General features: G+C 43.1%; 103 protein-coding genes (1 of these 103 running past the window's edge). 53 read left to right on the forward strand and 50 right to left on the reverse strand.

Annotation, left to right across the window (positions count from 1 at the left end):
- Window positions 1-4,856 (forward strand): VWA domain-containing protein (locus FTW16_RS00485; RefSeq protein ID WP_146489706.1); only part of this gene is annotated, 4,856 nt, incomplete at its 5' end.
- Between the two features lie 76 nt (window positions 4,857-4,932).
- Here FTW16_RS00485 and FTW16_RS00490 read toward each other — a convergent pair.
- Together FTW16_RS00490 and FTW16_RS00495 are read right to left on the reverse strand one after the other, a co-directional pair.
- Entirely contained in the window at window positions 4,933-6,126 is a 1,194-nt protein-coding gene (locus FTW16_RS00490) for a class I SAM-dependent methyltransferase (RefSeq protein ID WP_017059708.1), read from the reverse strand.
- 129 nt (window positions 6,127-6,255) lie between these two features.
- A complete protein-coding gene (locus FTW16_RS00495) occupies window positions 6,256-7,659 on the reverse strand; it encodes a methyl-accepting chemotaxis protein (protein WP_146489707.1) in 1,404 nt (467 codons plus the stop codon).
- An 88-nt stretch (window positions 7,660-7,747) separates the two neighbouring features.
- On the opposite strand from FTW16_RS00495, the gene yccX reads away from it, so the two are divergent.
- Window positions 7,748-8,035, forward strand: coding sequence for an acylphosphatase (gene yccX, locus FTW16_RS00500; RefSeq protein WP_146489708.1), 288 nt, complete (start codon window positions 7,748-7,750; stop codon window positions 8,033-8,035).
- A 58-nt stretch (window positions 8,036-8,093) separates the two neighbouring features.
- Here the strand turns inward: yccX and FTW16_RS00505 are convergent, their stop codons facing one another.
- From FTW16_RS00505 to FTW16_RS00530, 6 genes are all read right to left on the reverse strand, one after another.
- Complete coding sequence (locus tag FTW16_RS00505; protein WP_017057205.1) at window positions 8,094-8,423, reverse strand: TusE/DsrC/DsvC family sulfur relay protein; 330 nt, start codon at window positions 8,421-8,423, stop codon at window positions 8,094-8,096.
- A 160-nt stretch (window positions 8,424-8,583) separates the two neighbouring features.
- Window positions 8,584-9,249, reverse strand: coding sequence for a Bax inhibitor-1/YccA family protein (locus FTW16_RS00510; protein ID WP_017057206.1), 666 nt, complete (start codon window positions 9,247-9,249; stop codon window positions 8,584-8,586).
- A gap of 295 nt (window positions 9,250-9,544) precedes the next feature.
- A complete protein-coding gene (locus FTW16_RS00515; RefSeq protein WP_017059704.1) occupies window positions 9,545-10,309 on the reverse strand; it encodes an amino acid ABC transporter ATP-binding protein in 765 nt (254 codons plus the stop codon).
- A gap of 22 nt (window positions 10,310-10,331) precedes the next feature.
- On the reverse strand, window positions 10,332-11,429 hold the full coding sequence (locus tag FTW16_RS00520; protein ID WP_060982096.1) for an amino acid ABC transporter permease: 1,098 nt from the start codon (window positions 11,427-11,429) through the stop codon (window positions 10,332-10,334).
- A gap of 1 nt (window position 11,430) precedes the next feature.
- Window positions 11,431-12,636, reverse strand: a complete 1,206-nt coding sequence (locus FTW16_RS00525) for an amino acid ABC transporter permease (RefSeq protein ID WP_146489709.1) — start codon at window positions 12,634-12,636, stop codon at window positions 11,431-11,433.
- Window positions 12,637-12,707: 71 nt separating this feature from the next.
- Entirely contained in the window at window positions 12,708-13,736 is a 1,029-nt protein-coding gene (locus FTW16_RS00530; RefSeq protein WP_004733634.1) for an amino acid ABC transporter substrate-binding protein, read from the reverse strand.
- 479 nt (window positions 13,737-14,215) lie between these two features.
- Between FTW16_RS00530 and FTW16_RS00535 the strand changes: the two genes are divergently transcribed.
- The gene (locus tag FTW16_RS00535; RefSeq protein ID WP_146489710.1) at window positions 14,216-15,157 is read left to right on the forward strand and encodes a bifunctional precorrin-2 dehydrogenase/sirohydrochlorin ferrochelatase; all 942 of its coding nucleotides are present in this window, start codon (window positions 14,216-14,218) and stop codon (window positions 15,155-15,157) included.
- A gap of 149 nt (window positions 15,158-15,306) precedes the next feature.
- Here FTW16_RS00535 and FTW16_RS00540 read toward each other — a convergent pair whose 3' ends face one another.
- Both FTW16_RS00540 and FTW16_RS00545 read right to left on the reverse strand, forming a co-directional pair.
- Window positions 15,307-15,789 (reverse strand): YajQ family cyclic di-GMP-binding protein, encoded by a 483-nt coding sequence (locus FTW16_RS00540; RefSeq protein ID WP_004733632.1) that lies wholly within the window; start codon window positions 15,787-15,789, stop codon window positions 15,307-15,309.
- A gap of 12 nt (window positions 15,790-15,801) precedes the next feature.
- Window positions 15,802-16,860, reverse strand: a complete 1,059-nt coding sequence (locus FTW16_RS00545) for a 3-deoxy-7-phosphoheptulonate synthase (protein WP_060982093.1) — start codon at window positions 16,858-16,860, stop codon at window positions 15,802-15,804.
- Window positions 16,861-17,067: 207 nt separating this feature from the next.
- On the opposite strand from FTW16_RS00545, the gene FTW16_RS00550 reads away from it, so the two are divergent.
- Together FTW16_RS00550 and FTW16_RS00555 are read left to right on the forward strand one after the other, a co-directional pair.
- On the forward strand, window positions 17,068-17,955 hold the full coding sequence (locus tag FTW16_RS00550; protein ID WP_146489711.1) for a putative PEP-binding protein: 888 nt from the start codon (window positions 17,068-17,070) through the stop codon (window positions 17,953-17,955).
- A 176-nt stretch (window positions 17,956-18,131) separates the two neighbouring features.
- The gene (locus tag FTW16_RS00555) at window positions 18,132-18,617 is read left to right on the forward strand and encodes a PaaI family thioesterase (RefSeq protein WP_017082222.1); all 486 of its coding nucleotides are present in this window, start codon (window positions 18,132-18,134) and stop codon (window positions 18,615-18,617) included.
- A gap of 73 nt (window positions 18,618-18,690) precedes the next feature.
- Here the strand turns inward: FTW16_RS00555 and FTW16_RS00560 are convergent, their stop codons facing one another.
- Entirely contained in the window at window positions 18,691-20,046 is a 1,356-nt protein-coding gene (locus tag FTW16_RS00560; protein ID WP_061017884.1) for a hypothetical protein, read from the reverse strand.
- A 28-nt stretch (window positions 20,047-20,074) separates the two neighbouring features.
- Here FTW16_RS00560 and FTW16_RS00565 point away from each other — a divergent pair, with 28 nt between their 5' ends.
- Complete coding sequence (locus FTW16_RS00565; RefSeq protein WP_186727996.1) at window positions 20,075-20,983, forward strand: S1 RNA-binding domain-containing protein; 909 nt, start codon at window positions 20,075-20,077, stop codon at window positions 20,981-20,983.
- 303 nt (window positions 20,984-21,286) lie between these two features.
- On the opposite strand, the gene rsmF is transcribed toward FTW16_RS00565, so the two are convergent.
- From rsmF to FTW16_RS00585, 4 genes are all read right to left on the reverse strand, one after another.
- On the reverse strand, window positions 21,287-22,708 hold the full coding sequence (gene rsmF, locus FTW16_RS00570) for a 16S rRNA (cytosine(1407)-C(5))-methyltransferase RsmF (protein WP_146489713.1): 1,422 nt from the start codon (window positions 22,706-22,708) through the stop codon (window positions 21,287-21,289).
- Window positions 22,709-22,857: 149 nt separating this feature from the next.
- Window positions 22,858-25,515: an MlaD family protein gene (locus tag FTW16_RS00575; RefSeq protein ID WP_146489714.1), complete on the reverse strand. Its 2,658-nt coding sequence runs from the start codon at window positions 25,513-25,515 to the stop codon at window positions 22,858-22,860.
- The gene (locus tag FTW16_RS00580) at window positions 25,502-26,785 is read right to left on the reverse strand and encodes a paraquat-inducible protein A (protein WP_146489715.1); all 1,284 of its coding nucleotides are present in this window, start codon (window positions 26,783-26,785) and stop codon (window positions 25,502-25,504) included. Before FTW16_RS00580 ends, FTW16_RS00575 begins: the two co-directional genes overlap by 14 nt.
- A 54-nt stretch (window positions 26,786-26,839) precedes the next feature.
- Window positions 26,840-28,636: an ABC transporter ATP-binding protein gene (locus tag FTW16_RS00585; protein ID WP_136974298.1), complete on the reverse strand. Its 1,797-nt coding sequence runs from the start codon at window positions 28,634-28,636 to the stop codon at window positions 26,840-26,842.
- An 89-nt stretch (window positions 28,637-28,725) separates the two neighbouring features.
- Here FTW16_RS00585 and FTW16_RS00590 point away from each other — a divergent pair, with 89 nt between their 5' ends.
- The 14 genes from FTW16_RS00590 (at window position 28,726) to rmf (ending at window position 50,172) form a co-directional block, all read left to right on the forward strand.
- A complete protein-coding gene (locus FTW16_RS00590; RefSeq protein ID WP_086711493.1) occupies window positions 28,726-29,217 on the forward strand; it encodes a GAF domain-containing protein in 492 nt (163 codons plus the stop codon).
- Window positions 29,218-29,314: 97 nt separating this feature from the next.
- A complete protein-coding gene (gene proQ / locus FTW16_RS00595; protein ID WP_017057223.1) occupies window positions 29,315-29,938 on the forward strand; it encodes an RNA chaperone ProQ in 624 nt (207 codons plus the stop codon).
- Window positions 29,939-29,955: 17 nt separating this feature from the next.
- Window positions 29,956-31,950: a carboxy terminal-processing peptidase gene (prc, locus tag FTW16_RS00600; RefSeq protein ID WP_146489716.1), complete on the forward strand. Its 1,995-nt coding sequence runs from the start codon at window positions 29,956-29,958 to the stop codon at window positions 31,948-31,950.
- 274 nt (window positions 31,951-32,224) lie between these two features.
- On the forward strand, window positions 32,225-32,908 hold the full coding sequence (locus tag FTW16_RS00605; RefSeq protein WP_146489717.1) for a hypothetical protein: 684 nt from the start codon (window positions 32,225-32,227) through the stop codon (window positions 32,906-32,908).
- Between the two features lie 217 nt (window positions 32,909-33,125).
- The gene (gene pepN, locus FTW16_RS00610; RefSeq protein WP_146489718.1) at window positions 33,126-35,732 is read left to right on the forward strand and encodes an aminopeptidase N; all 2,607 of its coding nucleotides are present in this window, start codon (window positions 33,126-33,128) and stop codon (window positions 35,730-35,732) included.
- A 194-nt stretch (window positions 35,733-35,926) separates the two neighbouring features.
- Window positions 35,927-36,145: a DUF2835 domain-containing protein gene (locus FTW16_RS00615; RefSeq protein ID WP_146489719.1), complete on the forward strand. Its 219-nt coding sequence runs from the start codon at window positions 35,927-35,929 to the stop codon at window positions 36,143-36,145.
- 228 nt (window positions 36,146-36,373) lie between these two features.
- Complete coding sequence (locus FTW16_RS00620; RefSeq protein WP_146489720.1) at window positions 36,374-41,215, forward strand: NAD-glutamate dehydrogenase; 4,842 nt, start codon at window positions 36,374-36,376, stop codon at window positions 41,213-41,215.
- A gap of 348 nt (window positions 41,216-41,563) precedes the next feature.
- Complete coding sequence (gene pyrD, locus FTW16_RS00625; RefSeq protein ID WP_146489721.1) at window positions 41,564-42,574, forward strand: quinone-dependent dihydroorotate dehydrogenase; 1,011 nt, start codon at window positions 41,564-41,566, stop codon at window positions 42,572-42,574.
- Window positions 42,575-42,780: 206 nt separating this feature from the next.
- Window positions 42,781-43,329: a cell division protein ZapC gene (locus FTW16_RS00630; protein ID WP_146489722.1), complete on the forward strand. Its 549-nt coding sequence runs from the start codon at window positions 42,781-42,783 to the stop codon at window positions 43,327-43,329.
- Window positions 43,330-43,835: 506 nt separating this feature from the next.
- The gene (gene rlmKL, locus FTW16_RS00635; RefSeq protein ID WP_146489723.1) at window positions 43,836-45,956 is read left to right on the forward strand and encodes a bifunctional 23S rRNA (guanine(2069)-N(7))-methyltransferase RlmK/23S rRNA (guanine(2445)-N(2))-methyltransferase RlmL; all 2,121 of its coding nucleotides are present in this window, start codon (window positions 43,836-43,838) and stop codon (window positions 45,954-45,956) included.
- A gap of 25 nt (window positions 45,957-45,981) precedes the next feature.
- On the forward strand, window positions 45,982-46,242 hold the full coding sequence (locus FTW16_RS00640) for a glutaredoxin family protein (RefSeq protein WP_019823251.1): 261 nt from the start codon (window positions 45,982-45,984) through the stop codon (window positions 46,240-46,242).
- Complete coding sequence (locus FTW16_RS00645) at window positions 46,220-48,136, forward strand: ABC transporter ATP-binding protein (protein WP_146489724.1); 1,917 nt, start codon at window positions 46,220-46,222, stop codon at window positions 48,134-48,136. Before FTW16_RS00640 ends, FTW16_RS00645 begins: the two co-directional genes overlap by 23 nt.
- A 9-nt stretch (window positions 48,137-48,145) precedes the next feature.
- Entirely contained in the window at window positions 48,146-49,837 is a 1,692-nt protein-coding gene (locus FTW16_RS00650; RefSeq protein WP_146489725.1) for a DUF3466 family protein, read from the forward strand.
- A 161-nt stretch (window positions 49,838-49,998) separates the two neighbouring features.
- Window positions 49,999-50,172 (forward strand): ribosome modulation factor, encoded by a 174-nt coding sequence (gene rmf, locus FTW16_RS00655; RefSeq protein ID WP_017059676.1) that lies wholly within the window; start codon window positions 49,999-50,001, stop codon window positions 50,170-50,172.
- A 251-nt stretch (window positions 50,173-50,423) separates the two neighbouring features.
- Here rmf and fabA read toward each other — a convergent pair whose 3' ends face one another.
- Both fabA and FTW16_RS00665 read right to left on the reverse strand, forming a co-directional pair.
- Window positions 50,424-50,939, reverse strand: coding sequence for a bifunctional 3-hydroxydecanoyl-ACP dehydratase/trans-2-decenoyl-ACP isomerase (gene fabA / locus FTW16_RS00660; protein WP_017059675.1), 516 nt, complete (start codon window positions 50,937-50,939; stop codon window positions 50,424-50,426).
- A 70-nt stretch (window positions 50,940-51,009) separates the two neighbouring features.
- The gene (locus FTW16_RS00665) at window positions 51,010-52,662 is read right to left on the reverse strand and encodes a Lon protease family protein (RefSeq protein ID WP_017066880.1); all 1,653 of its coding nucleotides are present in this window, start codon (window positions 52,660-52,662) and stop codon (window positions 51,010-51,012) included.
- Between the two features lie 189 nt (window positions 52,663-52,851).
- Here FTW16_RS00665 and matP point away from each other — a divergent pair, with 189 nt between their 5' ends.
- The 4 genes from matP to FTW16_RS00685 all read left to right on the forward strand — a co-directional run bounded on the left by matP (window position 52,852) and on the right by FTW16_RS00685 (window position 55,418).
- Window positions 52,852-53,307, forward strand: coding sequence for a macrodomain Ter protein MatP (gene matP / locus FTW16_RS00670; RefSeq protein ID WP_010440786.1), 456 nt, complete (start codon window positions 52,852-52,854; stop codon window positions 53,305-53,307).
- Between the two features lie 23 nt (window positions 53,308-53,330).
- Entirely contained in the window at window positions 53,331-53,639 is a 309-nt protein-coding gene (locus tag FTW16_RS00675; protein ID WP_146489726.1) for a DUF3634 family protein, read from the forward strand.
- Window positions 53,640-53,743: 104 nt separating this feature from the next.
- Complete coding sequence (locus FTW16_RS00680; protein WP_146489727.1) at window positions 53,744-54,055, forward strand: hypothetical protein; 312 nt, start codon at window positions 53,744-53,746, stop codon at window positions 54,053-54,055.
- Between the two features lie 142 nt (window positions 54,056-54,197).
- Window positions 54,198-55,418 (forward strand): hypothetical protein, encoded by a 1,221-nt coding sequence (locus FTW16_RS00685; RefSeq protein ID WP_146489728.1) that lies wholly within the window; start codon window positions 54,198-54,200, stop codon window positions 55,416-55,418.
- A 96-nt stretch (window positions 55,419-55,514) separates the two neighbouring features.
- Here the strand turns inward: FTW16_RS00685 and FTW16_RS00690 are convergent, their stop codons facing one another.
- Complete coding sequence (locus FTW16_RS00690; RefSeq protein ID WP_146489729.1) at window positions 55,515-56,117, reverse strand: DUF2971 domain-containing protein; 603 nt, start codon at window positions 56,115-56,117, stop codon at window positions 55,515-55,517.
- Between the two features lie 896 nt (window positions 56,118-57,013).
- Here FTW16_RS00690 and FTW16_RS00695 point away from each other — a divergent pair.
- Window positions 57,014-57,379, forward strand: a complete 366-nt coding sequence (locus tag FTW16_RS00695) for a phage protein (protein WP_146489730.1) — start codon at window positions 57,014-57,016, stop codon at window positions 57,377-57,379.
- A gap of 59 nt (window positions 57,380-57,438) precedes the next feature.
- Here FTW16_RS00695 and FTW16_RS00700 read toward each other — a convergent pair whose 3' ends face one another.
- From FTW16_RS00700 to FTW16_RS00755, 13 genes are all read right to left on the reverse strand, one after another.
- Window positions 57,439-58,287: a DUF3037 domain-containing protein gene (locus tag FTW16_RS00700; RefSeq protein WP_146489731.1), complete on the reverse strand. Its 849-nt coding sequence runs from the start codon at window positions 58,285-58,287 to the stop codon at window positions 57,439-57,441.
- Window positions 58,284-58,988 carry a HipA family kinase gene (locus FTW16_RS00705; protein WP_261383376.1) on the reverse strand — a complete coding sequence of 235 codons (705 nt, stop codon included), beginning with the start codon at window positions 58,986-58,988 and terminating at the stop codon, window positions 58,284-58,286. The genes FTW16_RS00700 and FTW16_RS00705 overlap by 4 nt, the downstream gene beginning before the upstream one ends.
- Before the next feature lie 428 nt (window positions 58,989-59,416).
- Entirely contained in the window at window positions 59,417-59,938 is a 522-nt protein-coding gene (locus tag FTW16_RS00710) for a DUF2726 domain-containing protein (protein ID WP_261383377.1), read from the reverse strand.
- A 132-nt stretch (window positions 59,939-60,070) separates the two neighbouring features.
- Window positions 60,071-61,216 carry a zonular occludens toxin domain-containing protein gene (locus FTW16_RS00715; RefSeq protein ID WP_146489733.1) on the reverse strand — a complete coding sequence of 382 codons (1,146 nt, stop codon included), beginning with the start codon at window positions 61,214-61,216 and terminating at the stop codon, window positions 60,071-60,073.
- Window positions 61,216-61,530 (reverse strand): DUF2523 family protein, encoded by a 315-nt coding sequence (locus FTW16_RS00720; RefSeq protein WP_048612095.1) that lies wholly within the window; start codon window positions 61,528-61,530, stop codon window positions 61,216-61,218. The genes FTW16_RS00715 and FTW16_RS00720 overlap by 1 nt, the downstream gene beginning before the upstream one ends.
- 3 nt (window positions 61,531-61,533) lie before the next feature.
- Complete coding sequence (locus FTW16_RS00725) at window positions 61,534-63,183, reverse strand: hypothetical protein (protein ID WP_146489734.1); 1,650 nt, start codon at window positions 63,181-63,183, stop codon at window positions 61,534-61,536.
- A gap of 153 nt (window positions 63,184-63,336) precedes the next feature.
- Complete coding sequence (locus FTW16_RS24660; protein WP_048612093.1) at window positions 63,337-63,471, reverse strand: membrane protein; 135 nt, start codon at window positions 63,469-63,471, stop codon at window positions 63,337-63,339.
- A 12-nt stretch (window positions 63,472-63,483) separates the two neighbouring features.
- Window positions 63,484-63,726 (reverse strand): single-stranded DNA-binding protein, encoded by a 243-nt coding sequence (locus FTW16_RS00730; protein WP_048612092.1) that lies wholly within the window; start codon window positions 63,724-63,726, stop codon window positions 63,484-63,486.
- An 18-nt stretch (window positions 63,727-63,744) separates the two neighbouring features.
- The gene (locus tag FTW16_RS00735) at window positions 63,745-64,083 is read right to left on the reverse strand and encodes a DUF1293 family protein (RefSeq protein ID WP_016786327.1); all 339 of its coding nucleotides are present in this window, start codon (window positions 64,081-64,083) and stop codon (window positions 63,745-63,747) included.
- A complete protein-coding gene (locus tag FTW16_RS00740; RefSeq protein ID WP_065099873.1) occupies window positions 64,071-65,183 on the reverse strand; it encodes a replication initiation factor domain-containing protein in 1,113 nt (370 codons plus the stop codon). The genes FTW16_RS00735 and FTW16_RS00740 overlap by 13 nt, the downstream gene beginning before the upstream one ends.
- A complete protein-coding gene (locus FTW16_RS00745) occupies window positions 65,173-65,373 on the reverse strand; it encodes a hypothetical protein (protein WP_061038267.1) in 201 nt (66 codons plus the stop codon). The genes FTW16_RS00740 and FTW16_RS00745 overlap by 11 nt, the downstream gene beginning before the upstream one ends.
- Before the next feature lie 2 nt (window positions 65,374-65,375).
- Complete coding sequence (locus FTW16_RS00750) at window positions 65,376-65,639, reverse strand: hypothetical protein (protein ID WP_065099872.1); 264 nt, start codon at window positions 65,637-65,639, stop codon at window positions 65,376-65,378.
- 2 nt (window positions 65,640-65,641) lie between these two features.
- Complete coding sequence (locus FTW16_RS00755) at window positions 65,642-65,938, reverse strand: hypothetical protein (protein WP_108091739.1); 297 nt, start codon at window positions 65,936-65,938, stop codon at window positions 65,642-65,644.
- A 133-nt stretch (window positions 65,939-66,071) separates the two neighbouring features.
- Between FTW16_RS00755 and FTW16_RS00760 the strand changes: the two genes are divergently transcribed.
- Entirely contained in the window at window positions 66,072-66,440 is a 369-nt protein-coding gene (locus FTW16_RS00760) for a DUF3693 domain-containing protein (protein ID WP_146489735.1), read from the forward strand.
- Between the two features lie 150 nt (window positions 66,441-66,590).
- Here the strand turns inward: FTW16_RS00760 and FTW16_RS00765 are convergent, their stop codons facing one another.
- The 3 genes from FTW16_RS00765 to FTW16_RS00775 all read right to left on the reverse strand — a co-directional run bounded on the left by FTW16_RS00765 (window position 66,591) and on the right by FTW16_RS00775 (window position 69,976).
- Complete coding sequence (locus tag FTW16_RS00765; protein ID WP_146489736.1) at window positions 66,591-68,315, reverse strand: ATP-binding protein; 1,725 nt, start codon at window positions 68,313-68,315, stop codon at window positions 66,591-66,593.
- The gene (locus FTW16_RS00770; RefSeq protein WP_146489737.1) at window positions 68,315-69,499 is read right to left on the reverse strand and encodes an FIST signal transduction protein; all 1,185 of its coding nucleotides are present in this window, start codon (window positions 69,497-69,499) and stop codon (window positions 68,315-68,317) included. The genes FTW16_RS00765 and FTW16_RS00770 overlap by 1 nt, the downstream gene beginning before the upstream one ends.
- A 111-nt stretch (window positions 69,500-69,610) precedes the next feature.
- Window positions 69,611-69,976 (reverse strand): hypothetical protein, encoded by a 366-nt coding sequence (locus tag FTW16_RS00775; RefSeq protein ID WP_146489738.1) that lies wholly within the window; start codon window positions 69,974-69,976, stop codon window positions 69,611-69,613.
- A gap of 252 nt (window positions 69,977-70,228) precedes the next feature.
- Here FTW16_RS00775 and ccoN point away from each other — a divergent pair, with 252 nt between their 5' ends.
- The 10 genes from ccoN to uspE all read left to right on the forward strand — a co-directional run bounded on the left by ccoN (window position 70,229) and on the right by uspE (window position 79,213).
- Entirely contained in the window at window positions 70,229-71,662 is a 1,434-nt protein-coding gene (gene ccoN / locus FTW16_RS00780) for a cytochrome-c oxidase, cbb3-type subunit I (protein ID WP_009846707.1), read from the forward strand.
- Window positions 71,663-71,673: 11 nt separating this feature from the next.
- Window positions 71,674-72,294 (forward strand): cytochrome-c oxidase, cbb3-type subunit II, encoded by a 621-nt coding sequence (gene ccoO, locus FTW16_RS00785; RefSeq protein WP_004742292.1) that lies wholly within the window; start codon window positions 71,674-71,676, stop codon window positions 72,292-72,294.
- Between the two features lie 9 nt (window positions 72,295-72,303).
- Window positions 72,304-72,480: a CcoQ/FixQ family Cbb3-type cytochrome c oxidase assembly chaperone gene (locus FTW16_RS00790; protein WP_004742291.1), complete on the forward strand. Its 177-nt coding sequence runs from the start codon at window positions 72,304-72,306 to the stop codon at window positions 72,478-72,480.
- Window positions 72,480-73,454, forward strand: a complete 975-nt coding sequence (gene ccoP / locus FTW16_RS00795) for a cytochrome-c oxidase, cbb3-type subunit III (protein WP_086711456.1) — start codon at window positions 72,480-72,482, stop codon at window positions 73,452-73,454. The genes FTW16_RS00790 and ccoP overlap by 1 nt, the downstream gene beginning before the upstream one ends.
- An 85-nt stretch (window positions 73,455-73,539) precedes the next feature.
- Window positions 73,540-74,019 (forward strand): FixH family protein, encoded by a 480-nt coding sequence (locus FTW16_RS00800; RefSeq protein WP_123301700.1) that lies wholly within the window; start codon window positions 73,540-73,542, stop codon window positions 74,017-74,019.
- A gap of 5 nt (window positions 74,020-74,024) precedes the next feature.
- Complete coding sequence (locus FTW16_RS00805) at window positions 74,025-76,397, forward strand: heavy metal translocating P-type ATPase (protein ID WP_146489739.1); 2,373 nt, start codon at window positions 74,025-74,027, stop codon at window positions 76,395-76,397.
- On the forward strand, window positions 76,397-76,633 hold the full coding sequence (ccoS, locus tag FTW16_RS00810) for a cbb3-type cytochrome oxidase assembly protein CcoS (RefSeq protein ID WP_017059639.1): 237 nt from the start codon (window positions 76,397-76,399) through the stop codon (window positions 76,631-76,633). The genes FTW16_RS00805 and ccoS overlap by 1 nt, the downstream gene beginning before the upstream one ends.
- On the forward strand, window positions 76,623-77,297 hold the full coding sequence (locus FTW16_RS00815; RefSeq protein ID WP_146489740.1) for a sulfite exporter TauE/SafE family protein: 675 nt from the start codon (window positions 76,623-76,625) through the stop codon (window positions 77,295-77,297). Before ccoS ends, FTW16_RS00815 begins: the two co-directional genes overlap by 11 nt.
- Before the next feature lie 86 nt (window positions 77,298-77,383).
- Entirely contained in the window at window positions 77,384-78,130 is a 747-nt protein-coding gene (locus tag FTW16_RS00820) for an FNR family transcription factor (RefSeq protein WP_017632474.1), read from the forward strand.
- A 132-nt stretch (window positions 78,131-78,262) separates the two neighbouring features.
- The gene (uspE, locus tag FTW16_RS00825; protein ID WP_146489741.1) at window positions 78,263-79,213 is read left to right on the forward strand and encodes a universal stress protein UspE; all 951 of its coding nucleotides are present in this window, start codon (window positions 78,263-78,265) and stop codon (window positions 79,211-79,213) included.
- A gap of 121 nt (window positions 79,214-79,334) precedes the next feature.
- Here the strand turns inward: uspE and ttcA are convergent, their stop codons facing one another.
- The 4 genes from ttcA to FTW16_RS00845 form a co-directional block, all read right to left on the reverse strand.
- Window positions 79,335-80,228, reverse strand: coding sequence for a tRNA 2-thiocytidine(32) synthetase TtcA (gene ttcA / locus FTW16_RS00830; protein WP_017059635.1), 894 nt, complete (start codon window positions 80,226-80,228; stop codon window positions 79,335-79,337).
- Window positions 80,229-80,502: 274 nt separating this feature from the next.
- A complete protein-coding gene (locus FTW16_RS00835) occupies window positions 80,503-81,153 on the reverse strand; it encodes a DUF2987 domain-containing protein (protein ID WP_146489742.1) in 651 nt (216 codons plus the stop codon).
- Between the two features lie 123 nt (window positions 81,154-81,276).
- Window positions 81,277-82,125 carry a glucosaminidase domain-containing protein gene (locus tag FTW16_RS00840; RefSeq protein ID WP_146489743.1) on the reverse strand — a complete coding sequence of 283 codons (849 nt, stop codon included), beginning with the start codon at window positions 82,123-82,125 and terminating at the stop codon, window positions 81,277-81,279.
- A complete protein-coding gene (locus FTW16_RS00845) occupies window positions 82,118-82,930 on the reverse strand; it encodes a hypothetical protein (protein ID WP_146489744.1) in 813 nt (270 codons plus the stop codon). The genes FTW16_RS00840 and FTW16_RS00845 overlap by 8 nt, the downstream gene beginning before the upstream one ends.
- Before the next feature lie 329 nt (window positions 82,931-83,259).
- Between FTW16_RS00845 and potA the strand changes: the two genes are divergently transcribed.
- The 5 genes from potA (at window position 83,260) to FTW16_RS00870 (ending at window position 88,416) form a co-directional block, all read left to right on the forward strand.
- Entirely contained in the window at window positions 83,260-84,375 is a 1,116-nt protein-coding gene (gene potA, locus FTW16_RS00850; RefSeq protein WP_048658741.1) for a spermidine/putrescine ABC transporter ATP-binding protein PotA, read from the forward strand.
- Entirely contained in the window at window positions 84,359-85,216 is an 858-nt protein-coding gene (potB, locus tag FTW16_RS00855) for a spermidine/putrescine ABC transporter permease PotB (protein WP_017059630.1), read from the forward strand. Before potA ends, potB begins: the two co-directional genes overlap by 17 nt.
- The gene (gene potC, locus FTW16_RS00860) at window positions 85,216-85,986 is read left to right on the forward strand and encodes a spermidine/putrescine ABC transporter permease PotC (protein WP_004742279.1); all 771 of its coding nucleotides are present in this window, start codon (window positions 85,216-85,218) and stop codon (window positions 85,984-85,986) included. Before potB ends, potC begins: the two co-directional genes overlap by 1 nt.
- Before the next feature lie 147 nt (window positions 85,987-86,133).
- Complete coding sequence (locus FTW16_RS00865; RefSeq protein ID WP_146489745.1) at window positions 86,134-87,168, forward strand: extracellular solute-binding protein; 1,035 nt, start codon at window positions 86,134-86,136, stop codon at window positions 87,166-87,168.
- A gap of 210 nt (window positions 87,169-87,378) precedes the next feature.
- Complete coding sequence (locus FTW16_RS00870) at window positions 87,379-88,416, forward strand: extracellular solute-binding protein (protein WP_008217941.1); 1,038 nt, start codon at window positions 87,379-87,381, stop codon at window positions 88,414-88,416.
- Between the two features lie 95 nt (window positions 88,417-88,511).
- Here FTW16_RS00870 and cobB read toward each other — a convergent pair whose 3' ends face one another.
- The 11 genes from cobB to FTW16_RS00925 all read right to left on the reverse strand — a co-directional run bounded on the left by cobB (window position 88,512) and on the right by FTW16_RS00925 (window position 100,102).
- Entirely contained in the window at window positions 88,512-89,246 is a 735-nt protein-coding gene (gene cobB / locus FTW16_RS00875; protein WP_146489746.1) for a Sir2 family NAD+-dependent deacetylase, read from the reverse strand.
- 258 nt (window positions 89,247-89,504) lie between these two features.
- The gene (locus FTW16_RS00880) at window positions 89,505-90,725 is read right to left on the reverse strand and encodes an ammonium transporter (protein WP_146489747.1); all 1,221 of its coding nucleotides are present in this window, start codon (window positions 90,723-90,725) and stop codon (window positions 89,505-89,507) included.
- 375 nt (window positions 90,726-91,100) lie between these two features.
- Complete coding sequence (locus tag FTW16_RS00885) at window positions 91,101-91,517, reverse strand: hypothetical protein (RefSeq protein ID WP_146489748.1); 417 nt, start codon at window positions 91,515-91,517, stop codon at window positions 91,101-91,103.
- Window positions 91,501-92,574 carry a formate dehydrogenase subunit gamma gene (locus tag FTW16_RS00890; protein WP_146489749.1) on the reverse strand — a complete coding sequence of 358 codons (1,074 nt, stop codon included), beginning with the start codon at window positions 92,572-92,574 and terminating at the stop codon, window positions 91,501-91,503. The genes FTW16_RS00885 and FTW16_RS00890 overlap by 17 nt, the downstream gene beginning before the upstream one ends.
- A gap of 13 nt (window positions 92,575-92,587) precedes the next feature.
- Window positions 92,588-93,196: a formate dehydrogenase FDH3 subunit beta gene (fdh3B, locus tag FTW16_RS00895; protein WP_048658735.1), complete on the reverse strand. Its 609-nt coding sequence runs from the start codon at window positions 93,194-93,196 to the stop codon at window positions 92,588-92,590.
- Between the two features lie 11 nt (window positions 93,197-93,207).
- Window positions 93,208-96,063, reverse strand: coding sequence for a formate dehydrogenase subunit alpha (locus tag FTW16_RS00900; RefSeq protein WP_048658734.1), 2,856 nt, complete (start codon window positions 96,061-96,063; stop codon window positions 93,208-93,210).
- Window positions 96,064-96,073: 10 nt separating this feature from the next.
- Window positions 96,074-96,274, reverse strand: coding sequence for a twin-arginine translocation signal domain-containing protein (locus FTW16_RS00905; protein WP_008217926.1), 201 nt, complete (start codon window positions 96,272-96,274; stop codon window positions 96,074-96,076).
- 78 nt (window positions 96,275-96,352) lie between these two features.
- Window positions 96,353-96,991 carry a molecular chaperone gene (locus FTW16_RS00910; protein ID WP_146489750.1) on the reverse strand — a complete coding sequence of 213 codons (639 nt, stop codon included), beginning with the start codon at window positions 96,989-96,991 and terminating at the stop codon, window positions 96,353-96,355.
- A 9-nt stretch (window positions 96,992-97,000) separates the two neighbouring features.
- A complete protein-coding gene (locus FTW16_RS00915) occupies window positions 97,001-98,662 on the reverse strand; it encodes a 4Fe-4S dicluster domain-containing protein (RefSeq protein ID WP_146489751.1) in 1,662 nt (553 codons plus the stop codon).
- A gap of 299 nt (window positions 98,663-98,961) precedes the next feature.
- Complete coding sequence (locus tag FTW16_RS00920; protein ID WP_146489752.1) at window positions 98,962-99,648, reverse strand: DUF3306 domain-containing protein; 687 nt, start codon at window positions 99,646-99,648, stop codon at window positions 98,962-98,964.
- Window positions 99,638-100,102 (reverse strand): DUF3305 domain-containing protein, encoded by a 465-nt coding sequence (locus tag FTW16_RS00925; protein WP_146489753.1) that lies wholly within the window; start codon window positions 100,100-100,102, stop codon window positions 99,638-99,640. Before FTW16_RS00925 ends, FTW16_RS00920 begins: the two co-directional genes overlap by 11 nt.
- 398 nt (window positions 100,103-100,500) lie before the next feature.
- Here FTW16_RS00925 and FTW16_RS00930 point away from each other — a divergent pair, with 398 nt between their 5' ends.
- The 10 genes from FTW16_RS00930 to FTW16_RS00975 all read left to right on the forward strand — a co-directional run bounded on the left by FTW16_RS00930 (window position 100,501) and on the right by FTW16_RS00975 (window position 110,590).
- Complete coding sequence (locus FTW16_RS00930; RefSeq protein ID WP_146489754.1) at window positions 100,501-101,331, forward strand: formate dehydrogenase accessory sulfurtransferase FdhD; 831 nt, start codon at window positions 100,501-100,503, stop codon at window positions 101,329-101,331.
- 386 nt (window positions 101,332-101,717) lie between these two features.
- Entirely contained in the window at window positions 101,718-102,671 is a 954-nt protein-coding gene (locus FTW16_RS00935; RefSeq protein WP_146489755.1) for an MBL fold metallo-hydrolase, read from the forward strand.
- Window positions 102,661-102,975 (forward strand): hypothetical protein, encoded by a 315-nt coding sequence (locus FTW16_RS00940; RefSeq protein ID WP_086711410.1) that lies wholly within the window; start codon window positions 102,661-102,663, stop codon window positions 102,973-102,975. The genes FTW16_RS00935 and FTW16_RS00940 overlap by 11 nt, the downstream gene beginning before the upstream one ends.
- 101 nt (window positions 102,976-103,076) lie before the next feature.
- Window positions 103,077-103,961, forward strand: a complete 885-nt coding sequence (locus FTW16_RS00945; RefSeq protein WP_146489772.1) for a DUF692 domain-containing protein — start codon at window positions 103,077-103,079, stop codon at window positions 103,959-103,961.
- Window positions 103,954-104,718 carry a putative DNA-binding domain-containing protein gene (locus FTW16_RS00950; RefSeq protein WP_146489756.1) on the forward strand — a complete coding sequence of 255 codons (765 nt, stop codon included), beginning with the start codon at window positions 103,954-103,956 and terminating at the stop codon, window positions 104,716-104,718. Before FTW16_RS00945 ends, FTW16_RS00950 begins: the two co-directional genes overlap by 8 nt.
- The gene (locus FTW16_RS00955) at window positions 104,718-105,326 is read left to right on the forward strand and encodes a DoxX family protein (protein WP_086711406.1); all 609 of its coding nucleotides are present in this window, start codon (window positions 104,718-104,720) and stop codon (window positions 105,324-105,326) included. The genes FTW16_RS00950 and FTW16_RS00955 overlap by 1 nt, the downstream gene beginning before the upstream one ends.
- A gap of 155 nt (window positions 105,327-105,481) precedes the next feature.
- On the forward strand, window positions 105,482-107,098 hold the full coding sequence (locus tag FTW16_RS00960; RefSeq protein ID WP_146489757.1) for a cytochrome ubiquinol oxidase subunit I: 1,617 nt from the start codon (window positions 105,482-105,484) through the stop codon (window positions 107,096-107,098).
- Window positions 107,099-107,107: 9 nt separating this feature from the next.
- Window positions 107,108-108,244 (forward strand): cytochrome d ubiquinol oxidase subunit II, encoded by a 1,137-nt coding sequence (gene cydB / locus FTW16_RS00965; protein WP_146489758.1) that lies wholly within the window; start codon window positions 107,108-107,110, stop codon window positions 108,242-108,244.
- A 26-nt stretch (window positions 108,245-108,270) separates the two neighbouring features.
- Window positions 108,271-108,384 (forward strand): cytochrome bd-I oxidase subunit CydX, encoded by a 114-nt coding sequence (gene cydX, locus FTW16_RS00970; RefSeq protein ID WP_086711400.1) that lies wholly within the window; start codon window positions 108,271-108,273, stop codon window positions 108,382-108,384.
- Window positions 108,385-108,700: 316 nt separating this feature from the next.
- Entirely contained in the window at window positions 108,701-110,590 is a 1,890-nt protein-coding gene (locus tag FTW16_RS00975) for a methyl-accepting chemotaxis protein (protein WP_146489759.1), read from the forward strand.
- A 133-nt stretch (window positions 110,591-110,723) separates the two neighbouring features.
- Here the strand turns inward: FTW16_RS00975 and FTW16_RS00980 are convergent, their stop codons facing one another.
- A complete protein-coding gene (locus tag FTW16_RS00980; RefSeq protein WP_086711529.1) occupies window positions 110,724-112,307 on the reverse strand; it encodes an ABC-F family ATPase in 1,584 nt (527 codons plus the stop codon).
- Between the two features lie 451 nt (window positions 112,308-112,758).
- Here FTW16_RS00980 and FTW16_RS00985 point away from each other — a divergent pair, with 451 nt between their 5' ends.
- Both FTW16_RS00985 and FTW16_RS00990 read left to right on the forward strand, forming a co-directional pair.
- The gene (locus tag FTW16_RS00985) at window positions 112,759-115,104 is read left to right on the forward strand and encodes an ATP-binding protein (RefSeq protein WP_146489760.1); all 2,346 of its coding nucleotides are present in this window, start codon (window positions 112,759-112,761) and stop codon (window positions 115,102-115,104) included.
- Window position 115,105: 1 nt separating this feature from the next.
- Window positions 115,106-115,343: the 5' portion of a mechanosensitive ion channel family protein gene (locus FTW16_RS00990; protein ID WP_048612067.1), read on the forward strand. The gene runs 650 nt beyond the window's last position; the window shows 238 of its 888 coding nt (coding positions 1-238); its start codon is at window positions 115,106-115,108; its stop codon lies beyond the right edge, outside the window.

The following is a 115,343-nucleotide window of genomic DNA, read 5'->3' on the forward strand; positions in this document are numbered from 1 at the left end:
TTCCTGGGCCTGTACCTGTACCGTCGTCTGTGATGGTCGCTTCGCCTGTCGCCGTGCCGTTAGACGTCACGCCGTTCGAAGCGACCATCACAGACGACCAAGTTGCACCAAAAGTTAGTATTACTGCAGATACAGCCTCCGTAGTAGAAAACAGTGATGCGAGCTTTACCATAAGTATTGACCAGTTGGCGGCTGAAGATGTAACTGTAACGTTTACTATCGGTGGCGATGTAACTAACGGTGATTATTTAGCTCCGACTACTTATACTGTGACGATCCCTGCGGGTCAAACCTCCGCACCATTAGATATTAAAACTTTAGATGATGGCATTTATGAAGGTGCAGAAAATCTAGAGATCATTCTCATGAGCTCAGCGGGAGCTAATTCATCACTTGATATTAGTGCTTCCGAGGCGACGGTGATTATTGTGGATGCGCAGCACGCACCAGAATTCATTTCTGATGGGGACACTGCAGGCGATTTACCAAATTCTGATAGTTACAACTTTGGTTCAATAAGAGAAAATTCTGTAAGTGGCACTGTTGTTGGTACTGTCGTCGCTGAAGACCAAGACAGTGATGAACTCCGTTATAGCTTTGCCGATGGTTCTTTAAGTAATGGATTATTTAATATCGATGCTGTAAGCGGTGATATCACTTTAAATCAAACTATAGATGATGCTGATCTGGGTGCTTATACATTAAATGTTAGGGTCATCGATGGTACAGGTGGTGAAGATGCCGCGGTGGTTGATATTGCTTTAACTAATGTCAATGATGCGCCAGAAGCGTCACCTTCTGCTATAACTATTTCGGAAGATGCTCAGGGTATCGCTTTAGTTCTTGCCTGGTCATCATTCGGTGTCTCAGACGTCGACTCTCCGGATACGTCCTTGTCAGTCGAAATCACTTCTTTACCAGTTGATGGTATGTTCGAATATATGGATACCCAAGGTGTTTGGCAGCCAGTTCAACAGGGGCAAGAGTTAAGTAAAGATCAATTTGATTCAAACGGAGTTCGCTTCACTCCTGATTATAATGAATCTGGTGATGATAGTTTTGGTGGTTCAACTGTTGGTGATCAATCATCTGACTATGCTCATATTGGGTTTAAACCAACAGATGGCCAAAATGACGGTCAGGAGTCAACATTAACCATTGATGTTACACCTGTAGCAGACAAACCAAATCTAGCTACGGTTACTCCTGGACTCTCATTGCCTCAACAAGAGTTTAATGTGACAACTTGGAGTAACGTTAATATCGGTGGTCATAATGGTCTTGGCGTAACTGGTCTTGTGCTTATTGATGCCATTGATATGCTCGACCCGGTAAGTGGTGTTCAATCCACTACAGTAAATGCTGAAGACACTGGCACAAACGCAACTCTACAAGATGAGGCTGTGCTAATTACCGCGTTGGTATACCTTGAAGCTGGTACCAGCTATGATTTTATCGGAACTGCCGACGACAGCATTGCTATTACAATTGGCGGAGTCTTACTCGATGAAGCTCGATGGGGGAATGATCGTGGTGACATTAAAGGCGGAGCCTTTGTTCCGTCAGAGTCTGGTTTTTACCCAATAGAGATTTATCACCACAACCAAAGTGGTGCCGGTAACTACAATGTAAATGTTTCCATTGATGGTAATGCAGCAGTCGACTTGAGCAACAGTAATCTTTATATCGTTAGTGATGAAAATGCTCTAAATAATGTAGATGTTAGAACTTCTGAACTTCAAGAGGTGAACGGCGTTGAGTTTTATGAGACCTATGAAGCTAATGAAGGGCTTCAAGATACTGAAATTCCATTATCTGAAATCCGCGCGAGCTTAAGTGATACAGATGGCTCTGAATCGTTAGCTGTAATATTGGCAGGGCTTCCTGTTGGTGCAGTTATTTCCGACGGTAATGTGTCGGTTACAATCAGTAGTACTAGTGAGAAGGTTGATGTTACGGGGTGGGCATTAGACTCTCTCACTGTTATGCCGCCACAGGGTAGTCATGACGATTTCACGATATTTGTGACCGCAACAAGTACTGAAGATTCGAATGGAGACTTTGCTCAATCAAACGCGACTATCAATGTGATTGTTCATGAGAATCTCACAACTAATACAGTAAGTGATACAGGCCTCGTTAACGAAGATGAAATATTACAAGGTAATGTTTTAGCGAACGATACCGATGGAGATAATGTTCTCCAGGTTGACTTCATTACTATTGATGGCCTTGATTACGCGATTGGACAAACCGTGTCAATTGATGCCGGTACGTTAGTTGTGAATCAAGACGGCAGTTACAGCTTCGATCCGGCCGATCATTGGTCTGGTGACGTTCCGGCGATTACTTACACGACTAACACCGGAGCTACAGAAAACTTAGACATTGAAGTTATCGCTGTAGCAGATGCGCCTATTGTCAAGATAACACTTGGGGATATGGTTAAGTTGAATGCGATTTCGTCTCATCATGCTGATGTTATTGCTGCAGTTGGCAATAATCAAGTAGAGAACACTGACCTAGCGATTGAGATAGGGCTAGATAATTCGCTACCATCCCATCTTGGTGATAACAATGACTATAGTGACACTGATACATTGTTTGTTGGCGGAAACAACGTCGATAGTATGTATGGAGGCGGTGGTGATGATGTCTTTGTTGGGGGAGCTCAAAACGACTCTTTCTATGGTGATGATGCGAGTAGTAATACCACCCATGATGGGGTTGATACGGTTTATCTAACAGGTAACTTTGAAGATTATAACTTTACCTTTAAAGATAACCACGGCGGCGGCGTGCCATATTGGATCCTCTTGGATACTAATTCTATCGATTCAGTGAACGATCATAGTGGACAGGAGGATCGTGGTGACCATTTGTATGAAATTGAGCGTGTAGTATTTGCAGACAAAGTTATAGAACTGAACCCTGACGGCACATACGCGGTGCTTCAAGATAGAATGATTCCAGTCGATGTTGATGTTGACCTTGTTGATACAGACGGAAGCGAAAGCTTATCTCAGACAGTAACAGTAGATGGCCTTCCTGAAGGTATTGAGGTTTATGTTAATGGACAAGCTATTGATGCTGAAGTAGACGGTACTTTTCTTGTTCCAATTGATTCAAATGGGAATGCTTCATTTAATATTAAAGTACCGTTTGACTACGAAGGTACCCTTGACTTCCCAGTCAGCGTTACTGCAACGTCGGTAGAGTCCTCTAATAGTGATAGTGCTTCTAGTACTGAAACTGTTGATGTAACAGCACGCGATTACGTGTTGGAATCTGGTTCCCATGGGAATGACATGATTAATGGTAGCGCGGATCATGATTTAATTGTTGGTGATGTTCAGGGCATAGAAATTATTGCTGGTGAAGATTATAACATTGCATTCGTGCTTGATACTTCGGGGAGTATGGGGAGTTGGGTAGGTACAGCTAAACAAGAAATCCTCGATGTCTTCGACGAACTTCAAGCGGCTGCAAGTCAAGGTTCACAACCTGGTACTGTGAATGTTCTGTTGACAGAGTTTGCATCTGGCGCGACGTTTATTGTTTCAGTTGACTTAAGTTCTCCAACAGCAAGACAAGATTTTGTGGCGCAGCTGAACACCATAGGAAACAATGGTAGCGGTGGTACGAATTACGAATCAGGTTTACAATCTGCAGTAGACTGGTTCGGTAGTCAGCCTAATCCTAATGGTCAGAACATCACTTATTTTATCACTGACGGTAAACCTAATAGACATACCGATCTAGATAATTTGCCTCAGAGTGATTTTTCTAAAGTGATTTTAGATGTTGATTCAAGCGGCCAGTTAGTGACGTTAGAAGATATTGTCGATGACTATAACTATACCTACGGTCAGACTGTGAACTATAAAGGAAACGTTCTTATTGACTCTTCAGGAAGAATTTATTCCCCGTTTACTGCTCAGAAAATTGGTGATATTGACAGATCAAATGGTAGCCTGTATTACGATGACGAAGGTGGAAATTCTGTTCAAGCTCAACACATGTATCAAGTGCTAGCTGGTCTTTCGAGTGTCGAAGCAATTGGCCTGGGTAGTGGCGTCAACGCGAATACCCTACAGCAATATGATACAGATGGCGTTGTTGACTCAAATATCGATGTGACCAAGCTTGCTGAAACTATTTTGGGCCAAGATGTACCATTAAAACAAGGGGCTGATACCCTTCATGGTGGAGATGGCAACGATATTCTATTTGGTGATTTGATTGATTTTGGTTCAAACGAACAGGGGCTGAGTGCTATTCAATCACATGTTGCCAGCGAAACTAGTCAAGATGTATCAACTGTTGATGCAGAAGATATACACAACTACGTGAAGGGTAACATTCAAGAGTTTAACCAAGATCACCAAGGTGACAAGACAGATTACCTCTATGGGGATGATGGTAACGACATACTATTTGGTCATGGCGGCAATGATGTTCTCGAAGGTGGGAAAGGTGATGACATACTAGTCGGTGGTTCCGGCAATGACCTATTAACCGGTGGTGAGGGTGATGATCTATTCGTTATAGGCGAGGCTGACTTCGTTAACTCATTAGATGTGATCACTGACTTTACTGTAACTGAAGATCATATTGATATTTCTGATTTGCTACACAATGGCGAGAATATGGATGACCTATTAGGTGATGTGACGGCTAAAGTGGTAGATAACAATGATGTTGAGCTTCATATCGATCGTGATGGGAATCATCAAACTATCAAGTTAGAGGATGCTGTAGACCAGCTAGGTTATGTGGATGTCAACTCTGGTGATATAACAGGGCAAGCATTGAGCAACTTACTCAATGATGTCATATATAAACCGCAAGATTAAAAAAATAAAAAGGGCCGAAAGGCCCTTTTTTAATACGTCTGTTTTGCTATAAAAGCTAGATTCTAAAGCACGAAAATTAAAGCACCTTACAAGCAAAACCTTTTAGGTAGAAGCCTTCTGGGTAGGCCGTGTCCGTTAGGTGGTCGGCTGCTTGCTCGAAGCGTTCAACAAATTTCACTGTTCGGCCTGCGTCTAGTGCTGCATCAGCGATGATTTTTTGGAACAAATCAGTACCCATTAAGCCAGAGCAAGAGTAGGTGAGTAGAGTACCACCTGGTTTCAGGATTTGCATCGCAAGCATGTTAACGTCTTTGTAGCCGTTAGCGCCTGAAGTCAGGTTGTTCTTGCTTGAAACAAACTTTGGTGGATCCATGATTACTACGTCAAACTTAGTACCTTGGTCTCGATATTCACGAAGCAGTTTGAAAACGTCAGCGTTTAGGAATACAGCACGCTTTTTCGAGATATCAAACTCGTTAAGCTCAGCGTTGAACTTAGCGGTATCAAGAGCAAGTTGAGATACGTCAGCGTTGATAACACGCTTCGCGTCGCCTTTTAGTGCGTAAAGGCCAAAACCACCTGTGTATGAGAAACAGTTAAGGACATCTTTACCTTTAACGTACTTCATAGATTCTTTGCGGCTATCACGTTGGTCCATGTAGAAGCCCGTTTTGTGGCCTTCCATGATGTTTACACTGATTTTAACGCCATTCTCTTCAATCACAATTGATTTAGGTGGTTCTTCACCGTGAAGTACGCCGACAACCTGTTCTAGGCCTTCTTTTTTACGAACCGCTACGTCTGAACGCTCGTAGATGTTGCAGTCAGGGAAGCACTCGATTAACGCTTCAACCAACACGCTTTTGTTAAACTCAGCGCCAGCACTTAGCAGTTGGCAAACAAGAAAGTCTTGGTATTTGTCGATTGTGATACCTGGCAAGCCATCAGACTCTGCGGCCGTTAGGCGGTAGCCCGTTAGACCATCACGCTCAATGATGTCTTCACGTAAAGACTGTGCGTCTTGAATTCGTTTTACGAAGAACGCCTTGTTGATCTCTTCTTTTTCAAATGTCCAAACACGAGCTCGAATTTGAGATTCTGGTGAGTAAGCCGCTTTTGCAAGCCACTGACCATTTTGAGCATATACGTCTACAGTTTCACCTTGTTTTGGTTCGCCTTCGACCTTATCGATACCGCGAGAAAATACCCAAGGGTGTTTGCGGCGTAGTGATTTATCTCGGCCTTTAGCTAGATGAATTGAAGGAGTCATAATTTACTCTGTTTGTTGAATTTGAAGGAGGGGTATTGTCGAGGAAGTACAGGTGAAAAGCAAATAAGAAAGGGCTGCAGAAGCAGCCCTAGTAATGATTAATCAACACTTAGTGGTTGGATATCAGTATTAAGCTTTAAGACCTGTCAGCAAACCTTCCATCGTATCGCTTTGTTTACGAAGTTGGTCGACATTGGAATTACTCTTACTGATCATCTCGCAGATACTGTCTGATTGATGACGAATCTCTTCAACACTTTGTGCAATGTTGTCAGCGACTACGCCTTGTTCTTCAGCCGCGGTAGCAATTTGAGTGCTGCTATCTGAAATAGACTGGTTCTTTTCAGCTAATGAACCGATCTCAACGTTCACTTCCGACATCAGTGTTTGGCCTTCACCAGCATTGTTTACCGTTACTTCCATCAGTTTGGTCAGTGATTGGCTGTTACGTTGTAATGACTCAATCATACTTTGGATTTCAACCGTTGCTTGTTGAGTACGACCAGCAAGGGCACGAACTTCATCGGCAACAACAGCGAATCCACGACCTTGCTCGCCTGCACGTGCAGCCTCTATGGCAGCATTCAGTGCCAATAGGTTAGTCTGCTCTGAAATGCCATTGATGGTTGCGACCACTTCATCGATCTGCGCCGCGTTGGCATCAAGCTCTTCTACTGCTTGTGAAGCGGATTGGATCTCTTGAGATAGGTTAGAGATAGACTCCAATGTATTTGAAACCTTGACTTGACCACTTTGAGCAACGCCGCGAGCGTCCATGGTTTGTGAACTAGACGCATGAGCAAGAGTTGCAACTTCGCGAATCGTAGCCGCCATCTGTTCCGTTGCACTTGCCAAGCTATTCAGGTGTTCCTGCTGGTTACCTGAGATGTCTGAACTTTGTTGTGTTGACTGGTTCAAGTCCGAGCTGATCTGCTGCATGAGAGCGACAGACTCTTGGATTGATAGAACCATGTTTTGTTCACGCTCTGCTACCTTGTCGATCGTAATAGCAATTTCACTAAACTCATCACGAACTAAGAAGTAGTTCATGCGGCAAGTTAGGTCACCATTAGCCAGTGTGTTTAAAGCTTTGTTCATAGAGAACATCGCACCACCGATGAAGGTCATGATGTAGTAAACACCAAGTGCGATAAGCGTTAGGGTTACAGCTATGATAGAAACCTGAGTCGTCGATAGAGCAGACCAAAGGTTTTGGTCATGGTTAGCAACTAGACTGAATGCACCATTCATCACCGAAACAGAACCAGCCCCGTAGCCCAAAGAGATGGTTTCAGAGCTGCTGACAAGTTGAGCAACTTGGTCTTTAGTGAGCTGACCTGCTTCGATAAGTCCTTTCATCAAGAGCATTTCTTCTTGATAAAGATGAGCGAGCAAAGAGTCCGCAGCGCTATCTAAAACGAGAGTTAATATGACTAGGGCGAGAAGAGGCAATAAGAAGAGTAGATAGAACTTTTCTTGGATTTTTAGGTGAATGAGATATTTGTCAATCCAACGAAATGGGATTTCTTTCATAATCGTTATACTCGAAGTAAGTCCACCAATAAGTGGTGAATGAATAGAAGCTCAACTATATCATTCATATAATTTATGAGGCAACGTTATGGAAAGTTCACAATATATTTTTGTCGTGTCAGGCGTAGTTCAATGTGTTGGTTTTCGTTATCACACCAGTAGGAAGGCGCAAACTCTAGGTCTTTCAGGCTATGCGAAGAACTTAAATGATGGTCGAGTTGAAGTATTCGCTGTTGGAGAGAGTCAGCAAATAGAGAAGTTACATGCTTGGCTCAATATTGGCCCTTCGAGCGCAACAGTAGACAACGTAGTGATGCATCAAGTGAAAGATAGTGAGCGTCAGGACGTACGCGTAGGGGCCTTTAAAATACTGTAGTTATAGCACTACAGTATTTATATTGAACGTAACTTAATGGCCTAAAGCAGATTAGGCACTACAAGCACTTTGCTGGTTTAGGTAAACCGGCGAGCTTGGTTGCTTGTTTTGCAGGGCCTTTTTTGAATAACTTGAAAAGGTACTTACTGTTGCCTTTTTCTGGGCCGTGCGCTTTTTCCATCGCTTTCACTAGCATACGAACTGCTGGTGACGTATTGAACTCTTCGTAAAAGCTCCTTACAAAATGTACGACTTCTAAGTGCGCATCCGTAAGTTCAATAGCTTCATCTTGAGCAAGAATTTCAATCATGCCTTCTTCCCATTGCGTGTAATCCAATAGGTAGCCTTGAGCGTCGGTTTCGATTTGCTTGCCGTTATATTCAAACATGTTTAATCCAGAATCCAATTAACTATGTGGGTAGGGTACATGACCAAGTTTATCTTTCTCAACAGAAATTGTAGCTATCCATAGAAATATCGCACTTATAGATACAAAAAAGCCCAAGAGGTAGGCTCTTGGGCTAGATATTCTTCAATGATGGGAACGATTAGTCGTCGCTGCCCATGATGCCTAGAATACTTAGTAGGCTGATGAAGATGTTGTAGATTGATACGTACAAGCTGATCGTTGCAGAGATGTAGTTTGTTTCACCGCCACGAATGATGTTTTGCGTTGTAAGCAAGATAACACCAGTCGAGAATAGGATGAACATACCGCTCATTGCCAATGATAGTAGAGGCATTTGTAGGAAGATGTTTGCAACCATACCTACAAGTAGTACTACGAAACCAGCTAATAGCATGCCGTTAAGGAACGACAGGTCACGCTTAGTTGTTAGTGCGTAAGCTGATGCACCCATAAACGCCAGTGCTGTACCGCCAAGTGCAGTTAGGATTACATCACCCATGCCTGCGCCAACGTACATATTAAGAATTGGACCAATGGTGTAGCCTAAGAAACCCGTAAATAGGAATGTGAAGACTAGACCCATGCTGTTGTCGCGGTTCTTCTCTGTTAGGAAAAGTAGGCCGTAGAAGCCAACAAGCATGATAATAAGACCCGGGCGAGGAAGGTTCATCGCCATGGATACGCCTGCTACAACAGCAGACCAAAGTAGTGTCATAGACAGTAATGCGTAGGTGTTACGCAACACTTTATTGGTTTGCAGAGCACTTTCTTGAGATGCTGTGCGTGAAAACATAGGGCTGTTCATAATCTTCCTCGTAAGGTGACTTCAATAGTTATTAGTACATTTATGGGGGTGAAAGTTCGAAAAATCAAGTCTTTCATTCCTCTTGTATACATAAAATAATAATCAAAATAGTCGGTTAAGTGTTTCTGAAGGTGTAACAAAGTATTTCTTTAGGCTGTAATTAAGCATAGCTAAAATACGATCTTCAACCTTTAGTAGTCATAGCCTGTTATTTAGAACTTTAGAAAACCATCTATAACCTTGAAAAATAAAGAGGCGACCTAAGCCGCCTCTATAGTTTATGCATCATAACACATTAATGGTGTAAGATTTGGCTTAAGAAGTTCTGCGTTCTGTCTGATTGTGGGTTTTCAAAGAAGTCGACAGGGTTGTTCTCTTCTATGATTTCACCGGCATCCATAAAGATAACGCGATCTGCTACCTCTTTAGCAAAGCCCATCTCATGCGTTACACAAAGCATTGTCATGCCTTCTTCCGCCAGCTCAACCATTACGTCTAATACTTCTCGAACCATTTCTGGATCGAGGGCTGACGTTGGTTCATCAAACAGCATCACTTGAGGGTTCATACACAAAGAGCGAGCGATAGCTACACGCTGTTGTTGGCCACCAGAAAGCTGACCTGGGAATTTGTCTGCTTGCTCAGGAATTTTTACACGCTCTAGGTATTTCATCGCAATCGCTTCAGCTTCTTCTTTCGGCATCTTTTTGACCCAGATAGGGGCGAGAGTACAGTTCTCTAATACCGTCAGGTGTGGAAACAGATTGAAGTGCTGGAAACACATGCCGACGTCTCGGCGAACAGCTTCGATGTTCTTTAGATCTTCCGTCAATTCATTACCTGAAACGAAGATATGACCTTTTTGGTGCTCTTCTAATCGGTTGATACAGCGGATCATTGTTGATTTACCAGAGCCAGAGGGGCCACAGATAACGATTTTCTCGCCTTTTTTAACTTCTAGATTGATGTTCTTAAGTACGTGGAATTCACCGTACCATTTGTTCATGTCTTTCAACTCGATCATAAGACCTTGAGAGTTGTTTTCTGTCTGCTGCGTCATAATACGTCCTTGATCTTGTTAATTATCGTTTGTGACCGGTGTGAAGTCTGTTTTCTAGCCATATCGAATATCTCGACATGCCAAAACAAAACACCCAGAACACTAACGCGACAAATACATAACTTTCTGTTGAATACCCAAGCCATTCAGGGTCGGTATTCGCGGCTTGGCCAATTCCTAGTACATCAAACATACCAATAATCAAAACAAGACTGGTATCTTTGAACAAACCAATAAAGGTGTTCACAATTGAAGGAATCGTGATTTTAAGAGCTTGAGGCAGAATGATAAGCCCAGTTTTTTTCCAGTAGCTTAATCCCAGAGCATCAGCTGCTTCGTATTGACCTTTTGGTATTGCTTGTAAACCACCACGGATTACTTCGGCCATATAGGCTGCACTGAATAGTACTACCCCAACCAGTGCTCTAATCAGCTTATCGGTTTCTGTCCCTTCAGATAAGAAGAGTGGGAGCATTACTGAAGCCATGAATAGAACTGTAATGAGCGGTACGCCACGCCAAATTTCGATGTATACGGTACACATACTGCGAATGATCGGCATCTCTGAGCGACGCCCAAGCGCAAGTGCAACACCAATCGGGAGTGACACTACAATACCAACAAGTGCGATGATCAGTGTAACCAGTAGGCCACCCCATTTATGGGTATCAACAACTTCTAATCCGAAGACACCACCGTATAGTAAACCAGCAATGATAAACGGATAGATGTTGACGAAGAACAGCCAAATCCAGGTGCGCTTAGGTGTTTTTTCATACGCTAATAAAGCAACAAAAATAGCTAAAGTAGCGTAGAAAAAGCGAGGTCGCCACAGTTCAGCTTCTGGGTAGAAGCCATACATGAATTGGTCCCAACGAACGCTAATAAAAACCCAGCAAGCGCCTTCACTAGTACAAGCGTCTCGTGTTGTTCCTATCCAATCGGCACTAATGAATGCCCAATCTGCTATTGCCCATATTAGGGTAAAAGCAAAGTAAGCAAGAACCACAGTGACAACGCTGTTAATTGGTCCATTAAATAGATTTTTTCTTAACCAACCGACAGGGCCAACGGTATTCGCTGGAGGCGGAAGATCAGGTTGAAATTGATGTGTACTCATCTTATCTCTCCACCAACGCTACTTTGCGGTTGTATATGTTCATTAGAGCAGATGTTAATAGGCTCAAGGTCAGGTAGACACCCATTGTCATCGCAATTACTTCGATAGCTTGTCCAGTTTGGTTTAATGTTGTTCCTGCAAATACAGACACAAGATCAGGGTAACCAATGGCCATCGCAAGTGATGAGTTTTTGGTCAGGTTTAGGTACTGACTGGTTAGTGGTGGGATAATAATTCTTAATGCTTGTGGAATAATGACAAGCTTGAGGGTTCTAGAACGTGGGATACCTAGAGACATAGCAGCCTCAGTTTGCCCATGGTTTACGGCGTTAATACCTGAACGAACAATCTCGGCAATGAACGCTGCGGTGTAGATACTTAAAGCAAGCATCAATGCAGCAAGCTCAGGAATTATGCTAACACCACCCTTGAAGTTAAACCCTTTCAAAACAGGGTAATCCGCAGAGATAGGCATGCCCATCACAAAGTAAGTCACTAACGGCAAGCCTAAAATCAACGCTGCAGCAATCCGCAACATAGGTGTTTGTTGGCCAGTTAGTTTTTGCTTGTTGTTAGCCCAGATGTTGATAATAAACGTAGCGATAATACCGACAATCAATGATCCGATGACAATGCTACTGCCTTGTTCTAACACTGGTGCAGGGAAGTACAATCCACGTACGTTCAAGAAAATTGCTTCACCTAGGCTCATGCTTTGACGAGCAGAAGGTAAAGCTTGCAGAACAGCGAAGTACCAGAAAAAGATTTGCAAAAGAAGAGGGATATTTCGGAATATCTCAATGTAGACCGCTGCAAATCGGCTAACCAGCCAGTTTGAAGAGAGCCTAGCGATACCCATACTAAAGCCCAGTACCGTAGCTAGCATGATGCCTAGCACCGAAACTAAAGCGGTATTGAGAAGCCCGACAAAGAATGTACGACCATATGAGAAAGTCTCGTCGTATTCAATCAGTGTTAATCCGATACCAAAACCAGCTTCTTGTGAGAGAAAATCAAAACCAGTGGCGATACCACGGGAATCTAAGTTAGTCAGTGCATTATTTACAATCGTGTAAAAGAAAGCACAAAGCGCCCCGACGGCGATGATTTGGAAAATGATGGAGCGAAAAGTGGGGTTGTAAAATAAGTTGGCACTTTTGGGCTGTGGCTTTGCCTGAGCTGGAGAAATAGTTTCATTAGGTTTCATACTACTATAACCTCAAATCCATTTAATAAATAGGGCGGAAAACTCCGCCCTAATTGATGCTTGAAAATTTATTAACGGATTGGTGGAGCGTACATAAAGCCGCCCGCATTCCATAATGCATTTACACCACGAGAGATCTGAAGTGGAGAACCTGTACCAACAGTACGCTCAAAACTCTCACCGTAGTTACCAACTTGCTTAATTACTTGGTAACCCCAGTCGTCACGAATGCCAAGGCCTTTACCTTTAGGACCGTCTACACCAAGAATACGTTTGATGTTTGGATCTTTTGACTTAAGCATTTCGTCTGCATTTTTAGAAGAGATACCGTATTCTTCCGCATTAATCATTGCTGAAAGTGTCCACTTAGCAACGTTAAACCATTTGTCATCATCTTGACGAACAACAGGACCTAGAGGCTCTTTAGAGATGATTTCAGGAAGTACTTGTGCAGATTTAGGGTCAGCTAGGTTTAGGCGAAGTGCGTATAGACCAGATTGGTCAGTCGTTAGCACATCACAACGACCTGCGTCGAAACCTTTAGATGTTTGTGCCGCTGTATCGAATACCACTGGCTTGTAAGACATGCCACTGTTACGGAAGTAATCGGCTAGGTTAAGTTCAGTTGTTGTGCCTGATTGAACACATACAGAAGCGCCATCAAGCTCTTGAGCACTTGTTAGGCCAAGCTCTTTCTTAACCATGAAGCCTTGACCATCGTAGTAGTTAACGCCTACGAAGTTAAGACCTAGAGCAGTATCACGATGTAGTGTCCATGTTGTGTTGCGAGATAGTACGTCGATTTCGCCAGATTGAAGCGCAGTAAAACGCTCTTTTGCGGTTAGAGGTACATACTTAACTTTCGTCTTGTCACCGAGTACAGCCGCTGCAAGAGCTTGACAATACTCAACATCAATTCCTTCCCATTCACCTTTTGAGTTAGGGTTAGAGAACCCTGGAAGACCGGTACTTACACCACAAGTTAGAAAACCTTGAGATGTGACTTTGTCCAGAGTGCTTTCTGCCGCTGATGCCGATGTTGCCATCATCGCAGTTGATGCAGCTACTACTGAAGCAAGAAGTGTTAGTTTATTTGTCATTTGTATCCTTCCTTGTTAACCAGGTGACACCTGATACTCGTGCTCGTTTGAGTGTCTTTATGTGTTGCGTTTTCTATGACCTTGTTGCTCAAATTACAAGAGTTGCATTTTGCAAATGAAACTGTGTGCGATTTAAGTAACTGTTTATAAGGTTAGGAAAGGATCCGTAGTTTCACAAATGTATAATTTAAAAAGAATTTTGAATGAAATCACAAATCCGAACACAATTAGAATGACCAAATGTTAACTGAATGTAAATAGTGCAACAGTTCACACTGTTGGTGCAACGAGATTTAGAGTTTTATATTGATAATCGACTAGATAAATATTCTGAATGAATGTCACAGTGGTGGAGTATTAACCTTAAAAAAGATTGAAATTTGGTCAATAAATATTTTTATTACACTTCGATAGTTATGAATATGCTCCAAATTTGGTAGCATGGCTGAATAGTTATTGAAGTAGTCTCAAGGAAGAACATGCGTTATTTCCCAATGTTTTTGGATGTAGAAAATAAGCCAATCTTAGTGGTTGGCGGGGGTGAGGTTGCTTGCCGTAAAGTCGACAGCTTGCTACGAGCTGGGGCTGATGTGACTTTAGTGTCTCCCAAGGTTGCACCTTACTTAAAGCAGCTTATCGATGAAGACAAACTTCACTGGGTGCAAAACTTTTACTCATCACAGATCATATCGAAAAATTACCTGCAGGTTTGGGCGACAACAGATAACCCTAGCCTAAATCATCAAGTACATAATGATGCAAAAAACCTGGGTATTCTTGTCAATGTGGTCGATGATTTACCCTATTGTGACTTCATTACGCCATCAATGATTAATCGCGGAAGAATCCAAATTGCCATCTCTAGTGGCGGTGCATCACCTGTTTTGGTTAGAAATATTAGAGAAAAACTCGAAACGGTATTGCCACAAAATATAGGCTTAATAGCAGACTTCGGTGCATCAAAACGCAATTCGATCAAAGAGTCATTTCCAACTGTCGATGAGCGACGTAAATTTTGGGAGCGCTTTTTATCGTCCAGTTTCATCGAACAGGTGACTGACAGAGAGCAGTTAGAATCATACTACCAGCAAGCGCTAACGGAAGGCATTGATAGTGAAGGACAGGTGACTTGGATTGAATTCGAGCAGGACGTTGAGTTGCTGTCTATGAAGGCTTTACGTTTGATGCAAGAGGCAGAGCTCGTACTTTCACCGAGCGATTGTCCATTCGAATTTGTCGACCTGTGCCGTCGAGACGCAGAAAGAGAGAGCTATGCTAACAGCGGAGAGCTATCAACCAAGCTTGAGCAGGCAAGAGCTGAGAAATTGCGAGTGTGTGTGTTTATTCCACCAGCAAGCGTAGAGTTTAATTTGTTGGTCGGCAAAGACCTAAAATTGTCAGCGGCCAAAGTACTTAGTTGAGTTGGCTGATTACCAGCTAGGAACTTCGATTTAAACTGACCAGATAAATAAAAAGCCACTTCCTATAAAGAAGTGGCTTTCTGCTTTTCAAACACGATATTGTGATGAGGAATGAGCAATCTAAATAAGCGGTCGCTCAAACTCAAAAATTAGTCGCGGAAGTTGTCAAACTGGAATGGTTGACCAAGCTCACCGCTGCGAACTAAAGCCATAACAGCTTGTAGATCATCACGTTTCTTACCTGTTACACGAACTTTGTCGCCTTGGATAGAAGCTTGAACTTTGACTTTGTTGTCTTTGATTAGCTTAACGATCTTCTTAGCGACATCCGTTTCGATGCCTTGCTTAAAGATAACCGTTTGGTGCCAAGTGCGACCTGTTTGGTCAGCAGCCTTCGCTTCCATCGCGTTAGGATCAACATTACGCTTTGTTAGGTTGCTACGAAGGATATCGCGCATTTGCTTCAGTTGGAAATCGTCTTGAGCAGTCAATTTTACTGATTCATCTTTGTAATCAAAGCTTGCTTCAACTCCGCGGAAATCGAAACGAGTCGATAGTTCGCGGTTTGCGTTGTCTACCGCGTTACGCAGTTCTACTGCTTCTACTTCAGAGATAATGTCAAATGATGGCATTGTGTTGTTTCCTTAAGCTAAGTTTCTATCTTTAATTGCTGTTGCAAGCATGTCTAGCATTGTTGCCGTATCTTCCCAGCTTAGGCATGGGTCCGTAATCGACTTGCCATATTCTAGGTTGTTGATGTCTGTCATTGGCTGGTTGCCTTCAATAATGAAGCTTTCTGCCATGATGCCTGCAATTTGGTTCTTGTTAGATTTAATTTGCTCACAAATGTCTTGTGCAACTTCTAACTGTTTACGGTGTTGTTTCTGACAGTTAGCGTGGCTAAAGTCTACAACCAAACGTTGAGGTAGGTCGAATTCAGCCAGTTGCTTACATGCAGTATCTACAGATTCAGCGTCGAAGTTAGGGCCTTTATCACCACCACGTAGAATAACGTGACCGTATGGATTGCCAGAAGTACGGTAAACCGTCATGCGGCCGTTCTTATCTGGCGAGTAGAAGTAGTGTGAAGCATGTGCTGCACGAATTGCATCGATAGCAATCTTGATGTTGCCGTTGGTTGCGTTCTTGAAGCCAACTGGGCAAGACAGTGCAGAAGCCATTTCACGGTGAATCTGAGATTCAGTCGTACGAGCGCCAATCGCGCCCCAAGTGATAAGGTCCGCAATGTACTGACCTGTGATCATATCAAGGAATTCAGTCGCAGTAGCTAGGCCAAGCTTGTTGATATCTAGAAGAAGCTTACGTGCTTTGTTCAAACCTGTTTCAAGAGCGTACGAACCATCAAGGTTAGGATCGGTAATTAAACCCTTCCAACCTACAACAGTACGAGGCTTCTCGAAGTAGGTTCTCATTACAACGAACAGTTCATCTTTGTACTGGTCTTGAATTTGACTTAGACGTTCAGCGTAATCAAGTGCCGCATCTGTATCGTGAACAGAGCAAGGGCCTACGATAACTAATAGGCGGTTATCACGACCAGTTAGGATATCTTCGATTTGGCGGCGAGAATTTTTAATGCGCTCAGCAACGTCGTCAGTAATAGGGTGTGCATTGCCTAGTTCGGCAGGAGTTGGCATAGGACCCAGAGCTTGGGTTCTCAACTCATCAGTTTTTAATGGCATGTGATAGCTTTTTTATTCTATTGCGAAGTGGTTAAGATAACGGAATTGAACAGAGGAATAAACTCTCTTAAGTCAAAGTTATCTCTGTTATTGCTAATATTCTTATTTTTATCAGCAGGCCAGCGTCAAATAAGGGATTTTCACTTGTATTAACAGGCAGCTATCGGTATTTTCGTTTGAACACAACATAAAAATGCTGGAGCAGCAATGACTCAAGAAAATCAAAGCACTTTGCACCCAGAACTTGTTTTAGGTGATGTGCTGCCTTCTTACAACGATAATAATAATTCCAACCACTTATACGTTTCATTATCCGAACTGGTAATGGACCGTGTCTTCTACCACCCAAGTATTGAAAGTCATCTAGATACACTTACTGATATCGAAAAAACGTCTTTAAATGCGATCCTTGGTGATAAAACAGTTGATGAGCATTTTGTTTCGACCTTGGTGATTGCGATTCAAGCTGCCGTTCAGCCAAATCACACTTCTGTTCGTATCGCATTAAGCAGTGCAGACAGCTATGGTTTCCGTTCACTGCTAGGCGGCAATTGTGAAGCTGAAGAGATTAACCCAGCGCTCGGTATTCGCGGCGTAGCTCGTTATGCGACACCAGAGTACAGCAAGGCTTTCGCTTTAGAGTGTCAGGTCATTAAAACGTTGCGAGAGCAGGGTATTAACGTTGAAGTGGTTGTACCGTATGTACGAGCATTAAGCGATGCTGCTAAGATTATCGATCTGCTTGCCGAGCAAGGCCTACCACGTGGTCTGAACGGTTTGAAAGTACTGTTCTCGTGCGATGTGCCGTCTGCAGTGCTACTAAGCGAAAGATTACTGCATTACTTCGATGGTGTTGTGGTAAACATTGATAGCTTAGCGTCTTTCACTTTAGGTGTAGACAAGCATAATGAAGCTCAGCAACATGCTTTTGATCCTCAAAATGAGGCGGTTATTACCTTGTTGGATATGATTGTTAAAGCGACACTGCACGCGAAGAAACCAGTACTGCTAGTGACCCAAGGCTTAGTGGATTACCCACGCCTACAAGGTTACATTGCCGATCTTGAAGGTGTAGAAACGGTCGTGACTGCATAAAATAGATTGTTGTTTTAATCAATCAACGTGCTGTATCAGTTTGTTTGAAGCGAAAAAGCTTTGAGAATGAAAGAGATATCATTATGCGATGATATCTCTTTTTTGTAACATTTTTTTGACATTTACATCGCTAACCGATTAACTGGTCTGATGACTTAATTGATTAGGCAATCCGAATGTTGACCCCCCTACAAAAAGCAAATTTCTACTTGAGTATGTTTGGCTTTTTTAAAGTGCCTCTGATCTGGTTATGCAGACCAAAATTGCTCGCATTGGATAACCAGCATGTTGAGGTCAAAATCCCTCTTAAAAGACGAACGAAGAATCACCTTAATAGTATGTACTTTGGCGTATTGGCTGTGGGTGCTGATGTGGCGGGTGGTTTTCTTGCGATGAGCAAATCTCAGCAGCAAGGTGAAAAGATATCGTTGGCATTTAAAGAGGTGACGGGCAACTTCTTAAAGCGTCCAGAAGGCGATGTGCATTTCACTTGTAACGATGGTGAGTTGATCAACACCATGCTGGCAGAAACCATGTCTACAGGGGAGCGTGTAAACCAACCTGTAACCATTATTGCGACTTGCCCATCTTTGCATGGTGACGAGCCAATGGCCGAGTTCACGCTAACGCTTTCGATTAAGAAAGTCCCGTCTAGGAAATAGTTTGGAAATAGATGGTCCTTTTGAATAAGTGGAGAGCGGTATGTGAATTGAATACGCACATACCGTAACAAGATTAAGATTCTTGAGTGATTTGCTCGATGTCCACGATCTTTGAACGGTTCATTACGATTTTCCAACGGTAATAGGTCGGTTCGTTATCGTGATTGTTCTCTTTAATGATTAGGTTGAGCAAGTGACGCTTTTCTACGGATTCACGGCTAACTTGCCCTTCATTCAAGCGATACACCTTATTTGATCCCTTATCCATCAAACGGGTCAGCGCTCTGAGACTGATAGATAGTGTTTCACGAGTCTCTTCATAACCACTCATGAACGTCGACGTCGACATCTCCGTATGCGAACGGTAATGCAATATTTGCTCTTCGCGTTGAACGACACGCTTCTTACGTATCGATTGAATACGGTCTGCTAACTTGGAGAAATTCGCATAGTCCAACCATTCAAGCTTATGGCCGACAGACTTATTGGTCGTTGGGTCATAGTAACGACGCTTCCATTTCGGCTTGCCTTTACGCAGCCAGCGCCAAAGGATGTCTCTCAAGTCATCTTTGAAGATTTCACGCAACGCATAGATAAATGACATCGACACGATGAAAGAGGCCGTAATTTCGCCCAAGAAATCACGGGCCAAAATGACGGTTGTCGTCACCACCACCATAACTAAGCCAGTCGCGATACCTTTAACGGCACGTTTGACGTTTTTACCCATGGAGGTGGTCTTCTCCTTGAGTACGATAGGGTGTTCTATCAAACGTCGCAGTAGTCTCATCTTATTACTCAGACGGGTGACGTCTTCACGTACCTTAGCTGAGTTGTAGCGATTAAGTTTTCGATGGGCTGTCTCTTTTTCACAAAGCGTCAAGAGGCGCTCTTTTATCGTCGAGTATTCGCTGCCACGTGGCATATGTGATACCAAAGATAAGAACTTTTGCTCCGTATACCAAGAAAGGTAATTATCGATATTGGCATAATAGCGCTTTAGGTTTTCTTCATAAGGAATACTACGACGAAGCTTCTTCAAGATGTCTAACGCGAGCTCAATGACTTCATCAACCTCATCAGCTGTTACGTCGTCACTATCAGTTTTATTCAAGCTGTTTACTGCTTTATCTAAAGCAATAACATATTGGTAGGCGAACAAACTCAAACTGACACGATACTGTGTTGTCGATAAGCGTCCACGTTTTGCCAAGCGGCTATGTACTAGTGGTAATAGTGTCTTGTCACTATAGTAAGCGCGCTTTTGAGTAATTGAGCTGTAGAAGAAGGCACTTTCAGAAAGTACTTCAGGAGTCAGTCCGAGTTCACCGGGAATGAATAGATAAACGTCCATGTCGAGCTTTTTGGTCTTCGCCATCGCATGGTTAATTTTAAGTGTTATCGCATCTTGTTTGTCAACGGTGATCAACGATGTCTCCTAGAATGTAAAAATATGAATGAAACTAGCGAAAGCATATCAGAGATCACGTATAATCTCCGCCAAATTTAAAGTAGAGACAATCTTGATGATTAATATTGGTCAAATAAACAACTTAGAAGTAGTAAAACAAGCAGACTTCGGTGTATTCCTTGACGCTAGCGACTATGGAACCGTGTTGCTGCCGAAACGATTTACTCCTGAAGGTGTTGAAATTGGTCAAAAGCTAGATGTGTTCTTATACATTGATTCTGATAACCAGATCGCTGCAACCACTGAAACCCCAATTGCCCAAGTAGGCCAGTTTGGCTTGATGACAGTTGAAGGTGTTAACAGTACGGGGGCATTCATGAGCTGGGGCGTGAAAGGTAAAGACCTTCTTGTTCCTTTCAGCGAGCAGCGCGGTCGTTTAAACGAAGGCCAGTCAATCTTAGTCTATGTGTATATCGATAAAGCATCGAGCCGCATTGTAGGTACAACAAAGTTCAACAAATGGTTAGACAACACACCTGCGACTTATAAGCAAAATGAACAAGTGGATCTTATAATCGCTGAACGTAGCCAATTGGGTTACAAAGCGATTGTGAACGGTGAACACTGGGGTATGATTTTCCCGTCAGACATTATCGGTAAGCTGTTCATTGGTAAAACGCTAAAAGGCTACATTAAAAACGTTCGTGAAGAAGACGGTAAGATTGACTTGTCCCTTCAGAAGATTGGTGTAGCTAAAATGGATGACCTGAGCACAAAGGTTCTTGACCTACTTGAAAAGAAAGGCGGTTACTTGCCTCTGAATGATAAGTCTTCTCCTGAGGTTATTTTCTCTGCATTCAGAACCAGCAAGGGTACTTTCAAGAAGACGATAGGTGGTTTGTACAAATCTGGTAAGATCACTATCGACAAAGAAGGTATCAGCTTAGTTAAATAAGCTAACCTGTCGGTCAAAAAAAAAGCCCAAACCTTCCTGTTTGGGCTTAGGGGAAAGGGCTCCGAAGAGCCTACGCTAATTGTTTTAATCTCTGGACTATAGATAGAAGTCTAGTTTAAATTCTCCAATAAGCGATTTTTGTTTTTAAAATAGCGACTTGAATTGATATTTGTATAATTAAGTGTTGATTTTTCAGTGCTTCCCTTGAAATGAACTAGCCGACAAGAATAGAAAAAGCCCAAACAATGAATGTTGTTTGGGCTTTTTATTTTTCTTAGTACAGTGTGAGCTTTAATCGAACGACTAGAAAAGGTTTTTGTCGCGTACTAGCTCTCTTGGTAAGCCGTTCTTCACTCGGTTACCTACCCATTTACCAAGGCCGATGATTGCGCCGTTGTATTTTACTAGCACTTCGCCTTTGTCTGACAAGCCTTCTGGGCGAACGTCTCGGCCCATGAACCATTCTCGAGCATCTTCGACGCTGAGGTCTACGATGTTAGCTTCATTACCTGTCGCGAGCGTTGTCGCGACTTGGTGCTGCCATCGGTAACCTTTTTTATGGGTTTCCGCGATCTTAATTCCCATGCGAGAGAAACGGAATTCACCGATCATCGGCTCTAGCGCTTCTGGGAATAGCCAAACGTCTTTATCTCGAATCCAAACTTGAGTATCACTTGGCAATTCGATATCGAGAGTACTCATTAGTTGTTCAGCGACTTCTTGCTGAGTTTTCTTTGATGCTTTCTCAAATGGGAATTTACCCATACGTTTTTTAACTTCTGGTGGAGTAACTGACGCTAATTTACGGATACGTGCAACGAAGAAACCTTCTGAGTCATACACCTGTGGGAAAATGTGTAGAAAGCCTTCTTCTGTTGTAGTTGCTTTCGCATTGTCGAACAGTGATTCAAGGGATTCGAATTCTACCGCATCACCAAAGGTCTCTTTTAGGTGATGGCACACTTGTTGGTTCTCTTCAGTACTTAACGTACATGTTGAGTAAACCAAAATACCATTAGGTTTAAGAGCATGAAACGCGCTTTCAATCAGATCTTTTTGAGTGTCAGCAATATCGACTACAGATTGATAAGTCCAGTTCTTCATCGCATCAGCGTCTTTACGAATGGTACCTTCGCCAGAGCAGGGCGCGTCTAGCAGCACTGCATCAAACTGTTCTGGTAACCAACCACCGAAAACTCGACCGTCAAAGTTACTTAGAGCGGCATTACGAACACCACAACGTTCGATGTTAGCGTGAAGGACTTTCACACGGCTTGCTGCGTATTCATTGGCAACCAATACACCGCGATTATTCATTAGCGCAGCGATTTGAGTGGTTTTAGAGCCTGGTGCAGCCGCAGTGTCTAACACCGCTTGGTAATCAGCTTCACCTTGGAAAAGTGCCGAAGGTGGCATCATCGAGCTGGCTTCTTGGATGTAGAAAAGACCAGACATGTGTTCTGCCGTATTACCTAGTGGCGCTTCACTCTCATCAGCTGTAATCCAAAAGCCTGTTTCGCACCAAGGTACAGGTTCCAGTTCCCAGCCTTTCTCTTTTGCTCGTAGGAGGAAGTCTTCAACACTGATTTTCAATGTGTTGACTCGAATACTTTTACGAAGTGGTTTTTGGCATGAAGCGACAAAAGAAGCCATATCTAGATGACTAGGCATGATTGCTTCGATGTGCGTTAGGAATTCTTCTGGAATATATACGTTAGCGTGCAAAAGAGTATCTCGATTTATTGCATTAATGCGGTGAGTTTAAAGCAAAATGAGGCCGTCCTAAACCATATTTATAGCAAACAACAAAAATGCAGCCTAATGGCTGCATTTTGATGAAGAATTAATCTTCCTGGAACGTGTGGGAATTCACTCTATGGGCGAGGAATCGCGGTTCTCCATGATTTCCACTCATCTTCGGCTTGAGGATAGAGATAGAAAGACTGATCTTCGCTTGCGACTGGTCGAAGTTCATTCGTCGGTGGGGTTGAGAATGTAATACCACCTCTTAATAAGCTGTCTACCGTTCCGGCTTTGATGTTTGCGCCTGACAGACCAATAGAGACATCGACGCCCGACACGTTCCAGAACACAGTGTTTGCGCGAATTAGATACGCGTAATCAGGTTCTATTTGAATCGTAGATATAATGCGGTCGGCAAACTCGCCTAGCTGAACATCGATAACACTGCCGATTTCAAGTTCGCGGAATAGGATAGGTGTGCCTTCTGATACCGAGCCTCGCGTTTCGCTTTGTAGCTGGAATATTTTGCCTTCAGGCTGCACTGGTCCCTTGCTAAGCTCAAATTTCGTGTTTCTTTCACCTTTGCCCGGATCTACGTTGATGTGTTTAGAGAGGAGCGCAGAGACGTTTTTGATGCCGTTAAGGCCAATCTCAGGTTCTGCCAACCAGAAGTGACTGTTCGCCACGGCAATCTTGTCGACGTACTCAGGTAAAATACGCGCAGTAATCTCAATACCGCCTTTGTTGAAGTTCGGAATCACCAAAGTAACCTCACCAACAGTGACACCTTGATATTTGATCGCCATACCCTTGCTGACTTCTTGATCGCCAGAAGAGGTGATAGTAATCGCGCGGCCAAATTTTCGAGCGGATTTCGAATCTTTATAAAGCTTCCACACATCACCAAGTTTGTTGTCGATTCCCGGCAGAGAGTCAAAAGCAATACCGCCTTGGATAAGAGTTTTAACTGGCGCCGCTTTAATACTGATACCCGATAGTGACGCATCAACCTCAACGCCTGAACGGTTCCAGAAAACGGTATGCTTATTGAGCAAGTGCGTATAACGATTTTCGATCGTGACTTTGATTCTTACACCACCGTCTGCAAGCTGAAAATCAGAAATACTACCCACTTGTAGGTTGCGATAGAGTAGTGGGCTGCCTTTAGAAATTGAAGGTAACTCACTGGCAAACAACGAAAGCGTCTTTGAGCCGGACTGATTAAACTTAGCGATTTCTGCTAACGATTTACTTTGGAAAAGTTGGTAGTCTGTTCGAGCTTCAGATTTACCTTCACTTACAAAGCTAATCGAGCCAGTCAGAAGCTGTTTTGCTGGCGGAACAGTAACACTCAAACCTGATTCGGTAAGCTCCGCGGTTGCACTGCCTGTCACGAAGAAACGGTTGTGACTTTTGATAAGGTGCGCGTACTCGTTGTCGATAAGCGCATCCATGAACACTTCGTGCTTATCAGAGCCAGTGCCAACACCATCGACTAAGCCCACTTGGATGATAGAGCCAACAGCAATACCTTTGTAGAGCAGTTGTGTACCGACATCCAGTCCGAACGAATTGTTTGAGGTTAAGCGAATCGCAACGGATTTCTCTTGTTCCTGACTGAATTCGTTCTTACGGATCGCAGTAAATCGACGGGCTTTTTCACCTTTGCCCGGTACCAAGGTTAAAAAGTTACCTGTCACTAAGTTTGCAATGTTTTTCATGCCAGTAAGCGATAGTTCAGCTTCTTCTAGAACGAATTTACTGCCGCTATTTAAAAAGTCACTGAATGCAGGCTGGATAGCAGCGGATGCGACCACGTTTTCACGTCCTTCGCTTAAAGATAAGTCGGTGATTTGACCGATTTCAATGCCGCGATACATGATCGGAGCACCCGTTGCACTGATCTTGTTATCATCGGGAACAGCGATCTTGATAGAGATACCACGACCTGCTGTTTTCAGATCTGGGTAGAGCTTGAACTTAGTGTTCATCTCAACCGGTTCGCCTTCTCCTGGAGAGTCCACGGCGATAGAGCCACCTAATAGGGCACTTAGACTTTCTAAGCGCACGTCAACACCTGAAAATCCAATACTGGCACCTAAGCCACTTACATTCCAAAAACGGCTTTGATCGGTAATGATATGGCTGTATTCATCTTTAATTGACGCTTGAATGGTTACGGATTTAGCGTTGTCGTTTAGCTGGTAGTTGTAAACCTCACCAATGGGGATTTTACGATAAACGATTTGAGAGCCAACAGACACACCACCTAGATCTTTGGTCGTCAATGAGATGTTTAGACCTTCAGAAGCCAGCAAATCAGAAGGGGACGACTCTAAAGCCTGAAAAACGGTTTCTGGCTCTTCTTTAGTTTCGCTAGGATGTATAGCGATATAGTTACCTGAAACAAGTGCATCTAACCCAGAGATACCAGACAAACTGGCCGTTGGCTTTACGAGCCAAAAACGTGTGCCTTTTGATAGTAGTTTCTTCGCTTCTGGGTAGATGTCAGCATCGACATAGATGCTCGATAGATCTTTGGATAAGGTGATGTCGCGCACCATACCCACCTCTAAGCCTTGGTAACGAATCGTTGTTCGACCTGCGACTAAACCTGCGGCATCTGAAAAGTATATCTGCACACGTTGGCCTGCATCGTGGATCGATTTCATGACCAACCAACCGGCTAATGCGACGGTTAATATCGGCAGAATCCACAAAGGTGAGATGCCTTTGTTTTTCCTTACTTCTGGTGAATATGACGTTTGTGATTGGTTATCGTTGTTCATTCACTGACTCATCTTTAGAGGTGTAGTTATCCCAAATTAGCCTAGGATCTAAGCTTTCCGCTGCTAGCATCGTGAGAACAACCACGACGCCAAAAGCGACTGCACCATAACCTGGTGTAAAGTTTAAAATTTGTCCGCGGTCGACCAAGGTCATCATGATCGAAATAACGAATAGATCCATAACCGACCATTTTCCCACCCATTTCACGATGAAATAGATGGTCATACGTTGTCTGTGGTAAATCGTACGCTTCATCTTGATACAGATTAAGATGTACGCGAGGCCCAGTATTTTCGCGACGGGAACGACGATACTGGCAATGAAAATGATCGCTGCAATGCCATACATATCGCTATTTATTAGCGACGCGACACCGGAAATTATTGTGTCTTCTAGCCTTTGTCCGTTGGTGATAAGGATAGAAATCGGAATGACGTTGGCTGGCACAATAGCCACTGATGCGGCAAACAACAGTGCCCATGTCTTCTGTATAGAGTAGGGCTTGCGGTGGTATAAGTCATGGTGACAACGCACGCAAGTATGCCCATCCGGTTGAGATAGGTGGCAGTTATGACAGTGTACGTTCTTACTTTCAGTAAATGAGTAGTCAGATTCTTTTGTCCAAGCTTCCCAGTAGCGACGCACGCTGATGCGGCTTACCAACAATACACTGAAAAGCTGCAGAAGAATGAGGCCAACCAATCCAGGGCCGACAAAAATATCTGAGTAATCTTGCAGTTTGAAACATGAGACCGCCAAACTTACCAGAAACACATCCAACATCATCCAATGTTTTAATGTCTGGATGACGGCTAACGCATACCTAAATGGTGTAAAAAATTTGAAGCGCAATGATAAATGGGTAATGAGTACCGATGTACACACGAGCAACGGAGCGATCGAACTGCAGAACAGGATCAGTAAGCCAAGCAGAGGGAAGCCTTCACCCATTAAAGTAAAGACGCCGGATGGTAATGTTGCAGGTATCATGACACCAATCAGGCGAATACTGATGAATTCAAAAAAGTGCGAGGGGATAAACAGCAATAAGCAGGTAATCGCAATTGCTAGGTTTCCAGAGAGGCTAGGGGTTCCGCCTCTATAAAGCTGAGTACCACACCTTGGACAGTAAGCAGATTTCCCCAAAGGGATGTCCATTTTATCTACGGGAAGCTCGCAGCCCTGACAAAGACGCACTGAGCTGCTATCGCATTGATGCTTCGTTGATAAAGGGGTGGTAACGGATGGGGAGGTCACGCGACCTCCCAAGTTGAAACGTTAGTCAGACTCGATGCCCGACTTAAAGACTCAGAACTATAAACATCAGGCGTGCGATTGCACACTGCCGTAGAGTGTTTGATAAAGTCCTTGTTGTTCAACCAATTCACCATGTGTTCCCGTCTGTGTGACTTGCCCATCTTCTAAAACATAGATTAGATCGGCTTGTTTCACCGCTGATAATCGATGAGCCACTATCAAAGTTGTGCGATCTTTCAAAAACTCGCTCAGAGCTTTATGCAGTGCCGACTCTGTTGCAGTGTCGAGTGCAGATGTCGCTTCATCAAGAATAACAAACTTAGGATTGCTCAGCACCATGCGGGCTATGGCTAGACGTTGTCGTTGACCGCCAGACAGTCGAACACCATTCCTACCAATTTGTGTATCCAAGCCATTACTCAGCTGCTTGATAACATCTTGCATTTGAGAGACTTCAAGCGCACGCCATAGCGACATTTCATCATATTCAGCGCCAAGGGTCAGATTATGCCTCAATGTATCATTAAAGAGTATAGGTTGTTGTAAAACAACGGCAATTTCATTGCGGATAATATCAAAGCTGATGTCATCAGTTTTTTCGCCGTTATAGCGTATACAACCTGAATCAGCTTGATAAACCCCAATCAGCAATTGGATTAATGTCGACTTACCGCCACCACTCGCACCCACCAGAGCGACCTTTTTACCTGCAGGGATGTGCAGTGATAGGCTATTTAAAACAGTGTTTTCTAATGTGTAAGAGAATGTAACGTTTTCGATGTCTACCGTCACTTCTTGGTTTTCATTGAAAGGGTTTACCTTGCTTACTGGGCGATGCTCTTCTTCTAACTTCAGAAGATCATTGATTCGTTGTAGTGCCGCCTTCGCGCTATACCAAGAGAATTGAATCCCTAGCAGCTCTTGAACTGGGCCTAACATAAACCATAAGTAACCGAATACCGCAAAGATCTGACCGATGGTTAAGTCACTGAATAGCACCATTAACATCGCGACAGCTCGGAAAAGTTCAAAGCCTAATAGAAAGAGCAGAAACGAAACACGCCCAGCAGCTTCAGATTGCCATGCATATTTGTCGGCATCGATTCTTACTTGGTTCGCTTGAACCTTCAATTCATCTAGGAAGATACGTTCTTTGTTGGCTGCACGTAGCTGATAAATACCATCTAAGGTTTCAACCAAGCGGTTTTGAAAACGTTCGAAAGATTGGTTCTCGTACTTTTTAAGGTGCTTAACCTTGCTGCCTAGTTTACGGGAGAAATAAATCACAACAGGATTGACCAGTAAAATGAACAACCCTAATCGCCATTCTAACCACAATAACACGATCGCGGTGCCAAACACGGTTAAGAAGCTGATGAGGAACTTAGACAAAGTCGAGCCAATGAACTTATCTATCGTCTCTATGTCTGTTATCAGGTGGGCGTTGATACCACCGCTGCCTTTGGTTTCGTACTGTCTAATACTAATGCGGCCAAGCTTATCTATCATCTTGCTTCGCATTTGATAGGTAATTGTTTTTGAGACGAGTGTAAATTGACGCCCTTGCAGAATGTTTAACGCTTGGCTAACGGTGCGCATGATAATCACTAACAACAAAGTTAGTGCTATATAGCCCGTAGGTGTTTGTAACGATGATGGAAGTAGGTGGTTCATCATCTCTAAGCCTGAAGCTGGCTTATCAAGTAATACTTCATCAACCATTAATGGCATGAGCAACGGGATAGGGACACTAATGAGAGTTGCAAATATGGCAATAATGTTAGCAAACAGTAATTTGGACTTGTGTTTTTTTACTTGAGTTATTAACCAAGAACGGCTAATAGTGTCTTTTGAATTGTTCATTGTAATGAGAATAAGTCCTATTTAGTTTGATGGCCGCATTCTACTGCGTTCTCTTGATAATGGAAGTCTCAATTTAATTGGAAGTTAATATGAAAATAGAACATTACCAACGCTTAACCAAACAAGCCGTTGCATTAATTGAATCAGAAACCGATCTAACTGCTAATCTTGCTAATATCAGTTCATTATTATTCATGGAATTGGATGAACTGAATTGGGCGGGTTTCTATTTAATGAAGCAGGACCAAGCTAAGGAAAAAGACGAACTTGTACTGGGTCCTTTCCAAGGTCAACCTGCTTGTGTACGAATTCCGGTAGGGCGTGGTGTGTGTGGAACTGCGGTTGCGACGAATACAGTTCAGCGCATTCATGATGTTCATGAGTTCGAAGGTCACATCGCATGTGACGCTGCAAGTAACTCAGAAATCGTTATTCCGTTCTCGATTGGCGGAAAAATCGCTGGCGTTCTTGATATCGATAGCCCAAATATTGGTCGTTTTTCTCAAATTGACGAGGACGGATTAACATTTTTCATGGCAGAAGTGGAAAAGCTGCTTAATTCGCACGCGAACAAGGCATAAATTATTCTCTTACTGTGGTTTTTCCCAAGCATCTCTCTATAATACGTAAAAATATTTTCTTAATGCTCGCGGAAAACCGCAAAAACCAGGAACCCACATGGAAAACACTGAAAAGTTAAAAAACAGCAAAGAAGTTATCGCATATATTGCTGAATGTTTCCCTAAATGCTTTACTCTAGAAGGTGAAGCGAAGCCACTTAAAATTGGTATTTTTCAAGATCTTGCTGAACGTCTAAACGAAGACGAAAAAGTAAGTAAGACTCAGCTTCGTGCAGCGTTAAGACAGTACACATCATCATGGCGTTACCTGCACGGCGTAAAAGCTGGCGCAGAACGTGTTGACCTAGACGGCAACGCGTGTGGCACACTAGAAGAAGAGCACGTTGAACACGCTAAAGCGACACTTGCAGAAAGCAAAGCGAAAGTTCAGGCTCGTCGTAAAGAACAAGCACAAAAAGCTCGTGAAGAAGGCAAAGCGAAACCTAAGGCGAAGAAAGCTCAACAGCCTCGTCGTCAAGCGCCTAAAGCACCAAAAGTAGAAAAGCCTGTAGAAACACGCGCTTTGAACGCTGACGAATTTATCGCTGGCAAAGAAGTAAATGTGAACATGGGTAAAGGAAACATGGCTGCGACCATTGTTGAAATCAATAAGGAAGATGTGCGTGTTCAGTTAGCAAACGGCCTACAAATGGTTGTTAAAGCGGAGCACTTGCGCGCTTAAAGGAGATACTCCTACGCATGAAATGCCGTTCAAAATTGACACTGATTGCTGCTAGCTTTTGGCTAGCAGCTTCAGCTCAGGCTCTCGAAGCCAAATTAGATCAGGACGATTTACCTCTACTCGCTCCTGAGGTCCAACACGAAACTGCTAGTAAACGTGTTACTTCTCGATTTACTCGTTCTCACTATAAGCACTTCAATCTCAACGATGATTTCTCTCAAGCTATCTTTAATCGTTACCTAGAGATGCTAGATTATAATCGTAATATCTTCACTCAAGCTGATATTGACTCTTTCGCTGCGTCTTCTACACAAATTGATGATCAGCTGAAATCGGGCAATAACCAGATTGCATTCGATGTTTATAATTTGTCTATGCAGAAGCGTTTTGAACGTTTTCAATATGCATTGTCTTTGCTAGATACAGAGATTAAGTTTGATACCGATGAAAGTATTGAGCTCAATCGTAGCGAAGCGGAATGGCCAAAAGATATCGCTGAAGTGAATGAGCTTTGGAGAAAACGCGTTAAATACGATGCGTTGAATCTAAAACTTACTGGTAAAGAGTGGCCAGAGATTCAAGAAGTTTTGGAAAAGCGTTACAACAATGCGATGAAGCGTATTACGCAATCGCACAACGAAGATGCTTTCCAGATCTACATGAACGCATTTGCGCGTGAAGTTGATCCGCATACCAGTTACCTTTCTCCAAGAAATGCAGAGCAATTCCAATCTGAGATGAACCTATCTCTAGAAGGTATTGGTGCTGTACTTCAGATGACAGACGACTACACCGTTATTCGATCTTTAGTTGCTGGTGGTCCTGCGTCAAATAGCAAACAGCTGAGCGATGGCGACCGTATTGTTGGTGTTGGTCAAGATGGTGAAGAGATTGTTGATGTTATCGGCTGGCGTTTAGACGATGTAGTGCAATTAATTAAAGGACCGAAAGGGACCAAAGTTAAGCTACAGATCTTGCCAGACGGTAAAGATGCAAAAAGTCACGTTGTCACAATTGTACGCGATAAGATTCGTTTAGAAGACCGCGCTGTTAAGTCAGAAGTTATCGAGAAAGATGGCAAGAAGATTGGTGTACTAGAAGTACCAAGTTTCTATGTTGGCCTTTCTAAAGATACCGATAAACTGATCACCGAACTTAAAGAGCAAGGTGTTGAAGGTATTATTGTTGATCTGCGAAACAACGGTGGTGGTGCACTAACGGAAGCAACCGAACTCTCTGGTTTGTTTATCAAAGAGGGGCCTGTTGTTCAGGTTCGTGATAGCTACGGTCGTGTCAAAGTGAACAGCGATACTGATGGTGAAATCAGTTACCAAGGTCCTTTAACGGTATTGGTGAATCGCTACAGTGCTTCGGCATCTGAGATCTTTGCAGCAGCGATGCAGGATTACGGTCGTGCAATCATCCTAGGTGAGAACTCTTTCGGTAAAGGTACGGTACAACAGCATCGTTCTTTGAATCATATTTATGATTTGTTCGACAAAGAGTTGGGCTACGTTCAATACACAATCCAAAAGTTCTACCGAATCAATGGTGGTAGTACGCAAAACAAAGGTGTAGTGCCTGATATTGCTTACCCAACACCAATTGACCCGGCAGATACCGGAGAAAGTGTTGAAGATAATGCTCTACCTTGGGACAGCATTGATAAAGCAAACTACTCAGTGTTACAGCGTAACGACGAGCAAATTGCTGCTTTAACGGCTCAACACCAAGCTCGTATTGCGACAGATATGGAATTTGGCTTTATCGCGCAAGATATTGAAAAATATAAGGCAGATAAAGACGATAATGACCTTTCTTTGAATGAAAAGGTACGTCAGCAAGAGAGCGATGATGCGGATGTACTTCGTCTAGATCGTATCAATCAACGTCAAAAAGCTGCTAAGTTAGAGGCGTTTAAAACGTTGGATGATATTCCTAAAGACTATGAAGCCCCGGATGCTTATCTTGATGAGTCTGTTGCTATCATGCTGGATATGATCAAGAAATAGAGCAAATGCCTGTTAAAGGTAATTGTTTAAAGACGCGAAGTTTAAAAAGCGAGCCTAGGCTCGCTTTTTTTGTGCCTATGATTTGAAAGGAATATTTGCTTATTTTGATTGAGATTGTCGCAAAGCACTTTCAATATTGAGGGGGATTTAGCTCTATTTTGCGGTCAATAATGACAGATAAGTTACTTTGCATTTGAAATTTAGTGACTTGGATCAAATTTTTTCGCTTTCTATTCATTACGTGCCTAAGCTTAAAGAAAATGAGGGGGCGCGTATGAAATGGATTCTACTATTTTTATCTTGTTTAAGTTTTGTGGCTTTCGGCAGTGAAGTAGCTCCGAGCAACCAACAATCAAAAAGTGATAGTAATCTATCTCATTTTGATCTACCTCTGTTGCTTGGCGATTGGTATTTGATGAATCCAGATCCTGAGCAAGGCACTGAAAACTTTAGAGCAATTAAGCTGACTCTTGATTCAAACTACTCATTTTCAATTGATATTCAAAAGAAAGACTACAGTGTGGATCATTGGGAAGGTTTGTATAACGCTAATGAAGACACGATTATTTTAGGTTTGAATACTTCTGAACCGCAGGTTTATGCGTACAGCAGTAACCACAATATGCTAAATCTTAACGGTGTTATGTTCACCAAAGCCTTGCCAAACGCATTAGCGGGGATCTGGTCAAGCGCCGAACTTTCCGGAAGTGATTTACGTGCCAGTAACATTCAAAAAATGGACTTAGTCCTTCAACCCGACTTTATATTCATGTTCCGAGTATCAGATGAAGAAGGGAGTGAAGTCATTCGTCGCGGGGTGTATTACACCGAAGGGGATCAGTTAGTACTACTGTATGAAAACGGTGAACACGGTACTCGTTACACATTAAACAGTGATGTTTTGACGCTTCAAGGTGAAGAAGGAGACATGTTCGCGGTGCTCAATCGCATACGATAAGTTCGAGTTTTATCCGTAAAACCGGCTCGTTGATAATATGGTTCTCAGTTCGTTTCTTAGCCGTTCCTGTCTGATTTGATTGATAAAATAGCAAAACATAGAGGCATTTTCTTACAATGCCTCCTTTTTTTAATATTCCCCTTGTTTTATTGGCGCTCAACCTTTAGATATAGACAGTTAAAAAATAATTACGCATAACGATCAAAAGGAACCCGTCATGGCACATACACCTCAAGCCAAGTATCGTAAAGATTATCAATCACCATCTCACACTATTTCTGAAATCGATCTTACTTTCGATTTGTACGATTCAGCATCCATCATTACGGCTGTGTCTAGTGTTAAGCAAGAGAAAGATAGCTCGACCTTAGTACTTGATGGTGAAGGCTTGAAGTTGGTTTCTGTTTTGGTAGAAGGTAAAGCGTGGACTCAGTATGAGCAGTCTGAAACTCAACTGACACTGAACGATTTACCAAAAGAATTCACATTAATGATCGTTACCGAAGTTAATCCTGAAGGGAACAGCGCACTTGAAGGATTGTACAAATCAGGTGGTGCTTTCTGTACTCAATGTGAAGCGGAAGGTTTCCGTCGTATTACTTACTACATGGATCGCCCAGACGTATTGGCGAAATTCACCACAACGGTAATCGCAGACAAAGCAGAGAACCCGTTCTTATTAAGTAATGGTAACCGTGTAGATGAAGGCGAAGTTGAAAATGGTCGTCACTGGGTGAAGTGGCAAGATCCACATCCAAAACCAGCGTACCTGTTTGCACTAGTAGCCGGTGATTTTGATGTACTTCGTGATGCTTACACTACGCAATCAGGCCGCAAGGTTGACCTAGAAATCTTTGTCGACAAAGGCAACCTAGACAGAGCTAACCACGCGATGGTTTCTTTGATTAACTCAATGAAGTGGGATGAAGAGCGTTTCAACTTAGAATACGACTTAGACATCTACATGATCGTAGCCGTTGATTTCTTCAATATGGGCGCGATGGAAAACAAAGGTCTGAACGTATTCAACTCGAAATTTGTTCTAGCGAATGACCAAACTGCAACGGATACAGACTACCTAGGTATCGAAGCGGTAATCGGTCACGAATATTTCCATAACTGGACCGGCAACCGAGTGACTTGCCGCGATTGGTTCCAACTAAGCTTGAAAGAAGGCTTAACGGTATTCCGTGACCAAGAGTTTTCTTCGGATCTTGGTTCTCGTGCAGTAAACCGTATCAACAACGTACGTATTATCCGCGGTCCACAATTCGCAGAAGATGCGAGCCCAATGTCACATCCAATTCGTCCAGAAAAAGTGATAGAAATGAATAACTTCTACACTTTGACAGTGTACGAAAAGGGCAGTGAAGTGATCCGTATGATCCACACATTGTTGGGCGAAGATGGTTTCCAAAAAGGTATGAAGCTGTACTTCGAACGTCACGATGGTACGGCAGCAACATGTGAAGATTTCGTGGCAGCAATGGAAGATGCATCGGGTGTTGATCTGTCTCAGTTCCGTTTATGGTACAGCCAGTCTGGTACGCCAACGCTGTCTGTTGAAAGTCATTACGATGCAGATAAGAAACAATACACGTTAACAACTCGTCAAGTAACGGCACCAACACATGAGCAAGCTGAAAAACAAGCCCTGCATATTCCTCTAGACATCGAACTGTACACAGCGACAGGTGATGTGATTGAGTTACAATGTAACGGCAAGCCTGTTCACAATGTATTAGATGTGAAAGAAGCTGAACAGACTTTTGTGTTCGAGAACGTAAGCGAGAAACCAGTGCCATCATTGCTGCGTGAATTCTCTGCACCAGTAAAACTTGAATACGACTATTCAGATGACGAGCTGATCTTCTTAATGGTGAATGCACGCAATGAGTTCTCTCGTTGGGATGCAGGTCAAATGCTATTGGCTAAGTACATCCGCAGTAACGTTGAGAACGTTCAACAAGGTCAGAAGTTTGAATTATCAGAGTCTGTTGTTGATGCATTCCGCGGCGTACTACTGAGTGATTCGCTAGAACCTGCCTTTATCGCAGAGATGCTTTCATTGCCAAGCCACAACGAAGTATCAGGTTGGTATGAGCGTGTTGATATTGATGCGGTTGCATCTGTGTTGAATTCAATGAAGGTAACACTGGCTACAAAACTTGAAGACGAGCTGGCTGCGGTTTATCACAGCAATGCACTAGCGGAATACACAATCGATCACGATTCGATTGGTAAGCGCACTTTGCGTAAAGTTTGTCTGAGTTACTTAGCACATACAGAGCAGGGTAACGATTTGGTTGTTGCAATGTACCAGCAGGCAAATAACATGACAGATACAATGGCAGCGATGGGCGCGGCAAACAGCGCACAACTGGCATGTCGTGAAACTTTGATGGCTGATTACAGCGACAAGTGGAAACACGACGGCCTTGTTATGGATAAGTGGTTTGCATTGCAAGGTACAAACCCAAGTTCAAACGCACTTGAAGTGATCAAAGCGTCGATGTCGCACCAAGCGTTCAGTTTGAAGAACCCGAACCGTACCCGTAACTTGGTCGGTTCATTCTTAAACATGAACCCGGTTCAGTTTCACGACAAGTCAGGTCAAGGCTATGAGTTTGCAGGAGAAATCTTGCGTGAACTGAACAGCAGCAACCCGCAAGTGGCTTCACGTCTGATTGACCCGTTACTTAAGTTCCGTAAGTACGATGATGAACGCCAAGCTCTTATCAAAAAAGAACTAGAGACGTTAAAGAACATGGACAACCTAGCAAAAGACTTGTTTGAGAAAGTGACGAAAGCACTAGAGGCTTAAGTCAGCAGCAGCTCATTCAGGTAAACGGTTTGCTATAACTAAAGGTCATCAGTGGTAGAGAATATCTACCGCTGATTTTTTGTTTCTGGTTCATCGAATTTTCGATAAGCTAGAGCAGTTTCAAGCTCAGTTTCACAGTCAGACATCGTTAAGTGCCAAAAAACACCGGCACTGTATATTTATACAGGTATCGTATGAATCGCTATATTTTCCAACTTAACATCTCATATCAGCAGTTTTTGGCCAGCTATTCTGGTGCGGCAAATAAAGTTCAAGTGATAACAACAACAGGTTTACGTTTGCAGTTACCTGCAACTCGGTTCAGACCATTTCTTACACAAATAGGGGTTAGAGGGCAGTTTAGGCTGACAACTGACCAAAAAAATAAGTTTATTAAGTTAGAAGCTCTGTAAACCTTGGCGTGCCTAGTGAGTTAAAAGGAATCTTAATCACATAATCAAACATTTCACCTCTTACCACCTCCAAAACAATTAACTATTTTTCAATAATGCTTTTACAATAAATGAATGCATTACCTTTGCTTAACTCGTTAGTAGAAAAGCGCTCAACGGCACGTTTCAAACATCAGATTAAGTGATCCCCCTAATAATAAAATATAATTCTAATTGTGGAGTGTGACTATGACCGCACGTGAAACTGTGGTTCCAGTTTTACTTGAAAAAGTTTACAAGCTGATTCAAGACAAACTTGACCTTGCTCATCGACCTCTCGTAACTCAACTTGCTCAACACTTGTTTAGTAACGTTTCTCACGACGATCTGACTCAGAGAAACGAATCCGATTTATATGGTGCTGTAGTTAGCTTATGGCATCACATCAATGAAAAGAAAGCCGACGAGATCTCTGTACGCGTTTTCAACCCGACGGTAAGTCGTCAAGGTTGGCAGTCTACTCACACTATCGTTGAGATAGTCGTTCCAGACAGCCCATTCCTTGTTGATTCTGTAAAAATGGCACTTACTCGCCTAGACCTTTCTTCTCACCTTATGCTTCATAACCCAACACAAATCTCTCGCTCAGATAAGGGCAGTGTTGTCGGTGTTAGCAATAACGAAGGTGCATTCCAATCGCTTTTCCATATCGAAGTAGACCGTCTTAGCAGCAAAGCTGAAATGACAGCGCTCAAAACGGAACTGCTGGATATTTTTACCGACACTAGCTTAGTCGTGAACGATTGGTTGAAGATGGTTGAAAGACTTGAAGAAGTGACCAATCAAGTTGAACAGCAGAAAGAGACGATTCCAGTAGACGGCCAACGCTTTGATGAAACGTTGGCGTTTCTTCGTTGGTTAGGTGAACACAATTTCACATTCATGGGTTATAAGGAATATGACTTAGTTTCAGTTAACGGCGACACTGAGCTGCAACCGACCAAGGAGCAAGGTCTTGGTTTGTTTGCGAGTTCAGATCGTGTACGCAACGTTAAGTTGTCTGAGTTTTCTGATTCGGCACGCCTTGAAGCAAAAAAACCGTATGTACTTATCGTAACCAAGGGCAACACGGCTTCACGTATTCACCGCCCAGCATACAATGACTACATCGGTATTAAGAAGTTTGATAAGAACGGTAAGGTTATTGGTGAGCACCGCTTTACTGGTCTTTACACATCTGCTGTTTATAACCAAACCGTTGAAACGATTCCTCTCGTCCGCGAGAAAGTAGAGCGTATCTTAGACGCGAGTGGTTACCGTGAAGGTTCATACTCTTACAAAGCGCTGCACAACATTCTTGAAAACTACCCACGTGACGAACTGCTTCAAGCTCGAGAAGAAGAGTTACTTGAAGTCGGTACGGGCGTAGTTCAAATGCAAGATCGTGATCTTCTGCGTTTGTTCGTTCGCAAAGACCCGTTTGGCCGTTTCTTTAGCTGTATGGTTTACGTAACAAAAGATCGTTACAACACCGAGCTTCGTCGCCAAACACAGCGCATCTTGAAACAGTACTTTGGTTGTGAAGAAGAGGTTGAATTTACAACGTACTTCTCTGAAAGCCCACTAGCAAGAACGCACTATATTGTTCGTGTTGATAACAACAACATGGATGTGGACGTGAAAACAATTGAGCAAAATTTAATGGAAGTATCGTCTACGTGGGATGACCGTCTATCTGAATCAATCATTGCAAACTTCGGTGAAAGCAAAGGTCTTCCATTGTCGAAAGAGTACATGCGTGCATTCCCACGTTCGTACAAAGAAGACATGATGCCAGGTTCTGCAGTTGCGGATATTGAGCGTTTAGAAGCACTAAGCGAAGACAACAAACTGGGTATGCTTTTCTACCGTCCTCAAGAAGAAGCAGCAGATTCAAAAGCCGTTCGTTTGAAGTTGTTTTACCACAGTGATGAGCCCATTCACCTTTCTGATGTTATGCCAATGCTTGAAAACTTTGGCCTACGCGTTATCGGTGAATCTCCATATGAAGTGCGTAAAACCAACGGTGTGACATATTGGATCCTTGATTTCTCTATGCTGCACAAGAGCGACAAGACCATTGATCTTCGTGAAGCGCGCGATCTTTTCCAACAAGCTTTTGCGGCAATTTGGGCGGGTGAGTTAGACAGCGATGGTTTCAACCGCTTAGTGCTTGGCGCTGGTCTTTCTGGCCGTGAAATCTCAATCTTACGTGCTTATGCTCGTTACATGCGTCAAGTTGGTTTCCCATTTAGCCAACAATACATTGAAGACACATTGTCTCATTACCCAGAGTTAGCGAAAGGGTTAGTAAGCCTATTCGGCAAGCGTTTTGACCCGAAACTGAAGGGCAGCGCAAAAGGCCAACAAGATCTTATTAAGAAGATCACTGAACAGTTGGATCATGTAGAGAGCTTGGATGATGATCGTATCATTCGTCGCTACATGGAAATGATCACTGCAACGCTTCGTACTAACTACTACCAAGTAGACGAAAACAAACAGTCTAAGCCTTGGTTGGCTCTGAAAATGAGACCAAGCGAGATTCCAGATATCCCAGCGCCGGTTCCTGCGTTTGAGATCTTCGTTTACGCACCAGACATTGAAGGTGTGCATCTACGTGGCGGTAAAGTAGCACGTGGTGGTTTACGTTGGTCAGACCGTCAAGAGGACTTCCGTACTGAGATTCTAGGCCTAGTTAAAGCGCAACAAGTTAAGAACACGGTTATCGTACCGGTCGGTGCTAAAGGTGGTTTCGTTTGTAAGCGTCAACACACCATGTCTGGCCGTGATGAGATCTTCGCGGAAGGTCAACGTTGTTATAAGCGATTCATTCGTGCATTGCTAGACGTTTCAGACAACATAATTGAAGGTGAGGTTATCCCACCTAAGAGCGTTGTTCGTCACGATGAAGATGACCCGTACTTGGTTGTTGCTGCCGATAAAGGTACAGCGACATTCTCAGACCTAGCGAACTCAGTAGCTGAAGAGTACAACTTCTGGTTAGGTGACGCGTTTGCCTCTGGTGGCTCTAACGGTTACGACCACAAAGCTATGGGTATCACGGCGAAAGGTGGCTGGGAATCTGTTAAACGTCACTTCCGTGAAATGGGCATCAACTGTCAAAGCACAGACTTCACTGCCATTGGTGTGGGTGATATGGCAGGTGACGTATTTGGTAACGGCATGCTGCTATCTAAGCATATTCGCTTACAAGCTGCGTTTAATCACATGCACATCTTCATTGACCCGAATCCAGAATCAGCGTCCAGTTGGGTAGAGCGTGACCGTCTGTTTAATCTGCCTCGTTCAAGCTGGGAAGATTACAATAAAGAGCTGATTTCTCAAGGTGGTGGCATCTTCTCTCGTCGAGCGAAGTCTATCTCTTTAACGCCTGAAATTCAGAAAATGCTTGGTACCAAGAAAGCATCAATGGCACCCAATGACTTGATCAAAGCGATCTTGTCTATGCAGGTTGATCTACTTTGGAATGGCGGTATCGGTACTTACGTTAAGTCTTCTAACGAGACTCATACTGATGTGGGTGACCGCGCAAATGACGTGCTACGTATTGATGGCCGTGACCTGAAAGCTAAGGTTGTTGGTGAAGGCGGTAACTTGGGTATGACTCAGTTGGGTCGTATTGAATACGCTCTAACGGGCGGTCGAGTTAATACTGACTTTGTTGATAACGTTGGTGGTGTAGATTGCTCGGATAACGAAGTTAACATTAAGATCTTCTTGAATGGCTTGGTGTCTAATGGTGATCTAACCGTTAAGCAACGTAACCAAGTTCTAGAATCTATGGAAGACGAAGTAGGCGAAATCGTACTAGACGACGCATACTGCCAAGCTGAATCTATCTCTGTTACTGAGCATCAAGGTGTTGGCTTAGTGAAAGAGCAAATCCGCTTTATCCACACAATGGAAAAAGCAGGACACTTAGACCGTGGTTTGGAATACATCCCAGATGACGAAACGCTGCTAGAGCGTGAGAAGCAAGGCCAAGCACTAACAAGACCTGAATTATCAGTATTGATCGCTTACGGTAAAATGGTTCTAAAAGAAGATCTTGTGAGTGATGATATTGCGAATGATGAGTTCCATGCTCAACAACTGATGCAATACTTCCCAACAGAGTTACGCCGTAACTATTCTCAACACATGGATAACCATCCACTTCGTGCAGAGATCATTGCGACTGCGCTTGCTAACCAAATGGTTAACGAGATGGGCTGTAACTTTGTGACTCGCTTGCAAGAAGAGACGGGCGCGAACATTGTCGATATTGCGAATGCTTACGCGGCATCACGTGAAATCTACGGCCTGGGTAAGGTATTGAAGAGCATCCGTGAACTGGACAACATCTCAAGTTCTGAAGCTCAATACGAATTGCTTTACCATGTACGCCGTACGCTTCGTCGTCTAGCACGTTGGTTACTAAGAAACCGTACCGGTAAACAGTCAGTGAATGCATTGATTGAGCTTTACCAAGGTGATGTAGTCGCGATTACTGAGAAGCTGGATGAAAACCTAGTAGCTTCAGAAGTAGAAGAGCATCAAGCAATGGCTCAACTATGGATTGACCAAGGTGTCAACGCTGAGCTGGCTAATTCCGTGGCTCGTTTGTCTAGCTTGTACTCAGCACTGGATATATCCACAGTGGCTCGTGAAACAGGTAAAACAGTACAACAAGCGTCTAAGCTTTACTTCAACCTCGGTGATCGTTTGTCACTGCACTGGTTCTTGAAGCAAATCAATGGCCAAGCAGTAGACAACAACTGGCAAGCACTGGCGCGTGCAGCATTCAGAGAAGATCTGGATTGGCAGCAACGTCAGTTAACTGGCCAAGTACTTAACTGTGGTTGTGCTTCAGACATTGATGTAATTAAAGCGCTTGATGACTGGATGGAAAGTAACTCTGTTTCCCTACATCGTTGGGAAAGCATCTTAAACGAATTCAAAGTGGGTTCGGTTCATGAGTTTGCTAAGTTCTCAGTAGCATTGCGTGAATTGATGCTGTTGAATCTAAACTGCATGTCAAAAGACTAGTCACTAGATAAAACGAAAAAAATAAGGGCAGGCCATAAGGTCTGCCTTTTTCGTTTCGGTAAAGTGGGATCCATTGGTCTAACGATTTTTGAAGGGTCAATCTCGACGCACACGTTGTTTGTTGTTAAGTGAGTTGCTTGTTGTTAAGTGAGCTGGTGGCCGCAATGTGGTAAAGGCAAGAAATGAGTTAATAACCTGAAGAAACGATAACGTTTGCTTAATAATGAACCGCATTCGTTAGCAAACTCGATTATCTTACCCTTACAGACAGTAATAGATTGAATAGTTGGGTAAATAAGTAAATAATATCGCCCCGTTTACACGGGGCTTTTTTCTATCGGAGGCACAATGCTTTACCGTCTAGCCAGAACTGGCTTTTTCCAACTTGATGCCGAAAAGGCACATGATCTAGCAATTCAAAATTTCAAACGCTTCACAGGCACGCCTATTGATCTTTTGTATCGCCAACAATTACCTCACCGACCTGTAGAGTGTATGGGTCTTACTTTTAAAAACCCAGTTGGCCTTGCTGCCGGCCTAGATAAAAACGGCGAATGTATTGATGCATTTGGCGCGATGGGTTTTGGTTTTGTAGAAGTAGGGACTGTTACTCCGCGTCCGCAAGCGGGTAACGACAAACCTCGCTTGTTCCGTCTTGTTGAAGCTGAAGGTATCATCAACCGCATGGGTTTTAATAACCTAGGCGTTGATAACCTTGTTGAGAATGTTAAGAAGTCGAACTACGACGGCATCTTAGGTATCAACATCGGTAAAAACAAAGACACGCCAATTGAAAAGGGTGCAGAAGACTACTTGATCTGTATGGAGAAGGTATATCAATACGCGGGTTACATTGCGGTAAATATCTCTTCACCAAATACACCAGGACTACGTTCTCTACAATACGGCGAAGCACTTGATGATTTGTTGTCTGAACTTAAAGCAAAACAAGCGGAACTAGAAGAGAAGCATGGTAAATATGTACCTCTTGCTCTTAAGATTGCTCCGGATCTAAGCGACGACGAAATTAGCCAAATTTGTGAGTCATTGATCAAAAATAAGATCGATGGTGTGATCGCAACAAACACAACATTGGATCGTTCAATCGTTGAAGGCATGAAACATTGCGATGAAGCGGGTGGTCTAAGTGGACGTCCTGTTCAATCTCGCAGTACTGAAGTAGTTCGTAAACTTCACGAAGAGCTGGGTGACCAACTGCCGATCATTGGAGTAGGTGGTGTTGATTCGTATGTTGCTGCAAAAGAGAAAATGATGGCAGGCGCTAAGCTTGTACAAGTTTACTCTGGTTTCATTTACAAAGGTCCAGGTCTTGTAGGCGACATCGTTAAAAATCTTTAAACGGCAAGACGCTTTTATTTCTGAAAAGCGACAATCTGGCATCGTCTTAATAAAAGAGACACTGTAACTCACTGAGTTGTAGAGAAAAGCGACAAGAAAGAGGAATTCATTTCCTCTTTTTTTTTGCCTATTGCTCAGTAAAATTACTGTAATTGAAGGTAATTTTGCGTTTTACCTAATGGAATGGTTCAACAGTGTGAGACGAAATGATGCTTAAACCTAGCGATACATGGAGTTGGTATTACGATGAGCAGCAATGTTCATTAATGCTAAACCTCGGAGAGGATATGATTTTCAAAACGAATCTGGTCCGTAATAAGCTGGTGGACTGCGCGTTTAGAGATAATGAATTCACCGTTGATGACGCATCTTCATACCAAACCTTCAAAGAACAAATTTCTGGCTTAGAACTGTCTGAGCCTCGCCAAGCTGAACTTGCACTCTATTGTGTGGCAGCAAAGCGCTTCCATAAGCCTGTACAGCCTAAGAGTTGGTTCTTCGACTCACAAGGCACTGGCCATGAATATCCTCAAGAAGGGGATATTGTACAAATGAATAACGAGCATAGCTTAGGGTATTTCATTGTATTAGAAGTGGGAGAGTGTGCGAGCCTATGTGCATTTGTCGACCTAGAAGAGTTCCTATTAACGCCTTCAAAAGGGCTGCGATTTGGAGACTCAATCAAGGTGATGCACGATAGAATGCTTGATGCTAACGCTATCCTTCATCAAGCACACATAGCGATGGTGGGTTAACCTCCAATTTAGTACATCATTTCTACCACGCATCGCAGCACACAAGCGATAAACCTTCCTCAGAATCGGCTTAATAGCCGATTTTTTTGTGCCTAAAAAACCTCATCCTGATAAATACATCACTGCTTAACCATTTAAATAGTGAACTTACGACTATTTTTTCACCTTAATTTCTGCCTGTTTTCATCACCAGAAGAGTAAATTCCCCGTCTTTATTCCCTGTTTCTGGTCTTTTGTAGCTAAATTTCACCCATAAATTACCATTGGTATATACCAGTTTTGAGGTGAATATAAATTCACACTGCTACTTTGGTTAAGAAATGGTCCGAAATGGAGTTGGTTTGATAGGTCTTGTGTTCTAAGGGGATGTGGGTAAGCGATCGCTTCAAGACTGTGCATTTGCTAGCCAGTTAGTCGAAAGATTCAATGAAAAGACGTGTTTAGTGTGATGCTCTAGTTACAAATTCAGGTATAATCGAGCTCATTTTTATCAATAAAAGAACACTATGAATCAATATCTAGCGGTTACCTCAAACGGCCTTGAGAATTTATTAGTTGAAGAACTAACCCAACTAGGGATTACAAACGCAAAACCTGTTCAAGCAGGTGTTAAATTCAAAGCGACCAATGAGCAAATTTATCGTTGTTGTTTGTGGAGCCGTTTGGCTTCTCGATTTGTACGTGTCCTTTCTGAATTCACTTGTATGGATGACATGGATTTGTACCTATCGACCACTGCGGTTAACTGGGTAAATCAATTCCATAGCTCTAAGCGTTTTGTTGTTGACTTCAATGGTACAAACAACGAAATCCGTAATAGCCAATACGGTGCGATGAAAGTAAAAGATGCCGTTGTTGATTGCTTCGAGAAGAAGTCTTTGCCTCGTCCTTCTATCAGCAAAGAGAACCCAGATGTTCGTATTCACGTTCGTCTACACCGTGATAAAGCGATTCTTGGTGTTGATATGGTGGGTAGCGGTCTTCACCAACGTGGTTACCGTCCAGAATCAGGTCGTGCTCCGCTGCGTGAAACGCTAGCTGCTGCAATCCTTCTTCGTAGTGGTTGGGATGCAACGAAACCTTTCTTAGACCCTATGTGTGGTTCAGGTACGTTAGTGATTGAAGCTGCAATGATGGCTGCAAACCTAGCACCAGGTGTTAAACGTCAGAAATGGTGCTTTGAATCACTAGAAGATTTCGAACCTGAGCTTTGGGCTGAAGTTAAAGCAGAAGCTAACGTTCAAGGCCGTCGTGGAGTTAAGAAAGTAGAATGTAAGTTCTATGGCTACGATAATGATGAACGCATGATCAAAACAGCGCGTGATAACGCTCGCCGTGCTGGTGTTGAAGAGTTAATTGAATTCGAAGTAGGTGATGCTGCAAAACTTAAGCGTCCTACAGAGTTTACTGATGGTGTGATTGTTTCTAACCCACCTTACGGTGAGCGTCTAGGTACAGAGCCGGGTCTAATTGCACTTTACACGGCATTCGGTGCACAACTTAAAGCTGAGTTCGGTGGCTGCAACGCGTCTATCTTCTCTAGTTCAGACGAACTACTTAGCTGCTTACGCATGCGTGCAGACAAACAGTTCAAATTGAATAACGGTGCGTTACCGTGTCACCAAAAGAACTACTCAATTTCAGATCGTCCGATGTCAGAGCGCCCAACAGGCGAACAAGAACAATTGATTGCACCTGATTTCGCGAACCGTCTTAAAAAGAACATCGGTAAAATTGGCAAGTGGGCTAAGAAAGAGCAATTAGATTGTTACCGTATCTATGATGCTGACTTACCTGAATACAATGTAGCGATTGATGTATACCCAGGTCACCTTGTGATTCAGGAATATGCAGCGCCTAAAGATGTACCGGAAGAGAAGGCAAAACGTCGCTTAACCGATATCATCCGTGCTTCTATCCAAGTAACAGGCGTTGAAGCAAACAACGTGGTTCTTAAGGTCCGTCAGAAGCAGAAAGGCCGTTCTCAATACCAGAAGATGGCTCAAGACTCATCTAACCTAGAAGTGAACGAATACGGCGTTAAGCTGATTGTTAATCTTCATGATTACTTAGATACAGGCTTGTTCCTAGATCATAAGATCACTCGTCGTCGCATCGGTGAGATGGCCGCAGGTAAAGATTTCCTAAACCTGTTCGCTTACACAGGCAGTGCATCTGTTCATGCTGCTGTCGGTGGTGCGCGCTCTACAACAACGGTTGATATGTCTAACACCTACCTTGAGTGGGCAAAACAGAACATGGAGCTTAATGGCCGTGTTGGTCGTCAACATCAGTTTGTGCAAGCTGACTGCTTACAGTGGTTGGTTAAAGAGCAGGGTTCTTACGACCTGATCTTTATTGATCCACCTACGTTCTCAAACTCAAAGCGTATGGATCAATCTTTCGATGTTCAACGTGATCATATTCAGTTGATGGAAAACCTTAAGCGTCTTCTTCGTGAAGAAGGCACGATTGTGTTCTCTAACAACAAGCGTCACTTCAAAATGGACTTGGAAGCTCTGGATGAATTAGGTCTTAAGGCTCAGAACATCTCTGCTAAGACGCTTCCATTGGACTTCTCTCGCAATAAGCACATTCATAACTGCTGGTTGATTACTCACAAGTAGTTAAGAGATTGTATAAGGATATATAGTGCTGACTCTCTACAGTACAGAAGGGTGCCATCTATGTGAGATGGCATTCCAACTCACGGAACAGTTAAATATTAGCCATCACGTCAACGTTGTCGACATTGCATTCGATGATGAGCTCTTTTCCCGTTACGGGGTCACTATTCCTGTGCTCAAATTTGAAAGCTCTGATCTTTCTCAAAGCTCAGAGCTTAACTGGCCATTTGGCTTGTTAGAACTTAATGATTGGTTAAAGAAGAATGGCATTACTTACAATTCATAATGGGCAATTAGCGTTTGGCGATCACCCGTTATTAGATCGTGCGGACTTTGCGCTGCAAGAAAACGAACGTGTGTGTTTAGTAGGGCGCAATGGCGCTGGTAAGTCTACGTTGATGAAAATCCTGTCTGGGAACATCATCATGGACGATGGCAAGATGCAAATCACGCAAGATGTGGTTGTGTCTCGCTTGGAACAAGATCCACCGCGTAATGAACAAGGTACAGTCTATGACTACGTTGCTGGTGGCCTAGCGGAAATTGGTGAACAGTTGAAGATCTATCATGATCTTCTGGATCTCATTGGTACTGACCCGAGCGAAAAGAACCTAAACCGTCTTACTCGCGTTCAAGAGCAACTGGATCATGCGAATGCATGGCGCTTTGAAGATCGCGTAAGTAACGTATTAGCGGCACTTAAGCTGACTGCTGAAACAAAGCTGACGGATCTATCTGGTGGTTGGCAACGTAAAGCGGCGCTTGCTCGTGCACTTGTATGTGACCCAGACGTTTTACTTCTAGACGAACCGACTAACCACTTGGATGTTGCGACTATTGAATGGTTAGAAGGCTTCCTGAAAGACTTCCGTGGTTCAATTATTTTTATCTCGCATGACCGTGCTTTCATCAAATCGATGGCAACACGCATTGTTGATCTTGATCGCGGCAAACTAAGCTCGTTTCCAGGTGATTACGAAAACTACCTAGTTGAAAAAGAAGAAGCGCTACGTGTTGAAGAGATGCAGAACGCGGAATTCGATAAGAAGCTCGCTCAGGAAGAAGTATGGATTCGTCAGGGTATTAAAGCTCGTCGAACTCGTAACGAAGGCCGTGTACGTGCGCTTAAGAAGCTACGTGAAGAACGTTTGAATCGTCGTGAAGTGCAAGGAAAAGCGATCATCCAAATCGACGATGGCCAGCGTTCAGGCAAGATTGTATTTGAAGCTGAGAACATTAACTTTGGCTTCGAAGGCAAAGAGATTGTTAAAGACTTCAGCTTCAACATTATGCGTGGCGATCGTATCGCTCTTATTGGACCTAACGGTTGTGGTAAGAGTACGGTACTTAAACTGCTTCTTGATCAGCTTAAGCCAGATTCAGGTCGTCTGCATTGCGGTACTAAGCTTGAAGTCGCTTACTTCGACCAATACCGTGAAATCCTAGACCCTGAGAAGTCTGTAATTGATAACCTAGCGGATGGTAAGCAAGAAGTCACTGTAGGCGGCCGAGAGCGTCATGCACTAAGCTACTTACAAGATTTCTTATTCTCTCCAAAACGTGCTCGTACTCCTGTTAAAGCACTATCTGGTGGTGAGAAAAACCGCCTGTTATTAGCTCGTATCTTCCTTAAGTCGAACAACTTATTGATTCTTGATGAACCAACCAACGATCTAGATATCGAAACTTTGGAACTTTTAGAAGATTTGCTTGCCAACTATCAGGGTACGCTTCTTTTAGTGAGCCACGATCGTCAGTTTGTTGATAACACAGTTATGACAAGTTGGATCTTCGAAGGTAACGGTGTGATTGAAGAATTTGTTGGCGGCTATCACGATGCTCAGCAGCAAAGAAAGCAAGCATTAGAGTACCGACAGGTTGACAAGCCATCAAAGCCTGAGAAAGTAGTTGAGGAAACTCCCAAAACTGCGCCAGCTAAGGCTAAACCTAAGAAGTTATCGTATAAGCTACAACGAGAACTAGAAGCGCTACCAATGCGTTTGGAAGAATTGGAAACTCAAATTGAAACTCTTCAGGAAGAAGTCAACGATCCAAGCTTCTTTTCAAAATCTGTAGAGCAGACACAACCAGTTTTAGATAAGCTATCTGCAGCAGAGCAGGAGCTTGAAGTTGCTTTTGAGCGCTGGGAAGAGCTCGAGGCGCTACAACAGGAAAGTTAAGAAGTAATAATGACTTGTACTAAATTTAAATTAACAACAGTTGCAGCATTAGTTTTTGCTGCAACTAACGCGAACGCTGCGCTTTACAAGGTAGTTGAGGTAACACCTTCGATTACTGGTGCATCTGAAATCTTTGGTGTAGCTATTCAGCCTGCGACGGTAACCGGAACAGAAAGTTGTTTTACGACTGGTACCGTTGGCGGAGTTGCATGTGATAGCTTTAAATTGGCTGGTGAAACTCGCAATGCAGTTGATGGAATCGGTTATCGCGAAGAAGTTCCGTTTGCTATGGATGCACCGTTCCAATACATTCAAGAACGTGATGACTTTGAAAACTACTGCTACCGCGAGCTTAGATATTCTACTTGTGAAAGTTGGGCCGACAATCGTTGGGCTACTTGGAGTAAAGAAAGCGACCTTAGTTATGTAAACGCGAAAGCTTTTATTGATAACGGTAGCTCTATAAGTCCTTATAATGTAGCAATTACTGCTCTGGATGAATCAGGTGCACCACTTGGTATTAAGTCAAACGGTAACGATATTCGTTATAATGCGGTTACAACAGTGCCTCTTACAGCCTCATCTGAATCACGTGCTTGGGGTGCTCTAACCGTTAATGATGGTACTACAGACATCGTTTACAATTTTGGTAGCATTTCGGTACAGGGACCTAAAACGGATACTTCTGATACGACATTCAGTTCTAAAGCTGCTATCTGGAAAGACGGAGAAGTTCATCAATTTATTTGGAAGCAAGGTGATATCCCCCAAACTGGAGACTACTTTGCTCAGGGAAGCATGCGTGGCCTTGCGGAAAACTCAGGAAACTTATACGGCGTAGGTTTCGATACAGTGAATGGTAATAGTGATCTACAAGACATGAATGCAAGCGTCTTTGTAAGTGACTCATTAGACATTACCGGTGCTACTTGGGAAACTAAAATTATCAGCGGCGCAGAGGTAAAATCTGGTTCATCGAATGACGATGCTAGATACAGTAACTCCGTTGCGACTGATATTAACCAGAATTTGTTTGCTGTTGGTTATTCTAAGCGTAATGGTTATGTGCCAGAAAGTGGTAGTGCGGGTAACAAGATTTTTGTTGTAACTGATGCTAAAAACCCGACAGCAACGTATTTGTCTGGTGGTATCTTTTTCGGCGGTTCGAGCGGTGAAGCTAAAGCAGTTAACAACTTTAATGAGTTTGTTGGCCAAATAGATGCAGAAACCACTCGTGAGGTTGATGGTAGTGAAAGAAGACACAGAGGCTTTATATATCCTTATAACGTATCTTCATCAACTGAAGCTCGTCGTGTAGACATCTTTAACGGTCAGGCTTGGTGGTTAGATGATCTAACAAATGATGGTATTGTTTCCGGAGAGAACAACAAGTTCCGAATCATTGATGCTACTGACATTAACGATGCTGGTGTGATCTCTGCTACTGCTATCAAATGTACAGTTGGAGGAACGACTCAACCGTATGACACAACTTCTCACAACTCATACTGTGGTGGCGCTGCGTCTAACGCAGTAGAAGAGGTGGTAGCCGTTAAACTGGTTCCAATTGTTGGTGCTACTAAAGCTGATATCCAAACTCGTAGTGCCGATTCAGAAAAAGTCGATCGCCAAGGTGGTAGCCTAGGTTGGTTGACTTTGACTGTGCTTGGTCTGTTAGGGTTCCGCAGAAAATTTAAATAATTTTATCTCTTGAGCCCGAGTTCACAATTCTGAACTCGGGCTTTTTTTCGCCTTGAGAAAAGTGAAAATCTGATCGATTCTTAAAGTTGGAGTCACAAAAACTCCGCAAAGTTGTAATCATTGTATGTTAGTAAATGGAACACCCGTATGAGGACTGCACTATGAAGAGACAAAAGCGTGATCGACTAGAACGAGCACAATCTCAAGGCTACAAAGCTGGTTTAAATGGTAGGTCGCAAGAAGCTTGCCCATATAGCCAAATGGATTCTCGGTCTTATTGGTTAGGTGGTTGGCGTGATGCCAAAGATGATAAGCAATCTGGTCTCTATAAATAGATAGGCCGCGAAGAATTAAAGGTCAGGGCTCCATTGTTTGTTGATACAACAGCTGGAGCCTTGTTAGTTTCAGAACAATACAAAGATTACCAGAGCTTTTTAGCATTCTAGTTTCGCTATCATAAGCGTATCGCTGGTGGATTTATTCTGTTTCAAATTAAATATGTGATACTTTAATGCACTATAACTAAATTTATTGGAGTGAAAATAAAGCAGCCATGGGCTGCTTTATTAAAAATCTAACTAACAGATTAGAATGCTGACGTATCTTGGAAAAGGCCAACTTTCAAATCTTTAGCAACGTAGATCTCTTTGCCATCAACAAGTACGCGACCATCCGCAAGGCCCATAACTAGGCGGCGGTTAACAACACGCTTCATGTGGATCTCGTAAGTTACTTTTTTCGCTGTAGGCAGAATTTGACCAGTGAATTTCACTTCGCCAACCCCTAGAGCACGACCTTTACCTTCGCCGCCAACCCAACCAAGGTAGAAGCCAACAAGCTGCCACATAGCATCAAGGCCTAGACAACCCGGCATTACAGGGTCACCTGGGAAGTGACAATCGAAGAACCATAGGTCAGGAGTAATATCCAGCTCAGCAAGAACTAAACCTTTACCGTAATCACCTTCAGTTTCAGACATCTTAGTGATGCGATCCATCATTAGCATGTTCGGTGCTGGTAGTTGAGGGCCTTGTGGCCATAGTTCGCCTTGGCTTGATGCTAGAAGCTCTTCGCGAGTGTAAGAATCACGTTTGTTTTGCATTATCAATTACTCCGATTTTTGATAGGTGCATATTAGTGAACAGGTGTACGCTAAACAAGTCCGATCAGTACTAGACAAACCAGTTTTTAATGCGTCCAACAATTCCAATAGGGTGCTCATGTCTTTCAAAGTTTTCAATACGTTCCGCGATTTTGCTCAGAACGCTTTCTTGTTCATCGTCTCTAAATGGCTTGTTCATAATGAGAGGAATTGCTTCATCTACATTAGACACAGACCAAATATGGAATTCTTCATTTTTAATGCTTTCAATAAGGTCTGGCTTCAGTGCAAGGTGCCTTAAATTCGATCTTGGAAGGATCACGCCTTGTTCGCCAGTTAAGCCATTGTGCTTACACACATGGTAGAAGCCTTCGATTTTTTCGTTTAGCCCACCAACCGCTTGTACTCGACCAAATTGGTCCACTGCACCAGTAACCGCAATTTGTTGATTGATAGGGTATTCAGACAAAGCACTAACCAGAGAACACAACTCCGCAAGTGAAGCACTATCGCCATCTACTTCGCAGTAAGACTGCTCAAATACTACGGAAGCTGCGTATGGTAATGGATCTTCAAGGTTTAGTGCGCTGCTCACAAATGCTTGCATGATCATCATGCCTTTAGCATGAAGATTACCACCCAGCTCGGCTTTGCGCTCAACATCGGCAATATCACCATCACCAAAGTGAATAACACAGGAAATTCGTGCAGGTTCACCATACGATATTGGGTGTCCCGGTACATCGATGACCGTCAGTCCATTAACTTGACCAACTTGTTCACCTTCAGTTTCGATAATGACTTGGCCATCACGAATATCATCAAGGGCGCGTTCTGGTAGATAAGATTCACGGTTGTATTTGTGCTGCTGAGCTTGTTGGATATGGTGAATATCAATCTCACCATTGTCGGCTTCAATCAAAGCTTCGTTCAATAACGCGTTGTGCCAAATAGGGCACAGTGGGATATAGCTTTGATCTTCGGTTTCTCTTGCTCCGGCAGTAAGAATGCCAGTCAACGCTTGTTGCGTGATGTTTGGTAATTCATAGCGTTGTTGAAGCCACTTAAGGTAACCAAGATATTGAGTCAGAGTGTCTTCTGAGAGCTTAATGTCCTGTTCAATTTCGCTGAATAGGCAAAAACCGGTTTGAATATCGCTGTCTAGGTAATCAAGGTCACCTAGTTGAGCTCTGTCTCCAACTACAATTAACTTAATATTGTAAGTAAGAGGTAAGGTTGGCGACTGATTCAAGTGTTCAGGGTTACTGCTGATAGGCTCTACAGCTTCACCAAGCAGCGCAGATTTAAGCAGTAACCAGCTTCCTGGGTTTGCCAAGATCAGGTTTGCTGAAACGATTAGATAACCGTTGTTTGCTCTAGCCAGTAGGCCAGGTTTTGTCGCAATAACCTTACCGTCTTTCGATTGAACTTGGTCAAATAGAGAGGCAGCATTTAAAGACTCAGTTTTGATAACCGGCAGAGTGTGATCATCTAAAGCAGTGACTAGAGATTCAACAATCATTTGACGATAGATTGAATTGTCCGGAGCATTTACCAGTAAAACGCGCGAAAGGTTAGACAAGCGAACAAAGCGGGTTAGCGCATCTTTGAATCTATGTTGAATATCTGAAAACGGGAAAGGCGAGATGTCAGGGAATTGCTCTAATTGAGCGCTATATTCGTCGTACTGAGGCGTAACATGTCGCCAATCTACTTGAGTCATTTAAGTTTCTGATTATGATAATGAGGTAGGGAGTATATAGAAAAACCGATCTCGCTTGTAGCTCTATGTGGTAGTTACTAATCACTAAGCTAATATAAGTATGATCTTGGTCTATTCTTTCAAGACAATAATTGTGAAATAACCCATTCTGGGTTACGCTGTCACTAGGATTAACTCTCGAGATTAGACATGAAATATCAGCAACTTGAAAACTTGGAATGTGGTTGGAAATGGAACTATCTGGTCAAAAAGTGGAAAGAAGGTGAATCGATTACTTGCCATATTGATTCAAGTGAAGCTGACGTTGCTGTTCAAGCCTTATTGAAGCTGGAACACCAGCCTACGGGTGTTCTTGAGTGGATCTCTAACAACATGTCTCCTGAGCTCGATAACAAGCTTAAACAAGCGATCAGAGCTAAGCGAAAACGCCACTTCAATGCTGAACAAGTTCACACCAAAAAGAAATCAATCGACCTTGATTATCGTGTATGGGAAAAGCTATCTCAACGAGCGAACGAGCTAGGTTGTACGCTTTCTGACGCCATCGAGTATCTGGTTAGCGAAGCGTCTCGTAGTGAACAGGCCAGCAAGACAGTGACTAGTCTTAAAGAAGACTTAAGTAAACTCCTTTCTGACGATAAATAACCATCAACAGTAGTGGTGACATTATGATGTACGTAATCTTAATCGGTGCGGTATTAGTTTTTTGGTTAGTAGCAGTCGATCGACCGGTATTGAAAATTAAATTTAGCGACGGGGCGATCGAACAAGTTAAAGGGAATCTTCCACCGAGCTTTAAGCACAACCTTCAAGAGATTGGTCATAATAATAACTTTAAAGGTGAGCTAAAAGTGTATGCAAAACGCTCTGGCTATAATCTCAAGTTCACTAAAGATGTGCCTAAAAACGTACAGCAACGTATTCGTAACGTGTTCCCGCATAATGGTTTTAAGTCTAAAGGCTCAAAGAAAGCGTAATTGTTGAGAAATACGCCTTACTTGGTAAACCCTCATACTTAGTTAATCCTTCACTTTCCTTAACTATCTGCATACTGTTCTCACTTCCTAACAGAGAGAACAGTATGAGATATCTAATATTCTTGTTGTGTTTTGTATCCCCATTCGCATTTCCTGATGATGCATTGGTCAACCCTGTAGCCAAAAAGATCAAAGTCACTGTTATGAAAGGCTTCAACAAGAGTAAAGTTGATTTCGATGGCTATTGCGATCTAATGATTGAGATGAAGCACTCTAAAGGCTATACAAGAATTAAGAGGGTGAGAACATCGGGCGATAGTAAGGTTTGTAAACAGGCTAAAAAGCACCTACCAAAGGAGAGAAAGTTCAAATACAGTTTCCCAGAAAAGTATATTCGTCTCCATATCGCAAATTAACGGAGTTAGTGCACTATAACTAAATAACCTCAATTTTATTGAAACAATTTCGTGAACCAATCTCTAATTTCTATTAATATTAGTTTTATTATAAAGGCAGCATATGCCGATAAAAGGCAATTAGGGCAAAGGAAAGTTACGGTTGTTGTTAGCAAATAAAAGTTACTCCCCCGAAGTTATTGAGATCTCAAGGAAGGTCACAATCAATGTTGAAGCTCGCTTTAATCGATGGTTAATCTCACCAGAATATAAGCTTGCGCAATCGACAGTAGATACGTTACTAAGTTTGGAAAATAGGTATTGTGATAGCGTCATATTTGATGAATCCGACCGTATCTCTCACAACCAACGTATTTTATTGCGCTGTGAGCAGGATCGAGTCAATGCTCATCGCGAGAAGGTCAATGCAAAACAGCAAACATTACGGTATGTGATAGACGATGTCAGCAATGCCGCTTCTGCGCTTATGCTTGAGAAACTACAAGGAACGCTAATAAGTTCTTTGTTCTCGGAACTGCCAGATTACAATGAATTCGCTAGTGCTGCGTATTCGCCATCCTTAAACTTTTCCAAACTCCATGAAATATCAGCAAAAAGCAGGCCATTGAGCTCAAGTTTAATCGAGTTTGTTTCTAATCGTGAGTTCACAGAAAAGTACGGCAAGAAGTCCAAGGTAATTCTCGATCCAAAAATTGCAGCACGCCAAATAGGTATCGAGAACTGTCGTTTATTGTTCCCATTGTTAATGAGCCAGCAGCTAATTAAATGGAATGATGGCAACATTAAACACATCACACCTAAGGTTTGGCAGCACCTGGTCGTGACGTCAAATGCGACTCGAATTCGACTTCAAGAAACATCGGTAAAAGACCCTAATGTTGGTATTCTACTTGGCGTATTGAGAACTCTCCCTTTGTTTTTGATTTGTAACCACTTTTCTTCTATATTTGAAGATGCATTAGTAAAAACTATGCTCGGTTACCGAGATGCCAGTGATAAGCATGATGAATATTATGCTTGTGCAGAAGTGCTCCCAAACACCCAGTTTCTCGAAACGATGGTAGAGAAATTAGAGCTGAAGTTACTAAAAAACCTCGTTGAATTTGTAGATTGGAGCCCAAGTAATCAGTTTATAAAGAGGGCTCTTCTAGAGGAAGTGAATGATACCCCCGTGCTTGAGCGAACAGTTTATGGTGCTGCTCTGGCCCAAGGTCGAAAGTTTTCTATTTTCGAAGCGTTAGATAACAGCGAACTATTTAACGTTAAGCATCGACCTTACTGGTTTTCTACAGTTCAAATGTCTATAACGACAATTGAACAAATGCAGGATAGGGTGCCTGGAAAACTGACGACGAACATGTAAAAAGGGGAGCCACATTTAATGTGGCTCCCCTTTTTTGTTGCACTGTAACTTAAATGCGAGAGCCTGACTTATTGTTATAATCTTGATTTATCCCGTTTAGCAGACCACTTCGAATGTAAACGACTCTTGTTTGGCTATTGCGTGCTTAACGGGTATACCAAAGCGCTGGCAAGTCATCAGAACTTTCAGTTTTCTGTCGGCCGGAGCGTGCTCAGAGAGGATCACCGAACTTAGGCACTCTCTATTAAGGTAGAGCTTATTACCCGTTATCTCTTCATCAGGTAACACCCAGCGATATTCCTTTTCATAACGCCAATTAGAATGCTTGAGCTTGAATATTTCGGAACCTAACCCTAATGCCTGCAATCCACTCAATGATTCTAAGTGGGACATGTTTAACTCATCTTCATATTGAACCTCAAAACAGTTGAGGTTGGCCTCGCCGCTATAGCAGTTGAGATCATACTCGATACACATGCCTTTAAAGTTGTCGCCATACTGAGACCATAGTATTGGGTGGTCGCTAGATTGAGAAAAACACATAACCTTGAAATTGTTCTGAAGTTCATTCTTGAATATATGGTTAGATTCAAAAGGGTTATTGAAAGTTTTAGCGTAATCGAACCACAACGAACACTCGGCAATCGACTGTATGTTTCTATCATGGAGAGATCTGAACTTATAAAGTTTAGGCAACATATCAAACACCTAGTTTACAAAATTGCCTGATGTTAACACTTTAATTTGCTTTTATAGCTTGAATGCATTGCATTTGATTGCTTAATCACCAAATTTATTCATATAACTGCTTGATAGATCGAAATTTAAACACGAAATGGCAGCCTGTTTAAGTGGTTTATCTGGTGGTTGAGCGATAGCGAGCTAGTGTTCGCTTGTTGAAAATAAGATACAACGTAACTTCGAGTTTGTCAGGATGAGGTTGGTAAACAGGGACTGCTGTGTTTAATAAGCTTCGTGTAAATACCCGGATATATGCTCTAGATCGATTCCAACGATATCCCAGTAAACTAAGTGTGACGTAAAGTACCCATGTGAAACGCGTTCGCATGTTAATTGTTTTAGATGCTAGTACGAACATTGGCGTCAGAAGAAGAGCCACATGAAAAGTTGGTGACGGTTGTAGGTAAAATAACTCAATTTGATTGGCTATTGATAAAGGTGTCGATTTGGTGTTATCAATAAAGATGGTCGCCTGTGTGAAATCTGAAAAGAAAACAACAGCATGCCCACAAGATTCACACACAACACAGCAAAAATGACTACAAACAAGAGCATGAATCAGTAAACGAGAAGAGAAAAGCTTTCTGTTGATAAAGTTTGTGTGAATGGAGACCAAATTCGACGGTACAGACGTTGGACACATATATAGCTATTTGTTTTTTGTGATCTTAAGAGAGCGCTGGTGAACGCTTAAGTAGACCAATACTGGTTAGATTAGGCGGACATTTTAAAATGGCTCAAACCGGACATTACTAAATTGCTCTAACAGATTCAGTGCGTATTATGTCTGATTATGTTTAATGGTGCATACATTATAAATTCAGTGCAACCTCTTGTATTTAGAGGTTTTATCATTGAAGTATCGCGAAATGAGTAAGAATTACATTTTTCGAGAGTTAGAGTGCCAAATGACCAAGGAAGAGGTCGCTGAACTGTGTTTCAAAACTGTGAGGACTGTCACGGGTTGGGACGAGGGAAAGCCTATACCACCTGAATGTAAAAGACTTATGAGAATGGCAAAAGGTCGTGAACTAAGTACTTATGAAGAGTGGGGACAGTTCAAAATGATACGCGATAGTATGGAGCTGCCGACTGGCCAAGTAGTGAGGCCACAACAAATATTGGCAGGGATTGCACTATTAGGTATTCAATCTGAGTTAGAGCTAAAAACATCAACAAAGCTACTTAAACTTGCCAGAGCAATTGCCAGAATGAAATGATAAAAACGTTCACTCGCAGGTAAAAAAAAGGCTACTCTAAGTAGCCTTTCTTATTTATATCAGTTCGTTACTAATTTGAAATCATCAACTAAGTAATCTAAATCAAATTCAGCAAATTTTAATATCTCATTACTGTTCTGATATGGAATAACTTTTACACCTAGTTCTTTCATTCCTTTTTGCACAGTATCAAAAGCGGCTACAAACTCTTCTTTTTTATTCCTAGGTCTTTCAATCGTAAATAAGAAGTTATCTTCGTTCAAAGCGTTAGCTTGTAGTAAGTGCTTAACACGAGATATCCAACGATCACCGTGGTCAACGAGTGCTAAAGGAGTCGCCTGGTCAAATGCTAACGGCTTGATCGCTTTAGTTATATTTGCTTCTTTAGCTACTAGTGGAATCTTAAATTGACTGAAGCCAGTATCAAGACTTTGCTCTTTGTACCGAATGGTTAAAGTTTTCAGCTCTTGTCTTAGAGCTTTAACCATCTGTTGCTCTCGGTATTCCTTTGTATCTTTAAAGTCTCTTCCGATATAGCGGTCAAAGAGTTGTTCAAGTGCAAGGTGACAATCATCTGTGATCATTGCACCAGTTTCGCCAAACGTCATCAAACCTTCTCTAGTTCGAGTCACTTCGTGCATTAACTCAACAAGCTCTTTACCGCTAATATTCTTTGCAAAGTTTTGGATATAATTTAATTCATCTTCAAAATTTGCTATAGCTTGCTTGTAAAGTTGCCCTTCAAGATCATCGAAGAAATCAGATACTCTTTTAAATCTGGCAGGGGCTAATTTATAGCTTACAAATCCAGTCTTTGGAGCAAACGCAAGTATACCAACGTTGGCAAACTCTGATGTTTCTGCGAATGGCATAAAGCGAACAATCGCGAATTGTAAAGCTACTTTCATGATATGTCCTCCCAAAACGGTTCATCTAAGAATTTCTGCAATACTAACGTAATTTCTGTTCGAATAGTATCGATTGGATACATTTCTAACCACTCTTCTGGTATCTCACTGATGATATTGTCAATATCTTGCAGGGCATTTTGAAATTTTTCTGTATAAACTTCTTTATCGACTAGCTCTAAGCCATTCCAAGAACCTGAACTTACATGTTGTTCTTTATGTTCATCAATTTTAAAGTCATCTGCAAAAGCTAGGTTATGATCAACAACACACGTTTCTTTGGTCTTTTGTTCTAAGAAAAAGTTAGGGTTTCCGCCTTTATCAGTGAGGTTTCTATCATTATTCTGAATCCAATAATCAAAAACAAACAGATCACGAAGTAGCTGCTGTGGAACTTTCTGTATTTGATTATAGGTTATTTCTTGAATGTTAGGTTTATATGACGAAGCAAAACAATAACCAGCCTCTAAGTCAAAAGAACTGTATTCAACTAGTAAATCATCAACCCAAGCGATTTTAAAATCCGGAATAGGTAAACCAAAGCTTTTCGCTAGATGAGCGACTATCCATTCTTTTACAAGGCCTCGACAAGTAGCACTACTGCCTTTTACGACATACTGTTGGCCATCATCACCTTCACAGAGATACGGGTTCGTTCTGCCTTGCGCCATCATTCTTGTAATTTTTAAGATTTCTATCACGAAGTATTACCATATACAGCGAGCTTATTAGTGTCTGATTGGATATTACCATAAGTAACTTCCTGAATTAATTGGTTTTGCTAATAGAGTGATCAATAGTTGATAGTTTGGTCGAATTTACCCCCGTGATACAACACGGGGGTTGTTGCTCCGCAGCTCGTTGGGACCCTCCCGACGAAACGGGTCCCTCCCAACGAGCTGCGAATCAAAGCTACCGAAAGCATCAACGCTGAAAGTTCTATGGGTTGCAGAAGCAAAAAGCCCCACTGGTATTGTGAGGCTCTGCTAGGGTGATCTTGGCAATGAGGCAGGGCGGTTATGTGGTTTCAACAAGATAGTTACGCTTCGCTGCTTATCGGGCATTTGGGGCTGTATACCCAAGAACCACATCGAGTGCCCTTATCCCTGCGGGGCTTGTTCAACGATATCTATTGAGTATAAATACTTTCAGGCTGTGGCGCATCGCTCCCCCCATAGAGCTCTTTTTCTAATTCGAAATAGTCATACTTGTTTTTAACTTTGAAGTGCTTCAGTTCAATCCCTGCAGAAGCTGCGGCCATATCAACTAACTTATCTCTTGCTACTCTGTCTGGTCGATTGTGAGTTGAGTCATCTAGCTCAATTAGGCATTTAACTTCAAGCGTCAATGGATCGCAAAGTACAAAATCTACATGTTTCTTGGCTATTGCGTTAAACGCTCGCCACCATGTCTTTTTGTCATGAACTCCTTTCCTTGGCGTCATCAAATCAGCAATTCGCACCTTAGTAAAAACAGTATGTTTACCCTTCGTTACAACGATTAATGCTTGATAAAAGGTTAGCTCATTCGATGTAGCAAGCTTCCTGATAAGCTGATACTCATAGTAAGAGGTAGGGTTGTCACTGTTTGTTTTAGTTGAAACAATATTGGTTATGAGCAGGCGTATTAATAGAGCTATGAAGACAAGCATTCCCAATACCAAAACCAAGTTAAGCAAATGATCCATATAGTCGGCCTCACAAAATCAAAGAATTCAAATATCTTATCAGTAGTGAATTTATGTGAGAAATATCAATAATATGGACAAGCTTAAATCTTAGCTTTATATTTTTACGGCCTTACTGAAATCGAATGGGTCATTTGCAGAGTTATCGTCTTTGGACTCAACACACGTCAAAATCTTAACTGAATCACCCCAAGTCACTCGATAAACGCAATCAGCTAAAACCTTAAAACCATATCCCATTTCTATCAGCTCCGATTGACTAAAAGTGAAAAGCTTACTGTCATTCTGACGAACCTCGATATATATACGAACAAAAGAGTTCTGAAAATCGACGAGGTTTTGAGTGACATCTTGCCAAGCTGTCTGACGAGCATAACCAGTGACAAACAAATCAAACTCATCAAGGGGACCGAAACCAGAAGACTTTTTGGCAGACTTAACGGTTTGACCTGGGACACCGTTGGGAACTGAAACCTGGGCAGGCTCAACAACATTGTTTTGTTCAGAATTTAGAACCGGTTCTAATTCCTTATCACTGCCAGACCACGCGTAAATATTAAAAATGACACCCGCCACAAGTAAAAATCCGCCCATCCAAAACGGCCAACGATGCCAGATTGGTTTAATGTCATTACTCATAGCTTCGGCTACGCTGCCACTGCTTTGCGTATGAGACTGATAGAAAGGAAAAAACGCTTTCTTATATTTGCGCTGTTCTTCATTGACGACTTCAGTTGTTGCACCAATCCTTACTTTCTTGGTGTAAGTATTCTTACTACCGAAAGCGGTATTCTTGGCACAGTAGTAAGTCATTTCAACCATATCGCGAACATCTTTGTGAATCTTCCTTAGATTCTGAGTAAGCAAAATGATATCTATGCCGTAGTGACCATGAAGAGAATAGAACTCAAGTATTTTGCTATCTAGCTGCTTATTTGGGAGAACCATATGAGCTTCATCAATCACAAATAGGGGACCTTTGTTATCGGCATCCCTCCAATCGTTTATGTAGTCCTCAAGCTTTGAAAACGGTCTATCCATAGAGCCGTATTGGTTTAACTGACCGTCCACAACTTCAATCAAATCCAACACGTCATTACCAAAGACTTTCTGAAAATAGGGCACGTTTAAAGTCACATTGGTAACGACTTTTCGACCAGCTTTGATAGCCGGAATAATATGGAAAGCGACACTCTCATAGCTTTTACCGCTACGTGGTCGTCCTGCGATACAGTAGATCATTACGAACCTAACCTCGTGAATGGAATCAATTGTAAAATCATGCGCAAAGCAATGGCCGATATAATCAGGCTCAAACACTGAGGTAGGCCAACGGCGCCCATGACCCAAGCGACGTTAGGCGGAATAGATTGTAAATATTGACCGACATCGACAGGCTGAAACAAAGCTACAGCAGAAGATAAAGCAGAATTAACGACCTCCATAAATTGCTCAACAACCCAATAAACCATATCTTTCAACATAGTAATAAGGCTCAAAAGCAACTGGTACATGAACTCAATGAGCTTATTAAATAACGTTACTATCCAGTCCATACATTAACCCCCGAAAATAATCTGACGACAATAGAAAGCCGTAGACGCTAGAAAAATGAAACGTAAAAATCCAAATATCCAGTCCATATCAATGTAATCATCAAATGACATATAACCGTAAAAAGGCACAGGTAAACCAAACTTTGGACGTTGTGCACCACTTAAATCGATATTGCCAAAACTCGATACAAAAGGATCAACAATGCTAGTTTTCATCGAATCTAACTGACTACCCACAACAGTGCTCAAATCGCCCTCATAAGCCGACTCATAAAAGCCCTGACAAGTACCCCCTTGAATACAAGTCCCGTCAATACCTGCCTTAGAAGCATCCACACCTTTCAATAAATCACCTATGTCAGTGACACCAGTGGCTAAGCCGTCTAACTTACTGGATATTTCAGCGAGCCCCTCACCATTACCACCGCCCTCGATACCGTCTATCTTATCTGATAGGGCATCGATGCTTGATTCAACACCAGACAAATCAACCGTTGATTGGCCGCCAGAAATAGCCGCTATTTGATCGCTTAACTGGTTAAATTTTTGATTGGTGTTTTCATTAACATCATCAGAAACAGAAGAAATCATTAAAGCATTTTGTTGAACAGCACTTTTAATTTCATCATTACCATCAATTATCATGTCAAAGCCCGAACCATAACCATTAACACGTTGCTGTATTTGCTTTAATAATTTCTGGTTAGCATTGGCTTTAGCAGCGTTCTTCAATTGGGTTTGTTGCTGGCTAGTCAAACCAGAACCAGAAACCTCGAGATTATTAATTGCAGATAAAATATCTTGGCTATTAGTGTTCAAATCAGAAGACAAAGTCTCAACACCTCGATTAATGGTGTACAACTGAGCACCGACATTATTAACAGTACGATGAACATTGTTTAAATTTGACTCCAAATCAGCGAACTGTGAATCAACATCCCTAAACTCAGATTTAATTAAGTTTGAATTATCGACGCCACCGCCGCCGGAGTTATTAACAGCATGCTGCAAATCTCTTAGTTCTCTTCTTGTTTCCGCTTCTTGATAAGCCAGCGTTTGACTTAAATTGGTTAGCGTTCTTTGAAACTTTTTATCTACATTTGTGGTGCTAGCCATAAGATTCACGATATTTGTCAAATCTCGGTTCATATTGGCAAGACTGTAAATCGCTGTATTAGAAGACTTGCAATTAGGGTCTTGAGCATCACATTCTATTACTTCAGCACGGCTCGCCTTGTAACGCTCAAAAAACGGTTCTAATCTATCTGGTATCCCGTTCTTATCTTCATCAATTTCAACATTGTCATTAAGAGTTGGATTAGGGTCGACACCATTTGCAAGCCCGTCACCATCCCAATCTTCTTCGTCGTCAGGTCTACCGTTATTGTTTAGATCACCGTCCTGATCAACCTGAGAACCACAATTGAATATGTCAGTATCCGCATAGTTGAAACCGCCAACACAATATGCGTTAGGATCATTGTCCTCACCATCACAGACTAAGCTACCATCAGGCAGGATTGAGCGAGACGGTGGGGTATCTGAACAGAGCTTTAACTTCATTTGCGAATAAGGACCGCCATAGCTCAAATCCGAAGCGTAAGCCCCAGAAGCTATAAGACCAATCAATGACGCTAAAATCATTCTCTTCATAAAAACAACCTGTAAAAAAAGAGGCCGAAGCCCCTTTATAATTAACCTTGAAAATTCTGAGCAGCTAGAAAACCAGACAAGCCACCCAAAAGAGCAAATACCATAAGTATCAGGTCATGTATGGCAATCAGCACACTCAAATACTCCCATTAGTTACGCAGACTTTACAGCACGCTTAGCAAGACCAATCGCCTTGTAAGCCATAGTGATTCCAACAATAGCCACACCCGCAGCACCTACTTTAGTTGCAACATCAGCGAAATCCACAGCAGCCCAAATAGCTTCCATAATTTTGTTTCCTTATAAAATTTTAATTAACTTAATCACCATCTTAATGGCGTATGACATAGCAAAGCCGCTGACGAAAACTAGTGAGAAAGCCCCACCAAAAACCGCAGTAGCTTCGATTGAAGAAACCTGAGTAAACCCCATCAAATATTCATAATCACTAGCAGTAATAACAATGACCCCTGTACAGGATTCAACTGACGTATCAACAAGAGCTAGAAAACCATCTTCATTTGGTAAAGCACACTTAGGCATAACAATTCCGAATTTAGTTTATTTCTTGATAGATGCTTCGAAGTGCTTTTGAACTTCAGCATCAGTAGGGACAAGCTTGTTAACCAAGATGTCGAGTGGATCGTCAGGGTTAGCACCAAAGCTCAGTTCGTAGTCACGGTTAGCAACAAAAGCGCGTGATTGGATAAGCTGACGTGCGTAAGCCACATCAATTTTCAGTGCTTGCTTGTTGTAAGGAATATCAGTTGAGAAGCCGATGCCCGTTTGCTGAAACTTCTCATTATCAACTTCTTCTACAGCACGTAGGACAGACAGCTCCGCGAACTCCATGTTGGATTTAGGGAAACGCTTGATAGCAATACCAGTTATTGTAGGCATATTCTTGACTCCAAAATTTCGATTTTCTGTTTAGTGTATTCGTCAGGAATGCCTAACGAGGTTTCAAAGTTTGCACGTCTATGATGCGTAGGAATGAGCATCCCAAAGGCTTCACCCAAATCACCGTCCGTCATTGCTATAACTTCAGAGAGGGCTTTGCCACACTGGCGACGAACCCAAGCGATACGAGCGAAGAACTCAAGACCCGCTTTCTTTTTGTTAAGTTCAATCTTCATTGGTTCAGCAGGATCGATACTGGCCGAGAAGTCACACAGACCAGCAAAGGCCGAAGCAGGCGAGGCGAGTAGTGCCAAATCGCACTTCTTCAATTCCACTTCATTGCGGTACCAAATCACTTCAGGGTCAGCGATGTTTTGCTCAAACTTCTTGTTGTAAACACGCCAGTAGATTGCAGAGGTACGAGAGCCAACAAGAACGGCTTCCTCTGATAATTCACCGGATTGTGAAACGCGCTTATGAGGAACCATTGTCGGACCACGACCACGAGAAGCAGTGCGAAATGCTCCCTCATAAAAACATTTCTCAGCATACTTACAGTCAAAGATTCCGGTGTAGTCATCCACGCAGAGATCCAAACGGGCTAGGCGAGTGATACCCAAAAGTGACAACCACCAATGCACCTTTTTGTGTGTAGTGAAGTCGAACAACTTAGCGCAACCCGTACCATTGATTTGCACATAGACAGTGTCATTGTTGCCACCAACACCGACCAAGCCACATTCAACCGTTCCCGTAGAATCGTAAATCACCATCGAATCCTCATAACCATGTAAGCCACGGCCACGCATAGGAGAGATGCGGAAGTTAAAGACTCTAGACATGAACTCATCAAACCTATCAGCCAAAACCTTACGGCACTTGTTACGGTGTAACTCAATCGATTTCTCTATAGCTTCAGGTGAGTTAAGGCGGCCGTTGACGCTTTGCTTTTTAAACTCAGGAAACTGCATGTTGATAAAGTCTTGTTCGTTCGAGCTGTCCAAATGTCTAAGCGAGCCGTACGAAAACGAAAACGCTAAGTGATCCACTTGAACCGGACGAATCTCATCATGAAACTTATGTGGTTTTTTAGATGGCATGGAACACACCCTTAACCAAAAGCTCTTGATAGTTCTCATCAGTGATTTCGACAACCTGAAATGACACCATGCCGTAATGAACCTCCATGAACTGGAAGAACTCGCGCTGAGTCTTAAAGAAGTTATGACCCCAAGGAAAATACGCGTTGATACCATGGTTGGGTTCGTTGTCGAAGTAGATAGAATCCATGATTATTTACCAACAAACAAAGGAGTTGCGAGATCTAAAGGCTCTTCAAGCAGGCCTTTAACAACGTGAACAGAAAACGTTTTTCCTTTAGATGTAAGGATGTCGCAAACTTCACGAACATCATCTGAAAGAGCTTCGGACGTGAAGAACTTTGAACCCGCAATATGCCAAGCCGTTTTAACATGCTGACGTTTACCAAAACCGCAAAAGAAGCGAGTGCCTGACTTAGTTTGAACAGTAATGACTAGAGCCGATGAGGTATTCATGGTTAACGCTCCAAACCGTAGAACGAGCAGAACTGTTCAAGCTCTTGGTCGTTATCAAACGTGAAAGTGAAAGCGTCAGAGCAACTAGCTTGAGAGCTGGCAAACGACACAGTATGAAAAAGTTCTTCGCCAATAGTGCGTTGGCCAAATTCAAGTTCGCTAGCTAAGAACTCAAAGCAGATTTCTAATGGTGAGTTATGAAGAGACACAGACGCGTGTGTAAAATCTGGATAGTTAGAGAAGCTAACGTGTTCAGATTTCAAAACAGAGCCGTATTCAATAGATTCAACTTGGAACATAGAAGCCACCATAATTAATCAACCAAAGCAGGTTGAGTTGCGATATGTGGCAATCCTAGTTGCGACCAATGGCAATTACAAGATGCGATTTATGGCAACTTTGCAGCTACAATGAACAAAATGGAGGTGCCAAATGTACTCATCAGAATTAATTAATGCCTACAAAAAGGCGAAAAACTACATACAAGACAAGCAAGTTGCACACGACTTGAACCTTGATCCACCGAAGATAAGTAAAATTAGAAAAGGTGTTCGCCAACTTACTGATTCAGAAGCAGTTTTCTTGGCTGAGAACTCAGGTATTGACCCTGAGATTGCATTGCTTGGTTGTCACGCTGACCGCAACGAAAATCCAGAGATTAAACAGATGTGGGAACACATTGCAAAAAAGTACAACGGGCTAGGATTAAAAGCGATTTCAATGACTTGCGCGGGATTAGCACTGATGGCAGCCACCCCAAATAAAGCACTAGCCAACTGCGTATTATGTATATTATGTTAAATATAGTTTGGTAATCATAAGGCAGAGCTCGATATCTGATGCCCTGCCTTCGTTTCTAGCCAATTAATACTGTGTATTTAACCATAATGGCTATTTACCATAAAATACCTAATAAACATATTTCCTAATCTTCGATTAAGAATACGTTTATTAGATCTCAAGCATTAGTCTATCTATAGCTTCTGTTATTTCTTTTGTTCTTACTGGTTTGGTAACGAAATCATTCATACCAACATCTAAACATGAACATTTATCTTCAACGGATGTGTGCGCTGTTAGAGCCACGATTGGTGTTTGGATGTTTGCCTTTCTCATGTGTTTGGTTGTGGTTAAACCATCCATGACCGGCATTGAAACGTCCATCAGGATAATGTCTATGGAATCTTTGTTGTCTTGTATAAAGCCTATTGCTTCTTCACCGTTACTTGCGATAAAAACTTCGTGGCCTTGCCTTGTTAGAATTAACTTAATCACCATCTGGTTTGTCGGATTATCTTCAACAACCAGTACCGAGTATCGACTTCTGAGTTTTCTTGAACAATCAACATCTTCCAGTTGGTTACAGCTGTTCGTTACTCTTGTGAGTACTGGTAATTGAACCTCGAACTTAGAGCCTTTCCCTGGTTCACTTTCTACTGATATTCGTCCACGCATTAGCTCAACTAAGCGTTTTGTGATGGCTAAACCCAAGCCTGTGCCGCCAAACCTTCGCGTTATTGTGCTATCTGCTTGCACAAATGGGCTGAACAATGACGATAGCTGCTGCGAACTAATTCCAATGCCGGTGTCTTCAACTGTTATATAGAACGAACTCTGCTGGTATTTGATGGAAACATGGACGTGTCCGCGCTCCGTAAACTTAATGGCATTTCCGATTAGGTTAAACAATATCTGCGCTAAGCGGCTTGGGTCTATATAGTGAAGCTCAGCATCTGGGATATTGCTAGACACCGTAAGCTTCAGACCTTTGTCGTCTGCAGCCTTTGTTTGTTCTGATAAAACAAAAGTTACAGTGTCTCTTACATTGCTCCATTGTGGCGCAAGTGAGAAACAGCCAGATTCAATTTTGGAAAAGTCCAATACATCGCTGATGATCGCCAACAGAAGCTCAGACGATGTGCTCATATTTAGCAGTATAGACTGTTGTTCTTCTGTCAGTTGGGTCGACTTTAATGTGTCGATCAGCCCAATGATGGCATTTAGTGGAGTTCTTAATTCATGGCTCATCATGGCTAGGAATTCTGACTTGGCTTTGTTGGCTCTTTCAGCGTCTTTCCTTGCTGTGATAAGTTCCGCGGTTCGCTCTCTAACTGTGGCTTCGAGTTTCTCTTTGTTCTCTATGTCGAAAACAGCGCGCTCAATAAGCGGGCGAAAACGGTTTAGAGTTGCTTTAGTTTCGATACTAAAATGTTTGGTATTCGAGTGAATAAAAATAATGACCGATTGCGTTAGCCCGCTATCGATACCGGTGATTAACACCGAGTTAATTTGGTCAAGAATAATGGGATGCAAAGAGTTGAATTCACCCAGAGACTTGGGTTCAAAAAGGATGGCGCATTCCCCATTAATGACTCGAGAAAGCTTGCCATGATCGTTCCAAATCATCTCTTCAAAGACTTTATTGTTGGTCAGTAGAGTTTTGAAATCACCTTCATTCCCTACTCTAGAGACCACGATAAAGTCGTCAAATTTGATGTACTTTTTCAACACAAACTCAAGGCTAGAAAATATCTCAGAGATGTTACTTGCTTTACTGATCGCAGAGATAGTCGATAGGATCACCCTATTCTCTTCGGCCAGCTTTCTCTCACGGGCTTTTAGTTTTTGTAGTTCAATACGTGCTTCTTGCAGCGCTTCTTGACCTTCAGAACCCATTACTTTTTTAACCTATAAAACGTTGCTGATGAAACCATCAAATTACCGTGTGCATTCTCTCCACCTGAAAGCCTTCCTTGCTCACCAAAAGTGAATGGGCATATGTAAGGAAGCCCATTAAGTGCTTGATTTATTTGTTCACAAACCTCATCCATGTCTTGTTTAAGGTTTAACATTGGACCAGCACAAAAGATGTTAATCGCGCCTAATTTCTCTTCTAGATCCATGTCATTGTAGTAAGACGAATGAATGATATTGGCGGCGCGGCTAATTAACTGCTGCTTAGAGCCTTGCATCAAATAAATGGTGTCGCCTTCGTTGATGTCGGTAAATAGCTCGATACCGTTGCACTCCGTTTCGCGAATTGAGTGAGATAGTTTGAAATACGGATAGTTGTAAGATGTACCGACTTTTCTGCCTAGTGGATAGACAGATGACTTTTCAAAGATATAGCCGTCGTCACTGCCACCTAAATGGAAATTAGTCCATTCATTGTAAACCGTGGCGGCTGGCCTGTGATCTATCTCAAGCAAGATTCTATTTCTTACTTTGGTCACGGTTCCTAAGTATCGCGTAGGCGTGTGCCCTGCACTGAATGATGAATAGATAGACTGAGAGGAGAAAAAGACGGTTAATGAGACGCCATTAATTGAGAGTGACTCTTCGGTAAAGATACTCCAATTTCCAGAAACCTGATTGTCTGCAGCACTGCCACCGATAATTGGAACCTCAGTGCCGAATTTCTTATCGATAGCCGCCATCACTTTCTCTTCATTACCTGGAGTGGAATGAAGCAAGATAAGGTCGGGAATTTCACCTTCTCGGTTGGCGTTCTTGAGTGCTTTATCGATCGCGTTGAAGGTGCTGGCGTCTATGGAGTCACCGAAGTGCTCAATGCCCGTGCCGTAAGCGTTGATGCCTGAATCATAAATGATGAGCACACCGATCACAGGCCCTGAATGGAATCCAGTTTCAGTCATAATCCCATGGCATGTCGTGCATCCATGTATTGGAATATTAGGGAGAGCATCTACGAAATATCTCTGCACAGCGAGTGTCGAGTACTCTTCTGTGCAGTAGCAAATAAGACAAGCGATATCCTCGGGGTTTTCTACCCCAAGAAGCAGTTCATCTACGGCGATTTTATCATCTAGAGAATAAGAGACTTTTGATAGAAATTTCATAGAGTTCTGGAAACTTTATTAATGTTGTCTTTATAACACTTTAATGCGCAAGGTTTCACTGGTTTAGTCAATATTTCTATTAAAGAGCGAGGTGTTGCTCAGTTTTGAGTTTTATTCTTTTGAGAGATTTACTGTATACGTCATGACCTGTTGTGGAAATGTAACCGTTATTGAGGAAGTCTTATCATTGGTTTGTAAAAGCCAAGATGAAGCCCCTTTCGATTCTAAAACTCCGCTTCCATCATAGTTAATGATAAATTTGCCAGTTTCAGATGTTTCAATTGAATACCCCTGACTATTGCCCGAAATCGAAACATTATTATTATCAATACCAAATTCACAAGGTTTTGAAACTATACAGCTTACTGTTTCGTTATTATCGTATGTTACTGTTCTCCAAGTAAATGCAGCTATTAAAATAATCAACATGACGATAATTTGAACAAGCCTGCCTTTTGTTAGCTTTTGTGCCGCCATTATAATCTTTACTCCTTGTTACAAAGTTCAAAGTTTTTAAATAAAAATCCAATTCCAGACCAAGCGTAAGGTTACTACTCTGTCATTGATTTGTTAATTCAAGTATAGTGTCGCGTTGAAAATGCCACTTTTTTTTAAAATCAGCAAGTGGAAATAAAGCCCTGAATAGGCTGAATTTCCTTTTCTAATTTGGGTGGCATTACGACGTGAGTCGTGTTGGAAGTAAAGTGTAGTAAATAAGAAATTGGAAGCATGCAAATGAGCCAAGAAAAGCAGCTTGAACAAAACTACAACTATACGGTCGTCCGTCAATTTACCCTAGTTACAATTTTGTGGGGTATTGTCGGTATGGGCGTTGGTGTTTTGATTGCCGCTCAATTAGTTTGGCCACAGCTAAACTTTGATACGCCGTGGTTGACGTACAGTCGTTTACGTCCCCTGCATACTAATGCGGTTATTTTTGCGTTCGGTACAAGTGCGCTGTTTGCAACATCATATTATGTTGTACAACGTACCTGTCAGACGCGTCTCTTTGGTGGCCCTCTCGTAGCCTTTACCTTTTGGGGTTGGCAAGCGATTATCCTGTCCGCTGCAATTACTTTACCGTTAGGTTTAACCTCTGGTAAAGAATATGCGGAACTTGAATGGCCAATCGATATTGCTATTACTCTTGTGTGGGTAGCTTATGCGGTCGTGTTCTTCGGAACAATGATAAAGCGTAAGACATCGCACATTTATGTAGCAAACTGGTTCTTCGGAGCCTTCATCATCACGGTTGCCGTGTTGCACATCGTTAACAGCCTTGCTGTTCCTGTATCTGCGTTTAAATCGTACTCGATTTATTCCGGTGCGATCGATGCAATGGTGCAATGGTGGTACGGACACAATGCGGTAGGCTTCCTATTGACAGCTGGTTTCCTAGGTATGATGTATTACTTCGTTCCTAAACAAGCTGGTCGCCCTGTTTACTCTTACCGTTTGTCGATTGTTCACTTCTGGGCTCTAGTGTCTTTGTATATCTGGGCTGGTCCTCACCACCTACACTACACTGCACTTCCTGACTGGACTCAATCTCTAGGTATGGTTATGTCTTTGGTTCTGTTTGCTCCATCTTGGGGTGGCATGATCAACGGTATTATGACTCTATCTGGTGCGTGGCATAAGCTTCGCTACGACCCAATCCTACGTTTCCTAATCGTTTCTCTATCATTCTACGGCATGTCGACTTTCGAAGGCCCAATGATGGCAATCAAAACGGTTAACGCACTATCTCACTACACGGACTGGACTATCGGTCACGTTCACTCTGGTGCGTTAGGTTGGGTTGCAATGGTTTCTATCGGTTCGGTTTACCACTTAGTTCCTAAACTATTTGGTCAAGAGCGTATGTACTCTGTATCTCTAATCAATGTTCACTTCTGGTTGGCAACGATTGGTACGGTTTTCTACATTGTTGCAATGTGGATCTCTGGTGTGATGCAAGGTCTGATGTGGCGTGCAGTTAACTCTGACGGTACATTGACTTACAGTTTCGTTGAATCTGTAGAAGCTTCTTACCCGTTCTACTTTGTACGTTTCTTAGGTGGTTTCATCTTCCTATCTGGTATGTTCTTAATGGCATACAACACGTACAAAACTGTTTCTGCACCTAAAGATAGCCTTAAAGCTATCCCTCAACCGGCTTAAGGAGATTTAGAATGAGCTCAAATTCAAATAATCGCCATGAGTTGGTAGAGAAGAACGTTGGCCTACTAGCGATCTTGATCGTTATTGCTATCAGTTTTGGTGCGTTAGTAGAAATTACCCCTCTTATTTTCCAAAAGCAGACAACTGAACCCGTAGAAAACCTACGTGTTTACTCTGCTCTCGAAATGGAAGGTCGTGATATCTACATTCGTGAAGGTTGTAACGTATGTCACAGCCAAATGATTCGTCCTTTCCGCTCCGAGACTGAACGTTACGGTCACTACTCTGTAGCTGGCGAAAGCGTTTGGGAACATCCATTCCTATGGGGTTCTAAGCGTACTGGTCCTGATCTAGCGCGTGTTGGTGATCGTTACTCTGATGAGTGGCACCGTGTTCACCTTATCGACCCTCGTGAACTTGTTCCTGAATCAAACATGCCTGGTTTCCCATGGCTTGCTGAGAATGTACTTGATGGCAAATTGACTCAACAGAAGCTTGAACTCTTCCGTAATCAATTTGGTGTTCCTTACACAGATGAACAAATTGCTAACGCTAAACAAGATGTTGAAGGAAAAACAGAGATGGATGCAATCATCGCTTACCTTCAATCGCTTGGCCACGCAATGAAATAAGGAATAATTATGGACATTATTACATTTCAAAGTGTTTGGACTGTGACTGTTTTTGCTTGCTTCATCGGCATCGTTTGGTGGGCATACGGCAAGAACCGTAAATCACGTTTCGACGAAGACGCGAACCTAGTGTTTGCTGACGACGAGCCAGCAACAAGTTCTAAAAATGAAGGAGTGACAAAGTAATGAGTACATTCTGGAGTATTTGGGTTAGTGCGATTACGATTGGTACCCTAATTGGTTGTGCTGTCTTACTTCGTTGGTGTTTTAAAGATAAAACAGGCGTTGAAGAAGGTCATGATATGGGCCATGAATACGATGGTATTCGTGAGCTTAACAACCCACTACCGAAATGGTGGACATACCTTTTCATCAGTACGATTGTTTTTGCAGCGGTTTACCTTGCTCTATACCCAGGCCTTGGCAACTTTAAAGGTCTACTAGGTTGGACAAGTTCAAACCAAGAAGTGCGTAGCATTGAAGAGTCTCGCTCTGCAATTGCTGCTGCGCAAGCAAACAAACAGTTAGATGCGTACGCGAAAGAGCTTGATGATGCAGACACCTACTTCGGTGAAGCATTCAGAAAGCTTGCTCACGACGAAAACGGTTTACGTTCAATCCCTGACATTGCATCAGATGCTGACGCAATCAAAGTGGGTCAACGTTTATTCTTGCAAAACTGTTCTCAGTGTCACGGCTCTGATGCACGTGGTCAGAAAGGTTTCCCTAACCTAACTGACGATGCATGGCTATATGGCGGTGAGCCTGAGGCTATCGTAACAACAGTTATGCACGGTCGTGTTGGTCAAATGCCTGGTTGGAAAGACGCGCTTGGCGAAGAAGGCGTAAAAGAAGTAGTTAGCTACACGCTTAGCCTTTCTGGTCGTAGCGTAAACGCACGTGAAGCAGAAGCTGGTAAAGCTCGTTTCGTAGTGTGTGCTGCGTGTCACGGTACTGATGGTAAGGGTAACCCTGCTGTTGGCGCTCCTGACCTAACTGACCGCGATTGGTTGTTTGGCGATTCTCGCGCAGATGTAACTGAAACAGTTATGTACGGACGTTCTGGTGTAATGCCTGCTTGGAAAGACATTCTAGGCGAAGACAAAGTACAGCTAGTTTCATCTTACGTGTGGAGCTTAAGCAACTCAGATAATAAGTAACATTTCAATAACAGCCTCTTTCTAAGAGGCTGTCTTTCCTTTATTTTATAACCCCTTCTTTTTATTCTTTTTTGAGATATTTTTTATGGTAAAGCCTTGGTATAAACAGTTTTGGCCGTGGTTCTTAATCGCGTTGCCAGCGACAGTAGTTATTTGGACCATCATGACGGTTATTGTGTTTACGCAGAACTCTGTAGACCTAGTGACTGAGGATTACTATAAAAAAGGAAAAGGCATTAATGTCGATATTTCGAAAGTAAACATCGCTAAAGAATTAGGTCTGTCAGCTTTAGTTAACGAAAAAGGTAACTCGGTTATCATTACTCTAGATAAAGGTAAACTTGAGCACTTTCCTGCTATTAGCGCGATGTTCGTTCACAGAACGCTGCCTGACCGTGATTTCACTCAACTGCTGACTGCAGATGCGAGAGGCAACTACACCTTGACTCTAGACCACGAAATGCAAGGTCCATGGTTTATCGAGCTTTCTCCGCACGATTCAGAATGGCTAGTGCAAGGTCGTATGAACTTCCCTATTGAAACTCCTACTCAACTAACGAACTAAAGCTTATGTGTGAATCCTGTTATCACTGCGGTGAAGATGTACCAGCGGAAACGGATTTTAAAGTAGAGATCTTAGGATCGACTCGTAAGATGTGTTGTCCGGGTTGCGAAACCGTAGCCCAGACAATCGTTGATAGCGGTTTGGTTTCTTACTACCAATATCGCACCGCTCCTGCTGAAAAAGCTGATCTAGTGCCAGAGCAACTGCTGGCACTCAGTCATTACGACAATGAAGATGTTCAATTAGAGTTCGTTCGTAACTCTGAAAACACTTCTGAAGTGACATTGTCACTAGAAGGTGTTTCTTGTGCCGCCTGTGCATGGCTTATTGAGAAGCAAGTCTCTTCAAAACAAGGTGTTGGTAGCATTCGTGTGAATACCACTACTAACCGTGCCCTACTTAGCTGGGACAACACGCAAGTGAAACTGAGCGAGTTGTTATCGGCAATCCATACCCTTGGCTATAAAGCAGCGCCTTTTGAGGCCGACCAACAAGAAGCGGCCTACCACCGCTCAATGAAGAACTATTTGTATCGTCTGGGTGTCGCTGGCCTGGCAACCATGCAAGTCATGATGCTAGCGGTAGCGCTCTACCTTGAAGTGTTTGGTAACCTTGAGCCTGAGTTTAAAAACTACTTCCGTTGGGTCAGCTTGATCTTCGCGACGCCGGTTCTGCTCTACTCTGCATTGCCTTTCTATATTAATGCGTGGCGAAGTATCAAAGGTCGAACATTAGGCATGGATGTGCCCGTTTCGATTGCTCTGTTGTTTGCTTACGTTGCTAGTTTAGTGGCGACGGTCACAGAGAAAGGTGAAGTGTTCTTTGAGTCTATCTCGATGTTCACTTTCTTCCTATTGCTTGGTCGCTTTCTTGAAATGCGTGCTCGTCGTAAAGCAGCAGCCGCTAGCGGTAATCTGCTTAAGCTTGTTCCTGCGATGGCAACAACGTTAGATGGCGAACAAGTTCCGGTAAAAACCTTAAAAGTTGGCGACCAAATTCGCGTTCTTCCTGGTGAACACATTCCTGCCGATGGCAAAGTATTGTCTGGTCGAGTTCATATTGATGAATCGATGCTGACTGGTGAATCTATCCACGTAGTGAAAAACGAGGGTGATACTGTCTTCGCTGGTACATTGAATGGTGACGAGTCGTTTGAACTGGAAGTGATGACATCAAAAGCGGATTCGGTGATTTCCAATATCGTTCGTCTGCAAGATGAAGCGCAACTTTCTAAGCCTAGAATTGCTGAAATCGCTGATGTGGTGGCTCGATACTTTGTTGCGGTTATCCTGATCATTTCTTTTGGTACTTGGTTCTACTGGCACCAAACACGCCCAGAAGATGCTTTCTGGATTATGCTTTCGGTACTTGTTGCGACATGTCCTTGTGCTCTATCGCTTGCAACACCGACTGCAATAACCTGTTCAACTTCTCGCATGGGTAACTTCGGTATTTTGCTGCGCAAAGGCCATGTATTCGAAACCTTGTGCAAAGTGAATCACTTGATCATTGATAAAACTGGCACATTGACTGAGGGTGATATTCGTATCAGCCAAGTTGGAACCTTCGCTGAACTTGATAAAGACACCTGTCTCAAAGTAGCGGCGAGCTTAGAACAACATGCTAACCACCCTATTGCGAAAGCGTTCAAGACTCATATTTCTGATGATATCCAAGTAGAATCAGTTAATAACGTGATTGGTTCAGGCATCACTGGTGAATGGAATGGCGATGAAGTCGCTATCGGCAGTAGTGAATTCATTTTAGGTCAAGCTCAACCATCGGAAAGTAACGGTATTTACTTGTCGATGGCGGGCCGTCATATCGCAACGTTTACATATGAAGATCCCATTCGCAAAGAAAGCATCGAGTTTATTAAGCAATTTAAAGATGCGGGAATCAAAACGACACTGCTTACTGGCGATTCTTTGATTAACGCGAAGCCTGTTGCTGAAGAGATCGGTATTACAGACATTGTTGCTAACGCGAAACCTGAAGATAAGCTTGCTTACCTGAACTCTCGAGATGCAAGTGACATTACCATGATGGTTGGCGATGGCATTAATGATGCTCCTATTCTTGCGGGTGCCCATCTTTCCGTTGCTATGGGCGGCGGTACCGATGTGGCGAAAGCCTCTGCAGATATGGTGTTACTGGGTGATAAGCTTGATAGATTACTTAAGTCCCGTACATTGGCGCTAAAAACGCGTAAGATAATCCGTGAAAACTTGGCGTGGTCATTAGGATATAACTTACTTATTCTTCCATTGGCTGTCGCAGGTTTGGTTGCTCCATACATTGCCGTTGTTGGCATGTCTGCTAGCTCTATTATTGTTGTGTCTAATTCGTTAAGGCTTTTAAAAGAGCAAGGTAAATAATGGAAAGTTTATACATACTCATTCCAATTGCGATCGTACTTGTATGTATCGCTGTTGGAATCTTTCTATGGGCAGTTAAAAGCGAGCAGTTTGAAGACCTTGAACGCCAAGGTCACAATATTCTGTTTGATGAAGACGAAAAGGCTCACAACCATTCTGATAGTAAACCTGTCAAGAATGAGAAAGCTAACAGCGAAAGCCAAACTAACGTAGACAAAAAGAACGATGACGCCTGATTGGATCGGAGCCTTTGTTGTTGGATTGATCGGCGCAGGCCACTGCATGGGAATGTGTGGTGGTATTGCGTCGCTTCTTTCGATTGGCAACAGTAAACCTTCCCCTGTTATTCCCCTGCTTTATAACCTAGGTCGCTTGCTAAGTTATGCCGTGATTGGCGGCGTGATTGGTGGTGCAATTTCTTCGATTGGCCAGCTCAGCGATTTTAATGCTCTGCTGGGTTGGCTGCGTTTGTTTGCTGCTGGCTTTATGATCATACTAGGTTTGTATATTGGTAAATGGTGGTTTGGCTTGCTGTTCTTTGAAAAAGTCGGACAGAAACTATGGCGTTATATCTCTCCTTTAGGTAAATCATTTTTACCATTGAAGCACCCTAGCCACGCTTTGCCGTTTGGCTTTATCTGGGGTTGGCTTCCGTGTGGTCTCGTTTATTCGATGCTTACATGGGCAGCAGTATCAGGGAGTTGGTACAACGGCGCTGGTATCATGCTTGCTTTCGGTTTAGGGACGCTTCCAGCAATGCTCACAGTGGGTATGGGCGCTAATATCCTCAAAAAATTGCAACAAGCTGACTTATTTCGTCAATTAGGCGCAGTTTTAATCCTCATTTACGGTTTCTATACTGGTTATATGGCATTGCAGCTCATTATTTATACCGTATAGCTGTTCTTTAAATCCGGTTTTTTTACTACCCTTTAGGATTAAGGAATGCTAAAATATTGACGTATATCAAATAGTGAAAGATTGTTATGATTTCTGAAAAGCCTGTGACGAAACGTGTTCAGTCTGGCGGCTGTGCGATCCATTGCCAGGATTGTAGTATTAGCCAGCTCTGTATTCCGTTTACTTTGAATGAATCTGAACTCGATCAACTTGATCAGATCATTGAGAGAAAAAAGCCTATTCAAAAAGGCCAAGAGTTATTTAAAGCCGGTGACGAGCTTAAATCTCTATATGCTATTCGCTCTGGAACGATCAAGAGCTACACGATTACCGAGCAAGGTGATGAGCAAATTACTGCATTCCACCTAGCGGGCGATCTTGTTGGCTTCGATGCGATTACGGGTGACCTACACCCTAGTTTCGCACAAGCGCTAGAAACTTCTATGGTATGTGAAATTCCATATGAGATTCTTGATGACCTATCAGGAAAAATGCCTAAGTTGCGTCAGCAAATCATGCGCCTGATGAGCAACGAGATTAAAGGTGACCAAGAAATGATTCTGCTTCTTTCAAAGAAGAACGCGGAAGAGCGTCTTGCTGCATTCCTTTACAACCTTTCTACTCGCTTCTCTCAACGTGGTTTCAGCCCGCGTGAGTTCCGTCTAACGATGACTCGTGGCGATATTGGTAACTACCTTGGGTTGACTGTTGAAACAATTAGTCGTCTTTTAGGTCGTTTCCAAAAAGCAGACATCTTGAGCGTTAAAGGTAAATACATCACTATCGAAGATCACGATGCGTTGATGGAACTTGCTGGCGTTTCAAAAGAATAGTCTAGATATCAATGATGTAGTTCAATAATGAGCTACATCATGTTTCTCTCTTAAAACCTCTTATATTTCTCTTAATCTCTCCATAACTACGCTACATTATTTATATGTTCGGTCTGAAAAGTAGGCTTAGTTATGAGTATCTATAACAAAATTTTAGTTGTCGCAGACATTAATCACGATGAGCAACCTGCTCTAGTTCGTGCTATCCAACTTGCCAAGAAAAGCACCTCAACAAGCCACATCACTTTCTTTTTGTCGATATACGACTTCTCGTATGAAATGACATCTATGCTCTCTGTCGATGAGAGAGACGCAATGCGTAAAGGCGTGATTCACCAGCGTGAAATCTGGATGAATAAAGTCGCAGAACCTTACCTAGATGATTCTATTGAATTTAATGTACAAGTGGTTTGGCATAACCGCCCATACGAAGCGATCATTGCCGAAGTTTATAGTGGCGAGCATGATATCTTGATCAAAGGTACGCGCAAGCACGATACCTTGGAATCTGTCATCTTCACTCCAACCGATTGGCATCTGTTGAGAAAGTGCCCTAGCCCAGTACTATTAGTTAAAAACGATTTCTGGCCAGATCACGCGAAGATTTTTGCTTCAGTTCATGTTGGTTCGGAAACAGAAGCTCACTTAGAGCTTAACGATACAATAGTCGATAGGTTACTAGAGATCACGGGTCGTTTAGATGCTGAACCGTTATTGGTCAATGCCTACCCAGTAACCCCTGCAAATATTACTATTGAACTACCAGAGTTTGATCCAACGTCTTATACCGACGCGGTTCGTGGCCATCACTTAACAGCCATGAAAGCGTTGCGCCAGAAGCACGGTATGTGTGAAGAGCAAACTGTGGTTGAGCAAGGCTTACCTGAAGATGTTATTCCTCGTGTAGCTTCTGAAAATAACGCAGCGATGGTGATCCTAGGGACAACGGGTCGTACTGGCTTGTCTGCCGTGTTTATTGGCAATACAGCGGAACATGTTATCGACAAGATTAACTGTGATGTGTTGGCTCTTAAGCCATCTGGTTACGTGAGCCCATTAGACCCTAACCTTTCGAAAGGTTAAGTCAGCGAAAAGTTTAACTTATAAAAAACGCCTCAAACATTGCTTGAGGCGTTTTTGTTTATCTAGAGTAACGCCATTCCAAATACAGAATGGCTAATATCATCTTTATCCACTCAAATGGCTAAACATTCGTCACGTCGATGAACATTGACTCATCAATGTTTGAAGATGAGATTTCAGCTTCTTCGAATTCGTATGCTTTGCGGTCTTCACTACGGTCTAGAGGAAGGTTCACGAAGTCAAACAGCTCGCGGTCAGCCAGTTGGCTTGGGCTTACATTCTGGATTGACTTGAAGATCTTCTCAACTCGACCAGGCGTTTTCTTATCCCAATCAATTAGCATCGCTTTAATGTTCTGACGCTGTAGATTCTCTTGTGACCCACATAGGTTACAAGGAATGATTGGGAACTCTTTGTGCTCAGCGTATTTGATTAGGTCCGTTTCACGGCAGTAAGTCAGTGGACGAATAACAACGTTACGACCATCATCTGAACGAAGCTTAGGTGGCATAGCCTTAAGACGAGCGCCGTGGAACATGTTAAGGAACATGGTCTCAACGATGTCGTCTAGGTGGTGACCAAGTGCGATCTTAGTTGCGCCAATCTTCTCTGCGAATGAGTACAAAGTACCACGACGAAGACGAGAACATAGGCCACACGTTGTTTTGCCTTCTGGCACTTTCTCTTTAACCACCGAGTACGTGTCTTTATCTACGATGTAGTAAGGAATGTTCAGCGTTTCAAAGTACTCAGGAAGAATGTGCTCAGGGAACCCAGGTTGTTTTTGGTCTAGGTTTACCGCAACAACATCAAATTTGATTGGTGCTGCTTCACGCAAACGTAGCAAAATATCTAGCATCGCAAATGAATCTTTACCGCCACTAATACATGCCATTACCACATCATTCTCTTCGATCATGTTGTAGTCGATGATGGCATTTCCAACATTTCTTCTCAGACGTTTCTGAAGTTTGTTGAATTCAAGTGTTTCTTTTCTATTATCGTTTTGGTTCATTGCGACTCTCACACCGTCGTATTACCGACTGTAGATTGCTAGTGGGACTGTTTTAGGGCGTGGATTATACGGATTTTTATTTCATGTTGAAATAGTAACGGTAGGATAAACAAGCTGAGTATTAGAAAGATTCTGCTTTTATTGTGCGATAAGCTCCCTAAGCGGTAGAGAAACGCAGCTTCGCAAGCTCTCGGTTGGTATCGCAGATAATGAAAAGCAGCCTGATCTTATTCGACGAGGCTGCTTTAAGACATGTCATGAAAACTTAGGGGAATTATTGCGCGGGAATGTACGGCAATACGCGCACTGTTGCTTCTGGTAACGTGATGCTGTCACTTCCATTCAACTCCGCTAAGGTGAATTTCGCTCGCCCTTTTTTGATTGGTATTTGCTTGCCGCTTGAAAGCTGGATGTTGCTTTCAAGCTTATTAGCGAACTCCAGCGTTAACCCTTGGATATCTGGTGTGAACCAGCCAGAGAACATACCGCTGACATCTTCAAGCATCGCCTGCATCTGTGGTAATAGGCTTTCTAGCTGTGCAACTTCAACAGTTCCAACTAAAGGCTCTTGCGTCATCACAACTAAAGAATACGCACACTCTTGTTCTTGTGTTTGTACAAAGATAAGAGGGTTTGCTGAACGCAGATTTTGATCTACCGGTAGAAGCAGTTCATTGGCTGGAGAGACTTTTAGCTCTTCATAATGTTCTTCCTTCTCCATCCACGCTTTGCTGATGTGACAGATTGTTTGAGCTTGTTGATCCACAAAGAAGACCGCAACTTTGACGTCATCATGCCCTTCTTTGGTGTTGTTTTTAAGCTGTGTGTAGAGCTTGGAATACGTGAACATGTATTCTTGAGCTGAAGCCGGAAGAGAAACCCCAAGGCTGAATGAGGCTAATAGAGCGAGTACTGTCTTTTTCATTATTATAATCTTGTCGAAGTTGAGCGTTCATAATTAAAAAGAGCAGCCATTAGCTGCTCTTTGTGTGATGCCGTTTGGATAATAACTTACTTTCGAGGTTAACCAAACTGAGACCAAATCGAGTTACTTTTTCCAGTATACCTCGTTGTGACGGATCATGGCTTGTAAATCAGTCACATAGTCGGAACCTCGCTCAGAATATTTTAGCAAGCCGTTGGTGAGCTCTGTCGCAGATGCGGTCGTTAACAAATCGTCGCCCTGTGCAGCCAGTTTTGCTCGAATCGCTCTTAAATCGGCATAAGCACGATTACGGTTCAGGTTCATGAAGTAACGATGAACGGATTCTTGGCTTGAAGAGAATGTAGCGACTTCATGCGAACTGCCTTCGTTACGTTGTAGCGGAACAAGGCCACAACCTTTGGTATAACACCAGTGTCCGAAATAGTTGTTGGCTTTGGTGGCGAAACGCGACGTTCCCCAAGCTGACTCATTCGCGGCCTGTGTCAGTACAAGCGCTTCTGGCAGTACATTGACGCGGTTAAGCATCTCTGTCAGCCATGCCTGATCCAAACCTTCACTCGGCACCGGTAAGCTATATAACTTCCCTAACCTTTTCGCATAAGACGCGTCTTCAGAATCAATACTGTTTAAACCAGATTCAGAGAGCTTAGTTAAAAACGTGCGTTCTTTGCTGATACGTTTGTTTTCAATATTGATGCTTGGACGTAGGAACGAAAAGAACGTCTCTTTTTTCTCGTTCACATCTTCGATGGCCGCGAAGTTTGGTGTGCTCGAAGAAGCCGTCAAGTCGCCAAATTGATCAGTTGAATTGGCACTCTGCTCTGTCGTACGTCGTCGTTCTTCTTCTTGGTAAATATAAGGACCAATCAGTGAAATAGAGCCAACAAGAGCCAGTGCAGTCACTTTAAGCGCAAGTGATTTGCTTGCGCCTGCCTGTGTGTTTTTATGCATCGAACACCTGTGGGTTTTTGTTATTGTCGTCGTTATCGTCATCGCCCTTTGGACGATCTGAAGCAATCAGTTTTAACTTGATGCCAAACATCTCACGGTAAAGGATACCTTTCACGTGGAAGAAGAATGGAAGAACAAAGATTAAGCCAATGCCATACATCATTGCAGCCACGATGAACATCAACATAACCATTAGGTAGATAGACGCGACTACGAAGATCTTCTTGTTTACCGCTCTTAATGAAAGCAGTAGCGATTGCATTGGCGGCACTTTCTTATCACAAATCAGCAGAATCGAATGGCTGAACGCAAGTGAGAAGTAGATAGACAAGAATGGGAGAATCATCCCTGCGATGCCTTGAAGCATTAGGCTAAACAAAGTCACTAGAATAACGGGAACCGTAAACTGCAAACCTTTTCCGATGTGACGAACTTTAGTTTGTAGACCAGCAGCGTGACTCATTGCCATTAAACAAATGCCGGCATAGATCGGCGCGCTGATCACCTCATAGCTAAAGTTCGCAATAAAAATCGATTCAACAATTTGTGGCGTGAATGACTCTGGGTCAATAACCGCATCCAAGATAACCGCGGGATCACCAAGCTGCAGTTTAAGTGCGATATAAAAGATGGCCAGTTGCACGAACATCAAAGCAATAATCGCAGGGGAGAACGAAAGAAAGTGACTTATCGTATGTTTCCAAGCTTCTTGGAATACAGCCGTTGCTTTGAGCTCATAATCGCCAGAAAGTGCACGGTTGATACTACCGCCCAAATTAAAATCTTTTTCGATGTCGTTGTTCATATTGATACCTAGGTGCGCCAATTAAACTAAGCGACCTAACTTATTGATAAAAAATTACCTTCATTATACTCATATGTCGGATACAAACTAAAATATGAATCTGTAACAAGGCTTGCTTTTGCGTCTTAATGGTTAATAATTAGACACTTGTCGGGGTGTAAACCCAGTAAATAACAGTATGGTAAAGGATGTTTACTTTTACCTGCGAAATTTTTTATCTTCGAAAGGTAAAAAATGCTTTGAATTCACGTTTTTGGTGATTATGATGCGCGCCTTAAAGGTGTATAGCAACAGGTCTCAAATAGAACCAAGGTGGAGAAAAACAGACGTTGAACGCTAAAAAATCAGTAGGAAAGCCAGTAGTACAGCTAACTGGCATCAGTAAAAGTTTCGATGGTAAGGAAGTCATCGGCAATCTGGATTTAAACGTAAATCATGGTGAGTTTCTCACGATTTTAGGCCCATCAGGTTGTGGTAAAACAACCGTACTAAGAATGATTGCGGGTTTTGAAACGGCAGATAGTGGTCAAATACTATTAGCTGAACAAAACGTAACCCAAGTTCCTGCTGAACAAAGGCATGTAAACACTGTATTCCAAAGCTATGCCCTATTCCCACATATGACCGTTTTCGACAATGTGGCATTTGGCTTACGCATGCAGAAAGTTCCAAACAGCGAGATTGAGCCTCGTGTAATGGATGCTTTAAAAATGGTGCGCTTAGAACAAATGGCACAACGAAAACCACACCAGCTATCTGGTGGCCAACAGCAACGTATCGCAATCGCTCGTGCTGTCGTTAATAAGCCAAAAGTTCTTCTATTGGATGAATCTCTATCTGCTCTTGATTACAAGTTACGTAAACAGATGCAAATCGAGCTGAAACAATTACAACGCCAACTTGGTATCACGTTCATTTTTGTAACGCATGACCAAGAAGAAGCGCTGTCTATGTCTGACCGCATTATCGTTATGCGTGATGGCGTAATTGAACAAGATGGCACACCAAGAGAGATCTACGAAGAGCCTAAGAACCTATTCGTTGCGCGCTTTATTGGTGAAATTAACGTATTCGAAGCGACAGCGAAATCTCGTCTAGATGAAAAGCGCATTGTTGCGACAATCGAAGGTGAAGAGTCAGTTATCTATCACGATAAAGACGTAACACCGGGTCAAAAACTGCAAGTATTGCTTCGCCCTGAAGATCTTCGTATCGAAGAAATCAAAGAGTCTGAGCAACGCGGTATTGTTGGCCACATTGTCGAGCGAACCTATAAAGGCATGACATTAGATTCAGTCGTAGAACTTGAATCTGGTATGCGTGTGATGGTTAGCGAATTCTTCAACGAAGATGACCCTGATGTTGATCACTCACTGGGCCAAAAAGTTGCAGTAACTTGGGTTGAGAGCTGGGAAGTGGTATTAGAAGATGAGCAAGAAGTTTAATTTACAAAACGCAATTGTTGCTTTAATCACAGGTTGGTTAGTGCTGTTCGTGATGATTCCAAACATCATGATCATCGGTACTAGCTTTTTAACTCGTGATGAAGCGAACTTGATCGAGATGACCTTCACTCTCGATAACTACGTGCGTTTGGCTGACCCGCTGTATTTTAAAGTGTTGATGCACTCTTTCTATATGGCAATTGTCGCAACCCTACTTTGTTTAATTATTGGTTACCCGTTCGCTTACATCGTGGCAAAAATGCCAGCGAAGTGGCGTCCAATCATGTTGTTCCTAGTGATTGTCCCATTTTGGACTAACTCTTTGATTCGTACTTACGGGTTGAAAATTGTACTGGGTACTCAAGGTGTCTTAAACAAAAGTTTGTTAGCGCTAGATATCATTGATAAACCGCTACGTATCATGTACTCAGAAACCGCTGTAATGATCGGTTTGGTATACATCCTACTTCCGTTCATGATTCTTCCGCTGTATTCAGCGATTGAAAAACTGGACGATACGTACTTAGAAGCGGCTAAAGATTTAGGTGCGAACAAACTGCAAACGCTATTGAAAGTGGTACTGCCACTAACAATGCCAGGCATTATCGGCGGCTGTCTGTTGGTGCTATTGCCTGCGTTGGGCATGTTCTACATCTCTGACCTATTAGGTGGAGCTAAGAACCTATTGATTGGTAACGTGATTAAGAGCCAGGTGCTCAACGCTCGAGACTGGCCATTTGGTGCAGCGACGAGTATCGCACTGACCATGGCAATGGCTGTGATGCTGTATGCCTACTACCGAGCAGGTAAGCTATTGAACAAGAAAGTGGAGCTAGACTAATGGGTCGCACAGTTAAGTTCAGCTTTATGGCGCTGGTATACGCTTTTCTATACCTACCTATTATCGTGTTGATTGCGAACTCATTTAATGCCAACAAGTTTGGTATGAAATGGGGTGGCTTCACGACGAAGTGGTATGACGCGCTGATTAACAACGACAGCCTAATGCAGGCTGCGTGGCATTCGATTAACGTAGCGGTGTTCTCAGCAACAGCTGCAACGATTGTCGGTAGCCTAACGGCAGTAGCCCTATTCCGTTACCAATTCAAAGGTAAAGGCGTAGTCAATGGCATGCTGTTCATCGTAATGATGTCACCAGATATCGTAATGGCGATTTCGCTTCTTGCACTGTTCTTAGTAATGGGTGTGCAACTGGGGTTCTTTACCCTACTTGCTGCGCACATTACCTTCTGTCTGCCGTTTGTTGTTGTTACGGTTTACAGTCGCTTGAATGGCTTTGATGTGAAGATGCTAGAAGCAGCAAAAGACTTGGGTGCAAGTGAATGGACGATTCTAAAACAGATCATTCTTCCTCTTGCTAAGCCTGCGGTTGCTGCGGGTTGGTTATTGAGCTTCACTCTGTCTTTGGACGATGTGATCATCAGCTCTTTCGTAACAGGGCCAACGTATGAAATCTTACCACTGAAGATTTACTCAATGGTTAAAGTGGGTATCTCTCCTGAGGTCAACGCCCTAGCAACAGTGATGTTAGTGGTGTCGTTAATACTGGTGATTATTTCTCAGTTATTAGCGAGAGAAAAAATCAAGTAAGTCTCCTACTCTATAAAGAGACAGACTTGATTAGAAGTTAAGAAACTTCAAGTTCAAAAAAGTGTTAATCATAAACAGAATGGTAAATTGCCATTCTGTTTTTCTATCTACTGCCTTCGGGCAACGTTTAGTTTGGAGCTAACGTCAATGAAAAAATGGGCTACTCTATTAGCTGGTAGTGCATGTGCGCTTTCAATGTTATCTGCACCATCTTTTGCAAAAGATAACAAAGAGTTGGTATTTATGAACTGGGGACCTTACATCAATAGTGAGATCCTAGAACAGTTCACCGATGAAACTGGCATCAAGGTGATTTACTCAACTTACGAGTCGAACGAAACCTTGTACGCAAAGCTAAAAACACACAACAAAGGTTATGACCTGGTTGTTCCGTCGACTTACTTCGTATCTAAGATGCGCGACGAAGGTATGCTACAAAAGATCGACAAAACTAAGTTGAACAACTTCAAGAATTTAGATACTAACTACCTGGATAAGCCGTACGACCCAAGTAACGACTACTCTATTCCACACGTAGTTGCGATCACAGGTCTTGCTGTTAACACTGACATGTACGATCCAGAAGATTTTCAAAGCTGGGCTGACCTATGGAAGCCTGAGCTCGAAGGTCAACTAATGATGATGGATGACACCCGTGAAGTGTTCCACATTGCTCTACGTAAGTTAGGTTACTCAGGTAACACAACCAATGAGAAAGAGATCGACGAAGCGTACGCTGAGCTACAAAAGCTAATGCCTAACGTTCTAGTATTTAACTCAGACAACCCAGGCGCGCCATACATGTCTGGTGAAGTCGGTCTTGGTATGCTTTGGAACGGGTCTGCAGCAGCGGCTCAAAACGAAGGCTTACCAATTAAACTGGTGTTCCCTAAAGAAGGTGGTATCGGTTGGGTTGATAACTTTGCAATCAGCTCTGGCGCAACAAACGTAGAAGCGGCTCACAAGATGATCGACTTCCTACTTCGCCCTGAAATCGCTGAGCAAATTTCTCGTGACACAGGCTACCTAACTGCAGTTAAAGCGTCTAATGAGAAGTTTAAAGACAGCCCAGCGCTGTTCCCATCGCAAGAAGATCTTGACCGTGTTGAATGGCAAGCCGCGGTTGGTGATAAGACAGTGAAGTATGAAGATTACTTCATGAAACTTAAAGCAGGCCAGTAACTTAGCTTATTATCTAACCGCGAGTAAGTAGCAGGTTTACTTAACAAGACGATGTAGATAATCAACAAGTTAAAAATAAGAATATCAATGAATAGGCAGCTTAGGCTGCCTATTTTATTTTTTCACTGCTATAATACAGCGCGATTTTTCGAAATCCTTTTACTTTGGGTCACTACCCAGCTCCAAATCAAACAAATGAACGGAACAGTAATGAAAAAAACACTGTATACCGGCGCATTGTGTGCTGCTACTTTACTTTCTACACCCTCTTTCGCAGCTGACCAAGAATTGTATTTTTACAACTGGTCTGAATATATTCCAAATGAAGTGCTAGAAGACTTCACAAAAGAGACGGGCATTAAAGTTTATTACTCTACTTATGAGTCTAACGAAAGCATGTACGCTAAGTTAAAAACTCAAGGTACGGGTTATGACCTAGTTGTTCCTTCTACTTACTTCGTTTCTAAGATGCGTAAAGAAGGCATGCTTCAAGAGCTTGATAAAACCAAGCTAAGCCACTTTGCTGATTTGGATCCAAACTACTTGGATAAGCCATTTGACCCAAGTAACAACTACTCTATCCCATACATTTGGGGTGCTACGGGTATTGGTATCAACTCAGACATGCTAGACAAATCTTCAGTGAAAAACTGGGGCGACCTGTGGGATACACAGTGGGAAGGTCAGCTGATGATGATGGACGACTCTCGTGAGGTTTTCCATATCGCACTATCTAAATTGGGTTACTCTCCAAACACAACTAACCCTGAAGAGATCAAAGAAGCCTACGAAGAACTTCGTAAGCTAATGCCAAACGTATTGGTATTTAACTCAGATTTCCCAGCGAACCCTTACCTTGCAGGTGAAGTGTCTCTTGGTATGCTTTGGAATGGCTCTGCTTACATGGCACGCCAAGAAGGCGCAACGATTGACATTATCTGGCCAGAGAAAGGCGCTATCTTCTGGATGGACAGCCTAGCGATTCCATCAGGAGCTAAGAACATCGAAGCCGCACATAAGATGATCGATTTCCTTCTTCGCCCAGAGAACGCAGCGAAAATTGCTCTAGAGATCGGCTACCCGACTCCTGTGAAAACCGCTTACCCTCTTCTTCCAAAAGAATTTGCTGAAGACAAGAACGTTTTCCCACCACAATCAGTGATGGATAACGGCGTTTGGCAAGATGAAGTTGGCGAAGCGAGCGTCATTTATGACGAGTACTTCCAAAAACTTAAAGTAAACAACTAAGTTATTGTTAGTTAATCAGTTAAGTAAATAAAGCGGCGTAAGCCGCTTTATTTTTTTCAGATTCAGAAACTGACGTGCTTTATTAAAGACAAGGCTTAGGCCGTTAAAGAACCTTTCTCTGAACATAACAATTCCCCGACGAGTTTAGGCACCTCGATACTCGCCTTACCGTAACGTTTCTCTTCAAACTCACTTTCAACCGCGCTTGGTTCGAGGTTTATTTCGATAGTATGTGCACCATGCATTCTCGCATCATGAACAAAGCCTGCAGCGGGATAAACTACCCCTGAAGTTCCGATAGAGATAAACAGATCCGCTTCTTCCAGTGCTGAATAGATGTCACCCATTCTTAATGGCATCTCGCCAAACCACACAATATGAGGGCGCATTTGCGCTGGAATTTGACAGCAGTGACAAAGTTCACCGGTTTCGATGTCACCTTTATGTTCGATAACTTGATTCGATTCACTGCAACGTGCTTTTAAAAGTTCACCGTGCATGTGGATAATGTTGTTACTACCGCCTCTCTCGTGCAGGTTGTCGATGTTCTGAGTGATGATTGTTACTTTGCCATCAAGTTTGTCTTCAAGCTCTCCTAGGGCTTTGTGAGCGGCATTCGGCAAGATGCTCTCGCTTTGTAAGCCGTGACGACGTTTGTTATAGAAGGCTTGTACAAGGTCTGGATCTTTTACGAATCCTTCAGGTGTCGCGACATCTTCGATTTTATGGTTTTCCCATAGCCCGTCTTGTGCTCGGAATGTTTGTATCCCCGACTCCGCAGAGATGCCAGCGCCAGTAAGAATTACGATATTTCGATATGGGAAATGCATACAACGTCCTTTTCAATATGTCACTTTGTAACAGCTTAGCACTGTTCAAATTCCAACAATAGTTTTAGGGATTAGACCATAGTCTTAGGCAACTGAATTCATTGGCTATTTGTGACATAACTCGCTAGTCGTTTACTTAACTTTTCAATAAAACTCTCCGACTGACTTTCAATAAACACAAAAAAGCGGCCGAAGCCGCCTAGTATTGATTTAACTGATGTGTACTGAAGAGCTTAAAACTAATGGCAGTGCCCAGTGTTAATCTTCATTGATAGAAGAGATCTTATGGATTGAAAGATCTGCACCATTAAATTCGTCTTCTTCGCTTAAACGCAAGCCAGTCATTTTGCTCAATACACCATAAACAATGAGTGCACCAACTAGAGCCACGGTGATACCCGCCAAAGTACCAACTACCTGAGAAGCAAAGCTCACGCCGCCTAGGCCCCAGAAAGCCTGTTGCCCGAAGATACCAGCTGCAATGCCACCCCAAGCGCCACATACGCCGTGTAGAGGCCACACACCTAATACATCATCGATCTGTGTTTTGTTTTGCATGTACGTGAACAGGTAAACAAACAATGCGCCTGCCACGCCGCCAGTCACTAACGCGCCCAATGGGTGCATTAAGTCTGAACCTGCACAAATGGCTACTAAACCAGCCAAAGGACCATTATGGATAAAGCCTGGGTCATTTTTACCTGCGACTAAAGCCGCTAGAATACCGCCGACCATTGCCATTAATGAATTCATCGTAACTAAGCCGCTGATGCCATTGATAGCTTGAGCAGACATCACGTTGAAGCCAAACCAACCGACACATAAAATCCAAGAACCTAATGCTAGGAAAGGAATGTTAGATGGCGCGAAGTTAGTGTGTTTGCCAGCACGGATACGGCCTTTACGCATGCCGAGGAAGTAAACTGCAACCAAAGCGATCCAACCGCCAACGCCGTGAACGACAACAGAGCCCGCAAAGTCATGGAATCCGTAACCAAATTGACCTTCTAGCCAATCTTGGAAGCCAAAGTTACCGTTCCAAATGATGCCTTCAAAAAATGGGTAGATGAAACCAACGGTAAACAGTGTCGCAATCAAAATTGGATAGAAACGTGCACGTTCTGCGATACCACCAGAAACAATCGCAGGAATTGCAGCGGCAAAGGTCATTAGGAAGAAGAACTTAACCAGCTCGTATCCATTACCTTGTGAGAGCGTTTCAGCGTCGGCAAAAAAGTGCGCGCCGTAAGCGACCCAGTAGCCAATAAAGAAGTAAGCAATAGCGGACACACCAAAATCCGAGAGAATCTTAACCAGCGCATTGACTTGGTTCTTCTTTCGAACGGTGCCGACTTCTAGAAAAGCAAAGCCCGCATGCATCAAGAAGACCATGATCGCACCGAGTAAGAGGAATAAAGTATCTGAACTTTGGGTAAGGGTTTGTACTGCACTATGAACTTGAGTCACCGTTTCACTCATTAAAGCATTCTCCTTCGCTTTCTCTGATTTGCACTGATATCGTGCGATCCAATGTTGTAATTAATTAAAGACTCAACAGTGAATACAAGATGTGTTCCAAGTGCGAAGGGTAATTTTCGTGCAACAGATTTTATTTTTAAGTTACTGATTATTATTGACTAAATATTTAGGTGCACTTTTATGGATATTGAAAATCGAAAAAATCACACCGACAATTGCACCAAATGAGGGAGTTGCACCATATTGAAGCGGTCAATAATTAGGTTCTGATCCAGAGAGTGGCTGCGACTATTTACGGTTCGAGAGACTTAAAACAAAAAGCCCAGTGAATCGATCACTGGGCTTTGCTTGCAAGCTTTAGCTAACGCGCTGGCGTTACAGGTTTGGTCCTGTAGACGGGTTTTGCGGTAAGTTCTGACTTAAACGTTGCATACCTTGATACATACGGATAAACCAAACCACAATAGCGATACCACCAAACAACATACCTACGTACGGAATGTAGTAAGCGATATCATCGATAATATGGTTTTGATACCAGTAATCGTTCACTCCGATTAACACGCCGTTTGAGGTTGCTACCGTTACGATAAGAACCACAAAGAAGGTTAGGTTCAAGAAGAACGAGCGGATCAAGCCATAGTAATGTGTATCAACGACTTCACCGTCTTCGCCTTTATCCAAACGATAGCCCGCGTAGATAATTGCAATCACACCAGAGATAAGACAAGTAAATGGTGTGAAACAGCTTAGGATGTAAGCAACCCAAATACCTTTATGAGGTTTGTTCATTCTTATTCACCCCTTCACTCTTCTCTGTTGCGACATTAGCGTTTTGTTCAACACCGTTTTTCTCTTCTTCCATCACTTCGTTGTACCAAAGGTCATGGTGCTCTTTCGCCCAGGTTTCATCAACTTCACCCGTTACCATGCCTTCTAGTGCGCCTTCCATACCGAACAGGCCGATATAGATGTGGAACACGAAACCACAGATAAGGATCAGAGCTGCCAACATATGAACTAAGTTTGAAAGCTCCATATCACGGCGAGTTTGACCGAAGATTGGGAAGTCTAAAACCAAGCCACTGATCGCAGCCACACTACCCATAACAATCAATAGCCAGAACAGTGCTTTTTCACCCGCGTTCGAAAACTCTGCAGATGGATGAGAACCTTTATGTTTCCCGACCATACCACCTAGTTTCATGAACCACTGGATATCGACCATCTTGAAGATAGACTTACGCCACCACTTGATAAGAACAGCCATCAACAGCACATAGAAAATCGGGCCGATGTAGTTATGGTATTGCTTAGCCAGTAGAACAATGAAGCCCCATAGATCCGTTGGGATATAAGGTTTCAAGAAGTGTTTACCGTAAACCAACATCAAACCACTGAACGCCAGTGTTAAGAAGGTAAACGCCATGCTCCAGTGCAATGCACGATCAAGTCGAGACCAACGTTTGATCTTACGCCCTGTTCTTGGTGCACTTAGCATTAGCGGGCCAATCACAACGTACATCAAAGTCACAAAAGCAATACTGCCAAAGATAGCGACCGCACCGGCTGGTGACATCCACTTCTCTTTCAATATGTACCACGTTTGACCTGGAGTACTGATTAACACACCGTGCTCAGCCGATTGAGATGTGGTGTAACCTTCCTCACCATTTCTTACTTGTCGCCAAAAATCGGCACCAGCAAGCTGAGTGATTTCTCGTTGAGCAGAGCTCGATTGAGTTTGTGATGAGTTCGTCTCAGATGCATGACTCATAGGAGAAAGCATTGTTAGTGCTGCCAACATCGGCAGCACAACAAGGAAGAGACGCTTAAACATTGTAAGCATATGTCTCTCCTACTTAGCTCTTAGTCGCATCGTAAGAAAGGTCGTTGCCGTCTGTCCAACCTGCACCTTTCGCACCACGTTCAACTACACGCTGACGGAAAACATCAGAAACTTTCTCTGCGTCACCCGCTAGCAGTGCTTTAGTTGAACAAAGCGAAGCACACATTGGAAGCTTACCTTCAGCAATACGGTTCGCACCGTATTTCTGACGCTCTTCTATAGAACCTGGTTCTGTTTCAGGGCCGCCAGCACAGAAGGTACATTTGTCCATCTTACCGCGCTCACCAAATGCTTCCTGTTTAGGGAATTGAGGTGCGCCAAATGGGCAAGCAAACAAGCAGTAACCACAACCGATACACAGATCTTTATTGTGAAGTACGATGCCGTCTTCTGTATGTTCAAAACAGTCTGCAGGACAAACCGCCATACATGGCGCATCAGTACAGTGCATACACGCTACTGAGATAGAGTTTTCACCCGGTTCGCCATCGTTCAGTGTGACAACGCGACGACGTTGAATACCCCATTCCAGGGCATCATCATTTTCATTCTTACATGCAGTGACACAACCGTTACATTCGATACAACGCTTGGTGTCACAAAGAAATTTCATTCTAGCCATTTTAAGACTCCTTACGCTTTACGAATATTACAAAGGGTTACTTTCGTTTCCTGCATCAACGTGACAGGGTCGTAACCATAAGTGGTTGCTGTGTTAGCAGCTTCACCAATAACGTAAGGATCCGTGCCTTCTGGGTACTTAGAACGCAAATCTTCACCTTGGAACTTACCACCGAAGTGGAATGGGATGAACGCCAAGCCAGGTTTAACACGACGTGTTACCATCGCTTTCACCTTAATACGGCCCTTCTCTGCACCTTCAACCCAAACATCATCACCGTCTTTGAAGCCGATGTCGTTTGCGTCTTTCGGGTTCACTTCAACGAACATTTCTTGTTGAAGTTCAGCTAGCCATGGGTTTGAACGAGTCTCTTCACCACCACCTTCGTACTCAACCAGACGACCAGAAGTCAGGATAATCGGGTATTCACCAGATTTGTCTTGCTCTTGAATCGACTTGTAAAGCGTAGGAACACGGAAGATAGCTTCTTTGTCATCCCACGTTGGGTAATCAGCAACTAGGTCACGACGTGGCGTGTAAAGAGGCTCACGGTGCAGTGGTACACGGTCTGGGAATGTCCAAACAATCGCACGTGCTTTCGCATTACCAAATGGGATACAACCGTGTTTAATTGCCACACGTTGGATACCACCTGAAACGTCAGTCTTCCAGTTTTTGCCTTCAGCAGACGCTTTCTCTTCTGCAGTTAGATCATCCCACCAACCCAGTTGTTTAAGTAGTTTGTCACTAAACTCTGGGTAACCGTCTTTGATCTCACAGCCTTTCGAGTAGCTGTCTTCAGCAAGTAGGCTTTGACCTTCAAACTCAACACCGAAACGAGTTCGGAAGTTACCACCACCTTCAGCAACCGTCTTAGACGTATCGTAAAGGATATGTGTACCAGGGTGTTTCATCTCTGGTGTGCCCCAACATGGCCAAGGTAGACCGTAAGTCTCGCCATTTGCTGGACCGCCTTCTGCTTCTAGAGACGTTTTGTGGAACGTATGCCAGTTCTGTTGGTGCTCTTTCAAGCGCTCAGGGCTTTGGCCTGTGTAACCAATCGTCCACATACCTTTGTTGAATTCACGTGTAATGTCTTCAATCAGTGGTTGGTTGTTCTCAACTCGAATGTTTTTGAACAGCTGATCAGAGAAACCAAGCTTCTTAGAAAGCAGGTACATGATTTCGTGGTCAGGTTTAGATTCGAACAGAGGCTCAACGACTTTGTCACGCCACTGTAGAGAACGGTTTGATGCCGTTACACTGCCGTAGGTTTCAAATTGAGTCGTTGCTGGTAGCAGGTAAACGCCGTCGGTACGATCGTTCATTACCGCTGCTACCGTTGGGTATGGGTCAACAATAACCATCATATCCAGCTTCTGCATCGCCTTCTTCATCTCTGGACCACGAGTCTGAGAGTTCACCGCGTGACCCCAGTAGAACATCGCACGAATGTTTTCGCGCTGACGAATCTTGTCTTTATCTTCAAGTACGCCATCTACCCAACGAGATACAGGAATACCTGCACTGTTCATTGGTTTTTGACCACCGTATGCGTTGTCGTCGAATCGGCCTTTTACCCAGTCAAAGTCGATATCCCAAACTTTTGACCAGTGACGCCAAGAACCTTCAGACAAGCCGTAGTAGCCTGGAAGTGTGTCAGAAAGTACGCCAAGGTCAGTTGCGCCCTGTACGTTATCGTGACCACGGAAGATGTTTGCACCGCCGCCTGATTTACCGATGTTACCTAGCGCAAGCTCAAGTACACAGTAAGCGCGTGTGTTGTTGTTACCAGTCGTGTGCTGAGTACCACCCATACACCAAACGATACAACCCGGACGGTTTTCAGAAAGTAGTTTCGCTGTGTGGTATACGTCTTTTTCACTAACACCCGTTACACGTTCAACTTCTGCTGGGTTCCATTTCGCTACTTCTTCACGGATCTCGTCCATGCCGAATACACGTTGTTTAATGAACTCTTTGTCTTCCCATTGGTTTGCAAAGACGTGCCATAACACACCCCAGATAAACGCAACGTCAGAACCTGGACGAAGAGAAACGTAGTGATCTGATTTCGCAGCAGTACGCGTACGACGAGGATCCGCAACAACGATCTTACAGTTGTTCTTCTCTTTCGCGATCAAGATGTGTTGCATCGCTACTGGGTGAGCTTCTGCAGGGTTTGAACCAATGAACAGCATCGATTTACAGTTGTGCATGTCATTGAACGAGTTTGTCATTGCACCGTAACCCCAAGTGTTTGCAACACCGGCTACTGTGGTTGAGTGACAAATACGCGCTTGGTGGTCAACGTTGTTCGTGCCCCAAAGCGACGCCATCTTACGGAATGCGTAAGCTTGCTCGTTACTGTGTTTCGCACTACCTAGGAAGTAAACTGAATCAGGGCCAGACTCTTTACGAAGTTCTAGCGCTTTGTTACCGATCTCTTCGATCGCTTGTTCCCAAGAAAGCTTCTTCCACTTACCGCCTTCCAATTTCATTGGGTACTTAAGACGACGTTCACCGTGGCCGTGCTCACGAAGTGCTGCACCTTTCGCACAGTGTCCACCAGCGTTGAATGGGTGATCGAATGCAGGCTCTTGACCTGTCCAAACACCGTTTTGAACTTCAGCGTAGATACCACAGCCAACAGAACAGTGAGAACAGATAGTACGTTTTACTTCTGTTTTCGCTTCTGGATCGACTGATTTAGCCTGTGCTTTCTTCATCATACCTGGTGCAAATAGACTTGCGCCTACGACTGCGCCACCAGCAGCTAATGAAGTATTTTTCATGAAGGCACGTCGAGACACACCTAGCTGATTGGTTTCTTTGCTCACACTATCGGAGCGTTTGACAAGTTTCATCCGTTATCTCCTAAAGTGTGTCGTAGTAATCGCGAATGTGTTGCGTTTCACGATAGCCAGTCTTCTTCACGTCTTCTTTCGAAATTTCAACAGTTTCTGAAGCGGTTGCCACTTTAGTTGTACCAGCGACAACGGCACCAGCAACGGCTGCAGTCGTCAAGCCTTTGAGTAGATCCCTACGGCTTGTATTTATATCTTTATTATCTTTCATCATTGCTTCCTTACCTTACGGTAGATCTTTTTTTGGAGGCTTAATGCCCCTCTATCGATATAATCGCGTACTGCTCGATTACTCGTAATCAGTGACGTTTTTCACATCAATCTTTAATTTGTGCTTACTGCTTTTTGTATTCACGCTAAAACGCACTTGTTCTAACGTTAAGAATGCTTCACAAAGCTGAGCGGCCGATTTGTAGAAGTTCGCGCTTTCTGCCCCTTCAAGCTGACGCGTGAAAGAGTTAAACCAAGGGCCAAGGTGCTTATTGAATACCGCCTGTTGCAGTGCTTCTTCCTCAGCCGTTAGCATCGCCATCACTTCACAAAGCGCCGCGATGTGATCTTCTGGCTCTTTCACTTGCTCATCACGCTCAATGCCTAAAAGCTCTAGGTCATGACGAATCTCTGCCAATGGTTTTTCCATCATGGCGCCAGTTCTATGCCATGAACTAAATGGAACAATCTCTCCACGGCCAATGCCAATGAACAGATCTTGATATTCATCTTCTAACGCTTCGCGATTTGATTCCGTTGCCGCTTGTTGAATGGCAATCCAAGCTTTTTGCATTGCACTCTCAGACGCTTCAATGTCTAACGTCTTTAGGAAATCAATGACCTCTTCAGAAGGTGCGCTACGGAACAATGCAGAAAGAACCAAATAGATTTCAGTTCTTAGTGTTTGTTCTTGTTCTTGATCTAAATTAGTTTCCAATGCCAACTCCTAGTATTTCAATTGATTCAATGGGTCTTGAGCCATTGAGTCGAACATGTCCACTACACGACAGTCTTCACACATCGCAATACGATTAATCGCAGTTTCATCTGAAAAATGAGAGTGACCGCGTAACTTGTTCTGTAACATGTCAATCATAGACTGTGGAGCGAATGGCTTATGGCAACGTAAACATTCCGCTGCTTTCTCCTCATGAATCACAACTGCTTGTTGACGTTCTTCTTTCACCCAATTCATACGAGGCGTTAGAGTCAGAACATTCTCAGGGCATGCCTTTTCACACAGACCACATTGAATACAGTCTTGTTCTACAAACTTAAGTGATGGAGAAGCACCGTCGGTATGAAGAGCACGTGTAGGACAAACCGCAACACAACTCATGCATAACGTACAATCTTTGCTTTCACACGAAACCGTGCCGTATGGTGCATTCGAAGGAAGTTCAACGATATTCTCGACAGGAATGCGAGATGAAGACATAGCATCGAGTGCAGTGAATAGACGTTGACGTTTGTTGCCTTGAAGATCGCCAAGTGCAAGGTCGAAAGAATCAACGCACAGTGTTGGAGGCCCTTCACGTAGAGACTCTAAATACAGGACATCGATGGTTTCTTTTGGAACACCGATTTGGTCTAGTAGCTCCTGAGCAATCCCGACTTCGTTATTCAGAACACGAATGATCGTCTCTGGCATAAAACGAGAAGCAGCAAACAGAACCTGAGTCGCCCCATTCACTAGCGCTGCAAACCAAGTATTAATACCAATAGAAGGCAGTTCTTCAACCACGATTGGAATAACGTTATCTGGTAGTGCTTTTAGCGCCATTACATTGTAAGTCTCATGACGAGAGCTACAGATAAGTACGATTGGATCCAGACCGCCCGCATGTTCATAGTTAGCTAGCGTACGTTCAATGAACTTTTGAGTATCGTCAGGGTTTGGAAGCGCATAGGTAATCGCTTCGGTAGGACAGCTTGTTGCACAAGTTCCTACGCCTTGACATAGATAAGGGTTAATCTCGATCTTGTGACCTGTTTTGTCTGAGCCTTCACTTGATAGTGCGCCAGCAGGACAAGCGTCAACACAACGTTCACACCCTTTTACGCCACGAGAACTGTGCGCACAAAGGTCAGTGTCTAAACGGAAGAACTTAGGCTTATCAAATGTCCCCATTAGCGTTGGAATCTCTTCCAGTGCTTCGGCCAGTTTTGGATAGCCTCGGCCCACTGGGTAATAACCCGGTACAGGAACTTCTTCTGTCATGCAACTATTCAGACATAGGTCTAGAACAACATCGAAACAATCGTGATTAATCGCGATTTTCGCCAAGTTGCTTGATGTGCCTTTACTCTCAATCACAACTTCAAACGTACCAAGGAAACCGGATACTTGAACCGAATTCGCGAAGTACAGTTCTGGGTTTTTGCCCTTTTCGCCGTCTGTCGACAATAAGGTTAAGCTCGTCAATTGAGGTAATTGAGCCGCAGCACTTTCAATGATCGCAGTTGGACCAATAATTAGCGTATTACCACCACTTTCATAACTTACTGTCGGTGGAATCAGATTTGTTAACTCAACTGTATTTTCAAATGCATACAGCCTTGCTTTAGCGTTATTTGAAGTTGCTTGTTCTAATAATTGTTTAAGCATTGCTCAGTTCCATCTTTGGACATGGATAATCTGTTCAACCTTCATTGTAGTAAGCGATAGAGAACTTGCTGAGTAATCCGTTAACAACTAACCCTTTAGCCAGTGTCCCGATCGTCAGACTATTAATTCGCCTATCTACAAAAAAGTTGATAGTAAACGTTATTTAGCAAATGCCATGCCAATTTAATAAACCTTATATATCAGCAATTTAATCCTTTATAGCGTTTATTGTGCGTATAAAAAAACCGCTTGGGACATTTTGTCGCAAGCGGTTCATTGAGTATTTAGTCAAAATGTACCTATTCTTTGTGTGGTATATTTTGTCCCATCTCTTTCAAGTCATCTTCGTCTGATGTTGTAGCGTTATTACTTACCACTGTTCTTTTGTACAGTTGTTTTTCTTGTTCGGTTATTTCAGCACTTTCTGACGTTTCAAGTTCATTATCAGATACCTCAAAATCGCTTTCAGAATTTCCTAAAACTTCACCTTCATCCTTATTATCAATGACTTGCTCTTCTTCTGGTGCAGTTTCTTCTTCCGTTTTGTCTGTAACCCAATCACGCAAGGTTTCCGCAACCCCTTCAGAAAGAGACTTCAAATTACTGTAATCGTCGTCGTAATCATCTAAACCATCACGTACGTTAAACTCTTCCGATAGAAATAATTTACGCAATGCGGCTTTTTTTACGCTTTCTGAAGCTTCTGATACCAATAATTGAGCAACAGACAAGTCTTCAGTGGCTTCTGGTGCGGGATCTTGAACGTCAGAAGCATGAACTTCTTCATTGGTTTCTGAAGCTTCACTCTCTAAAGATTGAGGCGCTGCTGCTTCCATTTCAGACGAAAGATCAGCAGATGAAACCTCAGAAGAAGAATCAGATGAAGTGAGTTCTGTTGCTTCCAGTGTTTGCTCTACTTCCAAAGGTTCGTCTGTGGAACCATCAAGCTTTCGTTGAGACCAACGGCTAAAGAAGTTAGTTGCCATTTGATCTACCCGCACCTTTACGTTTCTTACGTCTTGCTTCTAGCAACTCACCATAACGGCCGATAAAGGCTTCCATCCAGGCTTGTACAGGCAAAGGCATGTCGTAAGACAGTACTTGGTTGTCTCCGTCCATGTATTGCCCTGCGACGGTTTGTGAGGCTGTCAGCAATTGAATGATAGGCTTAACGCCTGAATCGACATTATCCATCACTAAGAAAAGCTTCGGTTGTTGAGAGCTTAAATTGAATCGGTAGTCAGTACGTTCGTCTTTGTGTAACTGAAGCAAACACACGTCTTGAGTATCGTCTTCTGGTGACAGTTCAAATCCGGTCAATTCCCATTGAGTGGTTACCCAGATACCCGTTTTGATCTCTTTCTCTATTCTTTGGACGCAGATAGGCCAAGCTGCTTCTGTTTTCTCATATTGTTCTTTGAATTCTTTTATCTCAGACATACTTCACCCAATTGATTTTCTTTGGTCTGAATGCACTTAGGACATTTTGTACTGAGCGCATTCATATAAGCCCTATAAAGCAATAAACACGCCAATAACCGCTAACCTACATCAACAAACATCGCTGCTTTTGTTAGTCAGCCACCCTTATAACGGTAGTCGATACGCGTAAATTCAGACAGCTCTACCCGTGAACTCTCATATTTTGCTCTATTTTAATCGAATGCTTCATGTTTTCTCGAATAGCCGCTATTTTGGAATGAGAATTGCTAAATGCTTGAGTTAAAGCTAAGACTGACTAAGTGACAGAGAACGCATGTATTCTAAAGAGTCGTATGATGACTCTTGCCTAACTTCTTATCTCTTAAAATCGCTATCTCATTAAGTAGGACGTGACTGTGGTAAAACCAAACATAATAAAAACCAGTGAAAACCCACTTCAGACCATCGAGGTTGAAGTGTTTGATGAATATGGCGAAAAGCTAACGAAACAAATCGCGTGTGAGCGCCCTCTTACCGTTATGTTGAACTGGAAAGAGATCGTAACGCTGATGACATTAGGCTCACGCCCAGAAGCGTTAGTCCTAGGTTATTTGAAAAACCAAAGCTTCTTGTCTGATCCAGAAGCCGTTGAATCAATCATTATCGATTGGGAAACCAGCTCTGCTGCGGTTATCACCAAAGAAGACACCAGCCAACTTGAACAAGCATTGAAGAAAAAGACCGTAACGTCTGGCTGTGGCCAAGGCACCATGTATGGCAACGTGATGAAGCAGTTGGAAGATTACCAAGTGCCTCAAACCAAGATTAAGCAATCTGAAATCTATACGGCTCTAGAAGCGCTGACTCATTACAACGACACCTACAAAAAAGCGGGTGCCGTTCACGGTTGTGCTGTTTGCAAAGACGACCAAGTGTTGTCGTTTGTGGAAGATGTAGGCCGTCACAATGCGGTTGATACCCTAGCGGGTGAGATGTGGCTTAACAAAGAAGATGGCGCAGATAAGATCTTCTATACCACTGGCCGTTTAACCTCTGAGATGGTGATTAAGGTAGCGCAGATGGGTATCCCTGTCCTGCTATCACGTTCAGGTGTTACACAAATGGGTTTGGACTTAGCGCAGAAGTTTGGCATCACCACCATCGCTCGTGCTAAAGGCTTGCGCTTCCAAGTGTTTACTGGTGCAGACAAGATTAGTTTTGATGTCAAAGGTGAACAATCAGCGTAAGTTGTGTCCCCCTATTTTCTGATGAACTGGGATAAGGTGTAGGCTCTGGCTTGCACCTTTTCTTTTGTTTCCCCTATACCACTTGCCTCCTTAAGTAATCTCCGCCCTTTTTACATAATTCTATTCGTACAGCTTTAATAGCCAGTTCACCTTACAGCTCTTTGCTGAACATTAATTCAGCAATAGGATGCGCTTAATATTTTCGTTAAGTTTTTATTAACGCTGGTTTCATAATTACTGGATATACCGAACGTTAACAATTCTTTATCTTGTGCTCCGTGAACAGAACGAAGCACGCACTTATCGTGCTGCTTGTTTTAGGTTTCACTTCTTTGAATGCTCACTTCAAAGAAAAACAGATAAGAAACAAAGAATTGGATGACAATATGAAACAACCTTTAAAAGCGCTAGCGTTAGCACTCGGATTGACGCTAGCGGCTAACAGCTACGCTATCGAAGTTAAACCCGTTGATACGGATTTCACACTACAGATACTCGGATCCGGCGGCCCAATCTCTGATGACTTGCGTGCATCTTCTGGGGAGATTGTTTGGTGGAAAGGAAAATCTCGAGTCATGATCGATGCAGGTGGCGGTGTATACCTTCGCTTTGGTCAGGCCGGAGCTAAGCTTGAAGATCTTGACTTTATGGGTATCACTCACTTCCATACAGACCATGTAAATGATCTACCTGCACTTCTTAAAGGTGGTTATTTCTTCGACCGAGATAGACCACTTGAAATTTCTGGTCCAACAGCAGGTTCTGCATTCCCTAGCTTAAGCAACTACTTCAAAGCAAATTTCGACCCAGAAGATGGTGCGTATGCTTACCTTGCTGGCTTATACGATGGAACCGATGGCTTATTCCCAGTCAATCTTACCGATGTTGACTACCAATCCACAGTGCCAACCGTCGTTTATGAAAAAGATGGTTTGAAGATCACTGCTCTGGGTATTCCTCATGGTGATGTGCCTTGTCTCGCTTATCGAATAGAAAGTGAAGAAGGTGTGATGGTGATTTCAGCAGACCAAAACGGTAGCAACCCTGCTTTCTTAGACTTCGCTCGTGGCGCTGACATCATGATGATGCCAATGGCGATTCATGAACAAGCCGATGGTGTCTCTTCATTCATGCACGCGAAACCTTCGGTTATTGGCAAAATTGCCCAAGAAATTAATCCGAAAATGTTGGTGCTTAACCACTGGATGGGTTTAGGACTCAAGCTTAAGTCTGAATCAGTGAAGATTGTGCGTGAATACTACGATGGCCCAATCATGTCTGGCCGTGACCTTGCGAGCTTCCCTATGTCTGCTGTAAAGGATAAAGAAAATGAACAATAAAATCGCATTATCAATCGCTCTTACCTCAGCGATAAGTCTTCATTCTGCAATGGCTTTTGCCGATGCTCCGGCAGAAGCCCCCGTTGAAGCCAAAGCATCGTCTGGCCACGGTGGTAAATGTGCCGCAGGTAAGTGTGGTACTGAGAAGCGCTTTGAAAAAGCAGAGCTCACTACCAACCCACAAGACCGTTTAGTAAGAGCTCGAGATGGTAAGTGTGGTCTAACCGGTGAAGGCACATCACCAAGTAAAGAACGCATGATCTTGGTGAATAGCAAGGTAACCGGTGGTGTATGTGGCCAGTAGAAACCTATAAAAGCAAAGGCTCGTCATCGAGTGATGCTCATTCATCAAGTAATAGATCGCTAAACAACCGAGCTTCAAAAAATAGAGAGTTAATCCCTAACGTGCGAACCATTCAAAATACAGACAAAGGCATTGGGTTGCGAAGTGAGCACATTGAATTGCTCGCTTGCTCCCCTAAGCACCCTGATATTGATTTTTTGGAGTTGGCTCCTGAAAACTGGATGAGCATAGGCGGACTTAAGCGCGAACAACTACAGGATATAGCGAAGCAATACCCTTTGATCGCACACGGTTTAAGCTTATCCATTGGAGATTGTCAGCCTCTTAATACCAAGTTTGTACGTCAAGTTGGTCAGTTTCTCGATGATTTGAATATCGAAGTGTATAGCGAACACTTGAGCTTCTCTCGCGATAGCCAAGGGTATCTCTATGAACTGTTACCCGTGCCACGTCGAGCTGAAAACCTTGGCTACTTGGCTGACAGGATCATGCAAGTCCAAGACATCATTCAACGTCCTCTAGTGATGGAGAACATCTCCTATTACCACGATTACGGAGACGAGATGCCTGAGGGTGAGTTTATCAGTGAAATAGCAAGTCGCAGTGGCTGCGAGTTGTTGGTCGACATAAACAATCTCTACGTTAATAGCCAAAACCATCACTTTGATGCGGTTGAGATGCTTAAAGCGTTGCCAAGTGAAGTCATTCGTTATTACCACATTGCAGGGCATTTAGTGGAGAGTGACAAATCGGTTGAAAGTAACATCTCGCTACTTGATACCCATGGTATGGAGGTGCAGCAAGCTGTGGTTGACTTGGCGAGGTATACCTTCACTCTCCATGGCAGTAAACCGTTATTGCTAGAGAGAGACAACAACGTACCGCCTTTGGTTGTACTCACTGAGGAGTTGCGAACTATACACAGTCAAGTGTTGGACTCCGGTGTTGTTCATCGACCTTTAAGTCAGGAGCTGGTGTATGCATAACCCACCAAGCATGATGATGACGCAAACAGAGGCCTTGACCGCCTTAATACGCTCACCTCTAGAAGACAATTCACTGTGTCGTTACAGCGAGTTTATTAGAGATAACGTGTTCAGTGTGTTGAACAACACCTTCCCGTTGTTTTGTCAGCAAGTCGACCAAGACCAATTATTGATGTTGGTTGATGAATTTGTCGTTGTGCATTACGCATCAGAGCCAGAGTTTCATCATATTGCGACCGAGTTTGTGAGTTTCATTCAGCGTCGAACTCAGCCAATAGACAGCTCTAGTTTAATTGCGGGTTACGAGCTCACTTCCGATCAATTAGCGGTATTGGAATACGAATGGTGCGCGTTCGGCGTTGAAATCGACTCAACAAAACAAGCGCCGCGTTTGGATCGGGATGATGAGCATCTCGGGGAGGAAGACCATCAGAAATTGCACGTGTTACTGAATGAGACAATGAAGCTCGTGCAGGTACCTTTCCTTGTCCATGGTGAGTCGCTGACGTTTTTAACACAAAGGCGTCACCCCGTTTATTACGCGATTTACCGAGATTCAGGCCAACGCGTAAACACATTAAAACTAAGAGAAATAGATGTGGCGATCATTCAAATGATTCAGCTACAGCCAAATCAAACTCTCGCCAATATTAAAGAAACGATAGCTCAACAGTTGGCAAGATTTGAGTTTATTAATTGGGTTAAACACTTCACAGCAGTTGAATTGCTTTGTGTTCACTCTTTAGGAGAAAAATAATGATTAAGTCAGCACTCAATTGGTTCGATTCAATCTTCGAAAAATGTAAAAAATTCGATTACCTAGTCCTTCTTTCCGTTCGTTTGTATCTGATTCCAGTTATTTTCGTCGGTGCCCGCTCAAAAGTATTGGGGTTCGCTGGTACGGTTGCTTGGTTTGGTGCGTCAACCGCAGATGGTGGGCTTAACCTTCCCTTCCCTGAGTTATTGGCGTTTCTTGCAGCTGCAACGGAAGTACTAGGGTGTATTTGTATCGCATTAGGTCTTTTCACTCGTGTGATTTCTATTCCTATGATTTTCATGATGAGTGTTGCAAGTGCGATGGTTCACTGGAAACACGGTTGGGACGCTATTGCTACTGGCGGTATGGAATCAACCATTCGTCTAAATGGTTTTATCGAGTGGTTATCCGTGAACTTCCCAGGCCGCTATAACTACATTACCGAACTGGGTGACCCAGTAATGCTGAATAACGGCATGGAATTCGCCGGAACTTACTTTGTCATGCTACTTGTACTGTTGGTTTACGGCGGTGGTCGTTACGTGAGCGTGGATTACTGGCTACGTAAGCGCTTTGCAAACAAACAAACGAAAGCTCTTCGCTGGTAACTGAATTCTTCAAGCTTAATTTAAATATCAACACCTCAATTCAAAGGCGAGCAACGCATTTTGAATTGAGTAAATCACTTCTAATTAGTTATCTCTAATTACCATCTTATAATCTCTAATCTCACCCGTCACATTGGTGGCGGGAAGGAGTTTCTATGCTTACAGATGTCGTCGATCTGTCGCGGTTTCAATTCGCAAGTACCGCTCTCTATCATTTTATTTTTGTTCCCCTAACCATTGGTCTCTCGGTTTTACTCGCCGTGATGGAGTCATTGTATGTAATGACCAACAAAACTATCTACAAGGACATGACCAAGTTTTGGGGTAAATTATTCGGTATAAACTTCGCCATCGGTGTTGCTACTGGTTTAACGATGGAATTCCAGTTTGGTACTAACTGGGCTTATTACTCTCATTATGTGGGCGACATATTTGGTGCCCCACTCGCTATTGAAGCGCTTGTTGCGTTTTTCTTAGAGTCGACCCTCGTCGGGATGTTCTTCTTTGGCTGGGACAAGCTTTCAAAGCGTCAACACTTGTCTGTAACGTGGTTGACTGCCTTAGGTTCAAATTTCTCTGGTTTATGGATCTTAATGGCCAATGGCTGGATGCAAAACCCGGTTGGCGCAGAATTTAACTTCCAAACCATGCGTATGGAGATGACTGATTTTATCGAAGTTATCTTTAACCCTGTAACCCAAGTGAAGTTTGTTCATACGGTTGCGGCTGGTTACACAACGGGTGCGTTATTTATCATGGGGATCAGTGCTTACTACATGCTGAAGGGACGAGACTTACCATTTGCTCGTCGTTCATTTGCAGTAGCGAGTGCATTTGGCATGGCTGCCATCGTCTCTACCGTGATGCTTGGCGATGAATCTGGTTATGAACTTGGTGATGTGCAACAAGTGAAACTAGCCGCTATCGAAGCAGAATGGCACACAGAGGAAGCTCCAGCCTCATTCACTTTGTTTGGTTTCCCTAATCAAGAAACAATGGAGACGGACTACGCAATTAAGATCCCATACGTGATGGGTATTATCGCAACGCGTTCTCTGGATACACCAGTCATAGGTATTCATGATCTACTCGCAAAAAATGAAGAGCGTGTTCGAAACGGAATCCTAGCGTATGGATTGTTAGAGAAACTCCGTTCTGGTGACAAATCACAACAAAATATCGATGAGTTTGAAACGGTTAAGCACGATTTAGGTTATGGACTGTTAGTTAAGAAATACAGCGACACCGTTGTAGACGCGACAGAACAACAGATCAAACAAGCGGCTAAAGATACTATCCCAACGGTTGCCCCACTGTTCTGGAGCTTCCGCCTTATGGTCGTGTGCGGCGTATTGATATTCGCAATAATCGGTCTTTCTTTTGTCCAAATTTGCCGTCGTAAAATCGGTACCAGTCGTTGGCTACTGAAAGCGACAGTATGTGCGATTCCACTGCCTTGGATTGCATGTGAAGCGGGTTGGTTTGTGGCTGAGTATGGTCGTCAACCCTGGGCTATCGGTGAAATCCTCCCAGTAAACATGGCGGCTTCTAACCTACCCGCTTCGAGTTTGTGGATCTCTATCGGGTTAGTTTACGTGCTTTATACGTTCTTCCTGATTGTCGAAATGTTCTTGATGGTTAAATTCGCAAAACTGGGCCCAAGTGCTTTGAAAACGGGTCGTTACCATCATGAACAATCAAACAACGAACTAGCTTCTTTAGAAACAAAAAATAGACCGAACCAGCTAGACAAATCTATTGATCTTCATTAAGGAATTCAGATGTTTGATTATGAAAATCTTCGCCTGTTCACATGGGCAATTATTGGGGTGTTGTTGATCGGTTTTATTATTACCGACGGCTTCGACATGGGTGTTGCTGCGTTACTGCCGGTGTTAGGAAAATCCGAAGTCGATCGCCGAGTCATGATTAATTCAATTGCGCCCCACTGGGACGGAAATCAAGTATGGTTGGTGACCGCAGGTGGTGCAATCCTAGCGATATGGCCAGCCGTTTATGCGGCAGCGTTTTCCGGGTTTTATTTAGCAATGATATTGGTTCTAGCGACATTATGGTTAAGACCGCTAGGTATGGAGTATCGAGCTAAGATAGATAATCCAAAATGGAAAAAGGCTTGTGATACCGCATTGATAGTAAGCGGTTCTATTCCTCCGCTTATCTTTGGTGTTGGCTTCGGTAATTTATTGATCGGTGTTCCGTTCGAATTTAACGAACTGTTAATGATGACATACCACGGTGGTTTCTGGGATCTATTAACTCCCTTCCCAATCCTTTGTGGTTTAGTGAGCTCAGCAATGGTCATCACTCAAGGTGCTGCGTTCTTACAAATGAAAACGACAGGTGATCTAAAGCTACGTGCACAAAGAATTATCACATGTATGGCATTTGTGACCGCAGGACTATTTGCGGCTGGCGGCTTATTTGCTTACACGTTACCGGGCTATCTCATTACAAGCCCTATCGTAACTGATGCGGTTTCTAACCCGTTGCTGAAACATGTCGTGAAATTTGATGACTTGCTGCTACATAACTACGAAACCCACCCACTACTATGGGTAATTCCTGCCCTTGGTATCATCGGCATGCTGGGGTGTGCATTGATGACGCGACTTAATCGTGCTGGGTTCGCCTTCGTATCATCAAGCTTATCGTTGGCGTGTATTGTCCTAACTGCAGGCGTTGCTTTGTTCCCGATGATCATGCCGTCTAGCTTGATCCCTTCACACAGTTTAACGCTGTGGGACGGAACATCGAGCCAGTTAACACTGAGTATTATCTCTGTTGTCGCAGTTATCGTAGTGCCAATTATTTTAGGTTACACAACATGGTGTTACTACAAAATGTTTGGCCGAATAGACAGTCAATACATTCACGATAACAGCTCGTCTCTGTATTAATTAAAGATGAAATAGGAGGATAACCTATGTGGTATTTATGTTGGGTGTTAGGCGTATTACTAGCGAGTGCATTTGGAATCATTAATGCGCTTTGGTTAGAGCACACCGACTTTTTAGATGAGCAAAAAACTGATCGATAAAGTCACTGATAAGTGTTAGTTAAACAATAAGCAAACTAACCAAAACAACTCAAAAGCCTTCATTAAATGAGATGCCTGCGGTCTTAAAGATTGCCGACATTAATGTTAATGAGGGCTTTTTCATTTCGTATTGAAAAAGAGTCACCTCAAATAGCTGAGTAAACGCAAATCAACGATGAATCAGCCTGTATTGCTACCAGTGAACCTTGCTTTAATAACCTCATAAGCTATTAGTTACATATCCATCATTTAAATATATCTAATAACTATTAAACATTGATGGATATAAAACGTCATCGGCTAAAGGGAGTTAACCATGAACAATCCACTGGAACCTCAGCAACGTGTGCTGTCTCTTTCTATTCGTAGTAAGTTTATTTTAATCAACCTCACCCTGTTTGTGTCTGTTTTGATATATGCGATCTACGAGCAGTTCAGCTTAGACAAATTGGAATCATTGGAGATCGCTGCTTCCGAAAACCTCAGAAGCTCAGTTGATTTATTAACGCTTAGGCGACATGAGAAAGACTTTTTGTCTCGCCACGATAAAAAATACGCAGAGCGTTTCGATAAAACCGCCGACACATTGAATCAAAGATTGGTGACGTTGAACCAAACCCTAACCTCGCATGAGCTTCAACTGACCGATCAAATGACCAAGATCTCCGATACTCTTCATCAGTACCAGAAACAGTTCCACCAGATCGTCAATCAAGTTAACGACATTGAACGCACAACCGCACCTTTGGGCTTTGTGGCAGCTCTCGATAGAAAAAGAACAGCGCTGAAATCAGCAATCGAATCAGAATCAAGTTTGGCACTAGAACTTGCGTTGTTAGAGCTGATCGAAAAAGACTTCCATTACCTCGCACATATTAATAACCAAACGAATGCGGCGTTAACCAATGCTCTTGTTGAGTTTGAACCCTACTCCCAAACCTCGATTGCGACTGAACAAGCTTATTCCGAATATAAGGCTGCAGTTGAAACTCTTTTGGTTGCTAACAGCAATCTAGGTTTGTCTGCAGAGTTGGGGCTTAGAGGGGCCTTACGTAGCAATGTTCACCAAACGGAACAAGCCATTGAAGAAGTGCAGAATGAGATAAGCCAAGCGATTACAGAGGCAGTTAGACACACACAGAATATGTTGCATCTGTTTGGCGCAGCTATCGTCGCTCTGCTTTCTCTGTTATTGGTGTTCATCGGTCGCAACATCCTGGGGCGTATTAAAGCGATAAACGTGATGATGGAGTCTATTGCTCATGGCGATGGTGACCTAACCGTTCGCATGAACGCAAAAGGCAATGACGAGCTCGCTCAACTTGCCCACTCGTTCGATACCTTCATCAATAAACTGCACGGCAACATCAAAGAGCTATCCGGCGTGATGACGGTGCTGACAGACAGTTCATGCAGTTCTGAAGAAGCGGCAGTTAAAAGCATGAGCAATGCAGAGAAACAAAAGCAGCAATCTGAATCGGTAGCAACGGCAGTTAACGAGTTAGTGATGACGAGTAATGAGGTGACGGCGAACATCGAAAATGCCGCAACCAATGCCGAGAAGATCAAAGAAAATGCCCATCAAGCGTTACAAAAGACACAATCAACCAACGACAGTATTAATGTCTTGGCAGAAAACATTGCAGAATCTCAGGATCTCATCGTTCAGCTTGAAGAACAGAGTCGTGAAATCAATCAGGTGGTCACTACCATTCAAGGTATTGCTGAGCAAACTAACCTATTAGCACTCAATGCTGCGATTGAAGCGGCGCGTGCTGGCGATCATGGGCGAGGTTTCGCTGTGGTTGCATCCGAAGTCCGAGAGCTTTCACTAATGACCAACGACTCAACCCATCAAATAGAATCCACGATTCATGGTTTAACCACTGGAATAGACAAGACCGTCGCCAAGATGACAGCGAGCTTAGAGCAAACTGAGCTGGTGAAAAGCCAAACCAAAGACGTGGTGAATGCGATAGAAGGCATACACTTCCAAGTTGGCGAGATGTTCGACTTAAACAGTCAGATCTCAACAGCATCCGAAGAGCAATCGATGGTTTCAGTAGAGATTGACCGAAACATTACGGATATCGCTCATCTTGCCAGTGATACCTATACCGTGGTTTCTGGATCCGTGCGTTGTAGTGAACAAGTCTCGAGTGTGAGTGTGAAGCTAGAGAAGATTGTCGCGCAGTTTAAGTACTAGTGATTAGCGCAAACTAGTTAATTTATGTAGTATGAAAAAACAAAAGGCCTCTCTCTTATTGCTAAGATAGAGGCCTTTCTAATTTTGAATACGTACTAACGTGTTGCTACGTATTAACTCTCGCTACACGACATTAGCCGCGTGCTTTTAAGAATTCAGCGTAAGTACCGCGGAAATCGTTGATCTTGCCATCTTTGATTTCAAGGATACGAGTTGCTAGAGAGTCTACGAATACACGGTCGTGAGATACGAAGAACAATGTGCCTTTGTAGTTCTCAAGAGCCAAGTTAAGCGCTTCGATAGATTCCATATCCATGTGGTTCGTTGGTTCATCCATAAGAAGGATGTTTGGCTTGTGCATCATGATCTTGCCAAGAAGCATACGACCTTGCTCACCACCAGAGATAACCTTTACAGATTTCTTGATGTCGTCTTGGCCAAACAGCATACGACCTAGGAAGCCACGAACAACTTGCTCGTCTTCGCCTTCTTGGCGCCATTGGCTCATCCAATCAAACAGGTTCATGTCTGTCTCGAAATCGTGTGCGTGATCTTGAGCGTAGTAACCGATGTTTGAGTTTTCAGACCACTTGTACTCACCAGTGCGAGGTTCTAGTGCGCCAGCTAGTGTGTTAAGTAGTGTTGTTTTACCTACACCGTTTTCACCGATGATAGCAACACGCTCACCTACTTCGAAGATGGCATCGAACTTGTTGTAAAGATCTTCTTCAAAACCTTGAGATAGGTTTTCAACCACAAGTGCGTTACGGAATAGCTCTTTAGACTGTTCGAAACGGATGAATGGGTTTTGACGGCTAGACGCTTTAACTTCGTCTAGTTGAATCTTGTCGATTTGCTTAGCACGAGACGTTGCTTGCTTCGCTTTAGATGCGTTAGCAGAGAAACGAGAAACGAACGTTTGAAGTTCAGCAATTTGTGCTTTCTTCTTAGCGTTGTCAGACAGTAGACGTTCACGAGCTTGAGTCGCAGCCGTCATGTACTCATCGTAGTTACCTGGGAATAGACGAAGTTCGCCGTAATCAAGGTCAGCCATGTGTGTACAAACCGAGTTTAGGAAGTGACGGTCGTGCGAAATGATGATCATTGTGCAGTTACGTTGGTTTAGCGTATCTTCCAACCACTTGATGGTGTCCATGTCCAAGTTGTTCGTTGGTTCGTCAAGAAGCATGATATGCGGGTCTGCAAACAGTACTTGAGACAATAGAACACGAAGTTTCCAACCCGGTGCCACTTCGCTCATCAGACCGAAGTGCATTGACTCTTCAATACCTACAGCAAGAAGAAGCTCACCGGCTTTAGCTTCTGCCATGTAGCCGTCCATTTCAGCGAACTGAACTTCAAGGTCAGCCACCTTCATGCCGTCTTCTTCGCTCATTTCTGGCAAAGAGTAAATGCGGTCACGCTCTTGCTTAATAGCCCAAAGCTCTTTGTGACCCATGATAACCGTATCAATTACCGTGAATTCTTCGTAAGCAAATTGGTCTTGGTTTAGCTTAGCGACGCGCTCGTTTGGATCGTAGCTTACGTTACCAGAAGTCGGCTCTAGTTCACCCGATAGGATCTTCATGAACGTCGATTTACCACAGCCATTCGCGCCGATTAAACCGTAGCGGTTGCCTTCGCCGAACTTAACTGAAATATTTTCGAAAAGTGGCTTAGCGCCGAATTGTTGGGTGATATTTGCTGTGGAGATCAATGCCATTACCTTCTTAATGTGAAAAACGTCGCAACGTTACTTGTTCAGGGCTTTAACTGCAAGTATTGATTGCATTTACCCGCTATTAAGTGAGTGATAACCCAGCCAAATCATAGTTTGAGCTAACTCACACTTTTGATTTTCAATTTGCTGCCTAAAATCCGTCGATTTTCAGGGGAAACAAAATATCGAACAGCGACCTATAATGGGCGGTATATAACGTCCTAAATCATGCCAACCATTGAATATATCGTATGCTGATTGGTCGCAGTGAAACTAACCTGACCAAAGCAACAGCAGACATAGGCAAGACTAGCCTAATCCCTGACAATTTCATGACAAAATCGGTCGAAACAGGAATAAAGTACTCGCCCCCGATACCGGATTGGATTTCACAAAGTCAGATTAACTAACTATAGTAATCCTAACCTCATAATTCTAAGAGACTTTTATGCGTTCACTATCGCGCTTCTTAATCCTCACTTTGGCCATTCTCTCTTGGCCTAGTCATGCCAACTTGGAATATGACTTACAATCTCAGCCGCAGGTATCCGATTCTGCTGTTGCCCTTGATGAGCGAATTGATTCGTTACCCGACCCTCTATTTATGGAAGCGTCGGATAGACGTCAGGTCAACATTTTGCTTGCCGAAGTTCTGCGAGTCCAAAAGCAAGAGATCAAAACCTTCGAGCAACAGATAAAAGCTTACCGAGATAACAGCGACGTCGATCAATGGTTTGCCGTTCAAACCAGTTACGTCACTTTGAATAGCTTGAACGTGAGTAAGCAGCACCTGTTAGAACAGACAAACTCTGCAAACAAAGATCGCTTAACAGGTTTTGGCCCTTATGGTGTCACCCAATTTAAGCAAGAGTGGGAATTAACCAAGCTCAATATTGAGTATCTTGTTTACTTCCAAATTCGTAGCTTTAAAGCGCTTGTTAAAGACATCTTCATTTCGCCAGTGCCTGTGATTGGTGCATCGTTAAAAGTGCTATTCATCTACTTTGGTTTAGTGTGGTGGCTTGCCAACAGCACCCGTTTGATCGAGTTGTTTAGAATTAATTTTCTTGAAGCGAAAACGAACCCTCCTTTTTTAGTAAGGGTAATCTGGTATATCAGTCGCGCTGATCGTGCGATTGCTTGGCTCATTGCGATTACCCTTTCACTCAGGGTACTTTCGAGTATCCCTAGTCTACAGCATCTGATTTTCCTCGAGATCTTCACGTGGTGGATTCTAGGTGGTTCGATTGCCATCAGCTTTATTCTTGAACTGGCCTACCGCTTGGGTCGTACATCTAATAAAGAAGTGATAGCGCTTCGTCTATCGACTATTCGCCGTTATGTATGGAGCTTCATTGTTGCGGGTGTGACTCTGCAAATTTCGAGTATTACGTTAGGCAAAGGCACTATCTATAGTTGGATTTACAGCGCTCTGTTTTTCTGGTTTGTACTGGTTACCATTTCGGTACTCAGATTATGGCGAGCGAAAGTCTTTGATACTCTGCAACACATCTCCGATCGTCCGGTATGGGTGAATTGGGCGGTGAACCGAAAAGATACCTTCCTACTGAATATACTCGCGACAGCAATTGGCATCGTATGGTTGAGTGTTTACAACTTCCAACACCGCATCATGGCATTGCTATCCAATTACACGCTGTTTAGCCAAGCCTTGGCGTATCTGTTTAGAATCGAAGTGGCTAAGCAGTCTGATCTTGATAAAAATCAGCAAAACTTGGTTCGAATCAAAGGCGATCAAACCTATGAATACATTCTGCCGGGTAATATCGACAGCACGCTAATTGATTATGCGGGTGACGAAATTAAGCAACTGTCTCGCTACTTGATGTCGGACAGCCCTGCTATCTGTATTGTGTCAGGCGAACGTGGTGTTGGCGCGACGACGCTGCTTTATACTTTATTGCACAAAGTCTCTAACGCAGAGCCCGTTTATGTGAGCTGTCCTTATGCCGGTTACCAAGAACTTTTAGCGCATCTTGCCGTTAGTATTGGTTTGGAAGAAGAAGCCACTGAGATTCAGATCTTGGCGCATTTGCGTAAGAGCAATACGACTTATCTGATTGCGATTGATAACGCACAACGACTGGTGAAACCAATGGTTGGTGGCTTGTCTGATTTGATTCGTTTAACCAACCTTCTGCGTCGCTCTAAAAAGAACCACCGTGTCGTGATATCGATTGCCAAATCGAGCTGGCGATTTGTGGATAGGGCGCGTGGCGAACGTTTGCTGTTTGACTTGGTGTGTTTCCTTCCACGTTGGACAGAAAAACAAGTTGGTGAGCTTTTGAATAGCCGTATTAACACGGAGCTTGAAAAGCCGTTGTCGTTTGATGGCTTAGTGGTTCCTAAGCAATGGGACCAAGATGATATGAGTGAAGAAGAACGTGCACGCCAAGGTTTCTATCGAATCTTGTGGCACTACTCTGATGGTAACCCTACCGTTGCGTTGCGTTTCTTCCGGCTCTCTTTGAACCGAAATAAAGAGACAGATCAAGCCGTGGTGCGTTTGTTCCATGTTCCGGAAGCGCAGGAACTGGAGAATATGCCGAAACCGATGTTGGCTGTATTGCGCTCTATCGTGCAATTGGAAATCGCATCTCCGGAAGTTTTATCTGAATGTACACAACTGAGCACGGCAGAAATAACGGGGATTCTGCGTTACTTTGAAAGCCGTGGTTATATTGGTTGGCATGAAGAAAAGGCTCGGATTTCTGAGCACTGGTTCCGCCATATTACGAACGTTCTCGACCGTCAACATCTACTGGTGAAGTAAAATGAAGAAGTTATTTATCCTACTATTTGTTGGCTTGGCAAGTGCTGTCAGCTTCCCGACCTTTGCGACGGAAGAGTTAGCCAATGTGGAAAACATCTCAAAGATAGCTAGCCTTGTGCGGTGGAGCGGCGTGTTCTTCTCCATGATTGTTATTGCTGCAATGTGGTTATTGCTCAAATTCATCAACTCAATGGTGACCAGTTTTGGTAGTCAGTTTGTGCAATATCGAATGTTGCTAC

The sequence above is a fragment of the Vibrio sp. T20 genome, assembly GCF_007858795.1.
Taxonomy (GTDB): Bacteria; Pseudomonadota; Gammaproteobacteria; order Enterobacterales; family Vibrionaceae; genus Vibrio; species Vibrio satsumensis.

Excerpts from the sequence above, each read along its gene's own strand:
- cobB (WP_146489746.1), bottom strand. The coding sequence starts at position 89,246 with ATGCATTTCCCATATCGAAATATCGTAATTCTTACTGGCGCTGGCATC.
- FTW16_RS00765 (WP_146489736.1), bottom strand. The coding sequence starts at position 68,315 with ATGGGTTCTGAAGGTCAAGAAGCGCTGCAAGAAGCACGTATTGAACTA.
- FTW16_RS00880 (WP_146489747.1), bottom strand. The coding sequence starts at position 90,725 with ATGAGTGAAACGGTGACTCAAGTTCATAGTGCAGTACAAACCCTTACC.
- FTW16_RS00535 (WP_146489710.1), top strand. The coding sequence starts at position 14,216 with ATGCGTTATTTCCCAATGTTTTTGGATGTAGAAAATAAGCCAATCTTA.
- FTW16_RS00845 (WP_146489744.1), bottom strand. The coding sequence starts at position 82,930 with ATGAACAACGACATCGAAAAAGATTTTAATTTGGGCGGTAGTATCAAC.
- FTW16_RS00630 (WP_146489722.1), top strand. The coding sequence starts at position 42,781 with ATGATGCTTAAACCTAGCGATACATGGAGTTGGTATTACGATGAGCAG.
- FTW16_RS00545 (WP_060982093.1), bottom strand. The coding sequence starts at position 16,860 with ATGCCATTAAAAACTGATGAGTTGAGAACCCAAGCTCTGGGTCCTATG.
- FTW16_RS00770 (WP_146489737.1), bottom strand. The coding sequence starts at position 69,499 with ATGAAATTTCTATCAAAAGTCTCTTATTCTCTAGATGATAAAATCGCC.
- FTW16_RS24660 (WP_048612093.1), bottom strand. The coding sequence starts at position 63,471 with ATGGAAGCTATTTGGGCTGCTGTGGATTTCGCTGATGTTGCAACTAAA.
- FTW16_RS00790 (WP_004742291.1), top strand. The coding sequence starts at position 72,304 with ATGGACATTATTACATTTCAAAGTGTTTGGACTGTGACTGTTTTTGCT.
- rmf (WP_017059676.1), top strand. The coding sequence starts at position 49,999 with ATGAAGAGACAAAAGCGTGATCGACTAGAACGAGCACAATCTCAAGGC.
- FTW16_RS00800 (WP_123301700.1), top strand. The coding sequence starts at position 73,540 with ATGGTAAAGCCTTGGTATAAACAGTTTTGGCCGTGGTTCTTAATCGCG.
- FTW16_RS00690 (WP_146489729.1), bottom strand. The coding sequence starts at position 56,117 with ATGTTGCCTAAACTTTATAAGTTCAGATCTCTCCATGATAGAAACATA.
- pyrD (WP_146489721.1), top strand. The coding sequence starts at position 41,564 with ATGCTTTACCGTCTAGCCAGAACTGGCTTTTTCCAACTTGATGCCGAA.
- rlmKL (WP_146489723.1), top strand. The coding sequence starts at position 43,836 with ATGAATCAATATCTAGCGGTTACCTCAAACGGCCTTGAGAATTTATTA.
- FTW16_RS00615 (WP_146489719.1), top strand. The coding sequence starts at position 35,927 with ATGAATCGCTATATTTTCCAACTTAACATCTCATATCAGCAGTTTTTG.
- FTW16_RS00530 (WP_004733634.1), bottom strand. The coding sequence starts at position 13,736 with ATGACAAATAAACTAACACTTCTTGCTTCAGTAGTAGCTGCATCAACT.
- FTW16_RS00505 (WP_017057205.1), bottom strand. The coding sequence starts at position 8,423 with ATGTTTGAATATAACGGCAAGCAAATCGAAACCGACGCTCAAGGCTAC.
- FTW16_RS00725 (WP_146489734.1), bottom strand. The coding sequence starts at position 63,183 with ATGAAGAGAATGATTTTAGCGTCATTGATTGGTCTTATAGCTTCTGGG.
- FTW16_RS00715 (WP_146489733.1), bottom strand. The coding sequence starts at position 61,216 with ATGATCTACTGTATCGCAGGACGACCACGTAGCGGTAAAAGCTATGAG.
- FTW16_RS00490 (WP_017059708.1), bottom strand. The coding sequence starts at position 6,126 with ATGACTCCTTCAATTCATCTAGCTAAAGGCCGAGATAAATCACTACGC.
- FTW16_RS00665 (WP_017066880.1), bottom strand. The coding sequence starts at position 52,662 with ATGACTCAAGTAGATTGGCGACATGTTACGCCTCAGTACGACGAATAT.
- fdh3B (WP_048658735.1), bottom strand. The coding sequence starts at position 93,196 with ATGGCTAGAATGAAATTTCTTTGTGACACCAAGCGTTGTATCGAATGT.
- FTW16_RS00960 (WP_146489757.1), top strand. The coding sequence starts at position 105,482 with ATGCTTACAGATGTCGTCGATCTGTCGCGGTTTCAATTCGCAAGTACC.
- FTW16_RS00870 (WP_008217941.1), top strand. The coding sequence starts at position 87,379 with ATGAAAAAAACACTGTATACCGGCGCATTGTGTGCTGCTACTTTACTT.
- fabA (WP_017059675.1), bottom strand. The coding sequence starts at position 50,939 with ATGCAAAACAAACGTGATTCTTACACTCGCGAAGAGCTTCTAGCATCA.
- FTW16_RS00650 (WP_146489725.1), top strand. The coding sequence starts at position 48,146 with ATGACTTGTACTAAATTTAAATTAACAACAGTTGCAGCATTAGTTTTT.
- FTW16_RS00815 (WP_146489740.1), top strand. The coding sequence starts at position 76,623 with ATGACGCCTGATTGGATCGGAGCCTTTGTTGTTGGATTGATCGGCGCA.
- FTW16_RS00525 (WP_146489709.1), bottom strand. The coding sequence starts at position 12,636 with ATGAAACCTAATGAAACTATTTCTCCAGCTCAGGCAAAGCCACAGCCC.
- matP (WP_010440786.1), top strand. The coding sequence starts at position 52,852 with ATGAAATATCAGCAACTTGAAAACTTGGAATGTGGTTGGAAATGGAAC.
- FTW16_RS00920 (WP_146489752.1), bottom strand. The coding sequence starts at position 99,648 with ATGGCAACTAACTTCTTTAGCCGTTGGTCTCAACGAAAGCTTGATGGT.
- FTW16_RS00735 (WP_016786327.1), bottom strand. The coding sequence starts at position 64,083 with ATGCCTACAATAACTGGTATTGCTATCAAGCGTTTCCCTAAATCCAAC.
- FTW16_RS00775 (WP_146489738.1), bottom strand. The coding sequence starts at position 69,976 with ATGGCGGCACAAAAGCTAACAAAAGGCAGGCTTGTTCAAATTATCGTC.
- FTW16_RS00750 (WP_065099872.1), bottom strand. The coding sequence starts at position 65,639 with ATGAATACCTCATCGGCTCTAGTCATTACTGTTCAAACTAAGTCAGGC.
- FTW16_RS00865 (WP_146489745.1), top strand. The coding sequence starts at position 86,134 with ATGAAAAAATGGGCTACTCTATTAGCTGGTAGTGCATGTGCGCTTTCA.
- FTW16_RS00745 (WP_061038267.1), bottom strand. The coding sequence starts at position 65,373 with ATGGATTCTATCTACTTCGACAACGAACCCAACCATGGTATCAACGCG.
- potB (WP_017059630.1), top strand. The coding sequence starts at position 84,359 with ATGAGCAAGAAGTTTAATTTACAAAACGCAATTGTTGCTTTAATCACA.
- ccoO (WP_004742292.1), top strand. The coding sequence starts at position 71,674 with ATGAGCTCAAATTCAAATAATCGCCATGAGTTGGTAGAGAAGAACGTT.
- FTW16_RS00905 (WP_008217926.1), bottom strand. The coding sequence starts at position 96,274 with ATGAAAGATAATAAAGATATAAATACAAGCCGTAGGGATCTACTCAAA.
- FTW16_RS00675 (WP_146489726.1), top strand. The coding sequence starts at position 53,331 with ATGATGTACGTAATCTTAATCGGTGCGGTATTAGTTTTTTGGTTAGTA.
- cydB (WP_146489758.1), top strand. The coding sequence starts at position 107,108 with ATGTTTGATTATGAAAATCTTCGCCTGTTCACATGGGCAATTATTGGG.
- FTW16_RS00890 (WP_146489749.1), bottom strand. The coding sequence starts at position 92,574 with ATGCTTACAATGTTTAAGCGTCTCTTCCTTGTTGTGCTGCCGATGTTG.
- pepN (WP_146489718.1), top strand. The coding sequence starts at position 33,126 with ATGGCACATACACCTCAAGCCAAGTATCGTAAAGATTATCAATCACCA.
- FTW16_RS00760 (WP_146489735.1), top strand. The coding sequence starts at position 66,072 with ATGTACTCATCAGAATTAATTAATGCCTACAAAAAGGCGAAAAACTAC.
- FTW16_RS00510 (WP_017057206.1), bottom strand. The coding sequence starts at position 9,249 with ATGAACAGCCCTATGTTTTCACGCACAGCATCTCAAGAAAGTGCTCTG.
- FTW16_RS00835 (WP_146489742.1), bottom strand. The coding sequence starts at position 81,153 with ATGAAAAAGACAGTACTCGCTCTATTAGCCTCATTCAGCCTTGGGGTT.
- FTW16_RS00700 (WP_146489731.1), bottom strand. The coding sequence starts at position 58,287 with ATGAAAGTAGCTTTACAATTCGCGATTGTTCGCTTTATGCCATTCGCA.
- FTW16_RS00975 (WP_146489759.1), top strand. The coding sequence starts at position 108,701 with ATGAACAATCCACTGGAACCTCAGCAACGTGTGCTGTCTCTTTCTATT.
- FTW16_RS00730 (WP_048612092.1), bottom strand. The coding sequence starts at position 63,726 with ATGCCTAAGTGTGCTTTACCAAATGAAGATGGTTTTCTAGCTCTTGTT.
- FTW16_RS00940 (WP_086711410.1), top strand. The coding sequence starts at position 102,661 with ATGAACAATAAAATCGCATTATCAATCGCTCTTACCTCAGCGATAAGT.
- FTW16_RS00820 (WP_017632474.1), top strand. The coding sequence starts at position 77,384 with ATGATTTCTGAAAAGCCTGTGACGAAACGTGTTCAGTCTGGCGGCTGT.
- FTW16_RS00540 (WP_004733632.1), bottom strand. The coding sequence starts at position 15,789 with ATGCCATCATTTGACATTATCTCTGAAGTAGAAGCAGTAGAACTGCGT.
- FTW16_RS00620 (WP_146489720.1), top strand. The coding sequence starts at position 36,374 with ATGACCGCACGTGAAACTGTGGTTCCAGTTTTACTTGAAAAAGTTTAC.
- prc (WP_146489716.1), top strand. The coding sequence starts at position 29,956 with ATGAAATGCCGTTCAAAATTGACACTGATTGCTGCTAGCTTTTGGCTA.
- ttcA (WP_017059635.1), bottom strand. The coding sequence starts at position 80,228 with ATGAACCAAAACGATAATAGAAAAGAAACACTTGAATTCAACAAACTT.
- uspE (WP_146489741.1), top strand. The coding sequence starts at position 78,263 with ATGAGTATCTATAACAAAATTTTAGTTGTCGCAGACATTAATCACGAT.
- FTW16_RS00495 (WP_146489707.1), bottom strand. The coding sequence starts at position 7,659 with ATGAAAGAAATCCCATTTCGTTGGATTGACAAATATCTCATTCACCTA.
- FTW16_RS00915 (WP_146489751.1), bottom strand. The coding sequence starts at position 98,662 with ATGCTTAAACAATTATTAGAACAAGCAACTTCAAATAACGCTAAAGCA.
- FTW16_RS00565 (WP_186727996.1), top strand. The coding sequence starts at position 20,075 with ATGAAACTAGCGAAAGCATATCAGAGATCACGTATAATCTCCGCCAAA.
- FTW16_RS00755 (WP_108091739.1), bottom strand. The coding sequence starts at position 65,938 with ATGTTCCAAGTTGAATCTATTGAATACGGCTCTGTTTTGAAATCTGAA.
- FTW16_RS00740 (WP_065099873.1), bottom strand. The coding sequence starts at position 65,183 with ATGCCATCTAAAAAACCACATAAGTTTCATGATGAGATTCGTCCGGTT.
- FTW16_RS00515 (WP_017059704.1), bottom strand. The coding sequence starts at position 10,309 with ATGACGCAGCAGACAGAAAACAACTCTCAAGGTCTTATGATCGAGTTG.
- FTW16_RS00645 (WP_146489724.1), top strand. The coding sequence starts at position 46,220 with ATGGCATTACTTACAATTCATAATGGGCAATTAGCGTTTGGCGATCAC.
- FTW16_RS00885 (WP_146489748.1), bottom strand. The coding sequence starts at position 91,517 with ATGAACAAACCTCATAAAGGTATTTGGGTTGCTTACATCCTAAGCTGT.
- FTW16_RS00575 (WP_146489714.1), bottom strand. The coding sequence starts at position 25,515 with ATGAACAACGATAACCAATCACAAACGTCATATTCACCAGAAGTAAGG.
- yccX (WP_146489708.1), top strand. The coding sequence starts at position 7,748 with ATGGAAAGTTCACAATATATTTTTGTCGTGTCAGGCGTAGTTCAATGT.
- FTW16_RS00605 (WP_146489717.1), top strand. The coding sequence starts at position 32,225 with ATGAAATGGATTCTACTATTTTTATCTTGTTTAAGTTTTGTGGCTTTC.
- ccoS (WP_017059639.1), top strand. The coding sequence starts at position 76,397 with ATGGAAAGTTTATACATACTCATTCCAATTGCGATCGTACTTGTATGT.
- FTW16_RS00555 (WP_017082222.1), top strand. The coding sequence starts at position 18,132 with ATGTTGACCCCCCTACAAAAAGCAAATTTCTACTTGAGTATGTTTGGC.
- FTW16_RS00720 (WP_048612095.1), bottom strand. The coding sequence starts at position 61,530 with ATGGACTGGATAGTAACGTTATTTAATAAGCTCATTGAGTTCATGTAC.
- FTW16_RS00520 (WP_060982096.1), bottom strand. The coding sequence starts at position 11,429 with ATGAGTACACATCAATTTCAACCTGATCTTCCGCCTCCAGCGAATACC.
- FTW16_RS00550 (WP_146489711.1), top strand. The coding sequence starts at position 17,068 with ATGACTCAAGAAAATCAAAGCACTTTGCACCCAGAACTTGTTTTAGGT.
- FTW16_RS00585 (WP_136974298.1), bottom strand. The coding sequence starts at position 28,636 with ATGAACAATTCAAAAGACACTATTAGCCGTTCTTGGTTAATAACTCAA.
- FTW16_RS00680 (WP_146489727.1), top strand. The coding sequence starts at position 53,744 with ATGAGATATCTAATATTCTTGTTGTGTTTTGTATCCCCATTCGCATTT.
- FTW16_RS00590 (WP_086711493.1), top strand. The coding sequence starts at position 28,726 with ATGAAAATAGAACATTACCAACGCTTAACCAAACAAGCCGTTGCATTA.
- ccoP (WP_086711456.1), top strand. The coding sequence starts at position 72,480 with ATGAGTACATTCTGGAGTATTTGGGTTAGTGCGATTACGATTGGTACC.
- cydX (WP_086711400.1), top strand. The coding sequence starts at position 108,271 with ATGTGGTATTTATGTTGGGTGTTAGGCGTATTACTAGCGAGTGCATTT.
- FTW16_RS00710 (WP_261383377.1), bottom strand. The coding sequence starts at position 59,938 with ATGCTTGTCTTCATAGCTCTATTAATACGCCTGCTCATAACCAATATT.
- FTW16_RS00840 (WP_146489743.1), bottom strand. The coding sequence starts at position 82,125 with ATGCATAAAAACACACAGGCAGGCGCAAGCAAATCACTTGCGCTTAAA.
- proQ (WP_017057223.1), top strand. The coding sequence starts at position 29,315 with ATGGAAAACACTGAAAAGTTAAAAAACAGCAAAGAAGTTATCGCATAT.
- FTW16_RS00950 (WP_146489756.1), top strand. The coding sequence starts at position 103,954 with ATGCATAACCCACCAAGCATGATGATGACGCAAACAGAGGCCTTGACC.
- FTW16_RS00900 (WP_048658734.1), bottom strand. The coding sequence starts at position 96,063 with ATGAAACTTGTCAAACGCTCCGATAGTGTGAGCAAAGAAACCAATCAG.
- FTW16_RS00925 (WP_146489753.1), bottom strand. The coding sequence starts at position 100,102 with ATGTCTGAGATAAAAGAATTCAAAGAACAATATGAGAAAACAGAAGCA.
- FTW16_RS00955 (WP_086711406.1), top strand. The coding sequence starts at position 104,718 with ATGATTAAGTCAGCACTCAATTGGTTCGATTCAATCTTCGAAAAATGT.
- FTW16_RS00805 (WP_146489739.1), top strand. The coding sequence starts at position 74,025 with ATGTGTGAATCCTGTTATCACTGCGGTGAAGATGTACCAGCGGAAACG.
- FTW16_RS00935 (WP_146489755.1), top strand. The coding sequence starts at position 101,718 with ATGAAACAACCTTTAAAAGCGCTAGCGTTAGCACTCGGATTGACGCTA.
- FTW16_RS00985 (WP_146489760.1), top strand. The coding sequence starts at position 112,759 with ATGCGTTCACTATCGCGCTTCTTAATCCTCACTTTGGCCATTCTCTCT.
- potC (WP_004742279.1), top strand. The coding sequence starts at position 85,216 with ATGGGTCGCACAGTTAAGTTCAGCTTTATGGCGCTGGTATACGCTTTT.
- ccoN (WP_009846707.1), top strand. The coding sequence starts at position 70,229 with ATGCAAATGAGCCAAGAAAAGCAGCTTGAACAAAACTACAACTATACG.